The sequence below is a fragment of the Microbacterium sp. DT81.1 genome (assembly GCF_049844955.1).
Taxonomy (GTDB): Bacteria; Actinomycetota; Actinomycetes; order Actinomycetales; family Microbacteriaceae; genus Microbacterium.
Map to the genome: position 1 here is coordinate 68,943 of NZ_JBNCMA010000004.1, position 109,819 is coordinate 178,761.

Consider the following 109,819-nt stretch of genomic DNA (forward strand, 5'->3'; position numbering starts at 1 on the left):
TGGTGCCGGGCCAACGGCGTGGTGTTCATCGCCGACGAGGTGCAGACCGGATTCGGGCGCACCGGGGCCATGTTCGCGAGCGAGCACGAGGGCATCGTGCCCGACCTGATCACCACGGCCAAGGGCATCGCCGGCGGTCTGCCGCTCGCCGCCGTCACGGGACGTGCCGAGATGATGGATGCCTCGCACGCGGGCGGCCTCGGCGGCACCTACGGCGGCAACCCGATCGCGTGCGCCGCCGCGGTGGCCACCATCGAGGCGTTCGAGCAGGACGGCCTGGTGGAGCGCGCCAGAGACGTCGGGGCGCTCCTCACCGAGCGGCTGAACGCCCTCCAGGAAGCCGACCCCCGCATCGGCGACGTCCGAGGCCGCGGCGCCATGGTCGCCGCCGAGTTCGTCGATCCGGCGACGGGCGAGCCGGACGCCGCCCTCACGGGCAGGATCGCGAAGGCCGCCATCGCGGAGGGGGTCATCGTGCTCACGTGCGGCACGTACGGCAACGTCATCCGTTTCCTGCCCCCGCTGGCCATCCCGGACCATCTGCTCGCCGAGGGCCTCGACGTCGTCGCGGCCGCGCTCGCAGCGGCCTGAGCGCGCACCGCAGCCGAGCCGCATCCCCCCTATCCGAGGCCCAGCGCCGAGCCCCTCCCGTTCGAGACGCGAGGCATCCACCCTGACGAAGGAGTCCGAATGAGCGAGATCACCCGTGATGTCGTCATCGTGGGGGCCGGCGCCGCCGGCCTCACCGCCGCCAACGAGCTGAGGCGCGCCGGGCTCTCCGTCGCGGTGCTCGAAGCCCGTGACCGGGTCGGCGGGAGGCTCTGGACCGACGACATCGACGGCGCCATGCTCGAGATCGGTGGCCAATGGGTCTCGCCCGACCAGGAGGCGCTCAAGGAGACCCTCGCCGAGCTCGGCCTCGAGACGTACAGTCGCTACCGCGAGGGCGAGAGCGTGTACATCAATAGGGCGGGGCAGCTCACCCGCTTCACCGGCGACATCTTCCCCGTCCCGCCCGCCACAGAGAAGGTGATGGTCGAGCTGATCGACAAGCTCGACGCCATGGTCGCGCAGATGGACCCCGACCGTCCATGGGAGCACCCCGACGCCGAGGCGCTCGACAGGATCTCGTTCGAGGGGTGGCTGGCGCAGCAGACCGACGACGAGGAGGCGCGCGAGAACATCGCCCTCTTCATCGCCGGCGCGATGCTGACCAAGCCCGCCCACGCGTTCTCGGCCCTGCAGGCCCTGCTGATGGCTGCCAGCGCCGGCAGCTTCTCCCACCTCGTCGATGCCGACTTCATCCTCGACGAGCGGGTCGTGGGCGGGCTGCAGCAGGTTCCGCTGCTGCTGGCGGAGCGCCTCGGCGACGACGTCTTCCTCGGCCAGCCCGTGCGCACTCTCGAGTGGGACGACCCTTCGACCGGCTCGGGGACCGGGGTGACCGCCATCGCGGACGGGATGACGGTGCGCGCACGCTTCGCGATCCTGGCCCTCGCGCCCGTGCTCTACGACCGCGTGTCGTTCGTGCCGCCGCTCCCACGCCTGCAGCACCAGCTGCACCAGCACATCTCGATGGGATTCGTGATCAAGGTGCACGCAGTGTACGAGACGCCGTTCTGGCGCGAGGCGGGCCTGTCGGGCACGGCCTTCAGCCCGTACGAGATCGCACACGAGGCCTACGACAACACCAACCACGGCGACCCCCGTGGCACGCTCGTGGGATTCGTCTCCGATCAGAACGCGGATGCCGTGTTCACCCTCTCGCCCCAAGAGCGCAAGGAGCGCATCCTCGAGTCGCTGTCGCACTACTACGGTGAACAGGCGAAGCACCCGGTGGTCTACTACGAGAGCGACTGGGGGAGTGAGGAGTGGACCCGCGGCGCCTATGCCGCGAGCTTCGACCTCGGCGGGCTGCATCGCTACGGCGCGCACCTGCGCACCCCGGTCGGTCCGATCCACTTCGCCTGCAGCGACATCGCCGGCGCGGGGTACCAGCACGTCGACGGCGCCATCCGCATGGGACGCGAGACCGCCCGGCACATCATCGAGGAGGCCAGGGCATGACCGCTCCGCGGTACGTCGTCGGCTACACCGCCACCGAGTCCGGCGACGACGCGGTCGCGCTGGGCGCACGGCTCGCCCGTGCCACCGGCGCGGGGCTCGACATCGTGCTCGTGCTACCGGAGGAAGGGCGCAACGCGGCCGTCCCGCCTGATGCCGGCTACGAGACCTTCCTGCGGAGCCGCGCGGAAGGCTGGCTCGCGGCGGGAGCTGCGAAGGTCCCGCAGGGCGTGGCGCACCACGTGCATGTGCGGTTCGGCGAGTCGTTCGCCGAAGGGCTGGTCGCGGCGGCCGCCGAGTTCGGCGCATCGCTCATCGTGGTCGGCGCGGCCGGTGGGAGCCGCCGAGGGCGGTACGCGCTCGGCTCCGTGGCGAACGAACTGCTGCACTCCTCCGACGTGCCGGTCGTGCTCGCGCCGGCCGGTGTGCGCGAGGTCGACGGCCCGGTCACGCGCGTGACGGCGATGGTCGGCACCCGTCCGGGGGCCGAGGTTCTGCTGGATGAGAGCGTCGCCCTCGCCGCCGCGGCGGATGCCGACCTGCGTCTGGTCTCTCTCGTCACGGTCGACCTGCCGGCCAGCGTCGACACCGGTGTCATCCGCATCGCCGGCGCCGCGCATGCCGACGGCGTGCTGGCCGAGGCCAGGGCCGCCCTTCCCGACGGCTCCTCCGCCGAGGCATCCGTGGCCCGTGGCGAGTCGATCGAAGACGCCGTCGCCCACCTCGACTGGCAGCCGGGCGAGTTGGTCCTCGTCGGATCGAGCCGGCTGGCGCAGCGACGTCGTCTCTTCTTGGGCTCCACCGCGGCGAAGATGCTGCGCGAACTGCCCGTCCCCATGATCGTCGTACCGCGCACCCGAGCGCAGGAAGGAGCTCAACGATGAGCACCACACAACAGCCCCCCACCGCCACGGGGGATCCCCTCGACGGCGGACTGTCGAAGAAGGGGCTGAGCGCCGGCTCCGTCGGCCTGATCGGCGCCGTCGTCATCGGCATCGCGAGCATCGCGCCCGCCTATACGCTGACGGCGGCCCTGGGCCCCACCGTCTCGGCCGTCGGGTTCCAGGTGCCAGCGATCATCCTGGTCGGATTCGTCCCGATGCTGCTGGTGGCGCTCGGCTATCGGGAGCTGAACCGCTCGATGCCGGACAGCGGCACCTCGTTCACGTGGGCGGCGCGCGCCTTCGGCCCCTGGGTGGGCTGGATGGCCGGCTGGGGTCTCGTCGCCGCCACGATCCTCGTGCTGTCGAACCTCGCAGGCATCGCTGTGGAGTTCCTGTTCCTGCTGATCGCACAGATCTCCGGCAACCCCGATATCGCGGACCTCGCCTTCAACCCGTTCATCAACGTGATCGTGTGTCTGCTGTTCATGCTGGGCGCGACGCTGATCGCCTACCGCGACATGCAGACGACGCAGAAGCTTCAGTACTTCCTCGTCGGATTCCAGGTGGTCGTTCTGGTGCTGTTCGCCGGTGCCGCCTTCTGGCACATCGCCCAGGGCACTGCGTTCGACGCGCAGCCCATCGAGCTGTCGTGGTTCAACCCGTTCGCGGTGGCCGATTTCAGCTCGCTCGCCGCGGGCCTGTCGCTGTCGATCTTCATCTTCTGGGGATGGGATGTCACCCTCACGATGAACGAGGAGACGAAGGACCCCGAGCGCACGCCCGGACGCGCCGCGACGATCACGATCGTGATCATCGTGGCGCTCTACCTGCTGATCGCCGTCGCCCTCCTCGCGTTCTCCGGAGTCGGGACGGGCGAGTTCGGTCTCGGCAACGAGGACATCCAGGGCAACGTCTTCTTCGCACTGGCGGCACCGATCCTCGGTCCGATCGCCGCGCTGGTCTCCCTCGCGGTGCTCACCAGCTCCGCGTCGTCGCTGCAGGCGACGATCGTCGGCCCGGCGCGGACGCTGCTGGCGATGGGCCACTACGGCGCCCTGCCCGCCAAGTTCGCCTCCGTGCGCCCTCGGTTCTTCACCCCCGGCTACGCCACGGTCGTCTGCGCCGTCGTCGCATCGGTCTTCTACGCGGTCATGCGCTTCATCAGCGAAGACGTGCTGTGGGACACCATCACCGCGCTCGGCATGATGATCTGCTTCTACTACGGCATCACCGCCTTCGCGTGCGTGTGGTACTTCCGCAAGCAGTGGCTCGACTCCGCGCGGATGTTCTTCTTCACGCTGCTCGCGCCGCTGGTGGGAGGCGTCATCCTCGCCGTCCTGTTCGTGACGACGCTGATCGACAGCACCGCGCCGGACTACGGCAGCGGCTCGAACATCGCGGGCGTCGGGCTCGTCTTCATCCTCGGCGTCACCGTCATCCTGCTCGGTGTCGTCATCATGATCATCCAGGCCATCCGGCGCCCGGCGTTCTTCCGCGGTGAGACACTGTCGATGGATGCGCCGGCCAGCCTGCGGCGTCGGCGCCGCTGACTCACGAAGGAGAACTTCATGACCGACGAACGCGAATCCGCGCTGCTCGAATCCGTGCCCAACCAGCTCTTCATCGGAGGCGAATGGGTGGATGCCGCCGGGGGAGCGACGCTCGATGTGCGGGACCCCTCGACCGGCCTCGTCATCCGCTCGATCGCCGACGCGAGCGTCGACGACGGCGCTCGGGCGCTGGATGCGGCGGTGGCGGCTCAGGATGCGTGGGCGGCCACGCCGCCGCGCACCCGCAGCGACATCCTGCGCCGGGCATTCGACCTCGTGCAGGAGCGCAAAGAGGACCTCGCCCTGCTCATGACCCTCGAGATGGGCAAGCCCCTCGCCGAGTCGCGCGGCGAGGTCGTCTACGGCGGAGAATTCCTCCGGTGGTTCTCGGAAGAGGCGGTGCGCATCGCCGGCCGCTATGGACTGAACCCCGAAGGCACGGGGCGGATGATCGTCTCGCAGCGCCCCGTCGGCCCGTCGTTCTTCATCACGCCGTGGAACTTCCCGTTCGCGATGGCCACGCGCAAGATCGCGCCGGCGCTCGCCGCCGGGTGCACCGTGGTGATCAAGCCGGCCGAGCTCACACCCCTCACGACGCTGTACTTCGCGTCCATCCTGGCCGAGGCGGGGCTGCCGGCCGGCGTCGTCAATGTGCTGACCACGTCCTCCTCCGGGTCCGTCTCCGGCCCGATCATCGCCGACCCGCGCTTGAAGAAGCTCTCGTTCACGGGGTCGACCGAGGTGGGCCGCAAGCTCATCGCGCAGGCCGCAGAGGGCGTGCTGCGCGTATCGATGGAGCTGGGCGGCAACGCACCCTTCGTCATCTTCGAGGATGCGGACCTCGACAAGGCGGTCGACGGCGCGATGCTCGCCAAGTTCCGCAACATCGGGCAGGCGTGCACGGCGGCGAACCGCTTCATCGTGCACGAGGCGGTCGCTGAGGAGTTCGCGGCGCGCGTGGCCGAGCGCGTCTCGTCCATGCGCGTCGGCCGCGGCACCGAGGAGGGCGTGCAGATCGGCCCGCTGATCAACGAGGGCGCCGTGGACAAGGCCTCCGAGCTGGTGGATGACGCGGTCGATCGCGGCGCGAGCGTACTGGCGGGTGGGTCGCGCATAGAGGGTGAGGGCACGTTCTACGAGCCCACCGTTCTCTCCGGCGTCGTGCCCGGCAGCCAGATCCTCCGCGAGGAGATCTTCGGGCCGGTGCTCGCCATCGCCACGTTCGCCGACGAGGACGAAGCCGTGCGCCTCGCCAACGACACGGAATACGGGCTCGTCTCCTACGTATTCACCCGGGACCTGCAGCGCGGGCACCGGATGATCGACCGTCTCGAGACCGGGATGATGGGCCTCAACGTCGGCGTCGTGTCGAACGCGGCGGCCCCGTTCGGCGGCGTCAAGCAGTCCGGCATCGGCCGCGAGGGCGGCCTCGAGGGCATCCACGAATACCTGTCGACCAAGTACACGCTGATCCCCGTCGACTGACGCGGGACGGATCGGAGACTCATGAGCGAATACGCCGTCATCAATCCGGCCACGGGTGAGACCCTGGCCACGTACGACACCTTCACCGACGAGCAGGTCGAGGCCGCGATCGCGGCCGCGTCCGCGGCGCACCGGGACTGGTCGCGGAACTCCAGCGTGGCCGATCGCGCTCGGCTTGTGCGTCGTGTCGCCGAGCTGCACCGCGAGCGGCGGGAGGAGCTTGCCGACACCATCGTTCGCGAGATGGGCAAGCCGCGGGAAGCCGCGCTCGCCGAGGTCGACTTCGCCGCCGACATCGTCGAGTTCTACGCAGACAACGCCGAAGAGATCATGAGGGACACGCCGATCGCGATCCTCGCCGAGGGGACCGCGGTGATCCGGCGCTCGTCGCTCGGGCCGCTGCTGGGCATCATGCCCTGGAACTTCCCGTACTACCAGGTCGCCCGCTTCGCCGCCCCGAACCTCATCGTGGGCAACACGATCCTGCTCAAGCACGCCGGGCAGTGCCCCGAGTCCGCTCTCGCGCTGGAGAAGATCCACCGCGATGCCGGATTCCCCGAGGGCGCCTACGTGAACGTCTTCGTCTCGAACGAGCAGGCCGCCGACATCATCGCCGACCCGCGAGTGCAGGGGGTGTCCCTCACCGGGTCCGAGCGCGCCGGTGCGGCCGTGGGCGAGGTGGCCGGGCGCAACCTCAAGAAGGTCGTGCTGGAGCTCGGCGGGTCCGACCCGTTCATCCTGCTGTCGACGGACGACCTCGACGGCGCCGTGCAGTCCGCGGTGGATGCTCGGCTCGACAACACGGGCCAGTCCTGCAACGCGGCGAAGCGGTTCATCGTCGCCGACGACCTCTACGAGAAGTTCCTGGAGAAATTCACCGCCGGGATGACGGCGGCCAAGGTCGGCGACCCGTTCGCCGAGGACACCGTGCTCGGCCCGCTCTCGTCGATGGTGGCAGCGGAGCGGCTCCAGGAGCAGGTGGACCGTGCCGTCGCCCAGGGCGCCACGCTGGTCGCCGGTGGAAAGCGCGACGGCGCGTACTTCCCAGGCACGGTGCTGACCGACGTGACGCCGGACATGGATGCCCACCGCGAGGAGTTCTTCGGCCCCGTCGGCATCGTCTACCGCGTCTCCGACGAGGAGCAGGCGATCGCCGTCGCCAACGACACGCCCTTCGGGCTCGGGTCGTACCTCTTCACCACTGACGCGGACCAGGCGCAGCGCCTGGCCGACCGCATCGAGGCCGGCATGGTCTATGTGAACCTCGTGCTGGCCGACAGCCCGGAGCTTCCCTTCGGCGGCGTCAAGCGCAGCGGCACCGGGCGCGAGCTCGGACTGCTCGCGGCGGACGAGTTCGTGAACAAAAAACTCATCCGCGTCGGGGCCTAGGTTTCGAGGTCCGCTCCGCGATGTCCCCCTGCGAGCAAGAGCGGGGCCCCTACCCCGATTGCCCGCAGGGGGACATCGCTGCGCTCGTCGACACCAGGGCTGCTTGCTCTGAGGGAGGGGCCGGGGTTGGGGATCGGTGGGTGCGGCGTTGAGAGGGGTAGGGTCGGCGGGTGAGTTCGAGTCTTCGGCGTACCGCGCGCATCCTGGTTCTTGATCGGGAGGACGCGATCCTGCTCCTGAAGACCCACTGGTCTCGCCGGATCCTTCCCGAGCGGTGGCTGACCCCCGGCGGTGGGGTCGATCCCGGTGAGGACGTGCACGCGGCCGCGATCCGGGAACTGTTCGAGGAGACCGGCCTGCGCGTTCCGTCGCTCGGGGATCCTGTGTGGCACGAGCGTCGCCCCCTTCCGGCCGGACACGAGTTCGACGAGACGGATGCGACCTACTTCCTGCTGCGCACACACCGGTTCGAGATCGTTCGCGACGACTGGACCGAGAGCGAGCACGACGACATCGTGGACATCCGCTGGTTCACTCCGCAGGAGCTCGCGGCATCGACCGACGAGTTCGATCCCGAGGACGTGCGGGCGATTCTGGCGCGCGTTCTCGCGGCGTCGGCATCCTGAGAGGTTCCGGCCCGGTTCGCCCCGGGCGGGGGCATGCCGTAGACTGGTGGATGCAGTTGAAGTCTGCATTCTTTCGCCGTGCCCGCGACAGGGCACACACCCTCTCACACAGTGCGCGGCGGAGAAGTGCGGGCATCCGAGGCCAGAACGGTCTCTAGGGCGGTAGCTCAATTGGCAGAGCAGCGGTCTCCAAAACCGCAGGTTGCAGGTTCGATTCCTGTCCGCCCTGCGCGTCAGCGCACGCTGGCACACGAAAGGTACATTCAGGATGGTCCAGGACGCACCCGGCGGCGAGGTGGTCGCAGCTAGCGGCACCCCACGCGAGAAGAAGCCGAACATCTTCACTCGCATCGCGGTGTTCATCCGCCAGGTCCTCGCGGAATTGCGCAAGGTCGTCACCCCCACCCGTCAGGAACTGCTGAAGTTCACGGCGGTCGTGCTCGGCTTCGTCGTGATCATGATGGGGCTCGTCTACGGCCTCGACCTGGTGTTCTCGTGGCTCACGACGGTCGTCTTCGGGGTCCCCGGCCAAGCGGTGAACCCCTGAGCCGTCGCCTCCGCGACGCACGCGGGCAGCGCCTGACGACGGTGTCCCGCCCCTCAAACGAAAGAGATCTCAGTGTCTGAAAGATATGTCGACGACGCCGACTGGGCGACGGCTGCCGAGCAGTCCAGCGAGGACGACGAGGCCCAGGAGGGCAACGTCCTCGCCCAGGAAGAGCGCGCCGTCGAACCCGCCGAGCACGCCGCCCTCCACATCGTGGATGACGAGGACGACGACGCGGGCGACGCAGAAGACATCGACATCGACGACCCGGAGGCAGACGCCATCGTGAACGACGCCCTGAACCTCGATGAAGCAGCCGAGAGCGAAGCTGCCGCCGAGGTGCTGAACGACTCCCTCGCAGAGGAGGCGGCCGAAGAAGCCGCCGAGCACGCCGACGACGTGACGCCCTACGACGGCCCCGACATCAACGGCGAGCCGGATGCGCCCGTACTGGACGAGGACTTCGTCGCAGAACTGGATGCCGCGGCATCCGTCGTCGACGAGGCAGAAGCCGACGAGGACCCGGCGTCGCTTCCCGGCGACCTGGCGCTCGACTTCGAATCCTCCGCCGACGAGGACGGGCTGTCGGACGGCGCGGTCGTTCCCGACGGCGAAGAGGTCGACGAGGACGCCGACCCGTACGAGGCGTTCCGCGCCGAGCTGCGCTCGCTCCCCGGCAAGTGGTACGTCATCCACTCGTACGCGGGCTTCGAGCGCAAGGTGAAGGCCAACATCGAGCAGCGCAAGTCCACGCTCGAGGTAGAGGAAGACATCTACCAGATCGAGGTCCCGATGGAGGACGTCGTCGAGATCAAGAACGGCCAGCGCAAGATGGTCACGCGCGTGCGCATCCCGGGCTACGTGCTCGTGCGCATGGAGCTGAATGAGGACACCTGGTCGGTCGTGCGGCACACCCCCGGCGTCACGGGCTTCGTGGGCAACGCCCACAACCCCACGCCGCTGCGCTTCGAGGAGGCCTTCACGATGCTGAAGTCGCTCGTCGAGGTCAAGGAGGTCGCCCAGACGAAGTCCGGCGGCGCCGCCAAGGGCTCCGCGACCCAGTCGCGCAGCATCCCGGCCGAGGTCGACTTCGAGGTCGGCGAGACGATCACCATCAAGGAAGGCTCGTTCGCGGGCCTCCCCGGCACGATCAGCGAGATCAAGCCCGAGAGCGGCAAGCTCACGGTGCTCGTCTCCCTGTTCGAGCGCGAGACCCCGGTCGAGCTGTCGTTCGACCAGGTCACCAAACTGTAAAAGGCTTCCCGGAGCACGACTCCGGGAGAACCGCTGTCCGGAGATGCCGGACGTGCGGGAGAACGGATCGGTCCCTGAGCTTGTCGAAGGGCCCGGCATCCGCTCGATGAAAGGAAGAAGAAATGGCACCCAGGAAGAAGGTGACCGGCCTGATCAAGCTTCAGATCAAGGCCGGCGCTGCCAACCCCGCCCCGCCGATCGGGCCCGCGCTCGGTCAGCACGGCGTCAACATCATGGAGTTCTGCAAGGCGTACAACGCGGCGACCGAGGCCCAGCGCGGCAACGTCATCCCCGTTGAGATCACCGTCTACGAGGACCGCAGCTTCACGTTCATCTTGAAGACCCCGCCGGCCGCGGAGCTCATCAAGAAGGCCGCCGGCGTCGCCAAGGGCTCGCCGACCCCGCACACGACCAAGGTGGCCAAGCTCACCAAGGAGCAGGTGCGCGAGATCGCCGAGACCAAGATGCCCGACCTGAACGCCAACGACATCGAGGCCGCCTCGCTGATCATCGCCGGCACCGCCCGCTCCATGGGCATCACGGTCGAGAACTAGGAAGGGGAGAAGACCATGGCAACCAAGTCCAAGGCCTACCAGGCCGCCGCGGCGAAGATCGACGCGGACAAGTTCTACACCCCGACCGAGGCCGTCGCCCTCGCGAAGCAGACCGGTTCGACCAAGTTCGACTCGACCGTCGAGGTTGCGCTCAAGCTCGCCGTCGACCCGCGCAAGGCGGACCAGATGGTGCGTGGCACCGTCATCCTCCCGCACGGCACCGGCAAGACCGCTCGGGTCATCGTGTTCGCGACCGGCCCCGCGGCCGAGGCCGCGATCGCGGCCGGCGCGGATGAGGTCGGCGGCGCCGAGCTCATCGAGAAGGTCGCCGGCGGCTACACGTCGTTCGACGCCGCGGTCTCGACCCCCGAGCTCATGGGCCAGGTCGGTCGTCTCGGAAAGGTGCTCGGCCCCCGTGGGCTCATGCCCAACCCGAAGACCGGCACCGTGACCCCCAACCCGGCCAAGGCCGTCGAGGAGATCAAGGGCGGCAAGATCGAGTTCCGTGTCGACAAGCACGCCAACGTGCACTTCGTCGTCGGCAAGGCCTCCTTCTCGGAGGAGCAGCTCGACGAGAACGTCAAGGCCGCTCTCGAGGAGATCGTCCGCCTCAAGCCGTCCAGCTCGAAGGGCCGCTACATCCAGAAGGGTGCGGTGTCGACCACGTTCGGCCCCGGCATCCCGCTGGATGTCAACGCCATCTGAGTCCGACTCTCAACGAAGGGGTCTTGCCGAAACAGGCAAGGCCCCTTCGTGGTTCCGCAGAGCCGGAGAACCGACACCCGGCGTAATCAAGATGCGGTATCCATGCCGATGCATGTTGTACTTGTCAGTCCTGCCCGCGCGCTGCCGGCCCGAATCACAGGAGTTCCCCACCCATGTCACGCCGTACCACCTTCTCCGCCATCGTTCTCGCCGTCACCGCGGTCGTCACGCTGTCCGCCTGCAGCAGCGGCACCGCGAGCCCGGAATCCTCCGCCGGGGGCGAGGACTTCGGCCTCGTGCAGGCGGGCACGCTGACCGTAGCGACCGAGGGCACGTACCGCCCCTTCACCTTCCATGACGAGAGCGGCGACCTCGTCGGCTTCGACGTGGAGATCGCAGAAGCCGTCGCGGACAAGCTGGGGCTCGAGATCGCCTTCGAGGAGACGCAGTGGGATGCGATCTTCGCCGGGCTCGACGCCGGACGCTTCGACGTCATCGCGAACCAGGTCTCGATCAACCCCGAGCGCGAGGAGAAGTACCTTTTCAGCGACCCGTACACGGTGTCGCCCGGCGTGATCGTCGTGCCCGAGGACGATGATTCGATCTCGAGCTTCGAGGACCTCGCGGGCAAGACGACCGCCCAGTCCCTCACGAGCAATTGGTACGAGCTCGCCCAGGAGAGCGGCGCGACCGTCGAGGCGGTCGAGGGGTGGGCCCAGGCCGTGGCGCTGCTGGAGCAGGGCCGGGTCGACGCCACGATCAACGACAACCTCACGTTCCTGGACTACGAGAAGAGCGAAGGTCCCACCGGCCTGAAGATCGCCGCCGAGACCGACGACCCCGCGTACAACGCCTTCGCGCTGACGAAGGACAAGACCGACCTCGTCGCTGCCATCGACGATGCGCTCGCCGAGTTGCGCGAGGAGGGCGTTCTGGCTGAGATCAGCGAGAAGTACTTCGGCGCGGACGTCACCCAGTAGACCTTCAACCGTCGCCCGCTCCCGCGGGCGACGGCCTTCTCTGCCGCCACGGGGCGGAAAGGATCGTCTATGGATGACACCGGCATCTGGCAGCTGCTCATCGACTCGTTCTGGCCGCTGCTGCTGGCCGGGCTGACCGCGACCATCCCACTCGCGCTCTCCTCGTTCGCGCTCGGGCTCGTGATCGCCCTCGCGGTGGCGCTGCTGCGACTCTCCCGCAACCGGGTGCTGTCGGGCATCGCACGGTTCTACGTGTCGGTGATCCGTGGAACGCCTCTGCTCGTGCAGCTGTTCGTGATCTTCTACGGACTGCCGTCCGTGGGCGTCGTGATAGATCCGTGGCCTGCCGCGATCATCGCGTTCTCGCTGAACGTCGGAGGCTACGCCGCCGAGGTGATCCGTGCCGCCATCCTGTCGGTGCCGAAGGGCCAGTGGGAGGCAGGCCACACCGTCGGGTTCTCGCCCACGCAGACGCTGACCCGCATCGTGCTCCCGCAGGCGGCGCGGGTGTCGGTCCCTCCGCTGTCGAACACGTTCATCTCGCTGGTGAAGGACACCTCGCTCGCGTCCGTCATCCTGGTCACCGAACTGACCCGGACGGCGCAGCAGATCGCGGCCTTCACGTTCGAGTTCCTCGCGATCTATCTCGAAGCGGCGCTCATCTACTGGCTGTTCTGCCTCGTGCTGGCAACGGGTCAGAGCGCGATCGAACGGAGGCTCGACCGCTATGTCGCCCACTGATGACTCCCCAGGAGACGACGCCCTCGCGCCGCCCGCGCCGGGCGATGACCGGCCGCTTCTGCGCGTGTCGGGACTGCAGAAGAGCTTCGGATCCAATCTCGTGCTCGACGGAGTCGACTTCGAGGTGCGGCGCGGGGAGGTCGTGGCGCTCATCGGCCCGAGCGGCTCGGGCAAGACCACGGTGCTGCGCTCGCTCAATGGCCTGGAGACCCCGGATGCCGGGACTGTCACCTTCGACGGCGGTCCGGCGATCGACTTCTCCAAGCCCGTCTCGAAGGCCGACCGCGTCGCCCTGCGGGACCGTTCGGCGATGGTCTTCCAGCACCACAACCTGTTCCCGCACCGGACGGTGCTGCAGAACGTCATCGAGGGTCCCGTGCACGCGCACAAGGTTCCCCGAGCGGAGGCGACCGCGAGGGCCGATGCTCTGCTCGCGCGCGTGGGGCTCAGCGAGAAGCGGGACGCCTATCCGTTCGAGCTCTCCGGCGGTCAGCAGCAGCGCGTCGGAATCGTCCGCGCCCTGGCGCTTCAGCCGGCGCTGCTCCTGTTCGACGAGCCCACCAGCGCCCTCGACGTCGAGCTCGTCGGCGAGGTGCTGCTGGTGCTCAAGGAACTGGCTGACGAGGGGTGGACGATGGTCATCGTGACGCACGAACTGGCGTTCGCGCGCGAGGTGGCCGACGAGGTGCTGTTCTTCGACGGCGGCGTCATCCTCGAGCGCGGAGCGCCGAAGACCCTGCTCTCACACCCCACCCACGAGCGGACGCGTCGCTTCCTCGACCGCATCCTGCGGCCCTTCGAGGGCTGACCGTCGGGCCGACACCGGCCGATGAGCACGCGCGTGCGTGACATCGACCCAGGGACTCCACACGAACCAGGTGGGCAGCGCATCCGCGAGGCGAGGAGCGCCCTCCACCGAGATCGCCCGGGAATCCACCGCATCCCGCCACCGGCGGTAGCCCTGGAAGACGTCGGCGAGATCTGCCGTCGCCATCGTCACCACGAGGTCCACGCCGAATCCCGGATGCTGCGTGCACACCGACACGGCGCGGTGCTCCAGCACGAACCAGATCGTCTCCGGTGCGGGAGCGGTGTGCCGCCACTCGATGACGACGCGGCGCGGCGGGAACCGGTCCGGATCGACACGGCGATGGATCCACCACATGAGGGTCGTGGGCTCGACGTCGTGGGGCTGCATGTCATCGAACAGCCACTCGATGGCCCAGCGCCCGAGGCTGTCGATGACCCGCTCGAGGTCGCGGCCCGCCGGCGTCAAGTGGTACTCGCTGCCGTGACCCGTCGGCGAGGGCCATGTCTCGAGCACGCCGTTCCGCTCGAGGTGCCGCAGTCGCTGCACCAGCAGCGAGCGCGAGATCCCCGGCAATGCGCGTGCGATGTCGTTGAATCGCGTGTTGCCCAGCACGAGCTCGCGCACGATGAGGGGAGTCCAGCGGTCGGCCATGATCTCGCTGGCCATCGCGACGGGACAGTACCGCCCGTAATCTGCCATGTCCCTATGGTCCCGCCGTGGGGACGCGGTGGGTAGTCCCGAATTTAGACCGGTGCGGTCGCGAACGTGCACTGGAACGGCGGCGGGCACGAGCGGATGCTGGCGGTATGACCACTCTTGACACCAGCGCGGTCCCGGCCGCCACCCCTCTCATCGATCGCGCTCTCATCGAACGGGCCGACGCGATCGGCCCCATCCTCGCCGAGCACGCCGCACGCCACGATCGGGACGGCACGTTCGTCACCGAGTCGTACGACGCGCTGCGCGAGGCGGGTCTGCTGAGGGCCGCCGTCCCCCTCGAGCTCGGCGGGAGCGGCGCGACGATCCGCGACCTGGCGGGTCTGCAGCGCACGCTCGGCCACTACTGCGGGGCGACGGCGCTCGCCAGCGCCATGCATCAGCACGTCACCTGCTTCACCGCGTGGCGGTACCGGCGCGGCCTGCCGGGGGCCGAAGCAACCCTCCGCCGCATCGCCGACGAGCAGATCGTGCTCGTCTCCACGGGCGGCGGCGATTTCACGCACCCCTCCGGGGAGGCCGTCGCCGTCGACGGCGGATACCGCGTCAGCGGACGCAAGCGATTCGTCAGCCAATCGAGCGCCGGCACGGTGATGTCGACGATGTTCCCGTTCTCCGATCCCGTGCGTGGCATGCGCGTGCTGAACATGGCGGTGCCGCTGGCCTCCGAGGGGGTCGCCGTCGCGAACAACTGGGACGTGCTCGGCATGCGCGGAACGGCCAGCGACGACGTCGTGCTCACGGACGTCTTCGTCCCGCAGGAACGGGTGCTCGCCGACCGCCCCTACGGGGTCATCGATCCGCCGCTGCAGGTGATCGCGAGCATCGGCTTCGCGATCATCTCCGGCGCGTACCTCGGCGTGGCCGAGGCGGCCTTCGCCGAGGCGGTGAAGGCCGGTGGGCGGAACAGCGATGACCCGGTTGCGCAGCGGCTGATCGGGCTGATGCGGTCACGCCTCCAGGTCGCCGGATGGGCCCTGGATGGCGCGCTGGCGCAGCTCGGCGATGACCCGACGCCGTCCTACGAGGGATTTCTCGCCGTCATGACGGCGAAGGCCGAGATCGCCCGCGCGGGGGTCGAGGTGTGCGACCTGGCGATGCAGGTGGCAGGCGGAAGCTCCTACTTCAAGGGCTCTGTCATCGAGCGCTGCTACCGCGACATCCGTGCGGCGGCGTTTCATCCGCTCACCCCGGAGGCGACCCTCCTCGCGGCGGGCCGGCACGCGCTCGGCGTTGCCGCCGACTGAGCGCAGCGCGCGCAACGGCAGCGGGGCGGGGAGCGGCGAGCCGGCCTGTGCGGCCCGGGTCAGGCGTCGCGGCGCACCTCGAACCCCGTCTCGCCGGTGGCCGCGGCATCCGTCACCCGCGCAGCGTCGACGCACGCGCCCGGCGGCCCCTCCGCCATCCAGGCGAGTATCTCGTCCACTTGCTCGGGCGTACCCTCCACCTCCGCCTCGACCGTGCCGTCGCGGCGGTTGCGCACCCAGCCGGCGACTCCCGCGTCCGCGGCGACCATTCTCAGCGTGTAGCGGTAGCCGACCCCCTGCACGTCTCCCGAGACGATCACATGAACGCGGCGCATGCACCCATCGTGCCCTCTCCGGCGCGGCGGTGCGAGCGCCGTGATTCCTGCGGCGGTGTGGTGCCGACGGCGCTGGGTGTCAACGGCACTGTGGTGCCCACGGCGCGGTGCCGACGGGGCGCTGTGGTGCCGACGGTGCTGCGGTGCCAGGATGCCGCCATGGGAACCATCGACGACTATCTCGCGGACCTCGACCCGGCCTCCCGCGACGCCATCGAGCACGTCTACGCCGTGGCGAGAACGGTGGTGCCGGATGCGGAGCAGGGCAAGGGGTACGGGATGCCGGCGCTCGTGTACCGCGGCAAGTCGCTGATCGCCGTGATGCGGGCGAAGACGCACATCGGCGTGTATCCGTTCAGCGCCGACGTCGTGGCGGCGGTGGCCCCGCAGTTCGCGGGGTTCTCACTCGACAAGGGCACGATCCGCTTCCAGCCCGACGAGCCGCTGCCCGACGAGGCGGTGGTGCAGCTCGTCGAACTGCGGCGCGCGCAGATCGACGCGGCGGGGAAAGCACCGGCTACGAAAGCACCGGCACCACCAGGCTGACCCCGAGCGCGATCATGACGACCGCGATGATGGCGTCCAGAACGCGCCAAGACAGCGGCGAGTTCAGCCAGCGGCCCAGGTAGCGCGCACCGAAGCCGAGTGCGAAGAACCAGGTGAAGCTCGCCACGACGGCGCCGGCGGCGAAGAGCCACCGGCCGTCTCCGTGCGTGGAGCCGATCGAGCCGAGGAGGAAGACGGTGTCGAGGTAGACGTGCGGGTTCAGCCAGGTCAGTGCGAGGCAGGTGAGCACCGCGGGTGCGAGCGCGGTTGATGCGCCGACCCCGGTGCGGACGGCGACGGTGCCGTGCATCCCCGGGTTCGGCGCGGTTTCGCCGGATGCACCAGCGTCGAGCACTGCGCCGCTCGGCCGCCACGCCCGACGAGCGGCCAGGATTCCGTAGGCGATCAGGAATGCGGCTCCGAGCCAACGAGCGGCGTCGACGAGCCACGGCACGGCCTCGAGCGCCAGCCCGACGCCGGTGATGCCGGCGATGATCAGGACCGCATCCGAAAGCGCGCAGACGAGCACGACGGCCAGCACGTGCTCCCTGCGGATCCCCTGCCGCAGCACGAAGACGTTCTGCGCGCCGATGGCGACGATGAGCGAGAGGCCGAGGGCGAAGCCGGCGAACAGGGAGGTCATGCTCTTCACGCTATGGGGAACCTACCATTAGCTCCAGCGCGAAAACCTTATGCTGCATTAGCCTGGCTTCATGCGCATCGACCCCGAACTCGCCGCGACCGTCGCCGCGGTCGTCGACGAAGGCACGCTGGAGGCGGCCGCGCGGCGGCTGAACGTCACACCGTCCGCGGTGAGCCAGCGCATCAAGTCGCTGGAGCAGCAGGTCGGTCGCGTCCTGCTGGTGCGCACCAAGCCGGCGCGGGCCACAGAGGCGGGGGAGGCGATCGTGCGTCTGGCACGCCAGCTGGCGCTGCTCGAACACGATGCCGTCTCGGCGCTCAACCTCGACGAAGCGAGGGGCCGCGCCATCACGATCCCGCTGGCCGTCAACGCCGACAGCATGGCCACATGGTTCCTGGCGCCCTTGGCTCGGTTGGCCACGCGGCATCCGGTGGTCTTCGACGTGCATCGCGATGACCAGGACTTCACGGCGGGCCTGCTCGAATCCGGGACGGTGATGGCCGCGGTCACCTCCCAGAGCGCTCCCGTGGCCGGGTGCCGCGTGCGTCCGCTCGGGGTGCTGCGCTACGAGGCCGTCGCGACGCCCGGGTACGTCGCGCGCTGGCTGCCTGGCGGAGCGGATGCCGCGGCCCTCACCCGGGCTCCCTTCGTCGACTTCGATCGCCGGGACGACCTGCAGACCGGCTGGCTGCGCGCTCGCGGCGTTTCGCTCGACGCCGTCGTGCGGCACTACGTCCCGGCGTCCCACGACTTCGCAGAGGCGGTGAAGCTCGGGCTCGGCTGGGGGATGCTGCCGCCCATGCAGTCCGCCGATTCTCTGGCCGATGGCAGCCTCGTCAAGCTCGGCGGCCCGCCCATCTCTGTCGCGCTGTACTGGCAGCAGTGGAACCTGCGCTCGCCGCTGCTGAGCGAGATCGCCGACGAGATCGCGGCGGAGGCCGCTCGCGTGCTCGAGGGCTGAGCGGCGCGGCTCAGTCGTCGCTGACCCGCAGCACCACCTTGCCCCGGGTGTGGCCCTGTTCGAGCTCGTGGTGCGCGGCCGCTGCGTCGTCGAGGTCGAACACCCTGTCGATGTAGACCTGCACCGACCCGGAGTCGAGGAGGCGCCCGATGGTCGCCAGGGCGCCGCCATCCGGGATCACCTTGTAGCCGGTCGCGCGCACGCCGGCCTCGGCGGCGGCATCCGCATAGCCCTCCCACCCTCCCGTCGGGACTTCGATCAGCAGTCCGCCGGGTCGCAGCACCCCGAGCGAGCGCTCGCCGGTGCGGTCATGGGTGTTGCCGACGAGGTCGATCACGACATCGACGCCCGAGACCACATCCTCGAAGCGGGTCGTGGTGTAGTCGATGACGGCCGCGGCGCCCAGTTCCCGCAGCCACGGCGCGTTGGATCCCGAAGCCGTCGCGGTGACGTGCGCGCCGAAGTACGCGGCGAACTGCACCGCGAAATGACCCACCCCGCCGCCGCCGGCGTGGATGAGGATGCGCTGGCCCTCGTGAGCCCGGGCGGTCTCGACGACCAGCCCCCATGCCGTGAGAGCGGCGAGCGGCACCCCCGCCGCCTCGACGTGCGAGAGGGATGCCGGCTTGCGAGCGACCGACAGCGAGGGGACGACGACGAACTCCGCGTACGTGCCGGCCGAACGCGGGAAGGGCGCCATGCCGAAGACGGCCGCCCCGGGTGGGAGGTGATGCGCCTCATACGGCGACCGCACGACGATGCCGCTGAAGTCGAAGCCGAGCACGGCGGGGTATTTCTCGATGGATGCCGAGACTCCACGGCCTGCGCGCGTCTTGGCGTCGATCGGGTTGACGCCTGCGGCGACGACGCGGACGAGCAGTTCGCTGAGCACGGGCGAGGGCACATCGAGGATGGCCGGGTGAAGCACGGACGGGCCGCCGGTCGCGTCGAGGACCGATGCGCGCATCGTGGCTGGTGGATCGGGGACTGGCTCGCCGACGGCCTCGGGGCCAGTGGCGGGGCGCAGCGGCCGGAATCTCATCGGTCGCTCCTTCTGCGGGGTGTCGGCGATGGTCGCACTTCATCGTTGAGGAGCGGCGACCTTGTCCGCCTAGTCAAGCCCCACATTGTCTCGCCCGTGTTACGCGGGTGCTACCGTGCGGCTAAACCCGCTCGCGCCGTGACGGCGTCGACGCTCGTCGGAGAGAGCACCTGCTGCGTCACCATGATCGCGGCCCCGAGCACTCCGGCGGTCTCGCCCGCCTGTGACTGGACGATGCCGAGGTGCTGCGTGGCGAGGGGGATCGAGCGCCGGTACACGACCTCACGCACCCCCGCGAGCAGGTGCTCGCCGGCGCGGGCGATGCTTCCGCCGATCACGATGATCGAGGGGTTCAGCATGTTCACCACGGTCGCGAGCACTTCGCCGACCTCGCGGCCCGCCTGGCGTGTGGCCGCCATGGCGACGGGATTGCCCGCGCGCACCAGATCCACGACGCCCGAGCTTCCGGCCGCATCGAATCCCTGGGCGCGCAGCGCGGCCGCGATCGCGGTGCCGCTGGCGATCGCCTCCAGGTCGCGCTCGTCACCCCGGGGCCGGGGGGAGTCATGGCTGTACGGCACCTGCACATGGCCCATGTCGCCGGCCGAGCCCTGCGCACCCCTTTGCAGGATCCCGCCCGAGATGATGCCGGCGCCGATGCCGGTGGCCACCTTCACGAAGATGAGGTCGTCGACTCCCGGCCACCCCACCGCGTGCTCGCCGAGGGCGAGGATGTTCACGTCGTTGTCGACGAGCACCGGCACATCGAAGGTCTCCTGCACGTAGCCGGGTACGTCGAAACGATCCCACCCCGGCATGATGGGCGGGTTGGTGGGTCGCCCGGTGGAGTGCTCGACGGGACCCGGCACGCCGATGCCCACGCCGACCAGGCGCGCGTCGGCGTGGCCGTCGGCGGCCAGCAGACGACGCCCCTCGGCGAGGACGTCGTCGAGCACCGGCTCCGGGCCGTCGGCGATCACGATCTCCCGCGTGTGCGAGGTGAGGATGTGGCCGGCGAGGTCCGCGACCGCGACGGTCGCGTGGGTGGCGCCGAGATCGACGGCCAGCACGATACCCGCCAGCGGGTTGAAGGCGACGCGCGCGGGCGGCCGCCCTCCCGTCGACACGGCCTCTCCCGCCGGGCGGACGAGGCCCGATGCGAGCAGCACGTCGACCCTGCTCGACACCGTCGAGCGGGCGAGCCCGGTGAGCGTCGCGAGCTCTGCCTTCGTGCGCCCCCGCCCATCGCGGAGGATCTGGAAGATCTCCCCGGCTCCCGGGTTCGCGGGCGCGACGTTGCGCACGAGTTCGACCATGGCGACAGTAAAGCACAGCGACTCCCGCCGTTCGGCATGCGACTTTACGATCACGAACACATCACTTCTGTCGAGCGACTAGCAAAAGGTCGTGGTGCCGTGTCAGAATCGCCACCATGACCACGGCCGTCGTCGACATCGCCGTCGACACATCCCGAACTGCCGCTCACGCCCTCTCCTCCGACGGCGCGCGCGCCCATCCGCGGCGCCGTTCCGCGGCATCCGCTCGGGAGATCGTTCACGTGGCGACACCGGATGCGGCGCTCGCCGCTTTCGCCGCCGGCGACTCGGCGATCTGCCTGACGCCCTTCACGGACAGCGTGTCGACCGCCCGGCGGCTCGTCGACGCGGCGGAGCATGCCGGTGCCGTGGGGGTCGTCCCCTTCGTCGCCCGCTACCACCTGGCGGTGCGCTCGGCGCGCGATCGGGTGGCCCGTGGAGAACTGGGGATGCTGCTGAGCCTGGACTGCACGTACCTGCAGGATGCGATGCTCGGCACCGATGACCCCCGCCGCTTCGGGGTGGCCTCCTCGAGAGCCTTCGCGGAGCTCGGCTCGCACCTGTGCGATCTCGTCGAGTTCGTCTCGGGCCATCGCATCGCCCGGCTGACCGCGCGCACGCGGCGCGTGTTCGACAGCCGCGGCGGAGCGGTCGTGTCGGGCGAGGACATCGCCACGGTGCTGATCGAAACCGACGGCGGCGCCCTCGGCACGGTCGCCGTGTCGCAGATGGCGGCGGGGCATCCGGATGACGTGACGCTCAACCTGCACGGCACGGCCGGCAGCCTGGGGGTTGCGAGCGAGCGACCGGGAGAGCTGTGGATCGGGCGCCAGGCGGGCTCGCGAGTCGAGGTGCAATCGCGCTCGGCGAAGTCCGAGGACAACGCGTTCGACGCATTCCTCGCGGCGGCGGAAGCCGCGGCCGACGAGTTCCCGCCCCGCGACGTGCCGACGCTTCACGATGGCCTCCGCGCGGCGACGCTCGCCGCGGCCGTCCTCGAATCGGCCGCCCTCGGCACCTGGATCGAAACACCCTACGGCGCCGCCTGATGCGGCATCCTGAATGAACGCAACCCCCACGCAAGGACACACTTCATGACACACCCCGCCATCTCCCTGCAGCTCTACTCGCTCCGCGAGGCACTCGCCGCCGATGCCGCAGGCACCCTCGCCCGCGCAGCGGAAGCGGGGTTCCGGCTCGTCGAGCCCTTCGCCCTCGCCGAGACGGCCGCGAGCATCGCGCCGCTCCTGAGCGCCAACGGGCTCACCGCGCCGACCGCGCACGCACGCGTGCTGGGGGCGGAGCAGGCGCCGATCTTCGAAGCCGCGGCTGCGCTCGGCGTCGTCACCGTCATCGATCCGATGGTCGATCCCGACCGCTGGCAGACGGCCGACTCGGTCGACCGCATCGCCGACGACCTGGCGGATGCGGCGGCGACCGCCGCGACCTTCGGGCTCGGGTTCGGGTACCACAACCACGCCTGGGAGCTCTCCAACCGTGTAGACGGAGGCTCGGCGCTGGAGCGACTCGCCTCCCGCCTGCCGGAATCGGTGGCGCTCGAGGTCGACACGTACTGGGCCGCTCAGGGCGGTGAGGACGTGCCGGCGCTCCTGTCACGGCTCGGTGCCCGGGTGCGGTTCCTGCACGTGAAGGATGCGCCGCTCGATGAGAACGGCATTCTGAGCCCCGACCGCTTCGACCAGGTGCCTGTGGGGGAGGGCGCACTGCCCTGGGCCGACATCCTGGCGGCGGCACCCGCGACCGAGCTCGTGGTCGTGGAGTTCGATGAGTTCCGCGGCGACGTCTTCGACGCATCCGCTCGCAGCAAGGCAGCGCTCGAGGCGCTCGGAGCGCGCGCGTGAGCGGCCCCGTGGGAGTCGGCGTGATCGGCGCCGGCGTGATCAGCAAGCAGTACCTCGAGCACCTGACGACGTACCCCGACGTGCGGGTGCTCTTCGTCGCCGACCTCGACACCGGACGAGCCGCCACCCAGGCGGCGGCCTTCGGGATTCCCGGCTCGGGCACGGTCGACGAGCTGCTCGCGGAGCCCGATGTCGAGATCGTCGTCAACCTGACCATCCCCGCCGCCCACGTCGAGGTGAGCCTGGCGATCCTCGAGGCCGGCAAGCACGTCTGGAGCGAGAAGCCCATCGGGCTCGATCGCGCCGGGTCGGCGGCCCTGGTGGCGCGCGCGGACGAGCTCGGGCTGCGGATCGGCGTCGCCCCCGACACGATGCTGGGCGCCGGCATCCAGACGGCACTGCGCGCCATCCGCCGCGGAGACATCGGCCGTCCGCTCTCGGCCCTGACGCTCATGCAGTCGCCGGGCCCCGACCTCTGGCACCCCAGCCCGGACTTCCTGTTCCAGGCGGGGGGCGGTCCGGTGCTCGACATGGGCCCCTACTACTTCAGCGCTCTGGTGCACGTCTTCGGCTCGGTCGAGCGCGTGCAGGCCGTCGGCCACCGCGCACAGGAGGTGCGGCGCATCGTCACCGGCCCGCGGGCGGGGGAGGAGTTCGCCGTCACCGAGCCCACGAACGTCGCCCTGCTCCTGGACTTCGCCGACGGCGCGTTCGGTACGAGCCACTTCAGCTTCGATTCCCCGCTCGCGCGGCAGGGATTCGTCGAGATCACGGGCACCGAGGCGACGCTCGTGCTGCCGGATCCGAACACCTTCGGCGGCGCATCGGTGCTCGTCACGCCGGACGGCGAGAAGCGCGAACTGCCGGTGGATGCCGACGGCCAGGGCCGCGGGCTGGGCGTGGTGGACATGGCACGGGCGATCCGCAACGGCGGCGAGCTGCAGGCGGGAGGAGCGCTCGGCCTGCACGTGCTCGACGTGATGCTCTCGACCCTGCAGTCGCTGGAGCGGCGGGCGCCCGTCGTGATCGAGACGGACGCGCCGGTGGCGCCGCCCCTCGTCGATGGGTGGGACGCCCGGGCCGCAACGCTGTAGCGCTGCGGGCTGGGCGCGCGCGGCGGTCAGGACCGCGTGCGCGGGACCTCGCCGGCGGAGAGCGCGTGCAGCAGGTTGGTCAGGTTGCGGATGTCGTCGAGCGACCACTCGTCGAGCGCCTGGCTGAGCCGGTTCTCGGTCGGGCGGCGCGCCTCGGCGAGCCTCGTCGCGCCGGTGTCCGTCATCGACAGCAGGCTCGACCGGCCGTCGGTCGGGTCGGGCGTGCGGGTGACGAGCTCCAGGCCCTCCAGCTCACGCACGGTGCGGCTCACCAGGCCCTTGTCGGCCACCAGCGCTTCGGCGAGCGCCGACAGCGTGATCGGTCCCATGCGCGCGATCGTGCCGAGGATCTTGTAGGCACCGGGCAGCATCCCGGGGCTGATGCGGTTGGCCGTGTCCTGCATGTGCCGCCGGAACTGAGACGCCAGCTCGCCGAACTCGACCTCGAGGGCGCGCACCGCCTCGGTGCGCGCCTCCGTGGTCTGCTGATCGATCATCACGTCGATCCTAGGAGCGGCGCTTCGGGGGCGACGCCAGGTCGTCGGCGACCGGGACGGGCCCGGTCGCGTCGAGGGCCGACATCCCCTCGGCCGTGCTGACCGTCGCGAGGTCGGCCTCCGCCGCCGCCATCCGCTCGGACGTCGTCATGCGTGTCAGCGGCTTGTTCGGCAGGAAGAGGATCGCGATGAGGCTGACGACCGCCACGGGCACCGCGATCAGGAAGGAGTGCGCGATCGCCTGGGCGTAGATGTCCTCGACGAGAACCCGCACCGGCTCGGGCAGCGCGCTGACGGTCGGCAGTGTGCCGGACTGCAGCTGTGCGGCGACGTCGGCACCGGCGGCGCCGAGACCGGCGATGGCGGCGCCGAGCGCCTCCTTGCTCGTGGCGAAGAGGTCCGTTGCCGCCGTGGCGAGGGCCGCGCCCATGACGGAGACGCCGACGGTGCCGCCAAGGCTGCGGAAGAAGGCGACGCCGGAGCTCGCGACACCCATCTCCTCGGGGCGCGCCGTGTTCTGCACGATCAGCACGAGGTTCTGCATCGTCATGCCGACGCCGGCGCCGAGCAGGAACATGTACACCGAGACGAGGATGAACGGGGTGTCGTAGTGCAGGGTCGCCAGCAGGCTCGACCCGGTGATCAGCAGCACGCTGCCGACGATGAGGTACGGCTTCCAGTGCCCGAAGCGGCTGATCAGCTGACCGACGACGATCGAGGCGATGAGCAGCCCGGCGATCATGGGAAGCGTCATGAGGCCTGCCTCGGCGGGCGTCGCGCCCCGTGCCATCTGCATGTACTGGCTCAGGAAGACCGACGTGCCGAACATGGCGATCCCGGTGGCGATCGAGGCGATCGTGGCGAGGGTGAAGGTGCGGTTGCGGAACAGCGACAGCGGGATGAGCGGCTCGCGGGAGCGCAGCTCGACGAGCACGAAGAGGATGGCGCCGAGCAGGGCGCCGCCCGCCATCAGGATCGTCTCGATGCTCCACCAGTCGTAGGACTTGCCGGCGTTCGTGATCCAGATCAGCAGGAGGGAGACGGATGCCGACAGCAGCACGATTCCGAGGTAGTCGATGCGGGCCTTGCGGGTCGCGCGGTGAGGCAGGTGCAGGGTGACCTGCAGGATGATGAGCGCGGCGATCGCGAAGGGGATGGCGACGTAGAAGTTCCAGCGCCAGCCGATGCCTTCGGTGATGAACCCGCCGAGCAGGGGGCCGCCGATCGTGCCGAGCGCCATGACGGCACCGAAGAGGCCCATGTAGCGCCCGCGCTCGCGGGGGCTGATGATGTCGGCCATGATGATCTGGCTGAGGGCGGCCAAGCCGCCGGCGCCCACGCCCTGGACCGCGCGGAAGGCGATGAGCGTGCCGGGGTCCTGCGAGAAGCCGGCCGCCGCGGTGGCGAGCACGAAGATGACGAGCGCGATCTGGATCAGCAGCTTGCGGTCGAAGAGGTCGGCGAGCTTGCCCCAGATCGGCGTGAAGATCGCGGTCGTGAGCAGCGTCGCGGTGACGACCCAGGTGAAGGCGGCCTGGTCACCGCCGATGTCGTGGATGATGACGGGCAGCGACGTCGAGACGACGGTGGCGGCCAGGATCGACACGAACATCCCGAGCAGCAGGCCCGAGAGCGACTGCAGCACCTTCCGGTGCGACATGGGTGCGGGTGCCTCTGCGGAGGACGCGGGTTCAGCGGTGGCCATGTACGGGCCTTTCACGACGGGGATGGCGCGACGGCGATGGCGCGATGGTTGACTTGAGTCAACTATACAGCGGTCGTTGACTTCCGTCAACCAATTCCTTTCGGGGCGATGCCGCGTTCGGGCGCCGCCGGGTTCAGCCGGCGCTGCGTGGGGCAGCGCTCGATCGGGGGCAGCGCGCAGCGCTCAGTCGGCCAGGGCGAGGGCCCGGAACACCTCGCGGGGCATAGCCCGCGGCATCCGCTCGGCTTCTTCTCGGATGGCCGGCGCTCGCTGCGTCGTGCGCCGGTGAAGTTCGTCGATGAGGGATGTCGCGAGCCGCACCAGCCGGGCGATCTCGACCTCGTCGCGCTCGATCCAGGCGCACTTCGGCTCTTCGTCGATGGGCACGAAGCCGTCGTGCTCCTCCCACGCGATGAGCGTGCGCTCGGCGCCGAGCACGTGCTGCTGCCACCACACCTGACGCATGTACGACCGGGGGATGCTGCGCCACTCCTTCGCGGTGGTCTTGATCTCGCAGAGGGTGACACGTCCGGTGGCGTCCACCGCCACGCCGTCGGGCGTGGCCAGGTGGCGCTTCTCGATCACGGCGTGGAACAGGGCGCTCGAGGGCAGGATCCCGTGCGTCGCCGCCACCCATCGCGCGATCTCGGGCTCGCGCTCGCGGCCGTGCGCCGTATAGGCGTTGCCGGAGAACCTCGTGCCCATGAGCTTGGCGTCGGCGGCCTTCGCGATGGCGTTCTCGGAGGTCAGCGTGGCGACATCCGTCGCCGTGATCCCGCGGGACCGAGCACGCACCCACGCCACCCGGTCGCGGCTGTCCGCGACGATACGAGCGGCGAGTTCCGGGGTCACGCATCGACCCTAACCCCGGCCGCCGACCAGAACCCGGCGCGCCGCTCGATTTCCCGGTTTCCGCTTGTTCCGAACCGCTCCCACCCCGCCGAGTGCACGGGAAGCCGCCGAACACACGGCTTGCCACCGTGGCGACACCGTGCACTCGGCGGCAAGCCGTGCGCTCGACGAGGAGTAATCGACGATGAGCGCTCCTCCACAGCCCCCCATGAGAGAGGACCTGCCGACGGTGAGCGGGAACGCTCGGAAACCGGATCTGGCATGCCCGAGCATGACGTGTGCGGCGGATCGTGGAGTGCGAAGAACTGATGCGGGCCCTGCGTGCGCGAGTGCACCTGCGGGGGGACGGATGGACGGAGAGATCCATCGCGGCGGCGGTGGATGAAGGTCGCCTCCATCGAGTGCGTCGCGGGTGGTACCTCGATGGCGCATTGTGGCGCGAGTTGTGGGCGGAAGGCCAACACTTGGCGCACGTTCTGGCGGTGTCGCGGGATGCCACCAGCCGCGACTCTGTGATGTCGCACACTTCCGCTGCCGTGCTGTGGGGGCTTCCGCTGTTCCGCCTCGCGCCTCGCAGGGTGCACATGACGACGACCAACCCGATACGGATCTCCAGTGCGCCCGACGTCATGCGTCACTGCGCCGTTCTGGCGGAAGCGGAGGTCACGAGCCGCAATGGAATTCAGTGCACGACGCTTGAACGCACCGTGTTCGATCTGGCGCGCACCGTTTCGCCCGAGGCCGCTGTGAGCGCGGCGGACGCCGGCCTGCGCCTCGTCGCCGTGTCCGGGCAGTACCAGGATGAGGCGGCCGCGGCCCGCTGGCGCGACACGCTTCGGGAGATGGCTTCCGCGGAGCGCGGGAGCCGCGGCATCCGCCAAGCGCGACACGTGATCGAGTTCGCCGACGGTCGCGCTCAGCTGCCGGGTGAGAGCGTCAGCCGGCTGCACCTCGCCCGCCTGGGCTTCGCCACGCCGCGCCTGCAGGTCGCGGTGGCCGACGGGCGCGGAGGGAGCTACTGGATGGACTTCGCACTCGACGATGTGCACTCGTTCGGAGAGTTCGACGGCAAGGGGAAATACCTCGATGAGTCGCTTCGCTCCGGCCGCTCGATCGAGGAAGTCATGCTCGCCGAGAAGGTCCGCGAGGACTGGATTCGCGGCACGACTCAGCGACGCTTCGCGCGGTGGGGTGACGAGCACATCGGATCGTTCGGCGCACTGGGACGAAGGCTCGCCGCTTTCGCCATCCACCCCTCCGGCCGCGCCTGACCGCCCCCGACGACATCGGCGCCGAGGGAACGGCTTCGCGCCGAATGCACCGGATCTATGCGCGGATAGGCCGTGCGTTCGACGACAAGCCGTGCGCTCGGCGGCAGGAAAGGGGAGGAGGGGCGCCGATTTGGGGGGACGGCGGGAATCGGGTAGCCTGGGTCCTAGCCAAAGACCGCCGGTCATCGGCGTGCGTGCAGGCGCACAACGATCGAAGCTCTGCAGTGCAGGGGCCCGCGCAGGTGTACAGATGTCTCCCGGGTTCGGGAATTCAGCTCCGTGCGCTTGCGCCGGAGCTTTTTCATTGCCCGCCCAGATCGCGACACCCGGCCTCGAGGCAGGCGCCCCACAATTGCGGAGCGTCTCGTACAAAAAAGGAGTGGCCATGGCGCAGAAGGAAGCATCGGTCGCCGAGCTCACGAAGCAATTCGAGGACTCGACCGCCGTTCTGCTGACCGAATACCGCGGCCTGTCGGTGGCTGAGCTCAAGGAGCTCCGCAACAACATCCGTCAGGACGCCAGCTACGCCGTGGTGAAGAACACGCTGACCAGGATCGCGGCGAACAACGCCGGGATCTCTGAGCTGGATGACGAGCTTCAGGGCCCGTCCGCCATCGCCTTCGTTCACGGTGACCCGGTCGCCGTGGCCAAGGGCCTGCGCGCCTTCGCCAAGGCACACCCTCTTCTGGTGATCAAGGGCGGCTATTTCGATGGCTCCGCCCTGAGCCCCGCAGAGGTAGGCAAGCTCGCCGACCTCGAGAGCCGTGAAGTGCTGCTGGCGAAGCTCGCCGGTGCCATGAAGGCCTCGCTGTTCGGAGCTGCATATCTGTTCAACGCACCGCTGTCGAAGGCCGTTCGCACGGTCGACGCGCTGCGCGAGAAGCAGGAGTCCGCGGCTTAGGCCTCGGCGTTCAACCCCAATCAAGGAGAAACATCATGGCAAAGCTCACCACTGACGAGCTTCTCGACGCCTTCAAGGAGCTCACGCTCATCGAGCTCAGCGAGTTCGTCAAGGCCTTCGAGGAGACCTTCGAGGTCACCGCCGCGGCGCCCGTCGCCGTTGCCGGCCCGGCCGCCGCCGGCGCCGCCCCCGCCGAAGAGGTCGAGGAGCAGACGGCGTTCGACGTCGTGCTCGAGGCCGCCGGCGAGAAGAAGATCCAGGTCATCAAGGTCGTCCGCGAGCTCACCTCGCTCGGCCTCGGCGAGGCCAAGGCCGTCGTCGACGGTGCTCCCAAGGCCGTCCTCGAGGGCGTCACCAAGGAAGCCGCTGACAAGGGCAAGGCCGCTCTCGAAGAGGCCGGCGCGACCGTCACCCTGAAGTAGTCCTCCGCGCCACAGGCGCAACCGGACAACACCACGAAGGCCCCGGATGTCGCATCCGGGGCTTTCGTGTGCCTGGGCACCACCCGAGGCGTCAAGTGCATTCGAAAATGCCCGTCCTCGGAGAATTCGACCAACAGCCCGCACGGAAGCGTGAGCCTGAGGGGCGCGATCGCCGCGCGCGACTAGTGCGCAGCGCGCAACCGGGTGCCCGCCGTGACCGCCGATGACTGCGGGTCCACGGGCCCGGTGGAGCTCCGGACGACGAGGCGTGCCGTCAACAGCACGTCGACCGGGGCGGCCGGCGGGTTGCGGAGCTGGGCCAGCAGCAGTTCGACAGCGGCCGCTCCCTGCTCCCGGGGGATCTGCCGCAGCGTCGTCAGCGAGAACATCTCGGCGTACTCGTGGTCGTCGATGCCCACTACGCTCAGGTCGCTCGGCACCTGGATCCCCAGCCGTCGAGCGGCGATGATCGCCCCGATGGCGACCTCGTCGCACACCGCGACGATGCCCGTCGGCCGGCGCCGGATGTCGCCGAGCAGGTCTACGGCGGCCTCGTACCCACCCGGCAGACTCACCTCGGACGGCACATGCGTCGCGAGGTCGGCGATGCCGGCATCCGCCATCGTCGCGCGGTACCCGCGCAGCCTCTGACGGTCGACGTTCGCGCCGTGCTCGCCCGCCGGCCCGCCGATGAACGCGATGCGGCGGTGCCCGAGCGTGATCAGGTGCTCGGTGGCGCGCCGTGCGGTGTGGTCGTCGTCAATGGCGACGACGCTCGACGCCCCGGGCAGACCCACGACGCTCACCAGCGGGCGGCCGACGCGACGGAGCAGCTCGAGCTCGCCGTCCTCGGGCTCGATCCCGACCGCGATGAGCCCGTCGAAACGCTTGCGCGCCAGGAAGTCGCCGAAGATCCGGGCGCGCCCCGGAGTGCCCGGCTTCGCGTCGTACAGGGTGAGGTCGAGGCCGTGCTGCAGGAGCGCGCCCTGAATGCCCTCGAGCACCTCCGCGAAGAACCAGCGGTTGGCGTACGGCATGATGACGCCGATGTTGGACGTACGGCCGGTCGCCAGGCTGACGGCATTCGTGGATGCCGTGTAGCCCAGCTCGTCGGCCGCGGCGCGAACGCGCGCCCGCGTGTCCGGCGCGACGTAGCCGTTGCCGGTCAGCGCACGGCTGGCCGTCGCCTTGGACACGGCGGCGAGGCGGGCGACGTCGGAGATGCCGGCCATGTCCCCTCCAGTCCGTCGGCACGCGTAGATAGTGGGCCCCGGTCTCGCACGCGAGGTGTGGAAGCCCGAAATATGGAAACGGTTCCATGCGAAAAGGGGTGACCGAATCGTCCCTCAGTGTGCCGATGAGTGGTACAGAAGGTCAATATCGACCCCGATTGGCGTTACCCACTTGTGACATCGCATCCTTTGTGTGTCTGCGTGCCTGTCCTCTACGGTGATGATGGAATCGGTTCCCGAACGAGCGACCGGGCTTCTCTGTCCATGCGCGCGAATCGAACGACACTTATGTGGAGGCACAACAAATGAATGGAATGCGCTCATCCGTACGTCGTCGGGCGGCGGTGGGGCTCGGCCTCATGGCGATCTCGACCCTGGTGCTGGCCGGCTGTGCCGAAGGCGGGGGCGACGAAGGAGGCGACTCCGGCTCGGGCGAAGGCGAGACCGTCCGGATCTCCGGCGGCATCACCGGCATCCAGGCCGAAGACATGCAGAAAACCTTCGACGATTGGGGTGAAGAGTCCGGCATCACCGTCGAGTACACCGGTGACAAGGGCTTCGAGGGCAACATCGTCACGAAGGTCAACGGTGGAGACGCCCCCGACATCGCGATCGTGCCGCAGCCCGGTCTGCTGAGGACTCTCGTCGGAACGGGCGAGGTCGTGGAAGCACCGGAGGGTGTCGTCGCCAACGTCGACGAGAACTGGTCCGAGGACTGGAAGGCCTACGGCACAGTCGACGACGTTTTCTACGCGGCCCCCATGCTCGCCAACATCAAGGGCTACGTCTGGTACTCGCCGGCGAAGTTCGAGGAGTGGGGCGTCGAGGTCCCGACGACGTGGGACGAGCTTCTCACCCTGACCAAGACGATCCAGGAGAAGAGCGGCGGACCCGCATGGTGCGCCGGCTTCGAGTCCGAGGCCGCCTCCGGCTGGCCCGGAACGGACTGGATCGAGGACATCGTGCTCCGTCAGTCCGGCCCGGAGGTCTACGACCAGTGGGTCGCGGGCGACGTGAAATTCACCGACCCCGAGATCAAGGATGCGTTCGACGCCCTTGACGAGATCCTTCGGGATCCCGCCAACGTCAACGCGGGCTTCGGCGACGTGCAGAGCATCAACTCGACGGCCTTCGCGGCGGTCGCCGCTCCGGTGGCGAACGGCACCTGCCCGCTGACGCACCAGGCATCCTTCCTCTCGGCGAACTTCCTCGACGTGGAGAACGCCGAAGGGGAGGTGCCGGTGGTCGCTCCCGACGGCGACGTCTACGCCTTCGTCCTCCCGGGCTTTGAGGAGGGCGCCGCGACGATCGAGGTCGGTGGAGAGTTCGTCACGGCCTTCTCGGACAACACCGCGACGCAGACGGTGCTCGAGTACATGTCCAGCCCCGAATACGCTGACGCCCTCGTCACCAACGGCGGCGTCATCTCCGCCAACCTGAACGCCGACCCGAGCCTCGCCTCCAGCGAGTTCCTCACCGAGGCGATGACACTCCTGCAGGACCCGAACACGACGGTGCGCTTCGACGCGTCCGACCTGATGCCGTCGACCGTCGGCTCCGGTTCCTTCTGGAAGGGCATGATCAGCTGGATCGACGGCGAGGACACGGAGACCGTGCTGAGCGACATCCAGGCCGGCTACGACAACTAGTCGGATGATTGAGTGCGGTGGGGTCGCGCGCCGGGCGGCGGGCGGCCCCACTGCACCATTCATCACCGCCGGTCACCGCGGTTCACCCTCTGACCGACGCCCCATCCAAGAGCTCGATGCCTCACTGGGAAGGTGCTCATGACCGCAACAACCAAGCTGCCGGATTCCGAGAAACGCTCGCGGGGAGAGAAGGTCCCCGCAACCCGTCGCGCAGGCAACTCGGCCCGCGAGAACAGCAAGACGACGATCGTGGTAGCCATCGGGCTGATCCTCATCGCGGCCCTCTTCATCTTCATGGTCACCCGACCACCGACCGAAGATGCGCCGCCCACCTCTCTGGGCTTCTCCCTGAACAGCTTCTTCAAGTGGATCGGCGACCTCGGCCCGCTCGTCCAGATCCCGATCGCCGTGCTGGCGTTCGGCATCCTGGTCGCGGTCATCCTGCTGCTGATCGAGTACGCGGCCCGGCCCGGGCGCCTCTACTTCTGGCTGCGTCTCGCCGCCTGCTTCCTCCTTCCGACGCTCGCCTTCATGGTGCTGCGGCCCTATCAGAACGCCGTTCTCTACGTCATTGCGATCGCCCTGATCCTCGGCGGGCTGCTCTTCTGGGTGGATTACCGATCGAGCAAGGGCGCCGGCTACTTCTTCCAGCTCGTGCTCTTCACCGCCCCGGCGCTCATCCTGCTGCTCGTGGGTCTCGTCTATCCCGCGATGGCCACGGTCGTCCAGTCGTTCTTCGACAAGTCCGGTGACAACTTCGTCGGCCTGGAGAACTACGTCTGGACCTTCACCAATCCGGAGGGCTTCTGGTCGGTCATCAACACGATCATCTGGGTGATCGTGGCTCCGACGTTCGCGACGGCCGTCGGGCTCGCCTATGCGGTGTTCATCGACCGTGCGCGCGGCGAGAGGGTGCTGAAGCTTCTGATCTTCATGCCCTTCGCGATCTCGTTCGTCGGTGCCGGCATCATCTGGAAGCTGATGTACGACTATCGCCAGGAGGATCAGGTCGGGCTTCTGAACGCCATCGTCGTCGCCTTCGGTGGGCAGCCGGTCTCGTGGCTCGCGGTCGAGCCGCTCATCAACACGTTCTTCCTCCTGGTGGTCTTCATCTGGAGCCAGACCGGTCTCGCGATGGTCATCCTCTCGGCCGCGGTGAAAGCCGTGCCCACCGAGCAGATGGAAGCGGCCGAGCTCGACGGGACGAGCGCCTGGGAGAGGTTCGTCAACGTCACCGTCCCCGGCATCCGTTCCTCGATCGTCGTCGTGCTCACCACCATCGCCATCGGAGCGCTCAAGATCTACGACGTCGTCGCCGTCATGACCGGTGGCCGCAACAACTCGACCGTCCTCGCGTTCGAGATGGTCAACCAGCAGCAGCGATTCCAGAGTTATGGGCACTCCGCGGCTCTTGCCGTCGTGCTCTTCCTCTTCGTCGTCCCGCTCATCGTGTTCAACGTCATCCAGATCAGGAAGCAGAGGGAGATCCGATGACCATCTCCACCGTCGCCATCGAGCCGAACCTCGATCCCCGATCCGCGCGCCAGCTCGCGCGCGACACGCGAAAGCACGAGAAGGAGGCGCAGAGGCGCGCCACTTCGAAGGGCGCCACGATCGCGGCGATCATCATCGCGTTCTTCTGGACGATCCCCACTTTCGGGCTTCTCGTCACGTCCTTCCGCCCGCCGGCCGACACGCAGACGTCCGGCTGGTGGACGGTGTTCCTCGATCCGTCCTTCACCTTCAGCAACTACTCCGCGGCGCTCACCTCCGGCGGGACGGCGCTGACCCTGTGGGAGTCCTTCCTCAACTCGCTGGCGATCACCATCCCGGCGACCATGGTGCCGCTCTGCGTGGCGGCGCTGATCGCATACGCGATCGCGTGGATCGACTTCCGCGGGAAGTTCGTGCTCTTCGTGGCGATCTTCGCCCTCCAGATCTTCCCGCTGCAGATCGCCCTCGTACCGCTGCTGAGCCTCTTCTCGCGGGGACTCACCATCAACGAGGTCACGATCTTCCCCGGCTTCGATCTGCGTGAAGTGGATCACAGCTTCGCGACGGTGTGGATCGCGCACGCGATCTTCGCCCTGCCGCTCGCGGTGTTCCTGCTGCACAACTTCATCTCGGAGATCCCGAGCGAGGTCATCGAGGCGGCGCGCGTGGACGGCGCCGGCCATGGCCAGATCTTCTTCCGGATGATCATTCCGCTCTCGGCGCCGGCGCTCGCTTCGCTGGCGGTGCTGCAGTTCATCTGGGTGTGGAACGACCTGCTGGTGGCGACGATCTTCGCGCCGTCGTCCTCACTGCCCATGACGCAATCCCTGGCGTCTCTCTCGGGCACCTGGGGCAACCAGTGGTTCCTGCAGGCCGCGGGCACGTTCCTCACGATCGCGACCCCGCTGATCGTTTTCTTCGCGCTGCAGCGCTTCTTCGTGCGCGGCCTTCTCGCGGGGGCGACGAAGGGCTGACCCCGTCCGCACCGGCGTGACGCGCGCCCCGCATCCTTGGACGCGGGGCGCGCGTCGCGCCTAGGGTGAAGCCATGGACCCCACGGCCGGAAACACCGTCCTGGACGCCGCGCGGGGCCTTAGCAGCGCCGAGGTCGCCGAACGCGTCGCCGCCGGAAAGACCAATGCCTACGCCTCCGGATCAAGCCGAAGCGCCTGGAACATCGTCCGCGCGAACGTGTTCACTCTGTTCAACGGGATCGTCGGCGCCTGCTTCCTCGTCCTCCTCCTCGTCGGGCGGTGGCAGGATGCGCTGTTCGGCCTCGCGGCGTTCGGGAACGCGGTCATCGGATGCTTCCAGGAGTTCCGCGCGAAGTCCGCCCTCGATCGCCTGGCCCTGCTCAACGCACCTCTTGCGCGCCTGCGCCGCGACGACGCGGAAGTCAGTGTGGCATCGGGGGAGGTCGTGCTGGACGACATCCTCGTGCTTCGCGCCGGCGATCAGGTGCCCGCCGACGCCGTGATCGTCGCGTCTCGGGCGCTTCAGATAGACGAGTCGATGCTGACCGGCGAATCGGATGCCGTCGACAAAGGCCCGGGCGACGAGGCGCTGTCCGGGTCCATCGTCGTCGCAGGGGAGGGCGAGGGCCGCGTCGTCAAGGTCGGCGCCGATTCGTACGCGAACAAGTTCGCCGACGAGGCGAAGCGGTTCTCCCTGGTCCGGTCGGAGCTGCGCAGCTCCATCGACCGGGTGCTGAAGTGGGTCGGCTGGGGCATCGGTCCCATCGGCCTCCTGGTGCTGAACGCCCAGATGATGGTCGCCGGCGGATGGGTGACCGCGGTGCAGACCGGCACCTGGGAGCAGGCGGTGGTCAACACGATCGCGGCGCTCACGGCCATGATCCCGCTCGGTCTCGTGCTGATGACCTCGATCGCGTTCGCCGTCGCCGCGGCCAAGCTCGCATCGAAACAAGTGCTCGTCAACGAGCTCGCGGCGGTCGAGGGCCTTGCCCGTGTGGATGTGATCTGCCTCGACAAGACGGGCACCCTGACGGCGGGCGAGATCGAGTTCGACGGCGCGCATCCGCTCACCGCTCCGCCGGCGGGTTGGGAAGGGGCCCTCGCCTGGTACGGGGCGGCGCGGGATGCCAACGCCACGGCGCGGTGCCTCGCGGTGCCGTTCCCGGCGGAAGGCCCCCGGGACGTCACGGCTTACGTCCCGTTCTCGTCGGCGCGGAAGTGGAGCGCCGTCTCTTTCGGTGACGCCGCCCCGGGCACCTGGGTGCTCGGTGCCCCCGAGATGGTCTTCGGGGACGCGGCATCCGACGCTTCCACGGCACTCGGCTCGCGCGTGACGACCCTCGCCTCCTCGGGCCGCCGTACTCTGGTGCTCGCCCGCACGGACGGGGGCATGACCGACGAAAGCGTCGAGGCGGAGCGGCTGCCGGAGGACGCCGTGCCGGTGGCGCTGTTGACCTTCCGGGAGCAGGTTCGGTCGGATGCGGCTCAGACTCTGACCTACTTCCGCAGGCAGGGAGTCGGCATCCGGATCATCTCCGGTGACAACCCACGCACGGTTGCGGCGATCGCGCGGGAAGTGGGCGTCGATGTCGACGAGGGATACGACGCGCGGAAGCTGCCGGAGGACGACGCCGCCCTCGCCGATGTGCTCGAGACCAGCCTCGTGTTCGGGCGCGTGACGCCCGAGCAGAAGAAGCGGATGGTGGTGGCCCTGCAGGCGCGCGGCCACACCGTCGCGATGACCGGCGACGGGGTCAACGACGCCCTCGCGATCAAGACGGCCGACATGGGCATCGCGATGAACTCCGGCTCCGCCGCCACCAAGGCCGTCGCCCGACTGGTTCTGCTCGACGGCCAGTTCTCACACCTCCCCGACGTCGTCGCCGAGGGTCGTCAGGTGATCGCCAACATCGAGCGTGTGTCGATGCTCTTCCTGACGAAGACCGCCTATGCGACGGCGCTGGCGGTGATCTTCGGCCTGCTCGTGCTCGAGTTCCCGTTCCTGCCCCGGCAGCTCTCGATCACCGATGGCCTGACGATCGGCATCCCGGCGTTCTTCCTCGCGCTGCTGCCGAACACGCAGCGCTACGTGCCGGGGTTTCTGAAGCGGTCGCTGATGTTCGCGATCCCCGCCGGGCTGGTCATCTCCGCCGCCCTGACGACGTACACTCTCGGCGCGATGGCACTGTCGGTACCCGAGCCTGAACTTCGGACGGGCTCCACGATCATCCTGGCGATCGTCGGCATCTGGGTGCTCACCGTGCTCTCGCGTCCGATCACGCGGTTCAAGGTGCTCGTGATCGGTGCCATGTTCGTGGCGCTGGTCGCCGTCTTCACGTTTCCCCTGACCACGGAGTTCTTCCAGCTCGTCGACCCTGGCGAGGACGCTGCGGTCCTGATCACGATCGTCACGGCGCTGACGATCGGCGCCATCGAGATCGTGCGGTTCTTCCATCGCCGCTATGTCGCGAAGGCCCTCGCGACGGCGTGAAAGTCAGGCGGTCCCGACGGCCGGGTCGTCGACCCGGCGGATCACGAAGTAGCGGGAACCCGGCGGCACCCACATCGCCACGATGATCACGGCGCCGAGCAGCATCTTGACGCCGGCCGGCAAGTCCCACGTCTCTGTGGTCAGGATGGTGAGCACGTCCAGGACCATGAGCACGGCGACGTAGATCGTGACCAGAAGCCGCGCCAGGCGGCTGCCCCGCGCGATCGCCGAGCCGCCCGCGATGGTCAGCAGCCCGAGCAGGATGATCGCCGCGCCGAGAAGGGAGACCGGAAGGACGGTGTTCGCGTCGCTCACGGTGTAGCGGCTCAAGAGAACGAGCACCCCGAGAACGACGTTGGACAGGCCGGACAGGTAGATCAGCACGACGGTCACCCGGATGACGAGGGGCTGCGTCAGCCGTGCCGGGGTCGTCGTGGTGTCCACGCGACCACTGTAACCACCGCAGCCGATCGCCACGCGGGCGTCGTCAGCATCGGCGTGACACGGGTATGGGTCAGCAGCCGAGGCGCCGCTGAATCGACTGCATCGCGTCGATCTCGCTCTGCTGCACGGACCCCATGGACTTCGCGACCGCGAGCACCCGCGCCCGCTCGCCGCGCTCGCGGATAGCATCCACCATGTCGATCGCGCCCTCGTGGTGCCGGATCATCAGCTCCAGGAACAGGCAGTCCGCCTCGGTGCCGGTCGCCGCATCCAGGGCGGCGAGCTCGGCTGGCGTGGCCATGCCCATGGCGGCACGCAGCTCGTCATCGGTGGCCGATGGGCCGACGTCGTGGCCGGAGTGCGACCCCGAGGCATCCGACATCCACCCCATCAGCGGCTCGCCCGATTGCGGCAGGCCCCACTGCACCAGCCAGCCGTACATCTCGCCCGCCTGCGCCGACTGCGCTGTCGCCATGTCGTACGCGAGGGTGCGGACGCCCTCGTCCTCGGTCTTCTCGTAGATGAGCATCGCCATCTGGACCGCCTGACCGTGATGCACCTGCATGTCGCGCGCGAAGCCGGCATCCGCCGAATCGGTCGTCGGTGCGGGGGGAGCGGCGCCCGTGCCGAACGCGGTGAACCGCCCGATGCCGAACGCCAGCGCGGCAACCGCGAGGATCGCCGATCCGATGAGCAGCCACCGAGGCGGCGACGAGCTGCGCTCGGAGTCGGTCACGACGTGGACCTACTCCTTGCCGGGGCCATCGATCGCGCCGGAGCACGTCGCCGACGGCTCGGGAACATTCTGGTTGCGCCAGTACTCCTCGAAGAACTGCGGGATGCGCTCATCGGCGGCCGAGTCGAGCTTGAGCTGCGCGTTCCACGCGCTGATCACGATCGGGGAATCAAGGTCCTCGTAGGGGGAGAGGATGACGTAGCTGGAGGGCATCTCGGCCTTCAGCGCATCCAGCTCCTCGCCGGTCACTCGGGAGGCGTCGTACGTGACCCACACGGCACCGTGCTCTAAGGAGTGCACGGCGTTCTCGTTCTGCTGCGGCTCGCTGTAGATGCCGCAGTTCAGCCACGCCGGGTTGTGCGCTCCGCCGGCCGGGGGGCTCTGCGGGTAGTCGACCGGGTCCTCGACGTGCAGGGTCTCGTTCGTGAAGGTCTCGACGCCCTCGATCTCGGCGCCATCCCCGCCCGCCTCGTACTGCACGGCAGGTGCCGGCGCGAAGACGAACGATGCAACGACAACAGCGACGACGACCAGTGCCCCGGTGATTCCCACGGCCCACCAGACCAGCTTGCTGCGGCGGCGCTTGGCCAGCTGCTTCTGGTACTCGGCGAGCTTCTCCTGACGCCGCTGCTCGCGCTGCTGCTTCACGGTGAGGTTGATCTCGGCCTGCTTCACGGGGTTGCCGCTTGCGCGCTTCTCGGTCGGGGTCACCCCTCGATCTTAAGTGATCGCACCAGGGGGAATCCTGTGCGCGGGGCACCGGCCGTCTACCCTGGGAGGCGTGAAGTACGCCGAGACGATCGTCGACCTGGTCGGCGACACCCCACTGGTCAGACTGAACCACGTGACCGATGGGCTCCGGTGCACCGTCCTGGTCAAGCTGGAGTACTTCAACCCCGGCGGCTCCAGCAAGGACCGCATCGCGACCCGCATCATCGATGCCGCGGAGGAAGCCGGCCTGCTCGGTCCCGGGGGCACGATCGTGGAACCCACCAGCGGCAACACGGGCGTCGGTCTGGCCCTAGTCGCCCAGCAGCGCGGCTACCGGTGCGTCTTCGTGCTGCCCGACAAGGTCGGCGAAGACAAGATCAATGTGCTGACGGCGTATGGCGCCGAGGTGGTCGTGACACCGACATCCGTCCCCGCCGACAGTCCCGAGTCCTACTACAGCGTCAGCGATCGGCTGGCGCGGGAGATCCCGGGGGCGTTCAAACCCAACCAGTACGAGAACCCCAACGGGCCCCGCAGCCACTACGAGACCACCGGGCCCGAGATCTGGCGCGACACCGACGGGCGCGTGACGCACTTCGTCGCGGGCGTCGGCACGGGAGGGACCATCAGCGGTACCGGGCGTTACCTGCGCGACGTGTCGGGGGAGACCGTGCGCATCATCGGCGTCGACCCCGTCGGCTCGGTCTACAGCGGCGGCACCGGGCGGCCCTACCTCGTCGAGGGCGTCGGCGAGGACATCTGGCCCGGCGCCTACGACCCGACGGTTCCGCACGAGATCGTCGCCGTCTCCGACGCGGAGTCGTTCGCGATGACGCGCCGGCTCGCACGCGAGGAAGGCATCCTCGTCGGCGGCTCCAGCGGGATGGCGGTGGTCGGCGCCCTCCGCGCGGCCCGGGACCTGCCGGAGGACGCCGTCCTGGTCGTCCTGCTGCCGGACGGCGGCCGCGGGTACCTCGGCAAGATCTTCAACGAGCGGTGGATGCGCTCGTACGGGTTCACCGACGTCGGCGAGAGCGAAACGGTCGCCGACGTCGTCGCCACGCGGGGAGGCGACATCCCCGAACTGGTGCACGCTCACCCGAGCGACACCGTGCTCGAGGCGATCCAGATGATGAGCGAGTTCGGCGTCTCGCAGCTGGTCGTGCTGAGCGCCGAGCCGCCGGTCGTCATGGGCGAGGTCGTCGGGTCGATCGATGAGAGCGGGCTGCTCGATCGGGTCTTCCGCGGTGAGGCGAAGGTGACGGATGCCGTCGGCCTGCATGTCGCCCCGACGCTGCCCCTGGTCGGCATCCACGATTCGGTGGCCGAGGCTCGTGAGGCGCTCGCCCACGCTGACGCGCTGCTCGTGACGAGGGACGGGTCGCCCCACACCGTCCTCACCCGCCAGGACCTGCTGGCGTACCTATCGCGCTGAGGCCCCGGCGGGCGTGGGTAGGCTCGGAAACCATGAGCGAGCAGCATTTCAACACCCGCGCCATCCATGCGGGACAGCGTTTCGACCCGACGACCGGGGCCATCATCCCCCCGATCTTCCAGACCTCGACCTTCGTGCAGGACGGCATCGGAGGGTTGCGGGGAGGGTACGAATACGCGCGATCGGGCAACCCGACCCGCACCGCGCTGGAGGAGCAGATCGCCTCGCTCGAGGGCGGTGCCCACGCCCTGTCCTTCGCCTCGGGCCTCGCCGCGGAGGACGCGCTGCTGCGCGCCATCCTGAAGCCCGGCGATCATGTCGTGCTCGGCAACGACGCGTATGGCGGCACGTACCGCCTGCTGACCAGGATCTTCGGCCCCTGGGGCATCGAGACCACCACGGTCGAGATGAGCGATGCGGATGCCGTGCGCCAGGCCCTCCGACCGGGAAAGACCAAGGTGCTCTGGGTCGAGACGCCCAGCAACCCGCTGCTCAAGATCACCGACATCGCCGCGCTCGACGCCCTCGCACACGAGGCCGGTGCCATCGCCGTGGTGGACAACACGTTCGCGTCGCCGGCGCTGCAGCAGCCGCTCGCCCTCGGCGCCGATGTGGTGGTGCACTCGACCACCAAGTACCTCGGCGGCCACTCCGACGTCCTCGGGGGCGCCATCGTCGTAAACGACGAGGCGATCCGTGACGCGGTGGCCTTCCATCAGTTCGCCGCGGGGGCCGTGTCCGGCCCCTTCGACGCGTGGCTCACCACTCGTGGGATCAAGACGCTTGCCCTGCGGATGCAGCGCCATAGCGAGAACGCGCAGGCGGTGGCAGAGTGGGCCGCCGGCCGTTCGGAGTTCGATGCCGTCTACTACCCGGGCCTCGACACGCACCCGGGGCACGAGATCGCCGCACGGCAGATGACCGGGTTCGGAGGGATGGTCTCGCTGGCGCTCGCCGCCGGCCCCGGCGCCGCCCGGGCGTTCGCTGAGTCGACGGTGCTGTTCCAGCTCGCCGAGTCGCTCGGTGGCGTCGAGTCGCTCATCGGCTACCCCGCCGAGATGACCCACGCCTCCGTCCGAGGGACCGAGCTCGCCGTGCCCGAGAAGGTCGTGCGACTCTCGGTGGGCATCGAGGATGCCCGCGATCTCATCGCCGACCTCGAAGAGGGCCTGTCGCGGCTGGCGCGCTGATCTCGCGCGGCTCGCGCGGTGATACGGCGGCGGCACAACCGGAAAACGGTTGCTGATCGCGTCGCCGTGTCGTTCTCCGCTCGAACGCTCCGGTATCATTGGTATTCGTCGAATCGATTCGACGTCCGCTGTTCGCCGGTGGTCGAGCCCCGTGTTCCTCCGAGACAGCTCCCCGCTTCCTTCCCTCCCCGCGCCGAAAGGGCTTCGTGACCGCCACCGCCAGTGTCCCCGTCCAGAACGAGAAGCCTGTTTCGCCGACGCCCAAGGCCTCCACCGCCACCGGTGCCATCCGCGTGCTCGGGGCGAACCCGGCCACCGCGCCGATCATGCTGCACCCGGGCGATGCCATCCCCAACCGCCGCCGGGTGCTCTACATCGTGCTGCTGGGCGCCCTCACGGCCCTCGGCCCGTTCACGATCGATCTCTACCTGCCGGCCTTCCCGGTGCTCGAGAGGGACTTCCAGACGACTGCCGGCGCGATCCAGCTGACCCTCACGGGCACGATGATCGGCTTCGCGCTCGGCCAGCTGATCGTCGGTCCGCTGAGCGACAAGGTCGGCCGCCGCGTCCCGCTGCTTGCGGCCACGGCGCTGCACGTCGCGGCAAGTGTCGCCGCCGCCCTGGCGCCGACCCTCGACCTGCTGATGGCGGCCCGCGTCGGCATGGGCATGGGGGCCGCGGCCGGTGGCGTCGTCGCCATGGCGATCGTGCGGGACCTCTTCGGCGGCCGGCGCCTCGTCGTGATGCTCTCGCGCCTCGCGCTCGTTACGGGTGTCGCGCCGGTCGCCGCGCCTCTCATCGGATCGGCCCTGCTCACCGTCATGCCCTGGCGAGGCATCTTCGTCGTGCTCTCCATCTACGGCGCCGTCATGCTGGTCTGCGCGCTCATCTTCGTGCCCGAAACGCTTCCGAAGGCGCGCCGGCAGGAGCGGGGGAGCACCACGGTGCTGCAGCGCTACAAGAGCGTGCTCAGCGACCGTGTCTTCCTCGGCGTGCTGATCGTCGGCTCCATGACCTTCAGCGGTCTCTTCTCGTACCTCTCGGCCTCCTCGTTCCTCTTCCAGGAGACCTACGGATTCGATCCGCAGCAGTACGGCCTGCTGTTCGCGGTGAACTCGCTCGGCGTCGTGCTGGGAGTGCAGAGCGCGTCGCGGCTCGCCGCGCGCTTCGGGCCGCAGTGGGTGCTGGCGTACTCCACCTCCGTGCTGGTCCTCTCATCCACCGTCCTCATCGTCGCCGACCAGCTCGGGCTGGGCCTGTGGGGCGCGATCATCCCGCTCTTCTTCTTCATGACGGCGTGCGGCTTCACGTTCCCCTGCGTGCAGGTGCTGGCCCTCGATCGGCACGGCAAGGCGGCGGGTACCGCGGCATCCATCCTCGGTGCCGTGAACTTCGGCGTCGCCGGGCTGGTGTCTCCGCTGGTCGGACTGATCGCGCACGACGCCGGGATCACCGCCACCACGATGGCTTCGGTGATGGCGGGCAGCGCGGTGATCGGCGCTCTCGGTCTGTGGTTGGTGGTGCGCCCGCGCACCGTGGCCATGCTGCGGCCGTAGGCAGCCGGCGATGCTGCGGCCTGAACAACTGGCGATGCCGCGGCCGTAGGGGCGCGGCGATGCTGCGCCCCTACGGCGCGTCGTCCGCGATCGGCTGCAGCCGGAACAGCCGCACCGTGCGTCCGGAGTCGCGCTCGTACCCGCGGTATCCGGGCCACTGCCGCTCGATGCGCGCCCAGACGGCGTCGCGTTCCGTGTCGGCAATGAGCGACGCGTGAACACGCATCCGTCGTGCTCGCACGGTGATGGCCGCGTCGGGGTGCGCCAGCAGGTTGGTCGTCCACGCCGGATGCCGCTCGCCCGCGAAGTTCGTGCCGGCGACGATAGCCCGCCCCTGTCCGTCCGGCGTGTACATGAGAGGCGCATCACGCGGTTCGCCGGAGCGGGCTCCGGTGGTGTGCAGCACCAGCGACGGCACGACGAGCCCGCTCAACTGCACACGGCCACCGGTGAGGCGAGTGACGAATCGCTCGACCGACGGCAGCACGATGGGCCCCCATCGTCGGAAGACCCGGGTGCGCGTCAGCGGTGCGAGAACCGCCCGGGCGACGTCCACCACTCTTACCATGGCTCATTGTCCCGCGGCCAGGCTCCCCGGGTACCCCTCGGCGCAGGGCACAATTGACCAATGGACGAACATCAGGTGACGATTCGCCCGTTCCCGCGTGTCCACGTGCTGCTGTGGTGGGGGTTCGGCCTGCTCGCCGCGAGCCTGGCGCTCGGGGCTTTCATCTTCTTCTTCCGTGGGAACGGGCCGTTCGCGGTCGACGTCTGGTGGATGACCACTCTCGCTGCGGCGCGCGGCGATGTGCTCCTCGCGGTCTCGTACGCGATGAACTTCGCCGGCGCCGGCTGGTTCGGTGTCTTCGCAATACCCATCGCCGTTGCGGGCGCATTCCTGATAGCCCGAAGACCGTGGGCCGCGCTGTTCTTCATCTGCGCCGAGATAGCGGGAGCAGGTGCCGTACAGGTGATGAAGCACCTGTTCGGGCGCGCAAGGCCCGAGGACATCATCGTCATCTCGGACTTCGGCTCATTCCCGTCGGGGCATGTGGCGAACGCCGCGACCGTCGCCGTCGCGATGTGGGTCCTGTTTCCCCGCGTGTGGGTCGCTATCGCAGGAGCGGTCTGGACGCTGCTCATGGCCTTCTCCCGCACCTACCTGGGGGCGCACTGGCTGAGCGACACGGTCGGAGGCGCGCTCGTGGGAGCGGCCGCGACACTGCTGGTCGCCGCGGCGTTCGCGCGCGTGCTCGAGCGGGAATGGGGTCGCAAGCGGATCGAGGAGGCGGTTGCACCGCCGTCGCTAAGCTGAGCCCATGAGCGACCCAGGAGCCGACGTCACCGATCCCGCGGTCGCTGCAGCCGAAGCCGAGTTGGCCCGTCTTCGGGCCGAATCCGAGGCCGCCGAGGCCGAGGTGAAGGCGGCTCGGGCAAGGGCCGCGCTCGCGGCGGCCGAGGCGGCGGCGCTGAAGGCGGCCGCCGGTGCGGCGTCCTCCAGCGAGGCGCCCGTCAGGTCCGAAGCGCCCGCCACGACCGAAGCGCCCACGCATGAAGCGCCCACCCCCGAAGCGCCCGCCCCGACTGAAGCGCCGGCTGCGCCAGAAGTCCCGCCAGCGCGAGAAGTCGGCCCGCTCGACGCCGAGCAGATCGCCGCCATCGTGCGGGGCTACACGTTCGAGGCGGCGACACTCGACCTCGGTGCGCTGCAGAACGGTGAGCCGGTCGCCGAGGCGCAGATCCGCATCCCCCTCGCGATGATGAACCGCCACGGCCTCGTCGCCGGGGCCACGGGAACGGGCAAGACCCGAACTCTCCAGGGCCTCGCCGAGCAGCTCGCCGCCCACGGCGTGCCTGTCTTCGCCGCGGACATCAAGGGCGACCTCTCGGGAGTCGCCACCCCGGGTGAGGCGAACGAGAAGCTGCTGGCGCGCACGAGGGCGATCGGCCAGGACTGGAAACCCGCGGCATCCGTCACCGAGTACTACGCCCTCGGCGGCCCTTCGGCAGGTTCGGGGACCAGCAAGGGCGTCCCGGTGCGGGCGACCGTGACCGGATTCGGACCGCTGCTGCTCAGCAAGGTGCTCGGCCTCAACCAGACCCAGGAATCGAGCCTCGGCCTGGTCTTCCACTACGCCGATCGAGAGGGGCTGCCGCTGGTCGACCTCGCGGACCTGCGCGCGGTGCTCACCTACCTCACGAGCGAGGACGGCAAGCCAGAGCTCGACGGACTCGGCGGCCTGTCGAAGGCCACGGCGGGCGTCATCCTGCGGGAGCTGGTCACGTTCGCCGACGGCGGTGCGGACGTGTTCTTCGGCGAGCCCGAGTTCAGCGTGAAGGAGTTCCTTCGCACCGCCCCCGATGGCCGCGGGATCATCAGCCTGCTGGAGGTCCCGGGCGTCGCCGACAAGCCGGAGCTGTTCTCCACATTCCTGATGTACCTGCTGGCCGAGCTCTTCGAGCTCCTGCCGGAGGTGGGGGATGTCGACAAGCCGAAGCTCGTGTTCTTCTTCGACGAGGCGCACCTGCTGTTCCGCGACGCGTCCAAGGACTTCCTCTCCGCGATCACGCAGACCGTCCGGCTGATCCGCTCGAAGGGCGTCGGCGTGTTCTTCGTGACCCAGACGCCCAAGGACGTCCCGTCGGACGTGCTCGCGCAGCTGGGCTCGCGCATCCAGCACGCGCTGCGGGCCTTCACCCCCGATGACGCGAAGGCGCTCCGAGCCACGGTCGGCACCTACCCGAAGTCGGGCTACGACCTGGAGCGCACCCTGCAGGAACTGGGCACCGGCGAGGCGATCGTGACCGTGATGAGCGAGAAGGGCGCCCCGACGCCCGTAGCGTGGACCCGGCTGCGCGCACCCCAAGGGCTGATGTCGCCGACGCCGGACGCGCAGATCGACGCGGCGGTCGCGGCATCCCCCCTGCTGGCGACCTATGGTGCGACGATCGATCGGGAGTCGGCCAGGGAGATCCTGACGGTGCGGATGAATGCGGCGGCGGCGGCGGATGACGCGGAGCGCGCCGACCTCGAGAAGGCCAAGGCCGACGCCGAATTCGCGAAGCAGCGGGCCGCCATCGACAAGGCCGAGGCGGCGGCCGACAAGAAGGCTCGGGCGGAGTACGACCGGCTGCTCAAGAAGACCTCGGGCACCAGTCGCACGACATCGCGGCCGCAGAAGTCGACGATCGAGCAGGTTCTCGGGTCCAAGACCACCCAGACGCTGTTGAACGGCGTGATCCGCGGGGTGTTCGGAATCGGCCGGCGCTGAGCGCTCCGGCGCGACCGCTTCCGCTCATCGGGAGCGGACGGCGCTGACTCGGCGCGCCCGACTTAGCATGGAGGTATGGCGAAGAGGCCTCCCACAGCAGACATCGACGAGGCGCGCGTCCGGGTCACCGGCAGCAAGAAGTCGGCCGTCGGCATCCCCGGCGTGATGCACGCCGTGCAGTACTCGATCGAGCAGATGGGTGTGCTGCGCTCGGCGCAGACCCTGCTGAAGGTGAACCAGAAGGACGGCTTCGACTGCCCCGGCTGCGCCTGGCCGGAGGAGGACAAGCGGCACATCGCGGAGTTCTGCGAGAACGGGGCGAAGGCCGTCGCCGAGGAGGCGACGATTCGCCGGATCACGCCCGAGTTCTTCGCCGAGCACTCGCTCGAGGACCTGAGCGAGCACGACGACTACTGGCTGGGACAGCAGGGGCGGCTCACGCATCCGATGATCCTGGATGAGGGTGCCACGCACTACCGGGCCATCACGTGGCACGAGGCCCTGCGCGAGATCGCGGACGCCCTGCGCAACCTCGAGGACCCGAACGAGGCGGTCTTCTACACCTCCGGTCGCACCTCGAACGAGGCCGCCTTCCTGTATCAGCTGCTGGTGCGAGGGCTCGGCACGAACAACCTTCCCGACTGCTCGAACATGTGCCACGAATCCAGCGGCGTGGCGCTCGGCGCGACGATCGGCATCGGCAAGGGGACGGTGTCGATCACCGACATCCACGAGGCCGACCTTCTCATCGTGGCCGGACAGAACCCGGGGACCAACCACCCGCGCATGCTGAGCGCCCTCGAGAAGGCCAAGGCGAACGGCGCGACCATCATCGCCGTGAACCCTCTGCCGGAAGCCGGGCTGACCCGCTTCAAGAATCCGCAGACGCCGAAGGGGATGCTGCTGGGCGGCACGAAGCTCGCTGACCGGTATGTGCAGATCCGGCTCGGCGGGGACCAGGCGCTGTTCCAGGCGATCGGCAAGCACCTGCTGGAAGCGGAGGACGCCGAGGGCGGCGTGCTCGATCGGGCCTTCATCGAGGAGTACACCGACGGGTTCGACGAGTATGCCGACGCCGTGCGGGCCATGCCGTGGCGGGAGCTCGTGACCGCGACCGGCGTGCCGGAGAAGACGCTGCGTGCCGTCGGTGAGACCGTGCGGCACTCGAAGGCGACGATCATCTGCTGGGCGATGGGCCTGACGCAGCACAAGCACTCGGTTCCGACGCTGCGCGACCTCGTCAACGTGCTGCTCCTGCAGGGCAACATCGGCCGGCCGGGCGCCGGCGTCTGCCCCGTCCGCGGGCACTCGAACGTGCAGGGCGACCGCACGATGGGGATCTACGAGAAGCCGTCCGAGGCGTTCCTGTCCGCGCTCGACCGGGAGTTCTCCTTCACCGCACCGCGCCCGCACGGGTACGACACCGTGGAGGCGATCCGCGCGATGCGCGACGGCAAGGTGCGGGTGTTCATGGGCATGGGCGGCAACTTCGTGATGGCCGCCCCCGACACCGCGGTCACCGAAGCGGCGCTTCGCCGCACAGAGTTGTCGGTCCAGGTGTCGACGAAGCTGAACCGTTCGCATGTCGTGACGGGTCGGCGGGCGCTCATCATCCCGACTCTCGGACGCACGGACCGCGACCGCCGCGGCGGCGCGGAACAGCGCGTTTCGGTGGAGGACTCGATGGGCGCCGTGCATTCCTCGCGTGGGCGACTCGCCCCACCGAGCGAGGACCTGCTCAGCGAGGTGGCGATCCTCGCCCGGCTCTGCGCGCTGGTGTTCGAGGGACGACCCGACACCCCGCGCGCCGACTGGACGGCGCTGGAGGCGGACTACGGCCGCATCCGTGGGCACATCGCCGACACCATCCCCGGCTTCGAGGACTACGACCGTCGAATCGACAAAGGGGCGACGCTGTCGCTGCCGAACGGCCCCCGCGATGAGCGGCGCTTCGCGACGGAGACCGGCCGGGCGCGCTTCACGGCCAACCCGCTGGAGTATCCCCGCATCCCGCGCGGCCGGCTGCTGCTGCAGACGCTCCGCTCGCACGACCAGTACAACACCACGGTGTACGGCAAGGACGACCGGTATCGCGGCATCCACGACGGTCGCCGCGTCGTCTTCGTGCACCCGCGCGACATCCAGGAGCGAGGCTTCGCGGAGGGCGACATCGTCGATCTCGTGTCGGAGTGGCCCACGGCATCCGGGCACACAGAAGAGCGGCGAGCCGAGGCGTTCCGGATCGTCGGGTACCGCACGCCCCGCGGCAACGCCGCCGCGTACTATCCCGAGACGAACGTGCTGGTGCCCCTCGACTCCGTCGCCGAGGGCAGCGGCACTCCGACGTCTAAGTCGATCGTCATCCGGCTCGAGCGGCGCGCGCCATAAAGTGAGTGCATGTCCGCTACGCCCCTGACCGCCGCCGTGATCACCGTCTCGGATCGCTCGGCGCGGGGTGAGCGGGTGGATGCCTCGGGCCCCGTGGCGGTCGACGCCCTGCGGACGGCCGGTTTCGCGTGCCTCGACGCCACGATCGTCGCGGACGGCGCCGACAGCGTGACCTCGGCGCTGCGGGCGGCGCTCGCGGCAGGCGCGCGGCTCATCATCACTTCCGGGGGCACGGGCGTCGGGCCGCGCGACGCGACGCCCGAAGGCACCTCTGTCGTGCTCGAGCGCGCCGTCCCGGGGATCGCCGAGGAGCTGCGCCGCGCCGGTGCGGCCGAGAAGCCGGCGGGGATGCTCACGCGGGGCCTCGCCGGGGTCACGGGGCACGCCCTCATCGTGAACCTGCCCGGGTCACCGGCGGGGGTGGCATCCGGCATGCCGATCGTGCTCTCGGTGGCGCGCCATGTGATCGACCAGCTGGCGGGAGGGGACCACGGATGACCGGCGTGCGCCTCGCGAGGATCAGTTCGAGCCCGCTCGACCTCGACGCCCACCTGAGCGCCATCGACGACGCGTCGGCGGGCGCGGTGACGACCTTCGTCGGGCGCGTGCGCGATCACGATCCGGATGCCGCGGGCGAAGTCGTCGCGCTGGAGTACTCGGCCCACCCGGATGCGGAGGCGGCGCTCCAGGCGATCGCCGGGAGGGCGATCGGCGACACCGCGGCCCTCGTCGCGGTGAGCCATCGGATCGGGCGGCTGGGCGTCGGCGACGCCGCCGTGGTGATCGCCGTTGCGTCGCCGCACCGTGCCGAGGCCTTCGATGTGTGCCGCGAGGTGATCGAGGCGATCAAGCGGGAGCTGCCCGTCTGGAAGCGGCAGATCGAGGCCGACGGCTCGACCGCGTGGAAGGGCCTCGGGGGTTGAGTCGTCCCCGAGTCACCGTCTGCGCTGAGACGGCTCAGCCGCCCGCGAAGGGCGGCAGCACGTCGACCAGCGAGTCCTGCCCGAGAGCGGCGTCGTCATCCGCGCGGGACCCGTCGACCAGCACCGCGCAGCGGGGGAGTATCGCGCCGAGGTCGGGGTGCTCGGCTCCGAGCGCGGCGCGCAGCTCGCCCAGGCTCGCCTCGAACCGGGTCTCGGTGTCGAGACCGGCGGCCTCCTCGGCGGCGGCGAAGTAGCGGACTCGTGCCATCACGGCCTCGCGTTCCACGTCTCCGCGAGCTGGGAGACCTCTTCGACGACGGCGTCGATGTCGGCGGCCGACCCTCCGCGGCGCCCCGCCGCCAGCCCGGCGGCGAAGGTGCTGAGCGGCGCAGCCGGACGGGTCACGTCGTTCGCCACGTCCCGGGCCAGGTCGAGGATCAGGGAGACCGGCAGCTCCTCGGCCGAGAAGCCGAGCCGCTCGCGGAGCGCCTCGGCCCACGCGTCGAGGGCTTCTGGCGGCTGTGTGCGGTTTGACTCTGCCATGGCTGCTCCTCGGGTGCTGGAGGCAGCGGCCGAGCGCCGCGCCCTGATCAGATCCTGCCACGTGTCGACATCGGCGGCGATGCCTCCCGGCGCTCGGACGGTGCCGATCTCGAGGTCGCTGAGCAGTTCGCGCATCGACGCGCCGGCCCCGGCATCCGTCATCCGGGCGGCGCCCTCGCGCAGTGCCGCGGTGCGGTAGAGCCCCGTCAGCCACTGGGGACGACCGCCGTCGTCGGCGAGGCACAGGCCGTCGGCCCACGGAGCGAGGGCCGCTGCGGCGAGCAGGTACGGGACCGCATCCTGCGCACGGGGCAGATCGGCGGCGAGCACGAGCACGGTCTCGGCGCCGTCGACGGCGGGCAGTGCCGCCAGGATGCCGGCCACCGGCCCGCCGAAGGGCGGCTGCTCGCGCACCCATCGCACGGTTGGGTCGTCCAGCAGTGTCGGGCCGGCCACGACGATCGGCGAGCACTCGGCGGCTATCGCGGCATCGAGGGCGCCGCGCAGCAGGCCGGTGCCTCCGACCGTCAAGAGGGGCTTGCGCGCACCGCCCATGCGGGAGGCGCGTCCCCCCGCCACGATGATCGCACCGAGGGGCCGGTTCATACGCCCGGCCGCACCCACGAGCCGGATCGACCGCCCTCCTTGGCGATCAGCCGTACGTTCTCGATCTCGACGGCCTTGTCGAGGCCCTTCACCATGTCGACGATCGCAAGCGCCGCGACACTCACCGCGGTCAGCGCCTCCATCTCCACGCCCGTGCGGTCGGCCGTGCGGACCGTCGCTTCGACGGCGACGCCCTCGTCCTCGATGGAGAGGTCCACCGAGGCGCCGTGCACGCCGATGACGTGTGCGAGCGGGAGCAGTTCGGCGCACTTCTTCGCGCCCTGGATGCCGGCGATGCGGGCGACGGCGAGCACGTCGCCCTTCGGCACGGTGCCGTCGCGAAGGGCGGCCACGACATCCGCCCCGCACCTCACGAACCCCCGCGCGGTGGCGGAGCGCACGGTCGGCTGTTTGTCGGTGACGTCGACCATGCGGGCGTTCCCGGCGTCATCGAGGTGCGTGAAGCTCATGAGATCAGCATGACATCGACCAGGTCGCCGACCTCGACCGCTTCGACCTCCGCGGCGACCACCGCGTAGGCCTCCGCACGACCCAGGCCACCGGCCAGGTGCGAGCCGGAGCCGCCGGACGTGGCCGGTCGGACCGTCCAGGCGGACGGGTCGGTGCGGTCCAGTGCGACCGGCAGGTACTGGCGACGACCGGGGGGTGTGCGCCACGCGGCGGCGGCCGGGAGGCGGAGCACCGGGCGCTGGATGTCGGCGCGCCCCTGGAGCGCGAGCAGGGCGGGTCGCACGAACACCTCGAACGACACCGCGGCGCTGACCGGGTTGCCCGGCAGTCCGAAGAGCAGGGCGCCTCCCGGCACGTGGCCGAAGCCCTGCGGCTTGCCGGGCTGCATGGCCACCCTGAAGAACGTCATCTCACCGGCTGGTCCCAGGGTGCCCTTCACGACCTCGTAGGCGCCGGCGCTGACGCCGCCCGAGAAGACCACGACATCCGCCCCGACGTCGTCGGCGTGTGCGATCGCCTCGCGCAGCGCGTGCGGGTCGTCGGGAACGCTCCGTCGCAGCACCACTCCGGCTCCCGCCTCGAGCGCGAGGCCCATCAGCAGCTCCGAGTTCGACTCGGGGATCTGCCCGCGCAGCAGCGCCCCGCCCGCGGCCACCAGCTCGGAGCCGGTGGAGACGATGGCGACTCGCGGCGTCTGCGCGACGGACACGTGGGTGACCCCCGCCGCCGCGGCGGCAGCCGCCTGCAGCGCGCCCACGAGAGTCCCCTTCGGCAGCAGCTCGTCGCCGATGGCGGCATCCTCCGCGCGACGGCGGATGTGGACGCCGGCGCGCCGAGGCGCGCGGGTGACGGCCACCACGTCGAGCGAGTCCGCCAGCCCGCCTTCCGTCTCCTCGAAGGGGACGATGGCATCGGCCGCCGAGGGGATCGGGGCGCCCGTCATGATGCGGGCCGCCTCTCCCGTGCGCAACGGAGGATCGAGGTCGGTGCCCGCCGGCAGGTCGGCGACGACGCGCAGGCGCACGGGCGCGTCGGGACGAGCGGTCGCGACATCCTCGAGGCGCACGGCGAAGCCGTCCATCGCGGAGTTGTCGAAGACCGGGATGTCCACGGCCGCACGCAGCGGCGCCGCCAGGGTGCGCCCGCGGGCACCGCCGACCGCTACGGACTCGCCTGCGAGGGGCTGCACCGCGGCCAGGATCTCGGCGAGGTGGCGCTCCACCGAGCGGAGGTCGCCGGTCATGCCGTGCGATCCGCGAACGCCTGGCGCCATGCGTTCATCCCGCCGGTCAGTACCGTGGCGGGCACTCCCACGGCGGCCAGCGCCTCTGCCGCACGGCGGGCGCGGGTCCCCGCCTGGCACACCACGACGACCGGGCCGGCGATCGCGGAGGGGTCGCCCAGTACGGTGGCGAGCGGCACGTGGTGGGCTCCGGGCATCGGCTCGTCGGCGACCTCGAAGGCTTCACGCACGTCGAGCAGGGCGGGCGGGCTCGCCGAGGCGAGCGCCTCGGCGAGCTCGCGGGCCGACATCGACGCCACCGCAGGGATGGCGGGGGTGGGGGTGGCGGGTGCCGGGATGACGGGCGCGGGGGTGGCGGGGTTGGCGGTGGCGGATGCGGTCGACGTTGCGGTCGGTCGCGCTATGTGGTCGGATGCCGCCGTCCGACCGGGCCGGAGAGGCACTTCGCTCTGGCGTGACCGGAGCGAGTCGAGCACGAGGACGCGGCCGAGAAGTGGCTCGCCGATGCCGGCGATGAGCTTTATGGCCTCGGTCGCCATGAGCGAGCCGACCTGCATGCAGAGGGCGCCGAGCACGCCCACCATCGCGCACGTGGGCACGTCGCCGGTGCTTCCGTGCGGGTAGAGGTCCGACAGGCGCACGGCAGGGAAGCCCTCGGGCGGCGATGACCAGAAGACGGTGACCTGCGCATCGAAGGCCTGCACGGTGCCCCACACGAGCGGCAGGCCGAGCTGCTCGCATGCCGCGGCGACGGCCTCCCGCGTGTCGAAGGTGTCGCTTCCGTCGATGACGAGGTCGGCGCCGGCGAGGAGGTCGGCCGCGTTCTCGGCGCTCAGACGCACCTCCCGGGTCAGGACGCGCGTCTCGGGGGAGAGGTCCGCGGCGACGCGGGTGGCGCTCGCCACCTTGGGCGACCCGACGTCGGAGAGCCGGTGCATCACCTGGCGCTGAAGATTGGATGCCTCGACCGCGTCGTCGTCGATCACGGTCAGCGTGCCCACCCCAGCCGCGGCGAGGGCCAGCATGACGGGGGAGCCGAGGCCGCCGGCGCCGATCACCGCGACGTGTGCGGCGGCGAGGCGCCGCTGCCCGACCTCGCCGAGGGCGGCAAGGCTCGTGTGGCGTGCGGTGCGCGCGCGTTCGGCCGGGCTCAGGGCCGGAATCGGTTCGACGAGCGGGGGCAGCGGCATGCTCCCAGGCTAGCCGCGCGGCGGCCGAGGCGGGTGTCTGCGAATCGGCCCGCAGCCCGCACGCGCGGCTCAATTCGGGGGCTCGACCCGCATCTGCGGTGATACGGTCGGAGTGTGCCATCATTCAAGGTCGTCGAGGCCGCACGGCTTCTGGGCGTGAGCGACGACACGGTGCGTCGCTGGATCGAGCAGGGGGCGCTGCCGACCACTGGAGTGTCGCCCGCCGAGGTGCCCGGTGATGCCCTCGCCGCCCGTGCCGTAGAGCTGGCGCGCGGTGCGGCGGACCCTGCCGACGTGCTCTCGAGCGCACGCAATCGCTTCGTCGGGCTCGTGACACGTGTGCAGGTCGACGGTGTCATGGCGCAGGTGGACATCCAGGCCGGACCCCACCGCGTCGTCTCGCTCATGTCCGCCGAGGCCGTGGACGAGCTCGGGCTCGAGGTCGGCTCGCTTGCCGTTGCCGTGGTGAAGGCAACGAACGTCATCGTCGAGACTCCGAAGGGCTGAGCGTGAGACGGCGTGCAGCTCTCGCGCTGTCGGCGGCGCTCCTCGCGCCGATCCTGGCGCTGGGAGGGTGCGCTACGCCGTCCGGGAGCCCCGAGCCGCCGGTGGCCTCGCCGTCGAGCGGGGGCGCGCTGAGGGGCGAGCTCACGATCTACGCGGCCGCGTCCCTGTCGACCGCCTTCGATGAGCTGGCGGCGGCTTTCGAGTCTGAGAACGCCGCCATCGACATCCGCCCCATCGTCTACGACGGGTCGAGCACGTTGGCCAGGCAGCTGCAGGAGGGCGCGCAGGCCGACGTCTTCGCGTCGGCCGACGAGACGAACATGGGCAAGGTCGACGCGCTTCTCGACGGCTCCAGCGAGATCTTCGCGACCAACACTCTCGTGCTGGCGACACCGGCAGGCAACCCTGCCGACGTCACGAGCCTCGCGGACCTCGCCGATCCGGGAGTGACGGTTGTGCTGTGCGAACCGGAGGTCCCCTGCGGGGCGTCGTCGCAGAGACTGCTCGACGCCGCAGGGGTGACGGTCAGGCCCGCCAGCCTGGAGCAGAACGTCACGGCCGTGCTGACGAAGGTGGCTTCCGGCGACGCGGACGCCGGGCTCGTGTACCGCACCGATGTCATCGATCGCGCAGACGTCGAGAGCATCGCGCCGGAGGGGGCCGCCGACATCGTCAACCGGTACCCGATCTCCGCCCTCACCGAGTCGGCCGAGCCGGAGGCCGCTCGCGCCTTCGTCGCCTTCGTGACCGGGGCGCGGGGGCAGCGGATCCTTGCCGACTACGGCTTCGGGGCACCGTGAGGCGAGATGACCGCGCGTTTCTGCCGCCCGTGCTCGCCGTGCCGGCGATCCTCGGTCTCGCCCTGCTGGTCGTGCCACTGGGGGCGCTGGTCGCGAGGGTCGAGTGGAGCACGCTCTGGGCCGACATCACCTCCCCGGCCGCGGTCGACGCCCTGCTTCTCTCTCTTCGCACGGGCCTCATCGCGACGGGCATCTGCGTCGTGCTCGGCGTGCCCTTGGCGCTCGTGATCGCGCGGTCCGGTCCCCGGGTGTCGGCGCTGCTGCGGGTGCTGGTGACGGTGCCGCTGGTGCTGCCTCCCATGGTCGGAGGCGTGGCGCTGCTCTTCCTGTTCGGGCGCAGCGGACCGCTCGGCGCCGTGCTGGAGGACGTGTGGGGGCTCCGCATCCCGTTCACGACCACGGCGGTGGTGCTGGCGCAGGCGTTCGTCGCCCTCCCGTTCCTTGTGCTCGCCCTCGAAGGGTCGCTGCGCACGGCCGGCGTCGGATACGAGCGCGTGGCGGCCACCCTCGGCGCCGGTCGCTGGACGATCCTCCGCCGGGTCACCCTTCCGCTCGCCGCACCCGGATTGATCGCGGGGGTCGTGCTCTGCTTCGCCCGCGCGGTCGGCGAGTTCGGTGCGACGGCTCTGTTCGCGGGCAACGCGCCCGGTGTGACGCAGACGATGCCCCTCGCGATCTACACCGCGTTCAACGGCTCCGGCGTCGGTGAGGGCACCGCGGTGGCGCTCTCCCTGCTGCTGCTCGTCACGGCGCTCGCCGTGCTGCTGCTGGTGCGCGGATGGCGCCCCGGGACGGCCCGGTGAAAGCGTCCGGCGGGATGGGCGCCTCCCTCGACGCCCGCGTCGTGATCGTCCGCCGCACCGGCTTCCGCCTCGACGTCGCGGTGACCGCTGCGCCGGGGGAGATCGTGGCGGTGATGGGGCCGAGCGGCGCCGGCAAGTCCACCCTGCTCGAGGCCGTCGCGGGGCTGGTGCACATGACCGACGGGCGCATCCGCATCGGCGATCAGGAGGTCGCCGCGAGCCACCCGCCGCTGCACGTGCGACCCGAGAAGCGAGGCGTGGCTCTGCTCGGGCAGGAGCCTCGGCTTTTCCCGCATCTGACCGCGCGCGAGAACGTCGCCTTCGGGCAGCGATCCCGCGGCGTCTCGCGGGGGGATGCGGGCCGGGGCGCCGACGGGTGGCTCGTGCATGTCGGCCTGCCCGGCATCGGCGATCGCCGGCCCTCGGACCTCTCCGGGGGGCAGCAGCAGCGGGTGGCGATCGCACGGGCGCTCGCGGCATCCCCTCGCCTGCTGCTGCTCGACGAGCCGCTCACCTCGCTCGACCCGGAGACCGCCGGCGAGATCCGGGGGATGCTGCAGGAGCAGCTGGCCGAGGCGCAGGTCACCGCGGTCTTCGTGACCCACGATGCGGTCGATGCGGTGGCCGTCGCCTCACGGCTCGTGCTGATCGAGGGCGGGCGAGTGAGCCAGGCGGGGAACGTGCGCGACGTGCTGGAGGCTCCCGCCACGCGGTTCGCCGCCGCGGTGGCGGGGCTCAATCGTGTGGAGGGGACTTCGCACGCAGGCGGGTGGCGCGGCGGGTCCCCGCGTGCGCCGGTCTTCTTCGAGGGCGTGGATGCCGCGTCGCGGGCGGCGGCGGCTCCGGATGGGGTGCCGCTGGTCGCGGTGTTCCGTCCGGGCGCGGTGAGGATCGATCAGCCGCCCGGGCCGGCGGGCGTCGCTCGCGCGGCCACAGACCGGACCGGCGCCGGTTCCTGGCTCGCGCGCGTCGTGCGGCTGGAGCAGACGCCGGCCGGGGTGCGGGTGCACACGGCCGAGCCGGCGGTCGCGGTGGACGTGCCGACGACCACGGCCGCTGAGCTGCGCCTCACGGCAGGTGCTCCCGTCCGGCTGCGGGTGGCTGCGAGCGATGTCCGGCTGCAGCCCGGCGCGAGTGGGTAGGGTCGAGCGGTGACCGACATCCGCCCCTTCCGCCGCGGCGATGAGCCGGCGCTCACCGAGATCTGCGTCCGGACGGCCGACGCCGGGGGAGACGCCACCGGGATGTTCCGGGACGACCAGCTGTGGGCCGACATCTTCGCGCTGCCCTATGCCGCCAGGCATCCCGACCTCGCCTTCGTCGTCGAGACCGACGACAGACGGGTGGTCGGATACATCGTGGCCGCGCCCGACACCGACGACTTCGAGCGCTGGTTCGCGCAGTCGTGGTGGCCATCGGTGCGCGACCGGTACCCGCTGGACGGCGCGGGGGAGCGGGAGCGGGGCATCATCGCGTACGCCGAGAACCGCGCGCCCGGGCGCGCGCGGCACGCGGCCGAGTTCCCGGCGCACCTGCACATCGACCTGCTTCCACAGCTGCAGGGCCAGGGTTTCGGTCGTCGGCTGATCGACAGGCTGCTGGCCGCGCTGGCGGCGCGGGGTGTCGCCGGGGTGCACCTCGTGGCATCCGAGGAGAACACCGGAGCCGTGCTGTTCTATCCTCGGGTGGGGTTCACGGCGCTGCCCTCCGAGCCCGGCTCGCGAGCGTTCGGTCGCCTGCTGTCCCCGGGAGGTCGGATCCCGGCCTGACCCTCCGGAACGGGCGTAGCGTCGAGGCATGACCTCGCTCCCGCTCTCCTCGCCCTCGGCCGCGCCGACAGGCCGCGAGCCTGCGCTCGTGGCCGTGCAGCGTGCGGATGGGACCGCCCCGCGCGCATTGGTGCTCGGAGCAACGGGGTATATCGGTGGTCGCCTCGTGCCGCGGCTGCTCGCTGCCGGCTACCGGGTGCGGGTGCTCGCTCGGGATGCGGCGCGGGTTGCGGCGTTCGAGTGGGGGAGTCGTGTCGAGGTCGTCACCGGCGACGCGACGGATGCCGGGGCGGTCGCCGAGGCCGCGCGGGATGTCGATGTGCTCTATTACCTCGTCCACTCGATGGGCGCGGGCAAGGGGTTCGCGGATGCGGATCGCCGGGCGGCGAACGCCGTCGCGGGCGCGGCGGCCGCGGCATCCGTCGGGCGCATCGTCTACCTCGGCGGGCTGCATCCGGACGGCATCGCGCTGTCCCCGCACCTGCGGTCGCGGGTCGAGGTGGGAGAGATCCTGATGGACAGCGGCGTGCCGACGCTCGTGCTGCAGGCCGGTGTGGTGATCGGGTCGGGCTCTGCCTCGTTCGAGATGGTGCGGCATCTGACCGACGTGCTGCCGTACATGCCGGCGCCGAAGTGGGTGCGCAACCGCATCCAGCCGATCGCCGTTCGGGACGTGCTGCACTACCTGCTCGGGGCGGCTCGGGTGGCGCCGGACGTCAACCGTGCCGTCGACATCGGGGGGCCGGACGTGCTGCGCTACGGCCAGATGATGAACGGCTATGCGGTCGAGGCGGGGCTGCCGCAGCGGGCGATCGCGGCGCTGCCGGTGCTGACCCCGCGGCTCGCGTCGCACTGGGTGAATCTCGTCACGCCGATCCCTCGTCGGGTCGCGATGCCGTTGGTGGAGTCCCTGCAGAACGAGTGCATCGTGAAGGATCACGCGATCGACGAGCTGATCCCGCGGCCGGAGGGCGGTCTCACCTCGTATCGCCGGGCGGTGGATCTGGCTCTCGGAAAGGTGAAGCAGGACGATATCGAGACGAGTTGGCAGGATGGCGAGGTGCTCGGGGTCCCGAGCGATCCGCTGCCCAACGACCCGGACTGGGCGGGGCGGGTGGCATTCACGGATGTCCGGACCGCGTGGACCGAGGCGTCGCCCGATGGCCTGTGGCGGGTGATTCAGGGCATAGGTGGGGAGCGGGGCTGGTACTCCAATCCGCTGCTGTGGGCGATCCGCGGGTGGATGGACAAGCTCGTCGGCGGGGTGGGCTTGCGTCGCGGGCGTCGGCATCGGGACCGTCTGGTCGTGGGGGATGCGGTGGACTTCTGGCGGGTGGAGGCGATCGAGCCGGGTGCTCTGCTGCGTCTTCGGGCGGAGATGAAGGTGCCGGGGCTGGCCTGGTTGGAGATGAGGTGCACGCCGGATGCCGGTGGGGCGCGCTACGACCAGCGGGCCGTGTTCTTCCCGAGCGGGCTCAGTGGGAGGTTGTACTGGCTGGCGGTGCTGCCCTTCCATGGGTTCATTTTCGCGGGGATGGCGAACCGGATCACGGCCGCGGCCGCGCTCGCCGAGAACGCGTCGGCTGTGCCGCTGGGCGAGGTGTCGGTCGTCTGATGTCGTCGGCTCGGCGCGCGGCGTCTCGCGTCGGCATCTCCGCTCCGTCGTGGTCTCGCGCCCGCGCGAGCACTCCCACTCCGGCCGATAGCACCATCTCGGCCCATGACACCAGCTCCGGCCGATGACACCAGCTCCGGCCGCGCCAGGACCTTCCGTTCCGCCCGCCGCCGCTCCTATGCGGCGGGCCGGAATCGTCGGGGTGGTGGTTGCACGCTTGCCCACGCGTATCTCAGGTCCAGCTTGGGAGGGAGGGTGACCGGGGGCCCGCCGGGTGGGTGGAGGGTGAAGTCGTCGAGGCGGGTGCGGGTGATGTGCCAGCCGCCGTTGTGGAGTTGCATGTGGTGGAAGCGGCAGAGCAGGATCCCGCGGTCGATGTCGGTGCGGCCCTCATCCTGGTCGTAGTGGTCGATGTGGTGGGCTTCGCAGTAAGAGGGTGGGCGGTCGCATCCGCGCCATCGGCAGCCGCCATCGCGGATGGCGAGCGCGAGTCGTTGCTTGCCGGAGAACAAGCGTTGCTCCCGACCCAGGTACAGAGGGTTTCCGCGTTGGTCGGTGACGCAGGTGGTCTGCGCGGTGTCGCACAGTCGTTGCCGGACAAGCCACGCGGGGATGCTGGTGCCGGTGTCCTCCAATCGGCCGACTCCCGCCGCACTCGCATCCGCGTCGGTGGCGCCGGGGATGGTGTGCAGGGCGGCGGCGGTGATCACGACCCGGATTCCCGCTTGCCGGGTGCCGAAGACCTGCTCGGTGTCGGCGAGGGCCCCGGCGCGGAGCGTGTCCATGATCAGGTCGTAGGTGAGTTGATCATTCGTGCGCGGATCCGCCTCCAGCTGCCGGGCGCGGGCGGCTTCGTCGGCGTCCACGAACCGGGGACCGCCGCGGCGGGGACGCAGCGCGGAATCGGTGATCGCCTGCACCCACGCCGCCATCTCGTCATCGAAGCTGATCGAACCGCGCCGGGTGCCGTGCTCGTCCACCCACATCCGGAACGAGCGGGCCTGGAACCGGTCATCGAACCGTCGAGCAGCCCCGTCAGGGTCCAGCGTGTCCCGCACCGCCCGCGCGGTGCGCAGCAGATCCTCCACGGTGCACGTCGGCGCCTCCACGATCAGCTGCTCCGCGGCGACCGCCCACGCATCCCGCCACACGGCGTCCGCGGCCACGCTCGCATCGGCATCGGCATCGGCATCGGCATCGGCGCCGATGTCCGCATCGCGAGCCGACGGTGAAGCGGAAGCACCGGTCCCGGTGGAGGGCGGTTCGCCGAGCCCGCGGAGGATCGCGTCGTGCTGCGCGGACGTGATCGTCCGGGCAAGCAGCGCCGCCCCCAGCCCCGCATGCCACAGCACCGGCACCATTCCGCCGACATCCGTCAGGCCAGCATCCGCGTCGCTCACCGGCACCCCCGCGTGCAGCGCTTCCCCGAGCCGCACCTGCCGCACGGCGTCGCCGCGCGTGGACCCGGTGATCTCCTGCACCAGCGACACCGGCGACCGGTGCCCCCGCACCTGCGCCAACCCGCCCTGCCCGCGCTCCCGCCCGGACCGGGCCGTCACCGCACCTGCGGCGGCGATCCGCACCGTCTCCAACGCCTGGATCAGCGTCGACGTGCTTCGCAGCACCCCGACGAGATCCTCATCCCCCAGACCGGAGACGATACCCGGCAGACCGGCATCCGTCAGTTCGCTTCCGAGCACGGCGCGCAGGCTTTCAAGCCCCGCGTCCACTCCCGGAAAGAATCGCATGCTTCAACGTACCGAGGGCCACCGACATTCGAACTTCTATCCGAATCCCGTTGCACCTCGGACCGCCAGCCGACGCACTCAACGTGGGAATCCGAAGGGTCTGGGTGACACCCGACCCGCGGCGCAGCCCCACACGGGCAACCGACCCGCCGACGCAGCCCCCACCAGCGCGTACCCTCGAAGCATGGCTGCGATTCCCGTCACGATCGCGCCGCGGACCCCGACAACCACCGTCGCGCCCCCCGCCGGCGCTCTCGTCGACACGCACGGACGCATCCATCGCGACCTCCGCATCTCGCTCACCGACCGGTGCTCACTGCGGTGTACCTACTGCATGCCCGAGCAGGGCAACGAATGGCTCGCCCGCTCCAGCATCCTGACGCTCGATGAGATCGAGACGGTCGCCAGGGTGGCGGCCGGCGCCGGGATCACGACGTTCCGCCTCACCGGCGGGGAGCCCCTTCTGCGGAACGACATCGTCGAGGTCGTGCGACGACTCTCGCGCATCGAGGCCCCGTCCGGACCGGTCACCATCGCGATGACGACCAACGGCATCCGCCTGCCCGAGTTCCTGCCTGCCCTGATCGACGCCGGCCTGCACCGCCTGAACATCTCCATCGACACGATCCGCCGGGATCGCTTCCACGATCTCACCCGCCGCGACCGCCTCGATGATGTGCTGCTCGGCATCGCGGCGGCCGCGGCATCCCCTCTCCGTCCGCTCAAGCTGAACGCCGTGGCGATGCGCGGCGTCAACGACGACGAACTCGTCGACCTCGTCGAGTTCGCCACCGCACACGACGCGCAGCTGCGCTTCATCGAGCAGATGCCGCTGGATGCCGGGCACACCTGGGACCGCCAGACGATGGTGACCCGCGACGAGATCCTCGACTCCCTGTCCGCTCGCTGGCGGCTCGACCCGATCCCGGGCCGAGGCGGAGCGCCCGCCGAGACATGGATGCTGGACGGCGGCCCGCACACCGTCGGCGTCATCGCGTCGGTCACCGCGCCCTTCTGCGGCAACTGCGACCGGCTGCGACTGACCGCCGACGGACAGCTGCGCAACTGCCTCTTCTCCACGAGCGAGTTCGACCTGATTCCCGTGCTGCGCTCGAGCGACGGAAACCCGGATGCCGCGGGCATCGAGTCCGTGCTGCGCGCGTGCGTCTGGGGCAAACTGCCGGGGCACGCCATCAACGACCCGAGCTTCCTGCAGCCGGCTCGCGGGATGAACGCCATCGGCGGCTGAGCCCGGGCACACCAGCCCACGGAGGCCCGACCGCCGCCACCGCCCAACGGCTCCACCCGCGTCAACGCCGCCCCGCGCGCCTAGCATTGCACCATGGGACGCATCACGGCGCGGCGGCCGATCACGCGCATCACGGTATCCGACACCGACGGTGACAACGAGCGCCGGCGCTCCGACACGCTCGCCGTCGAGGAGCCGCTCGAGATCCGCGTCGGCGGAACGTCGCTGGCGATCACGATGCGAACGCCGGGACACGACGTCGAGCTCGCCGTCGGCTTCCTCGTCTCCGAGGGAGTGATCGCCCGCGGCTCCGACTTCCGCTCCGCGATCCACTGCGGCGGTCCGGGCACGGGCGCGGTCGGCATCTCCAGCGCCGAGAACACCTACAACGTGCTCGATGTCACCCTCGACGCGGGCGTCGCCCCTCCGGACCCCGACCTCGCCCGCAACTTCTACACGACGAGCTCGTGCGGTCTCTGCGGCAAGGCCAGCATCGAGGCCGTCGAGACGGTCTCCTCCTACGACGTGCGGGCGGATGCCGCGACCGTGTCCGCCGCGCTGCTCACGACCTTCCCCGATACGCTCCGAGCCCAGCAGGACGTCTTCGACAAGACCGGCGGCCTGCACGCCGCCGGCCTGTTCGACGCGAACACCGGCGAGCTGGTCGTGCTGCGCGAGGATGTCGGACGACACAACGCCGTGGACAAGGTCGTCGGCTGGGCCGTGCTCAACGACCGGCTGCCACTGAGCGGCCATGTGCTGATGGTGTCGGGCCGCGCGAGCTTCGAGCTCGTGCAGAAGGCCGTGATGGCAGGCATCCCGATGCTGTCGGCAGTCTCGGCGCCGTCATCGCTCGCGGTCGAGCTCGCCGACGCATCCGGTCTCACTCTCGTCGGGTTCCTGCGGGGCGCCTCGATGAACGTCTACACGCACCCCGAGCGGGTCACGACGTCGGTGCGCCGCCGCGAGCCCGTTTCGACTGCTTCGTAGGGGGCGCGGCCCTCGGAGCATCCGCGGTCGCAGGATCGGCAGGCGGAACGATGCGGAACTCGGGAGCCGCCGTGACGAGCAGCCACGCGGGCAGGATGATGACGCAGAGCATCGGCAGCAGTGTGATGTCTCCGGCGACCGCCGCTGCGATGAAGAGCGCCAGCCATCCGTCGCGGGTGACGACGACCAGGATGCCGATGACCCCGCACGCGACCGCCAAGCCGATCGGGATGGATGGGAAGAGCGCATTGCCCAGCAGGCCGAGCGCCACTCCCACGAAGGTGGCGGGGAAGATCCGGCCGCCGCGGAAGAGCGCGGATGCGGCGATGAGAAGCGCCAGGATCTTGATCCCGGCGATCACGGCGAGCTGACCGGCGTCGTATGCGCCGGGATCCTTCAGCAGCTCTCCCATCTGGGTGAGGCCCTTGAACATCGTGATGGGCCCGCCGAGAAAGCCCAGGATGCCGAGGATCAGGCCGCCGACCGTCGCGATGAGAATCGGATGCCGGAGCGCATGCATCGCCCGATAGACGAGCGGGAAGGCGTACAGCATCACCAGCCCGACGAGCACGATCGCGCAGGTGAGCAGCGAGCCGGTGACGAAGTCGATCGCCTGCGGTGCTCCGTAGTCCGGAAGATCGAACGCGAAGGGCGGTGCCCCGAGGAGGTGCATCGTGACGGCGGCGGCGCCGGCCGCGGCGACGGGAAGGAAGAGGCGGTCCCAGAGCGAGCCGCCGGCCTTCAGCGCTGCGAGGATGCCGGTGAACAGCAGTGCCGCGGCCACCGGGGTCCCGAAGAGGGCGCCGATGGTCGAGGCGCCGGCCAGAAGGATGGCCAGCTGCACCGGCACCTTCGGGATCAGCCGCGCGAGGATGGCCACGACCACCGCGGCGTTGATCGCGATGATCGGATTCTCCGGTCCGAGGCTCACGCCTCCGGCGAGGCTCAGGATGGTCGCAAGCGCCAGTCCGGGGAGGGTCCTCAGCGGCAGCGGGGGACCCATCAGCTCGGTCGTCGCGCTGTCGGGTCCGCCGTGCCCGGGCAGAAGCGTGAGCGTGATGCCGACGGCGAGACCCGTCGCGGTGAGCACCACGATGATCCACCAGCCGGACGGGTCGACGCCGAGTGCCCCCGGCAGCGCCTTGTAGAGCACTCCGCCCAGCAGATCCGCGGCCTGTTCGAGCGTCCACAGGACCAGCGCGCTCAGCACTCCGATCAGGATGGCCGGCACGGCGAGCACCGCGAGGCGCTTCGGGGTGACGTTCGGATCCGTATCGGGGATGGCGAGGCTCATGGTGGGTCGTGCTCCCTCCGGAACGATGGAACGTCCGCGTGAGTGGGAACGTACCACGCAGCAGGGCTACGCGACCTCGCGCATCTCCCGTCCGTGGACCGTCAGTGCGTAGATGATCAGCACGTCGATCGCGATGACGATGAACGACCACCATGGCTGCGCGGGAATGAGCAGCAGCTGGATGACGGCACTCAGGACGGCGAGGATCACGGCGATGACCCTGGCCCACGTCTGCCCGGCGAGGAGAGCGGCTCCGGTCAGCACCAGCAGGGCTCCGAGGATGATGTTCCACCAGCCCCAGCCCTGCACGTCGAAGAGGAAGAGCGAACCGCCGGCGAGGGCGAAGTAGGTGTCGGGCCCGACGAGTGCCACGATCCCCTGGATGACGCTGAAGAAGCCGCTCACGAGGAGGATCACCCCCGCGAAGATGCCCCAACCGACCCATCCGGTCCTTGTCACTGTGGTCATGGTGTTCCGTCCTGTCTCGAGTGGATGCGGACCGCACTGCAGGGCCCCCCGGCGGTGCGTCTCACAAGCTATTCGGCGTGGCAGGGCCTCGCATCATGCAGACGGCGTGACCCGACGCCTCGCCCGTCCGTCTGTCCACACGCCTGTATCGATTCGCAGGCCCCGGTGCAACCCCCGACGGGATCCAGCACACCGTACTTACCGTGGTGGCATGCCGGGTGATGTCGAGCGACGCAGCGCCACGGGCGGTGAGTACCTCCGCTCGTACGCGCCCATCGGCGACGGGCGGACGGTCGCGCTCGTCGGGCTGAGGGGGCAGATCGATTGGATGCCGCTGCCCGGCCTCGACGACATGCCCGTCTTCGGGCGGCTGCTCGACGAGCGGGCGGCGGCGCTCGTGTGCGTCGGGCGCCACGACGAGGGCATCGCCGCCATGGACGAACTCGTACGACTCGGCAACGACGTGCACATCTTCGCCGAGATGATCTCGGCATCCGACAACGCCTTCTGCGGCAACCTGCCCCAGGCGCTCAGCCACCTCGCGCTGGTGAGGACCGCGCTGACGATCCGCGATCTCGTCGACGAAGACAGGCTGCGCGGTCATTGACCCGCACCGGCCGCACCGCCCCACCAGGGCGGAACCACCAGAGAAGGAGAGAGAGATGACAAGGGACCAGTACACCCTGACCAACCCCGCTGAGCTCTACGCGGACTTCAGCCCCGACAAGCAGCACCAGCCGGAGCCCGCCCTCGACGCCGAGCTGACGCCGAAGGCGGATCTCGGCGAGAGCACCTACCGGGGCACCGGCCGCCTGACCGGTCGCAAAGCGCTCATCACCGGCGCCGACTCGGGCATCGGGGCGGCGACGGCGATCGCCTTCGCGCGCGAGGGCGCCGATGTGGCGATGTCGTATCTGCCCGAGGAGGAGCCGGATGCACAGCGCATCGCCGGCATCCTGCAGGACGCCGGCGCCACGGTGCTCACCCTGCCCGGCGATCTGAAGGACCCCTCGTACTGCCGCGACCTCGTCGCTCGCGCCGTCGAAGGCCTCGGCGGGCTCGACATCCTCGTGAACAACGGCGGCAAGCAGATCTACAACGAGGACCTCGCGACGCTCGATGACCAGCAGTTCGACGACACGTTCAAGACGAACGTGTATGCGATGTTCTGGATCACGAAGGCGGCGCTGCCGCACCTGAAGCCCGGCTCGACGATCATCAACACGACGTCGATCCAGGCATACCAGCCGTCCGAGATCCTGGTCGATTACGCGTCGACGAAGGCCACGATCAACGCGTTCACGAAGGCGCTGGCCCAGCAGCTCGCGCCGAAGGGCATCCGGGTGAACGCCGTGGCACCGGGGCCGATCTGGACGCCGCTGCAGGTCAGCGACGGTCAGCCGCAGGAGAAGATCCCCTCCTTCGGTGAGCAGACGCCGCTGGGGCGGGCGGGTCAGCCGGCCGAGCTCGCGCCGGCGTACGTCTTCCTAGCGTCGCCGGAGTCGAGCTACGTCGCCGGCGAGACGCTGAGCGTGACCGGAGGGTCGCCGACACCGTAGGTCCAGACGAAGGGCGGATGCCGCGCGAGCCGCGGCATCCGCCCTTCGCGCGCGAAGGGCGGATGCTGCGAAGTGCGATACGCACGGTTCACCTCTTCTTCCCGCGCGCGACACGTGCACCGCCGCCGCCATTCATCCGCACCCCGCACGATGGGCCGCACGGCCGGTCCTCGGTCGGGGAAGCGGGAGGTGTCGTGCATCGCGACGCGCCGTCGATCATCGCCTGGGTCGAGTCCCCGCTGCAGCTCGTCGGAGCGGCCGAGTGGGCCGCCGCGCATGGGCAGCGCGTGCCCATCGCCGGGCGCCTCACCGATCAGATGTCCGAGACGGCGGACGAGCTCGTCGCGAGGAAGGCGATGTTCGGTCGCCTCGAGCCCTACATCGGCATCCCGTGGCGCCTTCTCGCCGAGAACCGGCACTGGCTGGTCGGCGACGCCTTCTCGGGTCAGTTCCGCCTCGCGGCCGCGGTGCTCCGACCGCGGCGTGTGACGCTGCTGGATGACGGCGCCAACTCTCTCGCGTTCGCCGACACGCTGCTCGGGCGACGGGACTACGTGCGCCCCGGTGTGCATGAACGCGGAGCGACGACGTTCGCCGCGCCGTTCGCACTCGAGCTGCTGCTGGATCGGGCGCGCGTCGGTGCGCTGGAGATGTTCACGGCCTTCCAGCTCGGGCTGAACCGCCGCGAGGCGTTGCAGGAGCGCGGCGTGGGGCTGGAGTCGCACCGCTTCGAATGGACGCGCAAGAGCGCCACCCGCGGCACGAGGGAGGACGTCACCCCATCGGGTCGCGTGCTGCTCGGCAGCGCACGACCCGTCGACGGGCGGCTCGACCTGGCCGTGTATCTCGCGTGGGTCGCCGCCGAGGCATCCATCGCCCCGCTCACCTACCTGCCCCACCGGCGGGAGCCGGTGACGCAGCTGGATGCCGTGCGGGCCATGCCCGGCGTGCGCATCAGCGATCTGCGCCTTCCTGCGGAGCTCGTGCTGGCGGGCGCATCGCGCCCACTCGAGGTGCTCACGCTCGCATCGAGCACGACGACCACGCTGCCCCTGGTGCTCGAGGGGACCGGCAGCGTGATCCGGGAGTGGGCGCCTGGCGAAGGGCGCCGAGAGAGGGTTCTGCGATGAGGGAGACGGTGGCGGTCATTCCCGCCCGGGGCGGATCGAAGGGTGTCCCGCGCAAGAATCTCCGACGAGTGGGCGGCGTGCCCCTCGTCGGGCGCGCCATCGCCGCGGCGCTGGCGTCGGACCGCATCGATCGGGTGCTCGTCTCCACCGACGATGCCGAGATCGCGGCCGTGGCGCAGGAGTGGGGAGCCGAGATCGTGCACCGGCCGGCCCACCTGGCGGGCGACACGGCGCCATCCGAGAGCGCCCTGCTCCATGCCCTCGCACACCTGGACGCGAGCGGCGTCGAGGTGGGCGTGCTGGCGTTCCTCCAGGCCACCTCGCCGTTCATCGACGTGTCGGCGCTCGCCGACGCGGTGGACCTGGTCGAGAGTCACACCTTCGACAGCGCGTTCAGCGCGACCGAAAGCTACGGATTCCTCTGGTCGCGGGGCAAGAAGGGCGATGCGAAGGCCTTCGGCCACGACCGCGAGCACCGCCCGCGCCGGCAGGATCGCGAGCCGCACTTCCTCGAGACCGGCGCGTTCTACGTGATGGATGCCGCCGGCTTCCGCGACGCCCGCCACCGGTTCTTCGGACGCACCGGGTTCGTCCCTGTCCCCGAGCGAACGGCGCTCGAGATCGACTCGGAGGAGCAGCTCGCCCTGGCGCGGGCGATCGCGCCGCTCGTCGCCGTGGCCGACGCCGGCGAGGCGATCCACGCCGACGCCGTGGTGACCGACTTCGACGGCGTGCACACCGACGACACCGCGACCATCGGTTCGGACGGCCGCGAATACGTGCGCGTCAGCCGCTCGGACGGCATGGGGATCGCGCGTCTTCGCCGGGCGGAGATTCCGGTGCTCATCCTTTCGACGGAGGAGAGCCCGGTCGTGTCGGCCCGAGCGGCGAAGCTGCGCGTTGACGTGCGCCAGGGCCTCGACGACAAGGCCGCAGCCCTTCGGGAGTGGGCGTCCAGTCGGCGCATCCCGCTGTCGCGCATCGCGTACCTGGGAAACGACATCAACGATCTCGCCTGCCTCGAGCTGGTCGGGTGGCCCGTCGCGGTGCCGGACGCTCATCCTCTCGTGCTCGCCGCGGCCAGGGCGGTGGTCGCGAGGCCGGGAGGTGCGGGAGCAGTTCGAGAGCTCGCCGACCGCGTGCTGCGCGCTCGCCGTCCTTCGCCCCTGCCCGACGAGAGCGCCGTACCGGCCGAAAGGAACCAGCAATGACTGTCACCATCGGAACCCGCGTGGTGGGCGGGGGTCGCCCCGCCTACGTCATCGCCGAGATCGGGCTGAACCACAACGGCGACGTGGACATCGCGAAGCGGCTGATCGACGTCGCCGCCGACGCCGGCGCCGACGCCGTCAAGTTCCAGAAGCGCACCCCCGAGATCTCCACCCCCCACCACATGCGCGAGGTGCTGCGCGAGACGCCGTGGGGCACGATGACCTACCTCGACTACCGACGCCGCGTCGAGTTCGGCCGCGACGAGTACATCGAAATCGGCGACCACGCGCTTCTGCGCGGCCTCGAGTGGTTCGCGTCACCATGGGATGTTCCCAGCGTCGCCTTCCTCGAGGACCTGGGGGTGATGGCCCACAAGGTGGCCTCGGCGAGCGTGACCGACATCGATCTTCTGGTCGCGCTGCGCGACACCGGAAAGCCGATCATCCTCTCCACGGGCATGTCGACGATCGAGCAGATCGACGCCGCGATCGACGTGCTCGGCACCGACCGGCTCATCCTTCTGCATGCCACGTCCACCTATCCGATGGAGCCTGAGGAGGCGAATCTCCGCGTGATCCCGGTCCTTCGCGATCGGTACCCCGGGGTGCCGGTGGGCTACTCAGGACACGAGCGCGGCCTGCAGGTCTCCCTCGCCGCCGTCGCGCTCGGTGCGGTGGCGGTCGAGCGTCACATCACCCTGGACCGCACCATGTGGGGCTCTGACCACGCGGCCTCGCTCGAGCCGGCGGGCCTCGCGCACCTCGTGCGCGACATCCGGATCATCGAGACCGCCCTCGGCGATGGCGTCAAGCGCGTCTTCCCCGGTGAGCGCGCCCCGATGGCGAAGCTGCGTCGCGTTCCGGTGTGACACGCCCGCTGCGTGTCGTCGGCATCGCCGACACCGATTCCTACGTGAAGTGGGGCGCCGCCCTGCTCGGCTCTCGTCCCGACGCGATCGATGCGCGGATGCTGGTGCTCGAGACCCCGCTGGTGGTCAGCGCCGCCCAGCAGTCGGCGGCGCTGACGGGCAGCGGTCTGGACAGCCGTCGTGTGCGACGCGTGGCGTACGACGCGCTGGCCGGCGCGCTCTCGCGCCTGCAGCCCGACGCCGTGCTGCTCGCGGCGAGGGGCCCGCTCGTGCGGGTGCTCGCGCGCCTGGTCGCGGCCGCGGTGCCCTCGGCGGTGATCGTCACCGGCCTGCCGGGGATCTCGATCCCCGCCACCCGCAAGGCGCTCCTGTACCGCACGCAATGCGACCTCTTCGTCCTGCACTCCCACCGCGAGGTGCGCGAGTTCGGCGAGCTCGCCGTCGAGAAGGGGTTCGAGCAGCGCTTCGCCCTGTCGCGCCTGCCCTTCGCCCAGATCGGGTCGGGACCCACGTCCGGTGCTCGCAGCACGGATCTCGTCTTCGCGGCCCAGGCCGTCGTTCCTCTTGAGCGGGCCGATCGCACGCGGATCGCCCGGATGCTCGTGGCCGCAGCGACGGCGGATCCGTCCAGGAGGGTGGTGGTCAAGGTGCGCGCCGTGAAAGGTGAGAGCCAGACCCACGCCGAGCGCGACGGCTATCCGGAGCTGCTGGGTGAGCTCGGCGCCCTTCCTTCGAACCTCGTGATCTCCCGCGGGCCGATGGCTCGGGCCCTCGACACCGCAGAGGGGCTCGTCACCGTCAGCTCGACCGCCGCGATCGAGGCCGTGGCCCGCCGCATCCCGGTCATCGCGCTCGACACGTTCGGCGTCGAGGCGGACCTGATCAACACGGTCTTCCGCGAGAGCGGACTGTTCGCCCACGAGGATGCGGTCATCGACCGCGCGTTCCGGCATCCGGAGCCGTCCTGGCTTCGAGACAATTACTTCCATGATCCTGGCGATGATGACTGGATCGGTGCGCTCGACGAATCGGTCGCACTCCGGCGCAGCGGTGCTCGCCAGCGGCATCCTCCGCTCGTCCGGCGCGGGGGACGCCTGCGCGATGCCTGGGAACGCAAGCAGGTGCTGGGCAGGCTCGACCGCAGCGCGGTCGGGTGTTTCGCCCTCGTGGTGGGAACCCCGCTTGTGCGCGTCGCCAGGCTGGCGGCTCATCACCCCCCGCCTGCGGAGCCCGCGATTCCGACACCGATCCGCCCCGCGCTTCAGCGCTCCGTTCGCTGAGAGTCCAGGAGCCCCGGCACCACGTCGCCGGCCCGCAGCCTCGGGTTTGCCGGCCTCGATGGGCGGCCGCTGCGGGGCGCTCGCAGATCGACCTGCTATTCAGTGTTGCTAACTACCGGTACTTAGTGTTACCGTCTACTAGTAGTCAGCAACACAGAGTAGATGGGGGGTCGGAGATGGCCAATCAGATGACGGAGATGCTCAAGGGCACGCTCGAGGGCATCGTGCTCGCGGTCGTGGCCGGAAGCCCCGCCTACGGGTACGAGATCACGGCGCGCCTGCGTGAGCAGGGCTTCGCCGACCTGGTCGAAGGCACCGTCTACGCCCTCCTCGTCCGCATCGAGCAGCGAGGTTTCGTAGACGTCGAGAAGGTCCCCTCCGAGAAGGGACCACCGCGAAAGGTGTATTCGATCAACGCGCAAGGGCGCGAACAACTGGCCGAGTTCTGGAGGACCTGGAGCTTCCTCGCAGAACGTATCGAACAGCTCCACGGCACACATCAAGACCAAGGAGAGAAGTGATCATGGCCGCAAAGTGGATCGAATTCCTGACGGGATCGCTCGACGACAAGAAGGCGTACCGGCAGTACAAGGCCCGCATCGCGGCGCTGCCGGAGCCGTACGGAACGGCTGCCAAGGCCTTCGAGCGCTACTTCATGTACAACGGCGGGATCACCGACGGCGACCCCACGATGATGATGACGATGCTGAACGACTTCGCCGACCTGTGGGAGCGGACCGCCGCCGATGGGACGCCCGTCGATGAGATCGTCGGCGACGACCCGGTCGAGTTCGCGGAGGCGTTCGCGGCCGCCTACGCGGGAAAGCGCTGGATCGACAAGGAGCGCGCCCGCCTGACGGAGACCATCCGGGGACTCGGCAAGGAGGAGGAACGATGACCACCGCCATCCAACCAGCCATCCGCGTGCAGGGCATGGAGAAGTCATTCAAGGACCTCCATGTTCTTCGCGGGGTCGACTTCGACGTCGCACCGGGCAGCATCTTCGCCCTTCTCGGCTCCAACGGCGCCGGCAAGACCACGGTGGTGCGTATCCTGGCCACCCTGTTGAAGGCCGACGCGGGGTCAGCTGCGGTGCACGGGTTCGACGTCGCCGGCCAGCCGGGTGACGTCCGCCAGTCGATCAGCCTGACCGGCCAGTTCGCCGCGGTGGACGAAGTGCTCACCGGCCGCGAGAACCTGGTACTGGTCGCGAAGCTCCGTCACCTGGAGAACCCCGGCGCGATCGCCGACGATCTCCTGGCACGGTTCTCCCTCACCGAGGCGGGCGGTCGCAGGGCCGCGACGTACTCGGGCGGAATGCGCCGCCGGCTCGACATCGCCATGAGCCTGATCGGCGACCCGCCGATCATCTTCCTCGACGAGCCGACCACCGGCCTGGACCCGCAGGCGCGGCTCGAGGTGTGGGCGACGGTCAAGGGACTCGCGAAGGGCGGCACCACCGTCCTGCTGACCACCCAGTACCTCGATGAGGCGGAGCAGCTGGCGGATCGCATCGCGATTCTGCACAAGGGCACGATCATCCAGAACGGCACCCTTGCCGAACTCAAGCGACTTCTCCCGCCGGCCAAGGTCGAATACATCGAGAAGCAGCCGTCGCTCGAGGACGTCTTCCTCGCCCTCGTCGGCGAGACAGGCGAATCAGACGCCAGCGAAGAGGAACGCAAGGACGGCTCCCTCGCACCAGGAAAGGAACCCCGATGACCACTCACGTGCTCGGCGATACGGCCGTCCTGACAAGCCGCTCGCTTCGCCACATCCTGCGCAGCCCCGACACGATCATCACCACCGCGGTCACCCCGATCGCGCTGATGCTCCTTTTCACCTACGTGTTCGGCGGCGCGATCAACACAGGATCGCAGGAGTCGTACATCGACTACATGCTTCCCGGCATCCTGCTCATCACCATCGCATCCGGCGTCGCGTACACCGCGTACCGGCTGTTCCTCGACATGCAGGGCGGCATCTTCGAACGCTTCCAGTCCATGCCGATCGCACGATCGAGCGTGCTGTGGGCCCACGTCTTCACGTCCCTCGCCGCGAACCTGGTGTCGGTCGCCATCGTCATCGCCGTCGGTGTGGTCCTGGGGTTCCGGACGGGTGCATCGCTCGGCGCGTGGCTGGCGGTCGCGGGAATCCTGATCCTGTTCACCCTCGCACTCACCTGGATCGCCGTGATCGCGGGGCTCTCCGCGAAGACGGTGGATGGAGCGAGCGCGTTCAGCTACCCGCTGATCTTCCTCCCCTTCATCAGCTCCGCATTCGTGCCCACCGACACGATGCCGGCTCCGGTCGCCTGGTTCGCCGAGAACCAGCCGGTGACCGCGATCGTCGACACCCTGCGGGCGCTGTTCGACCAGCAGCCGGTCGGCACCGACATCTGGGTCGCCCTGGCCTGGCTCGTCGGCATCCTGATCGTCGCGTATGGGTTCGCGATCGCGATCTACCGGCGCAAGATCAGCTGACGCGCCCACCTCGCAACGGCCGAACGCCGCCCGCTCCCACTCCGGGAGCGGGCGGCGTCGTCTGTGATCGAGCACGGGCCTGCGATTCCTAGCTCCGCGTGAGGCGCCTGTTCAGCACGGCATCCAAGGCCCAGCCGATACCGAGGGCGACGGCGATCGAGAGGACGACGGCAGCGACCGGCGAGTCGGGCAGCACGCGGGCGACAGCCGCGCCGATGAAGGCCTGATAGGTCGCCCACGCGAACGCCGCGAGCGCCGAGAGCGCGAGGTAACGCGGCGCCGGCACCCGTTCGGCGCCGGCCGTCAGATTCACGGCGATCCGCGCGAACGGGATGAATCGGGCGGTGAAGACGATCGCCGCGGTGCTCCTGGTCAGCCGCCGCGTCGCCCAGGCGCGCAGCGCGCGGGGTCGTGGTCTGCCTGTCCAACTCCACCTGTCGAGCCCGACGGTGCGGCCGATCACGTAACACGTCGCATCTCCGGCGAAGGCGGCCACGCCTGCAACCACGACGACAGCGGCCAGGGGCGGCTCGCCGCTGACGACCGACAGCGCCGCGAAGCCCGTCACGGCCGCCTCGCCCGGGATCACGACGAGGAAGGCGTCGCCGAAGACCATCGCGAACAGAAGCGGGAGCGCCCAAGGCCCCGCGGCGAGGTCCGAGAGAAGGTCGTCGATCACGAGTCCTGAGTAGCAGTCGCGCGTGAATGGTTGCCGAACGGGGCCGGTCGGTTAAGGCGACGGGAGCGGCCGATGAACTCTCCGCCGAAGGCGCCGCCCGCGCCGGCGGCGCCGCCGTTGCCGCGCCACTCTTTAACCGTGAGAGTCGCGCTGCTGGCCGAGTCCTTCCTTCCACACATGAACGGCGTCACCAATTCGGTGCTTCAGGTGCTGACGCATCTCGAGAAGAGGAACCACGAGGTGCTCGTCATCGCCCCGGGCCCGGGTGGTGCGAGCGCGGGAGTGCCGGTCGCTCCGACGAGGCGGATTCCCTCGCTGTCGCTGCCGTCCTACCCGCAGGTGCGGGTGGCGGTCGTCAGCACGCCGCACGTCACACGGCTGCTCGCCGACTTCGCCCCGGACGTCGTGCATCTCGCGTCGCCGCTGGTGCTCGGATGGCACGGTGCGGTGGCGGCGAATCTGCTGCGCGTCCCTTCGGTGGCCATCTACCAGACCGATGTGATCGCGTACGCCGCCAAGTACGGGGTGCCGGGCGGAGCGGCTCTCGTCGCCGCCCACATCCGCAGATTGCACCGCCGGACGACCCTCACCCTCGCCCCCTCGACGCCGGCCGCGTCGCAGTTGGACGGGCTCGGGATCGATCGCGTTCGGCTGTGGGGAAGGGGCGTGGATCTCGAGCGATTCAACCCCGAGCGGCGCGGCGGACGGTGGCGGGCGCAGCTCGCGCCCGGACAGACGCTGGTCGGCTATGCCGGCCGTCTGGCACCCGAGAAGCAGGTCGAGGACCTCCGCGTCCTCAGCGATCTCCCCGGGGTGAGGCTCGTGATCATCGGCGAAGGCCCCGCACGCGCGCGCCTGGAACGGGAGCTTCCGCGGGCCGTCTTCACGGGATTCCTCGGCGGCGCTCAGCTCGCCGAGGCGCTCGCCAGCCTCGATGTGTTCGTGCACCCTGGTGAGAGCGAGACGTTCTGCCAGGGTGTGCAAGAGGCTCTGGCCAGCGGCGTTCCCGTTGTCGCGACCGGCCGAGGCGGTCCCGTCGATCTGGTGGAGAACAGCATCAACGGGTGGCTGTACCCCCCGGGCGACCTGTCGGCGCTGCGCGCCTCGGTCGCGGACCTCGCGGGCGACCACGTCAAGGCGAGGGCGCTGGGAGCGGCCGGGCGGGCGGGAGTGCTCGGGCGATCCTGGGAGGCCCTCGGCGATCGGCTTCTCGAGCACTATGCCGACGCCGCAGCCCTGCAGCGGATCGATGAGCGCCGGCTCAGCAGGGTGGGAGAACGACCGGGCCTGTCAACCCCCGCTGTTCCGCAGAGCGGCATCCGTCGATACGTCGCGCTCGGCGACTCCGTGACGGAAGGCCTCAGCGACGGATCGAGAATGCCGGCGGGGGAGTATTGCGGATGGGCGGACCGGCTGGCGCAGCTGCTCGCTCACTCGGGTTCGTCCGGTGCCGGCTTGCGGTACGCGAACCTCGCGGTGCGCAGCCGTCTCGTCGAGCACGTGGTGTGCGACCAGATTCCGCGCGCGCTCGAACTGAAGGCGGATCTGGTATCGGTGCTGGTGGGCGGGAACGACCTCGTGCGGCTGCGGGCGGACCCCGAGGCGCTCGCCGCACGTCTGGGGGATGGAGTACGCCGTCTGCGCGAATCCGGTTGCGATGTGCTGCTGGTCACCCCGTTCCTGCCGCGAAGGCGCGCGTCGCGCCTACTCGCCCGGCGCTTCGCCCGCTTCAACTCGCAGCTGCGCGGCCTCGCGCGCTCGACTGGGGCCGTGCTGCTCGACCTCGAAGCGGTGCCCGCGGTCAGCATGACATCGCTGTGGGCGGACGACGCCGTGCATCTGAACTCCCGCGGGCACAGACTGCTCGCCTACGAGGCGGCTGCGCGCCTCGGCGTGCCCGACGCGGGTCCGCTCGGCCGGCTCGAGCAGCTGCTGCACGCCGAGGAGGCCGACGTCGAGCCGACGGCGATGACGCGAACCGCCTGGCTCCTGCGCCACGCGGTGCCGTGGGCGAAGCGACGGCTGCAAGGCCGCACTGCCGGCGACGGTCTTGTGCCCAAGCACACCGACCTGGTCCTGATCCGGCGCGCATCGGGCAGCCGCATCGACGGGTAGGGATAGCGGCGCCCCGCGCCCGTCGACTATTCGTCACCTGCGGTTCACCCCGGCGTTAACCTCGGGGCGGTTCGCTGGAGCGGAAGCGAGCGCCATCGCAGTCCTCCGGCGTTCGTTCCGTTCGCCGGAGAGGAACGAGCTGTGGATGACTGGGCCGCGGTGAGCTGGGCGCTTGTCCCCATCCCGGTCGTCGTAGCCGTGTTCGGCTTCGTGTACGCGTCCACCCTGCGGAGGGAGGAGAGCCGCGCGGCGGCTCGGAGCGGCCTGCATGCCGATCTCCGAACGGCCTCGGCCGCTCGGGCGGCGGCCGGCTCTCCAGATCTCTGAGGGGAGCGGGCCGTCGCGGACCGGCCTCAGGGCTGGATGTGCTTCAGCTGCTTCTTGGCCTGCTTCTCGACGAGCACCTCGACGAAATCGCGCACCCTCGCGTCCTTCAGTTCGTCGTACGCCTCGGTCACGACGCCCTGGATCGTGGATGCCGGAAGTTGGGGAAATTGGGCTCCGACCCGTTCGGCGATCTCGTTGATGGTGAGCTCTGCGTCAGGGGGTTCTTGTGTCATGTGGATCTCCCGGGCAAGCGAATGTCCGCCCACGTTACCGCCCGAAGCCGTCGCGCGGAGGACGCATCTCGCGGCCCGGCTGAGAGCCGTTTCCGCTCAGGCTCGGTCGGGGTTGCGGTCCGGGAGATAGGGCTCGATCGCTGCCGCCAGCTTGGCGGGGTTCATCGACTGAAGCCAGACCTGTCCGGGGCCGTGGAGTTGCGCGAGGAAGAGCGAGTCGCCGAAGAACTTGTTCTTGATTCCTTTGATGCTGGCGAACTCGAGCTGCATCTCGGCGCGGAACATCGCCAGGTGCCCGGGGTGGATGAGCAGCGACTCGCCTGCCTTCAGCTCGTATTCGGTGATCTCGCCGGCGAGTTGCACCCAGGCCCTGCCCTCGCCCGAAAGCTTCTGGAAGACGACGCCCGCGCCGCCGAAGATCCCCGCACCGAGCTTCTTCTGCAGTGCCACCGAGACCTCGACCTGCGTGGTGCTGGCGGTGTACGAACCGGACTGGATCATGAATGTGTCGGCCGCGTCGATCGCGACCTCGCGGATGGTGCCGGGGAGCTGGGCGGCGAAGGCGACCATCCCGCCGTTGGGGGCGGTGTAGCGCGTGAGGAAGAGCTGCGCGCCGCCGAGCACCCGCTTGAGGCCGCTCATGAATCCGCCTTGCCCACCGCTGCCGTGCGCGGTGGACGTGTCGAGTTGCATTCCAGGGCTGAGCCAGGCGACGTCACCGCCTTCGGCGACGATCGATTCTCCCGGCTCGAGCGTGATCTCGAGAATCGGCATGGTCGTTCCGGCGATGACGGGCTGCATGAGGCCACTGTATGCGCGCAGGGGGTCGTGGAGGCCGGTTGCCCGCATCGGCTGTTCGGTTACCCCAGTACGACGAGGATCCCGCCTACCACGCACACCGCCGCCATCAGCCGGGGACAACCGCCGGCTCGGGCACCGCCATGGGGAAGAAGAAGCGCACAGCCGCCCAGCCGAGTGCCGCCCCGACGACCTGGGCGAAGACGAAGGGCAGCGCGGATGCCGGCGCGATCCCGGCGAACGTGTCGGTGAACATGCGCCCGACGGTGATGGCCGGGTTGGCGAAGCTGGTCGAGGACGTGAAGAAGTACGCGGCGCCGATGTAGGCGCCCACGGCCGGGCCGGCGAGGTGCGATCGCCCGGTGCGCACCAAGGCGAAGATGACGAGGATGAGTCCCGCTGTCGCCACCACCTCCGAGAGCAGCAGCGGCCAGCCGGAGCGCTCGGTGGTGCTCCACTGGACCGTCGGCGCCGCGAACAGGACGTTCGCGAGCACTGCTCCTGCGATGCATCCGAGCACCTGCACCGGTACGTAGACGGCGGCCGTGGCCCACTCGCGTCGATGCAGCGCGATGTCGACGAGCGTGACGACGGGGTTGAAGTGCGCGCCCGAGACGGAGGCGAACACGAGGATCAGGACGGTGAGGCCGAGGGCCGTGGCGAATGCGTTCTCGAACAGCTGCAGGCCGATGTCCGTGGGGGAGAGGCGCTGGGCCGCGATCCCTGAGCCGACCACGATCGCGGCGAGTCCTGCGCTGCCGAGGAACTCTCCGGCGGCAGCGCGTGCGGTGTGGCTCACGTGGCTGCGAGGAGCTGAGAGATCCGGTCCAAGGCCCCGGGAACGAGCCTGAAATAAGCCCAGGTTCCGCGCTTGCTGCGGGTCAAGAAGCCCGCCGTCGTCAGGATCTTGAGGTGGTGCGACACCGTGGGCTGACTCAGCCCGATCGGCTCGATCAGGTCGCACACACATGCCTCAGAGTTCTCCGAGACCGCCACGATGGAGAGCAGACGCAGGCGCGCCGGATCGGCGAGTGCCTTCATCGTCGTCGCAAGCTGCTCCGCCTCGGGGGCGCTCAGAGGTTCGCGCACGAGGGGGGTGCAGCAGGCGCCGGCGGTGACATCGGTCACCTCGAGCATCGTGGTCATACATCGAGACTAATCGATATTGACAGATGTCGATACACGCAGGCAGAATCGAGTATCGAAGTTGATCGATATCCGTGGAGGCTCCTGTGACACTGCTCGATCTCACACCCCGCGCGGCGACGACGAATCGATCGTCGACGCTTCCGGTCGCCATCATCGGCGCAGGCCCGATCGGGCTGGCCGCTGCGGCGAACCTGGTCGAGCGCGGTATCGACTTCGTCGTCTTAGAAGCGGGCAACGAGGTGGCGGCAAGCGTGCGGGCGTGGGGTCACACCCGGCTCTTCTCGCCCTGGAAGCACCTCGTGGACCCGGCATCCCGCCGTCTGCTCCAAGAGCGCGGCTGGGAGCTGCCCGATCCCGAGCGCGCGCCGACCGGCACCGAACTGGTGGAGAAGTACGTCGCCCCGCTCGCCGACGTGGAGCCCATCGCGTCCCGAGTCCGCACCGGCGTCCACGTCCTCGGCGTCACCCGTGAGGGTATGGACCGCACGCGTACCCGCGGACGCGCGGCCACGCCGTTCGCCGTGCGCATCCGCACATCGGACGGCACCGTCGAAGAGATCGCGGCGCGCGCGGTGATCGACGCCTCCGGGACGTATCTCTCGCCGAACTCGCTCTCCTCCAGCGGGCTGGAACTGCTGGGCATGAGCGAGATCTCGGAAGCGGTCACCCCGGCCCTCCCGGACGTTCTCGGCCACGACCGCGGGCGGTTCGCCGGGCGCCGCGCCACCGTCGTCGGCGCGGGTCACTCCGCCGCCAACACTCTGCTCGGCTTGGTCGAGCTGGCCAGGCAGGAGCCCGGGACATCGATCACCTGGCTGATCCGCAACGCCCAGGCCGTGCGCGTCTCAGCATCCGCGGATGACGAGCTCGCCGACCGCGCCCGGCTCGGCAGCAGGGTGGATCAGGCAGTCGCCGACGGCCTGATCGACGTCCTCGACGGGTTCGAGATCATCCGTGGCCGCCGCACCTCCGAGGCCGTGGAACTGGTCGGCCACCGGAACGGCGAAGTGGTCGCCCACGCCACCGACGTGGTCGTCAATGCCACGGGATTCCGCCCGGACCTCGACATCCTGCGTGAGATCCGGCTGGAGCTCGACGAGATCGTGGAGGCTCCCAAGCGCCTCGCTCCGCTCATCGACCCCAACGTCCACTCGTGCGGCACCGTCGAGCCTCACGGTTTCCGCGAGCTCACCCATCCCGAGCAGGATTTCTTCATCGTGGGGATGAAGTCCTATGGCCGCGCCCCGACCTTCCTTCTCGCCACCGGATACGAGCAGGTGCGGTCTGTGACGGCATGGCTGGCGGGTGACACCGCATCGGCCGCGAACGTCGAACTCGTGCTGCCGGCGACCGGGGTCTGCTCCACCGATCTCGGCGATGGAGGCGGTTGCTGCTCCTGAGTGGAGAGACACGATTTTGATCGAACGGCGAAGCGGTGCCGTCGCGACGGACGGGCCCTGATCCCTGTAGATAGACTGTCGTCTATGGATCAGGGGGATGCGCTCGCCTTGACGGCGCTGGGAGATCCGACGCGCGCCCGGATCCTGCGTCTGATCCGTGATTCCGAGGGCGGTCGCGCACTCGTCGGTCGGCTTGCAGAGGCGCTCTCGCTCCGTCAGCCGACCGTCAGCCATCATATGAAGGCGCTGCACGACGATGGTGTGGTCGTGCGCGAGCCGGAGGGCAGGCGAGTCTGGTACTCGATCGCGACCGTGCATGCCGACCGCGTCGACGCCCTGCTGGGCGACCGGTTCCCCGCCGAGACTGAGCCCGACCTGGATCGGATCGCCGACGATCTCGCCGTCCGCTTCCGTGGCGTCTTCGGCCGGGAGACGGTGCATGCGAAGGTCGTGGAGAGCTGCGAACTGCTCGCGCGCGGACCGAGGTCATCGATGCTGGCGAGCCGGACGGCGACGTTCGCCGCAACGCGGCTGGAAGCGCTGGCCCGCGCCGAGTCCACCGCGACGGGCGTCCCGCGGGTGCTGTTCGTCTGTGTGCAGAACGCCGGCCGGTCGCAGCTCGCTGCGGGGATCCTCCGCCAGCTCGCGGGCGACCGGGTCGCCGTCTCAACGGCCGGCTCCGAGCCCGCGGGGGAGGTGCGTCACACCATCGTCGCCGCGCTCGACGAGATCGGTGTGCCGCTCGGGGGCGAGTTCCCCAAGCCACTCACGGACGAAGCTGTTCGTGCCGCCGACGTCGTCGTCACCATGGGATGCGGAGATGCGTGCCCGATCCATCCCGGGCGCCGGTACCTCGATTGGGACCTGGAGGACCCCGTGGGCAAGCCGATCGAGCGGGTGCGCGCCATCCGGGACGACATCGAGTTCCGGGTGCGTGGCTTGCTGCACGAACTCGTCCCGCAGAGTTCAGGCTCCGTTCCCCATAACAAATAGGTACCGGTCTATGCTTTCCGAGAGAGAGAGAGAGAGAGCGAGACTCCGATGACCGACAAGCCCACCGTCCTGTTCGTCTGCGTGCACAACGCGGGCCGATCCCAGATGGCCGCGGGATACCTCCGTGCGCTCGGTGGCGACGACGTCGAGGTCCTCTCCGCCGGCTCCGCGCCGAGGGACACGATCAACCCGGTCGCAGTCGAGGCGATGGCCGAGGAGGGCATCGACATCAGCGCTCACACGCCCAAAATCCTGACGGTCGACGCCGTGCGGGAGTCCGACGTGGTCATCACGATGGGCTGCGGTGACGCCTGCCCGATCTTCCCCGGCAAGCGCTACGAGGACTGGGAGCTGGATGACCCGGCCGGTCAGGGCATCGACGCCGTCCGGCCCATCCGGGATGAGATCCGCGCCCGCATCGCGGCGCTGGTGGCGGACCTGCTTCCGGAACGCGGAGCGGCGTGAGCGGCGACCGCCTTCACGAGATGGCCGACAACGCCGCCCTCGATCCGGAGCGGCTCGCGCGCGCCCTCGTATCGGAGAACTCGTACCTCACACTTGCGACGGCCGGCGCCGATGGGATGCCGTGGGCAACCCCGGTCTGGTTCGCCGCGAGGGAGCTGGACCTGTTCGTCTGGGCGTCGAAGCCGGGCGCGCGACACTCGCGAAACATCACCGAGAATCCACGCGTGTCACTTGTGATCTTCGATTCGAGCAGGGCGCCAGGCGAGGGGAGCGCGCTCTACGTCTCGGCGGATGCCGGGCTCGTCGATGACGCCACGTTCGAGGATGCGCTCTCCGTCTACAACGCGCGTTCGCTCGAGAGCGGACTGCGCGAGTGGGGGAGGGCCCAACTGAGCGGAGCGGCGAAGCATCGCCTCTACCGCGCCCTTACGCTCGACTCGTTCGTGCTCGATGACCACGACGAGCGGATCAGGGTCTAGGCCCCTCAGCCGGCGCGAGGTCCAGATCGAGGCGCGAGCGACGCAGTTCGGCCATCATCTCCTGCCAGAGGCCCGGCCCTCCCTGTTCGAGCAGTTCGGCACCCGGTAGCGTCTCGATGAGCGGTGCAGACGACGAGCGGAAGGCATCCGATGCTGAAGCAGGTGGCGGAGGGCGTGCTGGTGCACGAGAGCGAGTTCCTCCAGAGCAATGCGGTAGTCGTGCAGGGTGCGGACGGGGTGCTGCTCATCGACCCGGGCATCACGGAAAACGAGCTGGCGGCCCTCGCGGCCGAGATCCGCGGGCTGGGCAGGCCCGTCGTGGCGGGCTTCTCCACGCATCCCGACTGGGACCACGTGCTCTGGCACCCGGACTTTGGCGATGCGCCGCGCTACGGGACGGCCCGTGGTGCGTCATCCATCCGAGAAGTGCTGTCGAAAGCCGACTGGAAGGACCGCATCGCCGAGGGATTGCCGCCGGAGCACGCCGACGAGATTCCCATGGAGCTGCTCGGTCTGATCACCGGTCTGCCCGCACAGGCCGAGCGCATTCCCTGGAGCGGCCCATCGATCCGCATCATCGAGCATCGGGCGCATGCTCCTGGTCATGCGGCGTTGCTGATCGAAGACCGGGGCGTCCTGGTCGCGGGCGACATGCTCTCCGACATCCTGATGCCTTTCCTCGATCTGGAGGCCGCCGATCCGATCGAGGACTACCTCGACGCGCTGCGACTCTTCGAGGATGTGGCGAACGACGTCGCTGTCGTCATCCCCGGTCACGGCTCCGTCGGCACTCGCGATCAGCTGCGGACGCGAATCGAATTGGACAGGGCCTACACCGAGGCTCTGCGCGACGGTCGTGATCCCGATGACCCCCGGGTCGGCCCGTCGGCCCCGCTGTACTGGCTCTCCGACGTGCACGAATGGCAGGTGCAGCGGCTCGCCGCGAAGACAGCGAGCGACAAGGCGTCCGGATAGGAGCTTCAGGCTCTCGCCGTGTGCCCAGGACTCGCCAGGCCGGAAGGGCTCAGGTCTTGAGATCCTGCTGGGGGACGACGACCTCTCTGAGGATCAGCAGAAGCGAAGCCATCACCGGGAGTGCGAGGAGCACGCCGAGCACCCCCGCCAGCGCACCGCCCACGAGGGCCCCGATCAGCACCAGAGCGGCCGGAATCGCGATGGCCCGCGTCATCACCCGCGGGCTCACCACGTACGACTCGAGCTGGATGTAGATCAGGTAGGCGATGCCGAAGATCAGCGCCTGGTCGGGGCTCGAGAACAACGCGACGATGGTGGCCACGATCCAGAAGATCACGGAGCCGAACAGCGGAATCAGGGTCACAACAAAGGCGATCACCGCCATCAGCGCGGGGAAGGGCAGGCCGATCAACAAGTGCAGCACGAAGACGACGCTCGCGTTGATCGACGAGAGGATGACGGAGCCGATCAGAGCCCCACCGACCGACGCAGTGATCCGCTCGGTCATGTCGGAGAGCCGCGGACGGTTGCGGGCCGGTGCCAGCGCATAGAGCGCCTGCTTCATCCCGGTCAGGGAGGCGAGGAAGTACAGCGTCAAAGCGACCACGATGAAGCTGGCGGACACGAAGCTGGCCACTCCCAGGCCGACCGAGAGGGCACCGCCGGTGATGGCGGCCATCGTCTGCGGGTCGGAGAGCGAACCGGAGAGTTGGTCGAGCCCGGCTCCCAGCGAGGCTTGCAGGTCGTCGCTGAGGCTCATGAACCAGTCGGACTGCTGGATGTCGGTCATCGCCTGCGGGATCGACACGATGAATTCGACGATCTGCGCGAGGACCGGGGGCAGCACGAAGATCAGGAACAGGGCGACGAGCACGGCGAATCCGCCGAACACCACGGCGATGCCCGCCCCTCGCTTCATGCCGGCGCGCTCGAGCCGGCGCACGACGGGATCGAGTCCGAGCGAGACGAACAGGGCGAGGACGATGTAGGTGAGTATGGTCGCGATCGAGCCGATCGCCGAGCCGATGAGAAGTGCTCCGAGTACGCCGAGGGTGGCCACGAAGGCCACCACCAGTGGGTGGTCCACCATGGCGAGGATGCCGCGGCGCCTCGCCGAGGGTGCGCCGGCCCGGCGCTCGTCCACCGCTGGTGAAGGGCTCGCCACCTCGCTCGTGGTTACGGCGGCGGCGTGCCCGCGCTCTGACACTGCAGCATCCGTCGGTTCGCTCATGGATGGACCGTATTCCGCCGCCCGCATCGGCCACATCATCCGCATCGGATGAACGCGACCGGGAGCGGGCTCTTCGTGCCCGACGCGGGCGCCGACGCCGGTTACTGCCGCGCCATGGCGATCCGCAGGCGCTCGTCCGGATCGATGAGATGGTCGTGGTCGTCATCCCCTGTGTCGATCTGCACCCAGTGGATCCGTCCGGTGAACCGGCTGGTGCGCGCCGAGTACTCCGGGCTCACCGAGGTGCCCGACTCGTAGCCGACGTCGGTTGTCTCATCGGCCGAGAAGATCATCGGCTGCGTCACGCCGACTCGCCCCGTTCCCACGGAGACGCCGTCGTAGTAGAGGGTGACCCCGCCGCCCTTCGCGAGGCCCCCGCCGTCGTAGGCGAACTCCACGCGCACCTGGTGTTTCCCCGGCTCCAGCAGGGCATCCGCGACGGTGGCGAAGGAGTGGATGCCGAGCACGTTGTACACGAAGTTGACCTTGCCGCCGGTGAAGAAGACGCTCCATCCCCCGAACCGGCCGCCCTGCGCGATGACGACACCCTCCGCACCCTTTTCGGGTACGTCGACCTCGGCGGTCACTGAGAACGACTTGTTCTTGATGCTCACCACGCTGCTCTCCGAAAGCCGTCCCATGCCGCCGAACAGCAGCTGCGTGCTGCCGTGCAGCAGCGTCGGTCGGCCAGCGAGCTCGGGGTTGAGTCTCTCCCCCGTGCGGTCATCGATCGGCAGCACGTTGTACTTGACCGCTTCGATCAGCCAGAGTCGCTGCAGGTCACGAAGCTTCTCCGGGTGCTCGGCGGCGAGATTGCGCGCCTGGCTGTAATCGCTCGTCCCGTCATAGAGCTCCCAGACATCGTCATCCAGCGGCGGCACCGTTCCCCCCACGAGTTCCCATGGCGTGCGGTGCTTGGTGACTGCGCTCATTCCCTGGAAGTAGACGCCTCGGTTGCCGAACATCTCGAAGTACTGCAGGTCGTGCTGTTCTTCGGCGTGGGGTCGGTCGAAGGAGTACAGCATGCTTGTGCCTTCGATCGGGGCCTGCTGCACCCCGTTGACGACCGTCGGCTGGGGCAGACCGGCCGCCTCGAGGATGGTGGGTGCCACGTCGATGCAGTGGGTGAACTGGCTGCGAAGCCCGCCCTTCTCCTGGATGCCGTTCGGCCAGTGCACGATGGTGCCGTTGCGTGTGCCCCCCCAGTGCGATGCGACCTGCTTCGTCCACTGGAAGGGAGCGTTCATGGCCCACGCCCAGCCCACTGCGTAGTGGTTGTAGGAGCTCGGCGTGCCCAGTTCGTCGATCTTGGACGCGAGGAACTCGGGTGTCTCGAGGGCGCCCATTCCATTGAAGTTGGCCATCTCGTTGAACGCCCCGTTGAGCGTCCCTTCGGCCGAGGCGCCGTTGTCTCCGACGATGTAGTAGATCAGGGTGTTCTCGAGCACGCCCAGGTCCTCGATCGCGTCGATCACCCGCCCGACGTGGAAGTCGGTGTGCTCGAGGAAGCCCGCGTACACCTCCATCTCGCGCTCCAGCACCGGCTTCAGCTCATCCGGCATGTCGTCCCATGCGGGGATGGCGTCGTGTCGGGCGGTCAGCTCTGTCTCGGGTGGAATGACCCCGAGCTCCTTCTGCCGGGCGAATGTGCGCTCGCGCTGCGCGTCCCATCCGTCGGCGAACTGCCCCTTGTACTTGTCAGCCCACTCCACCGGCACGTGATGCGGCGCATGAGTGGCGCCGGGGGCGAAGTACACGAAGAACGGCTTCTCGGGCATCAGGGCCTTCTGCGTCCGGATCCAGCTCACGGCGCGATCGGCGAGGTCCTCGGTGAGGTGGTACCCCTCCTCCGGTGTCGTCGGCGGCTCGACGGGGGTCGTGCCGTCGTACAGGGCCGGCTCGTACTGGTTGTTCTCCCCGCCGATGAAGCCGTAGAACGTCTCGAACCCGCCGCCGCCCGAGGGCCACGCGTCGAACGGCCCCATCGGCGAGGACTGCCAGACCGGCACCTCGTGACACTTGCCGAACTGTGCGGTGGAGTACCCGTTGAGTTTCAGCGTCATGGCGAGAGGAGCCTTGGTGTTCGGCCGCAGCGAGCTGTTGCCCGGCGCGGAGGTGGCGGTCTCGGTGATGCTCCCCATCCCGACCGAGTGGTGGTTGCGGCCGGTGAGCATCGCCTGCCGGGTCGGCGCACAGAGTGCGGTGGTGTGGAACCGGTTGTACTTCAGGCCGCCGGCGGCGAGCTTCTCCGCGTTCGGGGTGCTGCATGGCCCGCCGAAGGCGCTCGACGCACCGAACCCGACATCATCCAGCAGCACGATCAGGACGTTCGGAGCGCCATCGGGCGGCAGCAACGGTGTGATCGGCGGGAACGAGGTTGCCGGGTCTTTCGCATCGTACGTCGTCAGCCCGGGGGGCTGGATGTCGGGAATGGGCAGCATCGTACGTGCATGACGGTCAGGAGACATGAGCGTTCCTTCTTCCTCGGATGTCGACACCCCAGACAACCGCGTTCGAGGGGGGATGGCGTCACCCGTTTCGAATGATGCACGTGCTGCTGGAATCGCTCAGCCCGCCGCCGAAGTCAACCCCGTGGTTTCGTGAGCCGATGCGTGGCACGGTGAGGACCAGCCGCCTCCGCCGCGGCGGAACGGCGGCGGCATCCCGGAAAGGAGCGTCCCAGATGAGTGCCGACAGAGAACTCAGCGAGAACCCGCCTGGCGCAGACGAAGTCGATGCCGTCGAGCGGGTCGTCGAAGAGGTACGCGATGAGATCCGGCATGGACATGTGGAAGACGATGTGACCCATGTCCTGGAGGAGCGGCTTCACGAAGTCGGTGTGGATCTGCGGCCCGAGAGGATCGATGACCTCGCGGAGGACATCGAGAACGACGTCTCGACCTGACGCAACGACGTCTCGACCTGACGCGGAGTGTCGTGTCGGCGACCCAGAACGCGGTGCGGGCTTTCGGCGTGACGGTCAGCGCCCCGTCGGGGACAGCTTGTCGACGCCGTGACGGTTCGGCTTATCGGGCTCGGCGGCGGTCGCGGGCGACGCCGGGGATCCGCCTGTGGCCTCACCGGTATCCGGGTAGTGCGGCTCCTCGATGTCGATCGCGTCGTCGCGTTCTTCCGGCGGCGGCAGGTGGTCCAAGGGCCGTTTGATGTCGTCTCGATCGTTCATGAAGCCAGCTTCCGCGTTCGCAGGGCACTCCTGCAGGGGCTTGCCATCCGCGAATCGTCCTGATCCGGCGCCGGTCGCACCGACCGCGATGCCCGCTTAGAGGGCATCGGCGATCTCCTCGTCGACGTGGTCCCATTCCTCTTCGGTGGTCGCCTGCTGTGGCCGCGCGATCGCGTCGATGCGTTCACGCATCTCCTTTATCGCCTGGCCGTTCTCCGGCGGGTCGAGCTCGCTGTTCGTGGTCTCGATCATCAGGACCGTGTTCGCATTGAGGAGGAAGGACGCCTCCACCGTGTTGCCGTCCGGGCTGATGCAGCTCAGCGTCACGGTGTCTGCCGCCGATGTGTCTGAGAGCAGGCGCGCATACTCCAGCAGCGTGTCCGCTTCCTCGTCGCCCATGAACAGGGCCTTGTCGCCGAAGGTCACGTGCTTCATGCACGCCACGGTAGGACTGAGACCGCGATCCGGCGCGGGGGTTGACAACGTCCGGGCGCCGTGGGGAGGGTCAGATGTTGAAGGGTGTAAGCACCACGATCCCGCCGACGCCAGCCCCTGTTTCGCAGTTCGCAAGCGGCGCATCGTACCTGCCATGGGCACCTTCATCTACGGCACGCACGGCCTCGAAGTGGACATCGAAGACCATACCCTGCGGCACTTGCGCGACGTCATCACCTCCAAGCTGCGCAAGCGCGAGTGCTTCTGTCTCACTCTCCCGGATCGGTCGCGCGGAGAGCTGACCGTCTGGATGGACGCATCGATTCCCGTTGCGTTCCGTCTCGACGAGGATGGTGCCGACGAGGGGCTCAACGGAGCGTGGCTGCTGCGATTGCACGAAGCCGCAGATCACCCCGCGGGACTGCACATCATGGACGAACCCCCGCGTCGCGTGGCCCCGATCGGACTCATCGCCTGAAGGGCATCGACCATCGATCAGTCGGTTCGTCGGTGCGGCAGGCCGTCCTGGATCGCCTGTGGGATCCTCCACACGGGGAAGCCGCTGATTTCGGCGATCAAGTCGACATCGAACCCGTGGGTGAAATACGCCACTCGCACGGATCGGATGCGGGTGGGGGTGTCGGCGAGGGCAAGGGCGAATTCGGTGGCGTAGCGCTCCCAGACGCTGATCTCGTACTGCGGTGACGTCACGCCATCCTCACCTCCTCGCCGTTCTGAACTGTCAGACCCGTCGCATCGCTCGTGCGATGGTAGAACAACCGTGTTAACGCAATGATTCCGGATGCTACGGCGGACTGCATGCTGTGAATGTCGGCGCGGGCGTTGAGCCTCGCCCGCATCAGTTGTGCGTCACGGCGATGGCGGCAGCCACGACATCCCGGCACTCGCCCGTCATCGTCCATGCCTCTCGCTGTTCGGACGCCCCCGTCCCGCGATCCAGCATTCGGGAGAGGCTGGCCCGGATCAGTGTGCTCTCCATCGGGGACTCGAAGCCCTCCTCGATGTGGCTCAACAGAGCCGCGACGGCTTCCCGGGCGGTGCACTGCATACGGGTGATCGGGTGCACCAGGTTCTCACTCAGCCCGAAACGGCTGGCACGCCACGACGCCAGACGCAGAACCGATGTCGAGATATCGTCGGCCTCTTCCCCTGCGCGCCACCGGCGCGCGGCCGTTTCGATGAGGGCGCGGATGAGAACGGCGATGGTAGCTGCGTCGTCCGGGCGGAGGCACACGTCCGCGATACGGACCTCCACGGTGGGCGCGTGCGCAGAGAGGCGCGCGTCGAAGTAGATCATGCCCTCGTCGAGGGAGACGCCGGTCTCGAGTATCGCCTCGATCGCGGCCCGGTAACCCTCCGCGCTTCCGAAGCGGTCGTAGGGTCCGGCGGTGGGCCATCGCCCCCATGCCTGATAGCGGTAACTGGCGAAGCCGGTGTCCTTGCCCTGCCAGAACGGGGAGTTCGCGCTCATCGCGAGCAGCACCGGCAGCCAGGGGCGGATGCGGTCGAGGACCGCGACGCCTTCGTCTGGCGACTCGATGTCGACGTGCACATGGAAACCGCAGGTGAGCTGCTCCACCAGGGTCAGCCCGAATCGCTCGCCCATCCGCTGGTAGCGCGCCGTGGACACGAGGTGAGGTTCGCAGGGGAGCGTCGCCGTCGCGAGGGCGACAGCACGTGCGCCCACACGCCGCGCAGCAAGGTCGGCCGCACGGCGCCCCTCGAGGATCGTGGCGGACAGCTGGTCCAGCGAGAGTCGGGGCGGACTGACGACTTCGATCTGCTCGCGTTTCACCTCGAACTCGAGGAGCGGGCGCGAGCCCTGCCAAGCACCGGCCGCTGCGTCCAGAAGATCCCCGGCGACGGGGACCGGGTGAAGAGTCTCCGCTCCTACCAGCAGCAGCTCTTCCTCCACGCCGATCGATCGGATGCGGCGGCTGGCGGCCACCCCGCTGCGACGCAGGGGTGCGGCAGACGTGGTGCGGGGATCCATGGCGTCATCCTTCGACCAATGCCGCGTCTCACCGCCCACAGCTCGCGCGCACGCACGAGGGGCTCGACGAGGCCTCCGGGAAACAGTACTCCCGCCGGCGCGTCGGCCACCAGACAAGGGCGGAAGCCCCGATCCGACGATGTCCTCTCGCCGCTTCTCCAAGTCGAGCCGATCGCAGCATCGATGCGTCGGATAATCGAGCACGTGACCGCCCGGCCGGCCGTGGGTGCCGGTGTAGCCTCGGACGTGAATAGGCGATGCAGCGCCTCATCGCACACCCTCGTGAGGTGCCTATGGCCAGGTGGACCGCCAATCGACTGGTTCGAACGGGAGCCGCATCGCGGTGGGGCCGCTTCATGCTGCGAGTCGGCCGCGAAGTGGGCGGCATTCAGCTCGTCGACCGCGGCATGACCCTTGCCGCCCACGCCTTCACATCGGTGCTGCCCATCCTGATCGTCGCGGGGGCGGTCCGCTCACGGCTTGACCCGCAGAGCGGTCCGATCGTGGCCGAGCACCTGGGGCTCGACGCGGCGACCGCCGAGATCCTCGAGAAGTCTCTGCCCGGCGGCGCGCAGGAACTGCGCGCGACCGGTGTGATCGGCGTCGTGCTCCTGGTGATCGCCGCCACTTCGTTCGCACGGGCATTGGAACGCAGCGTTCGGACGATCTGGCGCGCGCCCGCATCGAGCGTCAAGTCCGCGTGGCGTTGGTTCGCCGCGGTCATCGCGGTGATCGCTGGGCTCTCGGTGGTCGTCGCCTCCCGGATCTTGCTGCGCGGTGACGGTGCCGCGTCGGTGGTCGGATTCGCGGTGGAAGTGGCGGCCTGGGCTCTGCTCTGGTGGATCGCCTCCTGGCTGGTGGTCAATCGACGCGTCACCCTGCGACAGCTTCTCCCCGGCGCGCTGCTGGCAGGGGCGGGCTTTGCCACGGCCGGATTGCTGGGCCGTCTGGTGCTGCCACCGCTCCTGGCCGACTCGGCGAACCGATTCGGCGTGCTGGGTATGGCGTTCACCTACATCGGCTGGCTGCTGGTGCTTGCGTGGATCCTGCTGATCGCCATGGCCGTCGGTCGCGTCGCGTATCTGAGCCAAAGCGGGCGGGCGTGGCGCAACTCGGTCTCGTATCCCGCAGGCCGCGCCGCATCAGGCGAACGGCGAACTTCGCCGAACGTCTAGGCAGAGCGCGCGTCGGCCCCCGGAGCCCACGTCCCCACCGTGCCGGGACGGCGAGAGATGCCCGGCACCGGCTGCATGGCCGGTCCGCTTCGCATGAGTGCGAACGCTCGCTGAGCGACCGTTCTGGCCGCGGGACGGTCCGTGGGATCGGGGGCGGTCATGCGCCGGAGGAGTCGCGACCATCCACGTGGCAATTGTTCAGGGATGCGCGGCGGCTCGAGCAGCCGCGCGATGGCAGCACCGATCCCGGCGGCCTCCGGAAACGCCCGTTGCCCCGTCATCGCTTCCACGAGGACGAGTCCGAGGGCGTAGATGTCGGCGGAGGGGCCGATGTCCTCGTCGCGAACCTGCTCCGGCGCCAGATATGCAGTGGTTCCCACCGCGACGCCGTGCGACTGCGCGGACCCACCGTCCATCATGGAGGCGACGCCGAAGTCGGCGAGCTTCGCATGATAGGAGCGCCCGGGCATGTCGGTGTGGGTGAGCAGGATGTTCAATGGCTTGACGTCACGGTGCACGATCCCCGCCTCATGCACGGCGTGCAACGCGGACGCGAGGTCGCACGCCAGGTACGCCACGTCCCGCATGTCCAACGGGCCGTTCAGCAGCTGGTGGGCGAGCGTCGGGCCGTCGACGAACTCCATGACCAGGTACCCGGGCTCGCCGGGAGTGAGGTTGGCGTTGAGGAGCGTGACCAGCGCGGGATGATCCAACGACGCGAGAAGTGCCACTTCGTTTCGCGCCTCGGCCAGTCCCGTGCCGGTATCCGAGTCGTCCCGTAGCATCTTTATCGCGACCGTGCGTTCACGTGCGAGGTCGTCTGCCCGGTACACCTTCGCGGTCGCGCCCTGGCCGACGCATTCGTGCAACCGGTAGCGCCCATCGAGCATCGCGAACGTCGCGCTTGCTTCCGCCTGTGCCATCTCGTCCTCCAGCGGCGCGAAAACCTGCATCTCGCCGCACTCCCAGACGGACGGTACCGCGACGACGTTCCGCTTCTCGCCCCGTTGACAACGAGCGCGGGAAGTGCAAATACGAGTGATGAAGTCGACGACCGCGCGGGCGGCTGAGCGGGAAGCGCCGGGCACGCACTGCCGGAGACGTCGCGCGCTGGCCGCAAAACGTACAATCCTCAGCGCCCGCCGGTCCGTAACGTTCCGGCATGGACGTGGATGCGATGTTTCGGTCGGTTCCTCTGTCGGGCGGCCGCCTCCGAGTGCCGGGAGATGTCTGAAGGAAAGTTGACCCTCACGCAGCGTCAACCCTGCAGGCTTGGTCCATCGCCGCAGTGGGACGGAAGACGCCATGATCGACAGGACCTCGACCCCGACCTGGACCGGTATGGTGCCGGTCGACGACACGGCTCTGGCTGTCACCGATTCGGGTGGCTCCGGGACGCCGGTCATTTACCTGAACGGCCAGTTCGCGACGCAGGGCTACTGGCGGCGGGTTCTCGCCGAACTCGGGCCGGACTGGCGGCACATCACCTACGACGAGCGGGCTCGAGGGCGCACGTCCGGACGTTCGGCGGACTACTCGTTCGAGGCCGCCGTCCGCGATGTCAGGGCCGTGCTCGATGCTCGTGGTGCCGACCGGGCGCTGGTGGTCGGGTGGTCGTACGGTGCATTCGTCGCCGCACACTGGGCGAGCCGCAATCCGGACCGGACGATCGGCGCGGTGCTGGTCGATGGGGCGCAGCCACACGACTGGCTCACAGACGAGATGGAGCAGGGCATCCGAACCGCCTTCCGTCGCCTGAGATGGCTGACGGTGCCGCTGCGCGTGACCGGGCTCACGCCGCGGATGACCGCGGTGGAGATGGCCGAATGCAACATCGAAGTCGGCCGGCTCGCGCGGGAACGGCAGCTCGGCCCGGTGATGGACAGAATGACCGTCCCGACGCGGTATGTCCTCGCATCCGGAACGTCGTTCGGGAGCAAGGGGGATGGGCAGGAGAAGATCCGGGCCAGCGTGCCCGCGGTGACCGAACGAAACCCGCACATCACGATTCACGCCAAGGTCGCCAGCAATCACGGCGCGATCCTCCGGAAGGACTTCCGCGCGATCGCCGAGGCGGTCCGCGGCGTCGCCGGTTGAGGCAGTCTGGAGCCCATGCTCTCGATCGGCCAACTGGCCTCCTACGCCGGGGTGACGGTGCGGACAGTCCGCCACTATCACCAGATCGGTCTGCTGCCCGAGCCGGAACGCGACCACTCCGGCTATCGCAGCTATGACACCGCCGCCGTGGTGCGGCTGATCCGGATCCGCGTGCTGGCGGACGCGGGTGTTCCCCTCGCCCGCGTGCAGGAGCTCCTCGTCGCCGACTCCGAGGAGTTCGCCCGCGCAGTCGGGGAGATCGACAAGGCCTTGAACGCCGACATCCGCCGCCTCCAGGCGAGTCGCAAGCGGATCGCGAAGCTCGCCGCCGGCGATCACCTGGCCCTTCCCCAGGTCGTCCTGGACTACCTGGACCGGCTGCGCGGGGTCGGCGTCGGTGAGGCCTACATCGAGCTCGAGCGGGACGCCTGGATCATGCTCGCCGCACAGGATCCGCTCAGCATCGACGCCGTGATCGCCGAGAAGAACCGTCACCTGGATGAGGACCCGGACATGACGCGGCTCTACCGCCTCCTCGGCTCCGCGCCGGAATGGCTGCCGGGGGACCCCCGAGTCGTCGAACTCGCCGACCTCGTAGAGCACCTCCGCATCCGCGCAGTCCAGAGCGGCGAGCTGGAAATCGGCAACGCCGATCAGACGGAGCCGCTCACCGCCCTGCTGGACGCGGCCATGACCGAGTCGGCGCCGGTCGCTCGAGAGCTGCTGGCGATCCTCGAGCAGCGCGGGTGGCGTGGCTGGAATCGGCTCGAACGAATCCCCGAAGGGCGCATCCCCCCCATCGCCGAGTCCTCGCCGCCCGACCTCATCTCCACGACGAACCACGAATCAGCAACCCCGCTCGAGGAGGCCTGACGCCGGCTCAACTTCCGTCGCGATCGCCCGCGAGCGTCGGCAACGACGAGGCCGGCGAGACGATTCTCGGCGATCGGTCGGGCCGCGGCGACAGCGCTGGTGTTGCGGTCTGCGAACGGGAGAGCCTGTTGTGTCGGGCGGGTGACGGGGCCGCCATTCTCGTGAGCAGCCACCACCTCGACGAAGTCGCCCGAATCGCTCTTCGCTCTGCCTGTCCGCCGCTCGACCATCGCTCTGGCGAAACTCATCGTGTACGCGACCTGGGCCGTGCTGATGAGCATCGCTCTCGCCGCCGCGCTGCACCTGCTCGGCCTCGCCGCCGATCTGGGCCCGTCGTCCGGTGACACGTGGCCGGCGTTGGCGTGCCAGGTCTTCCTGGGCGCGATGACCGCCGCCACCCCCGCAGAGCTGCTGCGGGTCCTTCCTTGCGTCGGCGCCTTCGTGCTGCTCGCCGCGGCATCCTGGCGGAGGATGCAGCTCGACCGGTGACCGAGCGCCATCCTGTCGGTGGGGGAAGGATCAACGCTCGACGCGAAAGCGCTGACGGTCGGGGCCGGTCGATCGGTCATCGTTCTGTAATGGTCCACCCCAGTCCAGATGAGTCGGCAGTGACAGCCTGGACTGGTGAGTAACGACCGCGGGACGAGGGCGAAGGTCGCCGTCATCGGCGGCTCAGGCCTGTACGCGCTCTTCGACGATAAGGACTCGACGGCCTTCACCGTCGCCACGCCCTTCGGGGACGTGGAGCTCACCAGGGGCACGATCTGCGGCACCGAGGCGGTATTCGTGCCTCGGCACGGCGCCGATCACTGCGTCCCGCCGCATCTCATTCGTGCCCGTGCGGTGATCTGGGCGTTCGCGTCCACCGGGGTGCGCGTGCTCATATCGACCGCCGCCGTGGGCTCGCTCAACCCCGACCTGCCGGTCGGGACCATCGCTGTCGCCGACCAGCTCGTGGATCGCACGCACGGGCGAGCCGACTCGTACTTCGACGCATCGACGGTGCGGCATCTGCCCTTCGCCGATCCGTTCGACTCGCACGCGCGCCGCCTGGCGCTGGAGGCGTGCCCCGAGCTCGTCGACGGCGCGACGGTCCTGGTCATCCAGGGGCCTCGCTTCTCCACCCGCGCAGAGTCGAGGATCAACCGCTCGGCCGGAATCGACCTCGTCAACATGACGCTCTATCCCGAGGCCGCGCTCGCGGCCGAGCTGGGCATCGACATGGTCGCGCTCTGCGTCGTCACGGACGTCGACAGCGGCGAGCAGGCCGAGGAGGCCGTGACCGCGGAGATGGTCTTCGCCCGCCTCGCCGAGGCCCGGCAACATCTGGTCTCGGCGATCGAGCGCATCGCGTCATCCGTGCCCCTCGACTATGCCCCCCGTGAACTGATCGACGGCGCGGCTGTCGCCGAGGTACTGCGGATGGAAGCACAATGAGCCTTCTGCTGGTGACCGGTGGCGCGGGATTCATCGGCTCACGCGTCGTGACCGCCGCTCTTTCCGCCGGGTGGGACGTGCGAGTCCTCGACTTGCTCTCACCCGAGGTGCACCCCTCGACGCCGGCGATTTCCGCCAGCGTCGAGATCGTTCGAGCCGACGTCACCGACGCGCGTGCTCTGGATGGCTGCCTCGTGGGTGTCGACGTCGTCAGCCATCAGGCCGCGAAGGTGGGCATGGGCGTGGATGTCGCCGATGCGCCGGGTTACGTCCGGGCGAACGTGCTCGGCACCGGTGAGCTGATCGCGGCGCTCGCCAGGGCCGGAGTGCGCCGGCTCGTGCTCGCGTCGTCGATGGTGGTCTACGGAGAGGGGCGCTATGTCGGTTCCGACGGAGACGTCCGGCCCGGTCCCCGGTACGAGGGCGACCTGCGGACGGGGATGTTCGAACCGCGCGACCCGGTCACCGGGGAGATCCTGACGCCGGCGCTCACTGTGGAAGGCTCCCCGGTCGACCCGCGGAGTCTGTACGCCGTGTCGAAGCTCGCGCAGGAGCAGTTCGTTCAGGTCTGGGCGAAGGAGACGGGCGGCACCGCCGCGATGCTGCGCTATCACAACGTGTACGGTCCGGGCATGCCCCGCGACACCCCCTACGCCGGGGTCGCGGCGATCTTCCGCTCCGCGCTCGAGCGGGGGGAAGCGCCGAAGGTCTTCGAGGACGGCGGTCAGCGGCGCGACTTCGTCCACGTCGACGACATCGCGGCGGCGAATCTTCGTGCCGCCGAATGGACAGCGGATGCCGAACCCTCGACCGCGCGCCCGTTCAACGTCGGCTCCGGCAGGGTCTCGACGATCCTCGAGGTCGCGCAGCGGCTCTCGCTGGCCCACGGCGGGCCGGAGCCGGTCATCACGGGGCGATTCCGGGCGGGCGACGTGCGTCACATCACCGCGTCATCCGATCGCGCCCGCACCGAACTCGGCTGGGCGCCCATTGTGCCTTTCGCCGACGGCATGCGCGAGTTCGCGAAGGCGCCCCTTCGGGCCTGAGTTCAGGCGAAAGACTCTTCACGGCCCCGGGCCGTGCTCGGCAGGATCAGGTCGAAGCGGCATCCACCAGGCACGTTCCGCACGGTGACCTCGCCCTGGTGCGCGACGGCGATCCCCCGCACGATGGCGAGCCCCAGTCCGGCACCGCTGGAGCGCAGCGACTCGCCGAGCGCCTCGGGGTGCGCCTCCGGCGTGCGTGCGCTCGCACCCCGCCAGCCGGGCTCGAAGACGCGGTGCAGATCCTGCTCGTCGATGCCACCGCCGTTGTCGATGACGGTGATCGATGCGCGCCCGTCGACCACCGACGCCGCCACCGTGATCGGCGAACCGGCCGGCGTGTGCTGGATCGCGTTCAGAAGCAGGTTCGAGATCGCCCGAGACAGTTCCCGAGGATCCGCGTGCACGACGGCGTTGCGGCCGAGGCCCTCCTCGATCCGGATGTCGCGTCCGTGCGAGACGGGACGAAGATCCGCGACCGTGTCGGAGATCACGTCGTAGAGCGAGACGTCCTGCAGCGAGAGGCGCAGCGTACCCGAGTCGATCTTCGACAGCTCGAACAGGTCGTCGACCATCGCCGAGAGCCGGCTCACCTGCTCGCGCATCTGCCGGTGGTACCGCTGCGGATCGGTCGCGAGGTCATCCTCCAAAGCCTCCGCCATCGACATGATGCCGGCCAGCGGCGTGCGCAGATCATGCGCTATCCACGCGACGAGTTCGCGCCGCGACTCCTCGATGCGGTGCTCGCGCTCACGCGACGCGGCGAGCTTCGCGCTGGTGGCGACGAGCTCTGCCGCGAGAGCCCGGAACTCTGCGCTCGACTGCGGGCCGACGGCATCCACTCGCTCCCCGTCGCCGATGCTGCGAGCCGCCCGCGAGAGCGACCGCGCATTGCGCACCACGACGATGCCCAGGCATGCCACGAGCGCCAGCGAGACCGTCCCGGATATGACGGCGACGTTGACGGCGACCGTCAGGTCGTGGTCGGAGAGGAACATCAGCCACGACGCCCCGACCATGCTGAGGATCACCGCCAGCACCGCGGCGAAGATCAGGACGCACACCTGAACGATGAGCGACGATCGGCGCAGCGCCCACAGCGCCGCGAATGCGACAGCCCCGACAGCGATCGTTATCGCGAGCGACAGCCCCGCCACCTGCAGCAGATCAGGCCAGCTCATCGGCATCCTCTCCGATGTCCAGGCGGTAGCCGACGCCCCACACCGTCGCGAGCAGCGTCGGCTGGGTCGAGTCAGGTTCGATCTTCTCGCGAAGGCGCCGCACGTGCACTGTGACCGTGGACAGGTCGCCGTACGTCCAGCCCCACACCGCGGTGAGCAGCTCCTCGCGGCTGAAGGCCTGGCGCGGGTGCTTGACCAGGAAGGAGAGCAGGTCGAACTCTCGCACGGTGAGGGGAAGCAGCCTGCCGTTCATCATCGCGACGCGGGCGGCAGGGTCGATGTGGAACGGTCCACGATCGAGGGCCGACTCCGGCGCGTATTCTCCGAGTGATCGGCGCAGCACCGACTGCACGCGCAGCACCAGCTCGCGCGGCGAGAACGGCTTCGTCAGGTAGTCGTCCGCCCCCGCCTCGAACCCCCGGATGCGTTCCTCCTCGCTGCCGAGCGCGGTCAGCAGGATGATGGGAGTCGCACTCGTGCGGCGGATGCGGCGGCACGCCTCGATCCCGTCGATGCCCGGCAGCATCCGGTCGAGCACGATGAGATCCGGCGAGATGCGCGCCTCGGCCTCGATCGCCTCGTAGCCGTCCCCGACGCGGTCCACCACGAAGCCCGCAGAGCGCAGGTACTCGGCGACGACCTCCGCAACGGTGGGATCGTCATCGACGACGAGCACGCGTCGATCGATGAGATCCTCGTTGCCCAGGGTGCGCGAGGCTTCGGCGATCACCTGCCCACAGTACGCCCGCGTGCGAGCGGCCAACGGGCCTCGGCGAGAGCCTTCCGCGTTCCGTAAGACTTTCGCGGCGACGCTGAAATCGCGCGAGCCTAGCGTCGGAGGATGGCTGACGTCGATCTCGTGCTCCCGTGCCTGAACGAGGCGGCGGCGCTGCCGTGGGTGCTGGGGCGCCTGCCGGCGGGGTATCGCGCGATCGTGGTCGACAACGGCTCGACCGACGGATCGGCCGAGGTGGCGCGAGCCGGGGGCGCGACCGTGGTCTTCGAAGCGCGGAAGGGATTCGGTGCCGCCGTCGCAGCGGGGATGGAGGCGGCCACCGCCCCGATCGTCGCGGTGTGCGACGCGGATGCCTCGCTGGATCCCGCCGACCTGCCGCGGCTCGTCGCACTGCTCGGCGACGGCGCCGACCTGGTGCTCGGCCGCCGGGTGCCCACGCAGCGCTCGGCATGGCCGGTGCATGCGCGCGTGGCCAACGCATTCCTCTCCCAGCACATCGCCCGCCTCGCGGGCGTCAAGGTCGCCGACATCGGTCCGATGCGGGCGGCGCGCACCGCCGCCCTGCAAGGGCTTGGCATCCGCGATCGGCGAAGCGGGTACCCGCTGGAAATGGTGCTGCGTGCGGCGGTGGCGGGCTGGCGGATCGTCGAGACGGATGTCGCCTACTCGCCGCGCATCGGAAGGTCGAAGGTCACCGGAACCGTGCGCGGCACGCTCACCGCAGTCAAGGACATGAACCGCGTCCTGCGCGAGGTGCGTGCATGAGCGTGCTCGTCGTGATCGCGAAGGCCTGCCTTCCGGGCAAAGTCAAGACACGTCTTCACCCGCCCTACACCCTCGAGGCGGCGGCGGCGATCGCCGAGGCCAGCCTGCGCGACACTCTCGGTACCGCCGCCCGAACCACCGCCGATCGACGCATCCTGTACTTCGACGGCGAGCCGAGCGGACTGCCCATCGAGGGATTCGAGGTCGTGCCGCAGCGTCAGGGCACCCTCGATCAGCGCATTGGGGCCCTGTTCGACCAGCTCGACGGGCCCACCCTGCTCATCGGCATGGACACCCCCCAGGTCACGCCCGCCGACCTGAGATGGCCCACCGACACGGATGCCGTGATCGGCATGGCCGAGGACGGTGGCTTCTGGGCTCTCGGTCTCCGGGCCCCTCGGGGTGACCTGGTGCGTGGCGTTCCCATGTCGCGCGCCGACACCGGAGCCCGGCAGCTCTCGGCCCTCGTCGGTGCGGGACTCACGGTCGAGCGGCTGCGCACGCTGCGCGACATCGACCTCGCCGCCGACGCCGCCGCGGTGGCGGCCGGCATCCCGGACTCCAGGCTCGCGCGAGCCGTTGCGGGTGCGACGCGAGAGGGGCGGGCGGCGTGAGCGGCCTGATCGCCTTCGGTGCCGGCGGCGACGAGCCCTACGCGCTGCTCCTCGGGGGAGGGGGCGGCGGTCGGCTCGCGTTGCGCAGGGTCGGGGAAGCGAGCCCCGTGCTGCAGCTCGACGTGGCGGATTGGAGCGCGCCGGCCAACCCGGTCGACGTGGCAGTGCTGAGGGGCCTCGCCGGACCGCTCCTCGACGTGGGCTGCGGCCCCGGCCGCATGCTGCGTGCCGCGGAGGAGAGGGGCCTGGCGGCGCTGGGCATCGACATCTCGGGGGAAGCGGCGTCGCATGCCGCGGCGGACGGCTCCCGCGTGCTGCACCGGTCGGTCTTCGAGCGGCTCCCGCTCGAGGGCAGCTGGGCGACGGTGCTGCTCATGGACGGGAACATCGGCATCGGGGGAGACCCGCGGGCCCTGCTTCAGCGCTGTGCTGAGCTGATGGCGGCGGATGGCGTGCTGGTCGTCGAGGTGGACGCGGATCCGGAACTGCACGAGTGTGCCGTCTTCACCGCGATCGGCGAAGAGGGGCACGAGAGCGGCGCCTTCCCGTGGGCGCGGCTCGGGTCGGCGGCGCTCGCGCGCATCGCTGGCGAATGCGGTCTCGTGCTCGGCGACGCCTGGGCGGCCGGCGACCGGCGGTTCGTCATGCTGCGACGCTTTACATCCCTCACACCGCCGGCATCCGTCGCGCCGCAGGCCTGACGCCCCCGTCATCCGTCAGACCACCCGCATGTGTCGCGCTCTGAGTCAGGGGCGTCGCCGCTGCCGGTCGAGCACCGCATGCAGCCCGATCGCGGCCGTCGCGGCGACGGCGAGCGCGACGAGCAGGATCGCGAGGTTGTCGCCGTAGTCCAGCGGCAGGATGCTGGGGTTCGCCGTTCCGACCGCCTTCTTGACGATCTCCGGCACGACGAGAAGCACCATGATCCCGCCGACGGCCAGCGCACCCTGCGCGACCAGGATCGACCGGTGCGGCATCCGTCCCTCGACCCGTCGACCCGCGAATGCGACCCCGAAGACGATCCCCGCGATCACGACGTCGTGCGCGATCAGCACTGCCACGAGCCACACGATGATCGCGGGATACTGCCGCGGCGGGATGTCGTTCAGCAGCACGATCCCCCCGATGACGGCCACCAGCACACCCGAGCCGATGAGAATCGTGCGGACGTCCTCCATCGTCCAGAAGCTCCACGTCCGCCGTGTGCGCGAGGGTCCGGGAACCGCGCTCACGCGATCACCTCGATCACACTGAGCCATTTCGTCTGGAGCACACCCGGTCGCCCTGGCGCGATGATGCGCGCGGGGTAGCCGTGGTCGATGTCGAGTTCTTCTCCGAACAGCTCGAGCGCGACGAGGGTCAGCGGATCGCGCGCGAACTCCGGCTGCATCTCGGTGACCCCGAAGTTGCCCCGCTGCTGCAGGCTGGTGATGCGCACGTGGGCGTCGGGGGCGGCGCCGACGGCGTCCAGCAGGTCGCTCAGGCGGGGCCCGCGCCACGCGGCGTCCTGGCTCCATCCCTCGACGCAGGCGATGGGCAGGACTTCCTCCCGCTGCGGAAGTGCCCTCAGCCGTGAGCGGGAGAAGACCTCCCGCGTGCTCCCGTTCACGATCGTCAGCGTCCACTCGGGTGCCGTGGCGGTATCGAGCACCCCCGCCGCTTTCGCGGTGCGATTGACCGGCAGGGTCTGGGGGCCGACGCCCTTCTTGCGGGGCGCGAAGGCGTTGAAAGGGTCGAGGATCCGGAACGACTGACCAGCCGTCGTGGCGACGAGGACGGTGGTCGCGACGGCCACGGTCGCGAAAAACCCCCGCCGGGTCTCGCGCACCGCGCGCGCCTCCCGTGGCGCGGGGGTCCGGTCCATCCACGCGAACACTCGCCCCGTCACCCCGTGCGCCTGTTGCCGGCCGGTCAGCCGCTGCAGCTCATCGGCGACCTCGAGCTCGGCATCCGGGTCTTCTCCGTCAATGACGAGCGTTCCATTCGCTGCGTACGCGTCGCGCTTGCGCCAGTACCGCGTGATCACCGGCAGCTTGACGCCGATATGGATGAGGAGCGAGCCCATCACGATCCACGACAGCGCATAGTGGGTCAGCCGGAACGAGAAGCCGAACAGTGCGTAGAGCTGGTACGTGTTCAGCAGTCCGATCGTGATCTGCATGAGGGATGCCGCGACGAAGAGCGCGATGGACGCGCGTTCGACGAGGTGCCCGAACGAGCGCACCGGGGGGCTCTGGAAGAGTTCGGGGAAGACGGTGAAGAGCTTGGCGAACAGCAGCGGGAAGCACGCGATGCCGGCGGTGACGTGGATGCCCTGGGTCAGCTGGTAGATCCACACCGGCCGGTTCAGGAACACCATCCAGGGGAGCGGGTCCTGCAGGAAGTGGCTGTAGAGACCGGTGGCGAAGCAGGTCAGGAAGGCCAGCGCCAGCAGGCGCCCGAGAACCACGGCGTGCCGGGGGTTGCGCGCAGGGGACGCGACCGCATGCCTGATCTGGTGCAGGATGCGCTGCAGTCTCGCGGTGAGAAGCACTCGACCACCTCCTCGTCCAGCCGACTCTAGGGCGGGGGATCGCGGGGAATCGGGGGCAGATGTGACGAACCGCGGACGATAGACGTTCCGAGTACGTAAGGTCTCGGCCGGGCGCGGATACCGCCGGCTGTTTAGCCTCGGAATGTGACGAACGACCTGCTCGCCGCACCTCAGACGCGCTCGCGCGCGGTCGCCGCCGCGCCGTGGATCGGACTCGGCGTCGCCGTCCTGCTCATCGCCGCCGCGATGCTCTTCCCGCTGCTGTCGGGCCTGAACGTGCACGTGCGGTGGTTTCCCCCGCTGCACGCGCAGTGGATGCCGCGCGTGGGCCCCGGGACGCTCGCGGCGATCGTCGTGGCGATCCTCGCGATGCGATATGCCGTCGATCTGGCGGCCCGGATGCGCTGGCCCGCACTGCAGCTCGCGGCATTCGGCGCGGGCCTCGCTTGGATGCTGAGCCTCGCCACCGTCGACGGCGCGAAGGGCCTCTCGGCGATCCTGGAGACGCAGTATGAGTACCTGCGGACCGCTCGCGCCGTGACCGACGTCGGGGCGCTGCTGCGCGACTACATCGCGCACATCCCGCTCGACTCGCCCGACAATTGGCCGGTGCACATCGCAGGACATCCGCCCGGGGCGGTGCTGTTCTTCGTTGCGCTGGTGCACCTCGGGCTGGCAAGCGGGCTCGCGGCGGGGATGGCGGTGACCGTCGTGGCGGCGACGACGCCCGTCGCCGTGCTCCTCACCCTCCGGCGTCTGGGTGCCGAAACGGCCGCGAGGAGGGCCGCGCCCTTCCTCGTGCTCGGACCGGCGGCGATCTGGATGTCGGTCTCCGCCGACGCGATGTTCGCGGCCTTCGCCGCGTGGGGTCTGTGCGCCCTCGCGTTCGCAGCCACCGCGCGGCGGCCGGCTGCGACGGCCGGCTGGGCCGTGCTCGCCGGTCTTCTTCTGGGCTACTGCGTGCTGCTGTCGTACGGGCTGCCGCTGCTGGGCGTGCTCGCGGTCGCGATCCTGTTGCTCGCGCGCCGGTGGTCGCCGCTCCCGTGGGCGGCGGGGACGGCCGTGCTCGTCGTGCTCGCCTTCGCAGTGTCGGGCTTCGCATGGTGGGAGGCGTACCCCGTGCTTGTCGAGAGGTACTGGGTGGGCGTCGCCAGCAACCGGCCCTTCCCGTACTGGGTCTGGGCGAATCTGGGCGCGCTCGCGTTCAGCGCCGGCCCGCTCGTCGGCGCCGGGATCGCGGTCGCCCTTCAGCGCGCGAGAGGACTGCGCTTCCGTGCGCGCGACGACGTGGTCGTCGTCGGGATCGCTCTCGCCGCCCTGGCGACGGTGCTGCTCGCCGATCTCTCGGGAATGAGCAAGGCGGAGGTCGAACGGATCTGGCTGCCATTCGTGCCGTGGCTGCTCGTGGGCACGGCGCTGCTCTCGCATCGATGGCGTCGCTGGGGCCTCGGCGGGCAGATCGTGTTCGCGCTCGCCGTGCAGCACGCGCTGGCGACCGGCTGGTAGGCGAAGCCCCGGCGAACACCGGTCCGTCCGGAGTTCGTAACCTCGCGGCCGCGTCCTCGTTCGGGACGACGTGACGTTCCTCATCGTTGTTAGCCATGAACCGCAAGCTACGCCGCCGCCTCGTCCGCATACGGGGGCCTTGCGAAAAGCATGTATCGCTTTGCTCGCCCGAAGAAGCCGCCCTCGAGCCTGGCCGGGGCACCGGGCGTCGCCTAACCGTCCAGACGGGTCGGAATAGGGCATTTGCCCGATGGTTCCGCGGTCGCTTCGCAATAGCGTGCCGTTCAGGCGACCCGACGAGGTCGGCCGATGGTCAGCCGGCTCGGTCGGCATGGAGGGTGACATGTTCCGGATCGGAAACATCACGACGTCGCACGCCCGGGCATGGGTGGCGAATGCAGCCCACGGCCGTGACGTGCTGGCCCCGGGCGACCAACTGGAGCTGGACGTTCCCGGCGGGACGAAGGTGGAGCTGCGCCGCATCCTCGACGACGCCGTGATCGGTGTGGCGACCCTGCCCGCAACGCCCCCGCCGGCAGTCACGTGGATCTCTGCGAACGCGCCCGCGGCGCCGGCCCGAGCCGAGCTCCCGCCCCCTCTCCCCGGGATCCCGAAGCCACCGGCGGTGCTCAACGCGCGAGGCGAGCTGCCGGTGTGGCAGGACTACGTCACCGTCGCGATCAAGCAGATCCCCGCGCAGGAGGACGACCTGCTGTTCAACACCCGAGAATGCCCGATCCGGCGCGGGGTCACGATCTCCGCCTCGTTCATGATCTGGTCGCCCACCCGGGACCCGGTGCTGCGAGGCTACGACGGGGTTGAGGTCCTCGACCTCGCAGAGCTGGAGCTGGTGGCGGACCACATCGTTATCGCGGCGCCCCTGCGCTTCCCGGGCACGAATGTGACCATCCGGTGCCGCACGCTCGAGTTCCAGGCCGACGGAGCTCACAGCGGCAGCATAGACACGACGCCTCTGGACTTTCCGGTCGGGGTTCCCGCATACACGTCGACTCGCTGGTCGAACAGCCAGGATGCGGACGATCACACGACTTATCCGGGTGTGGTCGATGCAACCGGGGCGGCGGTGCGGGCACTCGCCGGCCAGGGCGGCGCGCCGGGTCAGGGTGCCGGCACAATTACGCTCGAGGTGAAGGAGATCCTGTTCCCGGTCAATCCGGGCAAGATGTTCATCGGGCACGGCGGCCGGGGCGAGGAGGGCGAGCCCGGCGGTCTCGAGCCGCGCGCCAAAGGCGACACGATGCCCGCGACGCTGACCCGCCGGGACCTCTCGGCCGCCGTCAAGACGTTCAAGGTCTCGGGCTCGGTCAGTTCGTGGCGTTGGCCGTCTGCGATGTACGGACTCACGGATCCCAACATCGGACCCACGAACGTCGGGTACGCACGTGTGCTGTTCATCGATGACGTCGGGTTCGAAGACGACGCGAACGAGTTCGTGCTCGGCACCAGCTATTGCAAGTACACGCTGGCCGGGGATGATGACCCGCCCGATGACTTCTGGAACCGCCGCGGTGACTCTGCGCAAACCCCGCATCCTCCGACCTATCCGGCCGGCCCGGCGGCCTATCCAGGCGGAGCGCCGGGACGGTCGGGGGCGGGGGCGGATGTCCGCTTCAATCTGGCGACCGTGGGCCGATTCACACCGCGGATCGACAACGCAGGTGGCGCGGCGGCCGCCGCGACTCCTGCCGTCGCGGGCGCCTTCGGTCGCGCCGGGACCGACCTGATCGCCGTTGACGTCATCGCCATGAAGAGCTCGGGCCTGCACCGCCATACCGACTACAGGCCGGAGTCGCGCTCGTATCCGCTCGCCACCACGAAAGGTGCGGATGCTGTGGCCCAGCCGTCGCCGGCACCGGGGCTCGCAGGACGCGTGTCGGACGGCGCCGTGCCCGCAACCGCGAGCTTGTCGGACCACCAGCGGTTCTCCGCTCGGGTCGGTGCGTGCTCGTCGTGGCTGGATACGGCCGCCCTCGACGCCGTGCTGGCGCAGGCTCGTGACACCTTCCGCGCCGGCTTCCGGGCAGAGGCCTGGGCGCTGCTCGAGCCCTACGCTGCCGAGCGGCTCGCAGGGAGTGAGGTGCCGCAGCCGCAGGCCGTTGTGATCGACACTCTGCGCGGTCGCATGAACGCGAACCTCGACTATCGCGGCCGGCCCGTCGGGTACGTTCCGAAACTCGATGCGATCTCGAGCTTCTCGAACAACCAGACCATCCGCGTGATCTCCCAGCGGCTCATCGCGTTCGCCGATGATGCGATATCGGCATTCGACGCACTGGAAGCGCAGGTCGACACGCTCGAGGCGACGCGCAGTGGAATCGCGAGCAAGATCGAACAGGCCGCCGCGCAGGTCCGGGACGGCATGCAGTCCCTGCAGACGAGCGCGGACGACCTGGAGAGCGTCACCCGCGACGTTCAGGCGAAAGCGGAACGGGTCAAAGCCGTCACCGCGGAGGCCACGCTCGCAGCGAAGGGGCAGGTGAGCGCCCAGGAGGTGTTCAGCGGTTGCTGCCACCTCATCGGAGGAGTCATGCAGGCCATTCCCGTCGGACAGCCCTACCTCGGTCTGGCGGGCGCGGCCGTCGGAACCGTCGGCGACTTCACTATCGCGCAGGATCCTGGGCAGGATCCCGCAACCTTCTTCGCGGATCAGACGACCAAGCTCGCGCAGGGGCTAGGGGGCGATGTGAAGACCTTCCTCAGCCAGAACCAGGATCAGATGAAGTTGAGTGCGAGCGCGGATCCCTCGATTCCTGCGAATCAGTCGAAGATGCTTGAGCTCTCGATCCTCATCACCAAGGCGCAGGCGGGTCTGACCACCGACGAACAGGCTGCTGCGTCGGCGACCGGGGCCCAGTTGGCGTCGCTCGAGACGATCGCGAGCCAGGCGGGAACGCTCGGTGCCGACAAGGCCGCTGCCAAGGAGAAGCTCGCATCCACCATAGCCGAGAAGGCTCCGCTGCAGACCGCGGCCGAGCGCGCACAGGATGACTGGTACCAAGCGCAGATCGGCCACGGCGGCGACCAGACTGCCGCGAAGAAGGCCTTTGACGATGCCGTCGCACGACTCGTCGAGAAGCAGGCTGAGGTAGCGACGCACACGAAGACGATCGCGGACCTCGACAGCAAGGTCGTCACGGCCAAGAACGGCATCCGCCAGGCGAAGAGCGACAAGGATATCCTCGACGCCCAGGTGGCGAAGGCAAAAGCCGATCAGGACAACCGCCGCCAACAGGTCACGGACGTGTGCGGGAGGCTGCGCAGCGCCGGGGACGGCCTGACAGGGATCGGCGCCGGTCTGGGCGAACTCATCCGTGCCGGGAACACGTCCGACTCGGATCCCGCGGTTCAGGCCCTCGTCCAGAAGACGCTCGCCGCCAGCCCGGACTTCGCGGCGCTCCAGAAGGAGTTCGCCGCCCTGGCGGACAAGCAGACGGCGGCGATCGCGACGCTCCAGCGCGCGCAGTCCACGATCCGTTCGGCACATGCCGACATCGCTTCGGGCCTTGATCAGATCACGGCGCTCACCTCGAAGGTGACGAGCATGTCGAGCCTCGCCGACGTTCGCACGCGCCAGCATCTTGCCGAGCTGCGAGAGCGGGGTCGCGAGTACGCGCGCGAGTCCATCGACAGCCTGGTCGACGCGCTGCGGTACGAGTTCGTGATGGACATCCGTCCTGATGCCCTCGACGATGTGATCGGCAGGAAGATCCAGCAGGTCACCACGGCGGGCCCTGTGTCGCCGCCGACAGGCAAGCCGGCGAACCCGGTCGAGGATGCCTATTGGACGGCGCTGTGCACCCTCGCCCTCGACGCTGAGCGCTCGAGCGCGCAGCGAGGCACCGCGAAGGTCACCCAGGCGCACCCCGAGCTGGACGCGAAGCTGCTCGCCGAGCTCACCACCTTCGGACAGGTCACGGCCCACGGCGTCTACGATCTGCGGATCGTCCCCACGTTCACGTGGCACTCGGCGCGGGTCGCCGAAATCCGCATCAAGGAAGTGGACACCGAACCTCGGCTGGGGCCGGACGACTACCTCCAGATCGTCGTCGAGCATTCCGGAAGCCAGCTCATCCTCGAGCAGGAGGAGACCCGCGACCAGGATCCGAGCCGGAAGCCCACGTCGCAGTACTACTTCTTCCAGGGCGGAACGGACCAGCCCCGGCAGTGGCTGGCGCGCGCCCAGACCACCAGCGACAGCGCCTCGTATGTGGTGGCGCCGTGGAAGGACGCGCGCAAGGGGCGCGAGGATCTGCTCAGGATGATGCTCAAGGCCAATTCGACGGCACCGGATGCCACCGTGCAACTGGCACCGTACGACCCGGGCGTGTACTCGCTGTTCAAGATCGAGGTGACGCGCCCTCCGGGCCGGGATCGGACCACGCCGGCCCTGCCCGTCATCACCAAGCTCACGCTCGAGATCGACTACTCCGCATCCTTCGACGAATCCCTGCAGACGAACCCCCCAAGGAGCTGACCATGACCAGCACATTCTGGCGCGACACGACGGGCAGGACGTGGGCCCATCTCTCGGAGATCCGCGACGAGGCGAGGCTCCGCGGCAGCACCAACTGGCGGGAGTGGGATCCCGTCAACGGATCGGCCCTCGGAAGGAACGACGCTCTCATCGTGATCGGGCTCGATCGGCGCGAAATCGCCGCCGACCTGCCGCCCAGGTTGGATGTGGGGGCGACGAATGCCGGCGACGTGATCATCGTCTTCGGGCACAAGTCCGGCAAGACGGTCGGCACGGGACTGGTCGAAGTGGTCATCGTCCCGAGCAGTCATCCGCTGTGCCGGCCAGGTGCGGCGCGACCTCGCAGCCTCGAGGAGATCGCGAGGACGACCGGGAGCATCCTCACGATGGACGATCTCAAAGGGATCCTCGAGAACTGGCACCGCTGACGACACGGCAGGGCAACGCGCGCCACGGAGCTTGAGAACTTGAGCGAGCGTCGAGCCCTTCGGAAGATTGAAGATCCGACGCGCATGAGGTTCTGGATCGTAGCCGTTTGTGAAGTGGGTCTCGGAGCCTGACGCCTCGAAGACGAACGCGGGCAACCCCTCGGCGTACTTGCTTTGGCGCGACTGTGCCCTGGCTTGAGAGTGACCTCACGCACCGCGACACCCTGAGCGGCGAAGAAGTTCATCGCCTCTTTTTGTGGACCGATCATCCAGCCTCGGTTAGCTGACGATCGATGAGGACACGGGCACGCGCCTCCGCAGCGAGGCGGTGAGCGTCGTCGGCAGGGGTCATGGCACTCGAGAGATTAGTGGCCGCTCTGCAGAATCGAGCCTCACGTCGGCGCTCTGCAGGAGCAAGCCTGACGTCGGCGCTCTGACCGGCCAGGATGCACGCAAGCCGGTCGTTCTGAGAAGACATCGAGTATGACCGTCGGGCTACCCGTCACCGCAGAACTGCGCGCCGATTACCTACCCCCCGGGACTGCCCCGCTTAGGTGCCTCATCCGCGTGTGTTCCGGCTGAGCCCAGGCGCTTCATCAGTGCCTGGCGGCTGAGCTTGGTGCAGGCGCTGAGGGGGTTCCAGCTCTGCCCGCCGGCGCGGAGGACATTCACGAGTTCATCGCGTTCCGCGAGGTGCCACGCAATTCGAAGTCGCGCGGGATCCGTTGCAGACACTCGGATCGGGGGAGCGGAGGATAGGGGATTCGAACTCTCATTTTGAGGGGTGCGAATACCGCATTTTACCGCGTAATTCCGCGGTTTTCGGTATGCCGAAATCGTGGCACACCAGCATCCCCGGGCATATAAAAACACGGCGTGTCGCGATTAACTGTGCCAGTAGATGTGCCACGCGACTAGCGATTGAGCCATGCGTGCTTCGCTGGCTCTGTTCCACATCGGGCAGCCCGGGGCTGGCGAAGAGGGTGTCCTTGAATTCGGCTTGAACTGTCGACTCCGGCGCGCCACGCCGAACGGGTGGTACCATTTCTGGTACGACTTTGGAGGAATGATGGCGATCACGACGAGCGAAGCGCGGCGCGACCTGTTCGGCCTCATCGAGCGCGTCAACCTCGAT

General features: G+C 69.4%; 112 protein-coding genes and 1 tRNA gene (2 of these 113 only partly in view). 76 read left to right on the forward strand and 37 right to left on the reverse strand.

Translation table 11 applies throughout. From position 1 onward, the window contains the following. From gabT to ACLQ2Q_RS11845, 15 genes are all read left to right on the forward strand, one after another. A protein-coding gene (gene gabT / locus ACLQ2Q_RS11775; RefSeq protein ID WP_425820650.1) for a 4-aminobutyrate--2-oxoglutarate transaminase crosses the window boundary here: on the forward strand, positions 1-591 show its final stretch. It extends 771 nt beyond the left edge of the window; 591 of the gene's 1,362 nt are visible here — the last part of the coding sequence; its start codon lies beyond the left edge, outside the window; its stop codon occupies positions 589-591. Positions 592-690: 99 nt separating this feature from the next. After that, positions 691-2,067: a flavin monoamine oxidase family protein gene (locus ACLQ2Q_RS11780; protein WP_425820651.1), complete on the forward strand. Its 1,377-nt coding sequence runs from the start codon at positions 691-693 to the stop codon at positions 2,065-2,067. Next, on the forward strand, positions 2,064-2,948 hold the full coding sequence (locus tag ACLQ2Q_RS11785; protein ID WP_425820652.1) for a universal stress protein: 885 nt from the start codon (positions 2,064-2,066) through the stop codon (positions 2,946-2,948). The genes ACLQ2Q_RS11780 and ACLQ2Q_RS11785 overlap by 4 nt, the downstream gene beginning before the upstream one ends. Further along, entirely contained in the window at positions 2,945-4,498 is a 1,554-nt protein-coding gene (locus ACLQ2Q_RS11790; RefSeq protein ID WP_425820653.1) for an APC family permease, read from the forward strand. Before ACLQ2Q_RS11785 ends, ACLQ2Q_RS11790 begins: the two co-directional genes overlap by 4 nt. An 18-nt stretch (positions 4,499-4,516) precedes the next feature. Next, positions 4,517-5,983: an NAD-dependent succinate-semialdehyde dehydrogenase gene (locus ACLQ2Q_RS11795; RefSeq protein WP_425820654.1), complete on the forward strand. Its 1,467-nt coding sequence runs from the start codon at positions 4,517-4,519 to the stop codon at positions 5,981-5,983. 21 nt (positions 5,984-6,004) lie between these two features. Continuing rightward, positions 6,005-7,372: an NAD-dependent succinate-semialdehyde dehydrogenase gene (locus ACLQ2Q_RS11800; protein ID WP_425820655.1), complete on the forward strand. Its 1,368-nt coding sequence runs from the start codon at positions 6,005-6,007 to the stop codon at positions 7,370-7,372. Positions 7,373-7,542: 170 nt separating this feature from the next. Beyond that, positions 7,543-7,998: an NUDIX hydrolase gene (locus ACLQ2Q_RS11805; RefSeq protein ID WP_425820656.1), complete on the forward strand. Its 456-nt coding sequence runs from the start codon at positions 7,543-7,545 to the stop codon at positions 7,996-7,998. Between the two features lie 156 nt (positions 7,999-8,154). Then, a tRNA-Trp gene (locus ACLQ2Q_RS11810) sits at positions 8,155-8,227 on the forward strand. A 39-nt stretch (positions 8,228-8,266) separates the two neighbouring features. Then, on the forward strand, positions 8,267-8,545 hold the full coding sequence (gene secE, locus ACLQ2Q_RS11815) for a preprotein translocase subunit SecE (protein ID WP_425820657.1): 279 nt from the start codon (positions 8,267-8,269) through the stop codon (positions 8,543-8,545). A 72-nt stretch (positions 8,546-8,617) separates the two neighbouring features. After that, positions 8,618-9,799 carry a transcription termination/antitermination protein NusG gene (gene nusG / locus ACLQ2Q_RS11820; protein ID WP_425820658.1) on the forward strand — a complete coding sequence of 394 codons (1,182 nt, stop codon included), beginning with the start codon at positions 8,618-8,620 and terminating at the stop codon, positions 9,797-9,799. Between the two features lie 122 nt (positions 9,800-9,921). Further along, complete coding sequence (gene rplK, locus ACLQ2Q_RS11825; RefSeq protein WP_425820659.1) at positions 9,922-10,353, forward strand: 50S ribosomal protein L11; 432 nt, start codon at positions 9,922-9,924, stop codon at positions 10,351-10,353. A gap of 15 nt (positions 10,354-10,368) precedes the next feature. Next, on the forward strand, positions 10,369-11,058 hold the full coding sequence (gene rplA / locus ACLQ2Q_RS11830) for a 50S ribosomal protein L1 (protein WP_425820660.1): 690 nt from the start codon (positions 10,369-10,371) through the stop codon (positions 11,056-11,058). A gap of 173 nt (positions 11,059-11,231) precedes the next feature. Further along, complete coding sequence (locus ACLQ2Q_RS11835) at positions 11,232-12,038, forward strand: amino acid ABC transporter substrate-binding protein (RefSeq protein WP_425820661.1); 807 nt, start codon at positions 11,232-11,234, stop codon at positions 12,036-12,038. A 69-nt stretch (positions 12,039-12,107) separates the two neighbouring features. After that, positions 12,108-12,779 carry an amino acid ABC transporter permease gene (locus tag ACLQ2Q_RS11840; RefSeq protein WP_425820662.1) on the forward strand — a complete coding sequence of 224 codons (672 nt, stop codon included), beginning with the start codon at positions 12,108-12,110 and terminating at the stop codon, positions 12,777-12,779. Continuing rightward, a complete protein-coding gene (locus ACLQ2Q_RS11845; RefSeq protein ID WP_425820663.1) occupies positions 12,766-13,587 on the forward strand; it encodes an amino acid ABC transporter ATP-binding protein in 822 nt (273 codons plus the stop codon). Before ACLQ2Q_RS11840 ends, ACLQ2Q_RS11845 begins: the two co-directional genes overlap by 14 nt. On the opposite strand, the gene ACLQ2Q_RS11850 is transcribed toward ACLQ2Q_RS11845, so the two are convergent. Next, positions 13,522-14,289, reverse strand: coding sequence for a winged helix-turn-helix transcriptional regulator (locus tag ACLQ2Q_RS11850; RefSeq protein ID WP_425820664.1), 768 nt, complete (start codon positions 14,287-14,289; stop codon positions 13,522-13,524). The two genes, ACLQ2Q_RS11845 and ACLQ2Q_RS11850, sit on opposite strands and share 66 nt — an antisense overlap. Positions 14,290-14,396: 107 nt before the next feature. On the opposite strand from ACLQ2Q_RS11850, the gene ACLQ2Q_RS11855 reads away from it, so the two are divergent. After that, positions 14,397-15,554 carry an acyl-CoA dehydrogenase family protein gene (locus tag ACLQ2Q_RS11855; RefSeq protein ID WP_425820665.1) on the forward strand — a complete coding sequence of 386 codons (1,158 nt, stop codon included), beginning with the start codon at positions 14,397-14,399 and terminating at the stop codon, positions 15,552-15,554. A gap of 59 nt (positions 15,555-15,613) precedes the next feature. Here ACLQ2Q_RS11855 and ACLQ2Q_RS11860 read toward each other — a convergent pair whose 3' ends face one another. Next, the gene (locus ACLQ2Q_RS11860) at positions 15,614-15,889 is read right to left on the reverse strand and encodes an acylphosphatase (RefSeq protein ID WP_425820666.1); all 276 of its coding nucleotides are present in this window, start codon (positions 15,887-15,889) and stop codon (positions 15,614-15,616) included. Positions 15,890-16,048: 159 nt separating this feature from the next. Here ACLQ2Q_RS11860 and ACLQ2Q_RS11865 point away from each other — a divergent pair, with 159 nt between their 5' ends. Next, the gene (locus ACLQ2Q_RS11865) at positions 16,049-16,435 is read left to right on the forward strand and encodes an iron chaperone (protein ID WP_425820667.1); all 387 of its coding nucleotides are present in this window, start codon (positions 16,049-16,051) and stop codon (positions 16,433-16,435) included. On the opposite strand, the gene ACLQ2Q_RS11870 is transcribed toward ACLQ2Q_RS11865, so the two are convergent. After that, complete coding sequence (locus tag ACLQ2Q_RS11870) at positions 16,407-17,078, reverse strand: LysE/ArgO family amino acid transporter (protein ID WP_425820668.1); 672 nt, start codon at positions 17,076-17,078, stop codon at positions 16,407-16,409. The genes ACLQ2Q_RS11865 and ACLQ2Q_RS11870 overlap by 29 nt on opposite strands. 70 nt (positions 17,079-17,148) lie before the next feature. Between ACLQ2Q_RS11870 and ACLQ2Q_RS11875 the strand changes: the two genes are divergently transcribed. Next, positions 17,149-18,039: a LysR family transcriptional regulator ArgP gene (locus ACLQ2Q_RS11875; RefSeq protein WP_425820669.1), complete on the forward strand. Its 891-nt coding sequence runs from the start codon at positions 17,149-17,151 to the stop codon at positions 18,037-18,039. Positions 18,040-18,049: 10 nt separating this feature from the next. Here ACLQ2Q_RS11875 and ACLQ2Q_RS11880 read toward each other — a convergent pair whose 3' ends face one another. Further along, complete coding sequence (locus tag ACLQ2Q_RS11880) at positions 18,050-19,081, reverse strand: NADP-dependent oxidoreductase (protein ID WP_425820670.1); 1,032 nt, start codon at positions 19,079-19,081, stop codon at positions 18,050-18,052. 110 nt (positions 19,082-19,191) lie between these two features. Continuing rightward, positions 19,192-20,397, reverse strand: coding sequence for an ROK family protein (locus tag ACLQ2Q_RS11885; RefSeq protein ID WP_425820671.1), 1,206 nt, complete (start codon positions 20,395-20,397; stop codon positions 19,192-19,194). A 116-nt stretch (positions 20,398-20,513) separates the two neighbouring features. Between ACLQ2Q_RS11885 and ACLQ2Q_RS11890 the strand changes: the two genes are divergently transcribed. From ACLQ2Q_RS11890 to ACLQ2Q_RS11900, 3 genes are read left to right on the forward strand one after another with little or no spacing between them, the layout of a single operon-like run. Next, complete coding sequence (locus ACLQ2Q_RS11890; protein WP_425820672.1) at positions 20,514-21,446, forward strand: Gfo/Idh/MocA family protein; 933 nt, start codon at positions 20,514-20,516, stop codon at positions 21,444-21,446. A gap of 45 nt (positions 21,447-21,491) precedes the next feature. Beyond that, positions 21,492-22,259 carry a sugar phosphate isomerase/epimerase family protein gene (locus ACLQ2Q_RS11895; protein ID WP_425820673.1) on the forward strand — a complete coding sequence of 256 codons (768 nt, stop codon included), beginning with the start codon at positions 21,492-21,494 and terminating at the stop codon, positions 22,257-22,259. Beyond that, positions 22,256-23,353 (forward strand): Gfo/Idh/MocA family protein, encoded by a 1,098-nt coding sequence (locus ACLQ2Q_RS11900; protein ID WP_425820674.1) that lies wholly within the window; start codon positions 22,256-22,258, stop codon positions 23,351-23,353. The genes ACLQ2Q_RS11895 and ACLQ2Q_RS11900 overlap by 4 nt, the downstream gene beginning before the upstream one ends. A gap of 26 nt (positions 23,354-23,379) precedes the next feature. Here the strand turns inward: ACLQ2Q_RS11900 and ACLQ2Q_RS11905 are convergent, their stop codons facing one another. The 3 genes from ACLQ2Q_RS11905 to ACLQ2Q_RS11915 all read right to left on the reverse strand — a co-directional run bounded on the left by ACLQ2Q_RS11905 (position 23,380) and on the right by ACLQ2Q_RS11915 (position 26,407). Continuing rightward, on the reverse strand, positions 23,380-23,850 hold the full coding sequence (locus ACLQ2Q_RS11905; RefSeq protein WP_425820675.1) for a MarR family winged helix-turn-helix transcriptional regulator: 471 nt from the start codon (positions 23,848-23,850) through the stop codon (positions 23,380-23,382). A 10-nt stretch (positions 23,851-23,860) separates the two neighbouring features. After that, the gene (locus ACLQ2Q_RS11910; protein ID WP_425820676.1) at positions 23,861-25,555 is read right to left on the reverse strand and encodes an MDR family MFS transporter; all 1,695 of its coding nucleotides are present in this window, start codon (positions 25,553-25,555) and stop codon (positions 23,861-23,863) included. A 183-nt stretch (positions 25,556-25,738) separates the two neighbouring features. Then, a complete protein-coding gene (locus tag ACLQ2Q_RS11915; RefSeq protein WP_425820677.1) occupies positions 25,739-26,407 on the reverse strand; it encodes a YqaJ viral recombinase family protein in 669 nt (222 codons plus the stop codon). A 464-nt stretch (positions 26,408-26,871) separates the two neighbouring features. Between ACLQ2Q_RS11915 and ACLQ2Q_RS11920 the strand changes: the two genes are divergently transcribed. The 3 genes from ACLQ2Q_RS11920 to rplL all read left to right on the forward strand — a co-directional run bounded on the left by ACLQ2Q_RS11920 (position 26,872) and on the right by rplL (position 29,001). Continuing rightward, the gene (locus ACLQ2Q_RS11920) at positions 26,872-27,678 is read left to right on the forward strand and encodes a hypothetical protein (protein WP_425820678.1); all 807 of its coding nucleotides are present in this window, start codon (positions 26,872-26,874) and stop codon (positions 27,676-27,678) included. A 385-nt stretch (positions 27,679-28,063) separates the two neighbouring features. Beyond that, positions 28,064-28,579 (forward strand): 50S ribosomal protein L10, encoded by a 516-nt coding sequence (gene rplJ, locus ACLQ2Q_RS11925; protein ID WP_425820679.1) that lies wholly within the window; start codon positions 28,064-28,066, stop codon positions 28,577-28,579. Positions 28,580-28,614: 35 nt separating this feature from the next. Further along, entirely contained in the window at positions 28,615-29,001 is a 387-nt protein-coding gene (rplL, locus tag ACLQ2Q_RS11930) for a 50S ribosomal protein L7/L12 (protein ID WP_425820680.1), read from the forward strand. A 182-nt stretch (positions 29,002-29,183) separates the two neighbouring features. Here the strand turns inward: rplL and ACLQ2Q_RS11935 are convergent, their stop codons facing one another. Beyond that, positions 29,184-30,233 (reverse strand): LacI family DNA-binding transcriptional regulator, encoded by a 1,050-nt coding sequence (locus ACLQ2Q_RS11935; protein ID WP_425820681.1) that lies wholly within the window; start codon positions 30,231-30,233, stop codon positions 29,184-29,186. Positions 30,234-30,538: 305 nt separating this feature from the next. On the opposite strand from ACLQ2Q_RS11935, the gene ACLQ2Q_RS11940 reads away from it, so the two are divergent. From ACLQ2Q_RS11940 to ACLQ2Q_RS11955, 4 genes are all read left to right on the forward strand, one after another. After that, the gene (locus ACLQ2Q_RS11940) at positions 30,539-31,882 is read left to right on the forward strand and encodes an ABC transporter substrate-binding protein (protein WP_425820682.1); all 1,344 of its coding nucleotides are present in this window, start codon (positions 30,539-30,541) and stop codon (positions 31,880-31,882) included. A gap of 138 nt (positions 31,883-32,020) precedes the next feature. Next, a complete protein-coding gene (locus tag ACLQ2Q_RS11945) occupies positions 32,021-33,376 on the forward strand; it encodes a carbohydrate ABC transporter permease (RefSeq protein WP_425820683.1) in 1,356 nt (451 codons plus the stop codon). Continuing rightward, the gene (locus ACLQ2Q_RS11950) at positions 33,373-34,350 is read left to right on the forward strand and encodes a carbohydrate ABC transporter permease (RefSeq protein ID WP_425820684.1); all 978 of its coding nucleotides are present in this window, start codon (positions 33,373-33,375) and stop codon (positions 34,348-34,350) included. Before ACLQ2Q_RS11945 ends, ACLQ2Q_RS11950 begins: the two co-directional genes overlap by 4 nt. A 73-nt stretch (positions 34,351-34,423) precedes the next feature. After that, positions 34,424-36,841 carry an HAD-IC family P-type ATPase gene (locus tag ACLQ2Q_RS11955; protein ID WP_425820685.1) on the forward strand — a complete coding sequence of 806 codons (2,418 nt, stop codon included), beginning with the start codon at positions 34,424-34,426 and terminating at the stop codon, positions 36,839-36,841. A gap of 3 nt (positions 36,842-36,844) precedes the next feature. On the opposite strand, the gene ACLQ2Q_RS11960 is transcribed toward ACLQ2Q_RS11955, so the two are convergent. The 3 genes from ACLQ2Q_RS11960 to ACLQ2Q_RS11970 all read right to left on the reverse strand — a co-directional run bounded on the left by ACLQ2Q_RS11960 (position 36,845) and on the right by ACLQ2Q_RS11970 (position 38,732). Continuing rightward, on the reverse strand, positions 36,845-37,285 hold the full coding sequence (locus tag ACLQ2Q_RS11960; RefSeq protein ID WP_425820686.1) for a hypothetical protein: 441 nt from the start codon (positions 37,283-37,285) through the stop codon (positions 36,845-36,847). A 70-nt stretch (positions 37,286-37,355) separates the two neighbouring features. Next, positions 37,356-38,021: a DUF305 domain-containing protein gene (locus ACLQ2Q_RS11965; protein WP_425820687.1), complete on the reverse strand. Its 666-nt coding sequence runs from the start codon at positions 38,019-38,021 to the stop codon at positions 37,356-37,358. Between the two features lie 9 nt (positions 38,022-38,030). Continuing rightward, on the reverse strand, positions 38,031-38,732 hold the full coding sequence (locus ACLQ2Q_RS11970; RefSeq protein ID WP_425820688.1) for a DUF3105 domain-containing protein: 702 nt from the start codon (positions 38,730-38,732) through the stop codon (positions 38,031-38,033). A 70-nt stretch (positions 38,733-38,802) separates the two neighbouring features. Between ACLQ2Q_RS11970 and ACLQ2Q_RS11975 the strand changes: the two genes are divergently transcribed. The 3 genes from ACLQ2Q_RS11975 (at position 38,803) to ACLQ2Q_RS11985 (ending at position 42,913) form a co-directional block, all read left to right on the forward strand. Further along, positions 38,803-40,167 carry a cystathionine beta-synthase gene (locus tag ACLQ2Q_RS11975; RefSeq protein WP_425820689.1) on the forward strand — a complete coding sequence of 455 codons (1,365 nt, stop codon included), beginning with the start codon at positions 38,803-38,805 and terminating at the stop codon, positions 40,165-40,167. A gap of 32 nt (positions 40,168-40,199) precedes the next feature. Continuing rightward, on the forward strand, positions 40,200-41,357 hold the full coding sequence (locus ACLQ2Q_RS11980; RefSeq protein ID WP_425820690.1) for a cystathionine gamma-synthase: 1,158 nt from the start codon (positions 40,200-40,202) through the stop codon (positions 41,355-41,357). A 206-nt stretch (positions 41,358-41,563) separates the two neighbouring features. Continuing rightward, positions 41,564-42,913 (forward strand): multidrug effflux MFS transporter, encoded by a 1,350-nt coding sequence (locus ACLQ2Q_RS11985; protein WP_425820691.1) that lies wholly within the window; start codon positions 41,564-41,566, stop codon positions 42,911-42,913. A 70-nt stretch (positions 42,914-42,983) separates the two neighbouring features. Here the strand turns inward: ACLQ2Q_RS11985 and ACLQ2Q_RS11990 are convergent, their stop codons facing one another. Continuing rightward, positions 42,984-43,481, reverse strand: coding sequence for a nitroreductase family deazaflavin-dependent oxidoreductase (locus ACLQ2Q_RS11990; RefSeq protein ID WP_425820692.1), 498 nt, complete (start codon positions 43,479-43,481; stop codon positions 42,984-42,986). 60 nt (positions 43,482-43,541) lie between these two features. Here ACLQ2Q_RS11990 and ACLQ2Q_RS11995 point away from each other — a divergent pair, with 60 nt between their 5' ends. The 5 genes from ACLQ2Q_RS11995 to ACLQ2Q_RS12015 all read left to right on the forward strand — a co-directional run bounded on the left by ACLQ2Q_RS11995 (position 43,542) and on the right by ACLQ2Q_RS12015 (position 49,496). Further along, complete coding sequence (locus ACLQ2Q_RS11995) at positions 43,542-44,228, forward strand: phosphatase PAP2 family protein (protein ID WP_425820693.1); 687 nt, start codon at positions 43,542-43,544, stop codon at positions 44,226-44,228. 4 nt (positions 44,229-44,232) lie between these two features. After that, entirely contained in the window at positions 44,233-46,185 is a 1,953-nt protein-coding gene (locus ACLQ2Q_RS12000) for a helicase HerA-like domain-containing protein (protein WP_425820694.1), read from the forward strand. A 75-nt stretch (positions 46,186-46,260) separates the two neighbouring features. Beyond that, the gene (locus ACLQ2Q_RS12005) at positions 46,261-48,573 is read left to right on the forward strand and encodes an FdhF/YdeP family oxidoreductase (protein ID WP_425820695.1); all 2,313 of its coding nucleotides are present in this window, start codon (positions 46,261-46,263) and stop codon (positions 48,571-48,573) included. A 9-nt stretch (positions 48,574-48,582) separates the two neighbouring features. Further along, positions 48,583-49,071 carry a MogA/MoaB family molybdenum cofactor biosynthesis protein gene (locus tag ACLQ2Q_RS12010; protein ID WP_425820696.1) on the forward strand — a complete coding sequence of 163 codons (489 nt, stop codon included), beginning with the start codon at positions 48,583-48,585 and terminating at the stop codon, positions 49,069-49,071. Beyond that, on the forward strand, positions 49,068-49,496 hold the full coding sequence (locus ACLQ2Q_RS12015) for a molybdenum cofactor biosynthesis protein MoaE (protein ID WP_425820697.1): 429 nt from the start codon (positions 49,068-49,070) through the stop codon (positions 49,494-49,496). Before ACLQ2Q_RS12010 ends, ACLQ2Q_RS12015 begins: the two co-directional genes overlap by 4 nt. Positions 49,497-49,530: 34 nt before the next feature. Here the strand turns inward: ACLQ2Q_RS12015 and ACLQ2Q_RS12020 are convergent, their stop codons facing one another. Genes ACLQ2Q_RS12020 through ACLQ2Q_RS12040 form a run of 5 tightly spaced genes read right to left on the reverse strand, consistent with a single transcriptional unit; the run spans position 49,531 to position 53,549 of the window. Next, positions 49,531-49,764, reverse strand: coding sequence for a MoaD/ThiS family protein (locus ACLQ2Q_RS12020; RefSeq protein WP_425820698.1), 234 nt, complete (start codon positions 49,762-49,764; stop codon positions 49,531-49,533). Then, positions 49,764-50,645, reverse strand: coding sequence for an NTP transferase domain-containing protein (locus ACLQ2Q_RS12025; protein ID WP_425820699.1), 882 nt, complete (start codon positions 50,643-50,645; stop codon positions 49,764-49,766). Before ACLQ2Q_RS12025 ends, ACLQ2Q_RS12020 begins: the two co-directional genes overlap by 1 nt. Continuing rightward, positions 50,642-51,115, reverse strand: coding sequence for a cyclic pyranopterin monophosphate synthase MoaC (gene moaC / locus ACLQ2Q_RS12030; protein WP_425820700.1), 474 nt, complete (start codon positions 51,113-51,115; stop codon positions 50,642-50,644). The genes ACLQ2Q_RS12025 and moaC overlap by 4 nt, the downstream gene beginning before the upstream one ends. Then, positions 51,112-52,359: a gephyrin-like molybdotransferase Glp gene (glp, locus tag ACLQ2Q_RS12035; protein ID WP_425820701.1), complete on the reverse strand. Its 1,248-nt coding sequence runs from the start codon at positions 52,357-52,359 to the stop codon at positions 51,112-51,114. The genes moaC and glp overlap by 4 nt, the downstream gene beginning before the upstream one ends. After that, the gene (locus tag ACLQ2Q_RS12040; RefSeq protein ID WP_425820702.1) at positions 52,356-53,549 is read right to left on the reverse strand and encodes a ThiF family adenylyltransferase; all 1,194 of its coding nucleotides are present in this window, start codon (positions 53,547-53,549) and stop codon (positions 52,356-52,358) included. The genes glp and ACLQ2Q_RS12040 overlap by 4 nt, the downstream gene beginning before the upstream one ends. A 114-nt stretch (positions 53,550-53,663) precedes the next feature. Here ACLQ2Q_RS12040 and ACLQ2Q_RS12045 point away from each other — a divergent pair, with 114 nt between their 5' ends. The 6 genes from ACLQ2Q_RS12045 to ACLQ2Q_RS12070 are packed head-to-tail and all read left to right on the forward strand — an operon-like array spanning position 53,664 to position 59,043. Beyond that, positions 53,664-54,056 carry a TOBE domain-containing protein gene (locus ACLQ2Q_RS12045; RefSeq protein ID WP_425820703.1) on the forward strand — a complete coding sequence of 131 codons (393 nt, stop codon included), beginning with the start codon at positions 53,664-53,666 and terminating at the stop codon, positions 54,054-54,056. Positions 54,057-54,058: 2 nt separating this feature from the next. Further along, the gene (modA, locus tag ACLQ2Q_RS12050; protein WP_425820704.1) at positions 54,059-54,856 is read left to right on the forward strand and encodes a molybdate ABC transporter substrate-binding protein; all 798 of its coding nucleotides are present in this window, start codon (positions 54,059-54,061) and stop codon (positions 54,854-54,856) included. Further along, positions 54,853-55,659 carry an ABC transporter permease gene (locus tag ACLQ2Q_RS12055; protein WP_425820705.1) on the forward strand — a complete coding sequence of 269 codons (807 nt, stop codon included), beginning with the start codon at positions 54,853-54,855 and terminating at the stop codon, positions 55,657-55,659. Before modA ends, ACLQ2Q_RS12055 begins: the two co-directional genes overlap by 4 nt. A 14-nt stretch (positions 55,660-55,673) precedes the next feature. Further along, positions 55,674-56,801 (forward strand): sulfate/molybdate ABC transporter ATP-binding protein, encoded by a 1,128-nt coding sequence (locus tag ACLQ2Q_RS12060; RefSeq protein WP_425820706.1) that lies wholly within the window; start codon positions 55,674-55,676, stop codon positions 56,799-56,801. Positions 56,802-56,810: 9 nt separating this feature from the next. Next, on the forward strand, positions 56,811-57,428 hold the full coding sequence (locus ACLQ2Q_RS12065; RefSeq protein ID WP_425820707.1) for a GNAT family N-acetyltransferase: 618 nt from the start codon (positions 56,811-56,813) through the stop codon (positions 57,426-57,428). 28 nt (positions 57,429-57,456) lie between these two features. Next, the gene (locus tag ACLQ2Q_RS12070; protein WP_425820708.1) at positions 57,457-59,043 is read left to right on the forward strand and encodes an SDR family oxidoreductase; all 1,587 of its coding nucleotides are present in this window, start codon (positions 57,457-57,459) and stop codon (positions 59,041-59,043) included. A 176-nt stretch (positions 59,044-59,219) separates the two neighbouring features. Here the strand turns inward: ACLQ2Q_RS12070 and ACLQ2Q_RS12075 are convergent, their stop codons facing one another. Next, entirely contained in the window at positions 59,220-60,791 is a 1,572-nt protein-coding gene (locus ACLQ2Q_RS12075; protein WP_425820709.1) for a DUF222 domain-containing protein, read from the reverse strand. 184 nt (positions 60,792-60,975) lie between these two features. Here ACLQ2Q_RS12075 and moaA point away from each other — a divergent pair, with 184 nt between their 5' ends. Then, positions 60,976-62,040: a GTP 3',8-cyclase MoaA gene (gene moaA / locus ACLQ2Q_RS12080; RefSeq protein WP_425820710.1), complete on the forward strand. Its 1,065-nt coding sequence runs from the start codon at positions 60,976-60,978 to the stop codon at positions 62,038-62,040. Between the two features lie 93 nt (positions 62,041-62,133). Beyond that, positions 62,134-63,030, forward strand: a complete 897-nt coding sequence (gene fdhD / locus ACLQ2Q_RS12085) for a formate dehydrogenase accessory sulfurtransferase FdhD (protein WP_425820711.1) — start codon at positions 62,134-62,136, stop codon at positions 63,028-63,030. On the opposite strand, the gene ACLQ2Q_RS12090 is transcribed toward fdhD, so the two are convergent. Together ACLQ2Q_RS12090 and ACLQ2Q_RS12095 are read right to left on the reverse strand one after the other, a co-directional pair. Further along, positions 62,984-64,324 carry an ion channel protein gene (locus ACLQ2Q_RS12090; RefSeq protein WP_425820712.1) on the reverse strand — a complete coding sequence of 447 codons (1,341 nt, stop codon included), beginning with the start codon at positions 64,322-64,324 and terminating at the stop codon, positions 62,984-62,986. The genes fdhD and ACLQ2Q_RS12090 overlap by 47 nt on opposite strands. A gap of 66 nt (positions 64,325-64,390) precedes the next feature. Further along, positions 64,391-64,792, reverse strand: coding sequence for a DUF7144 family membrane protein (locus ACLQ2Q_RS12095; protein WP_425820713.1), 402 nt, complete (start codon positions 64,790-64,792; stop codon positions 64,391-64,393). Positions 64,793-65,003: 211 nt separating this feature from the next. Between ACLQ2Q_RS12095 and ACLQ2Q_RS12100 the strand changes: the two genes are divergently transcribed. The 10 genes from ACLQ2Q_RS12100 (at position 65,004) to ACLQ2Q_RS12145 (ending at position 73,324) form a co-directional block, all read left to right on the forward strand. Further along, the gene (locus ACLQ2Q_RS12100) at positions 65,004-65,399 is read left to right on the forward strand and encodes a hypothetical protein (RefSeq protein ID WP_425820714.1); all 396 of its coding nucleotides are present in this window, start codon (positions 65,004-65,006) and stop codon (positions 65,397-65,399) included. Between the two features lie 55 nt (positions 65,400-65,454). Further along, positions 65,455-66,351, forward strand: coding sequence for an SDR family oxidoreductase (locus tag ACLQ2Q_RS12105; RefSeq protein WP_425820715.1), 897 nt, complete (start codon positions 65,455-65,457; stop codon positions 66,349-66,351). A gap of 194 nt (positions 66,352-66,545) precedes the next feature. Beyond that, positions 66,546-67,481 (forward strand): hypothetical protein, encoded by a 936-nt coding sequence (locus ACLQ2Q_RS12110; protein ID WP_425820716.1) that lies wholly within the window; start codon positions 66,546-66,548, stop codon positions 67,479-67,481. Next, positions 67,478-68,692, forward strand: a complete 1,215-nt coding sequence (locus ACLQ2Q_RS12115) for a cytidylyltransferase domain-containing protein (RefSeq protein WP_425820717.1) — start codon at positions 67,478-67,480, stop codon at positions 68,690-68,692. The genes ACLQ2Q_RS12110 and ACLQ2Q_RS12115 overlap by 4 nt, the downstream gene beginning before the upstream one ends. Next, entirely contained in the window at positions 68,689-69,561 is an 873-nt protein-coding gene (locus tag ACLQ2Q_RS12120) for an N-acetylneuraminate synthase family protein (RefSeq protein ID WP_425820718.1), read from the forward strand. Before ACLQ2Q_RS12115 ends, ACLQ2Q_RS12120 begins: the two co-directional genes overlap by 4 nt. Continuing rightward, positions 69,558-70,841 carry a DUF6716 putative glycosyltransferase gene (locus ACLQ2Q_RS12125; RefSeq protein ID WP_425820719.1) on the forward strand — a complete coding sequence of 428 codons (1,284 nt, stop codon included), beginning with the start codon at positions 69,558-69,560 and terminating at the stop codon, positions 70,839-70,841. The genes ACLQ2Q_RS12120 and ACLQ2Q_RS12125 overlap by 4 nt, the downstream gene beginning before the upstream one ends. A 176-nt stretch (positions 70,842-71,017) precedes the next feature. Continuing rightward, entirely contained in the window at positions 71,018-71,362 is a 345-nt protein-coding gene (locus ACLQ2Q_RS12130) for a PadR family transcriptional regulator (RefSeq protein ID WP_425820720.1), read from the forward strand. Positions 71,363-71,364: 2 nt separating this feature from the next. Then, a complete protein-coding gene (locus ACLQ2Q_RS12135) occupies positions 71,365-71,739 on the forward strand; it encodes a DUF1048 domain-containing protein (RefSeq protein ID WP_425820721.1) in 375 nt (124 codons plus the stop codon). Continuing rightward, positions 71,736-72,563, forward strand: a complete 828-nt coding sequence (locus ACLQ2Q_RS12140; protein WP_425820722.1) for an ABC transporter ATP-binding protein — start codon at positions 71,736-71,738, stop codon at positions 72,561-72,563. Before ACLQ2Q_RS12135 ends, ACLQ2Q_RS12140 begins: the two co-directional genes overlap by 4 nt. Next, positions 72,560-73,324, forward strand: coding sequence for an ABC transporter permease (locus ACLQ2Q_RS12145; protein WP_425820723.1), 765 nt, complete (start codon positions 72,560-72,562; stop codon positions 73,322-73,324). The genes ACLQ2Q_RS12140 and ACLQ2Q_RS12145 overlap by 4 nt, the downstream gene beginning before the upstream one ends. Positions 73,325-73,412: 88 nt before the next feature. On the opposite strand, the gene ACLQ2Q_RS12150 is transcribed toward ACLQ2Q_RS12145, so the two are convergent. Continuing rightward, positions 73,413-74,003, reverse strand: coding sequence for a DedA family protein (locus ACLQ2Q_RS12150; protein ID WP_425820724.1), 591 nt, complete (start codon positions 74,001-74,003; stop codon positions 73,413-73,415). A 138-nt stretch (positions 74,004-74,141) separates the two neighbouring features. Between ACLQ2Q_RS12150 and ACLQ2Q_RS12155 the strand changes: the two genes are divergently transcribed. Together ACLQ2Q_RS12155 and ACLQ2Q_RS12160 are read left to right on the forward strand one after the other, a co-directional pair. Further along, on the forward strand, positions 74,142-76,118 hold the full coding sequence (locus ACLQ2Q_RS12155; RefSeq protein ID WP_425820725.1) for a glycosyltransferase: 1,977 nt from the start codon (positions 74,142-74,144) through the stop codon (positions 76,116-76,118). 141 nt (positions 76,119-76,259) lie between these two features. Further along, on the forward strand, positions 76,260-76,445 hold the full coding sequence (locus tag ACLQ2Q_RS12160; protein WP_425820726.1) for a hypothetical protein: 186 nt from the start codon (positions 76,260-76,262) through the stop codon (positions 76,443-76,445). A 26-nt stretch (positions 76,446-76,471) separates the two neighbouring features. On the opposite strand, the gene ACLQ2Q_RS12165 is transcribed toward ACLQ2Q_RS12160, so the two are convergent. The 4 genes from ACLQ2Q_RS12165 to ACLQ2Q_RS12180 all read right to left on the reverse strand — a co-directional run bounded on the left by ACLQ2Q_RS12165 (position 76,472) and on the right by ACLQ2Q_RS12180 (position 78,622). Next, entirely contained in the window at positions 76,472-76,678 is a 207-nt protein-coding gene (locus tag ACLQ2Q_RS12165; protein WP_425820727.1) for a three-helix bundle dimerization domain-containing protein, read from the reverse strand. A gap of 96 nt (positions 76,679-76,774) precedes the next feature. Further along, a complete protein-coding gene (locus ACLQ2Q_RS12170; protein WP_425820728.1) occupies positions 76,775-77,479 on the reverse strand; it encodes a TIGR00266 family protein in 705 nt (234 codons plus the stop codon). Between the two features lie 106 nt (positions 77,480-77,585). After that, positions 77,586-78,275 carry an aquaporin gene (locus ACLQ2Q_RS12175; protein ID WP_425820729.1) on the reverse strand — a complete coding sequence of 230 codons (690 nt, stop codon included), beginning with the start codon at positions 78,273-78,275 and terminating at the stop codon, positions 77,586-77,588. Next, positions 78,272-78,622 carry a metalloregulator ArsR/SmtB family transcription factor gene (locus ACLQ2Q_RS12180; protein ID WP_425820730.1) on the reverse strand — a complete coding sequence of 117 codons (351 nt, stop codon included), beginning with the start codon at positions 78,620-78,622 and terminating at the stop codon, positions 78,272-78,274. Before ACLQ2Q_RS12180 ends, ACLQ2Q_RS12175 begins: the two co-directional genes overlap by 4 nt. Positions 78,623-78,708: 86 nt before the next feature. Between ACLQ2Q_RS12180 and ACLQ2Q_RS12185 the strand changes: the two genes are divergently transcribed. From ACLQ2Q_RS12185 to ACLQ2Q_RS12205, 5 genes are all read left to right on the forward strand, one after another. Further along, entirely contained in the window at positions 78,709-80,025 is a 1,317-nt protein-coding gene (locus tag ACLQ2Q_RS12185) for an NAD(P)-binding domain-containing protein (protein WP_425820731.1), read from the forward strand. Between the two features lie 84 nt (positions 80,026-80,109). After that, on the forward strand, positions 80,110-81,018 hold the full coding sequence (locus ACLQ2Q_RS12190) for a metalloregulator ArsR/SmtB family transcription factor (protein WP_425820732.1): 909 nt from the start codon (positions 80,110-80,112) through the stop codon (positions 81,016-81,018). Positions 81,019-81,066: 48 nt separating this feature from the next. Next, the gene (locus ACLQ2Q_RS12195; RefSeq protein ID WP_425820733.1) at positions 81,067-81,483 is read left to right on the forward strand and encodes an arsenate reductase ArsC; all 417 of its coding nucleotides are present in this window, start codon (positions 81,067-81,069) and stop codon (positions 81,481-81,483) included. Continuing rightward, the gene (locus ACLQ2Q_RS12200; RefSeq protein WP_425820734.1) at positions 81,480-81,962 is read left to right on the forward strand and encodes a pyridoxamine 5'-phosphate oxidase family protein; all 483 of its coding nucleotides are present in this window, start codon (positions 81,480-81,482) and stop codon (positions 81,960-81,962) included. The genes ACLQ2Q_RS12195 and ACLQ2Q_RS12200 overlap by 4 nt, the downstream gene beginning before the upstream one ends. A 150-nt stretch (positions 81,963-82,112) precedes the next feature. Further along, positions 82,113-82,937, forward strand: a complete 825-nt coding sequence (locus ACLQ2Q_RS12205) for an MBL fold metallo-hydrolase (RefSeq protein ID WP_425820735.1) — start codon at positions 82,113-82,115, stop codon at positions 82,935-82,937. Between the two features lie 49 nt (positions 82,938-82,986). Here ACLQ2Q_RS12205 and ACLQ2Q_RS12210 read toward each other — a convergent pair whose 3' ends face one another. Continuing rightward, positions 82,987-84,168 (reverse strand): AI-2E family transporter, encoded by a 1,182-nt coding sequence (locus tag ACLQ2Q_RS12210; protein WP_425820736.1) that lies wholly within the window; start codon positions 84,166-84,168, stop codon positions 82,987-82,989. Between the two features lie 101 nt (positions 84,169-84,269). Next, entirely contained in the window at positions 84,270-86,636 is a 2,367-nt protein-coding gene (locus ACLQ2Q_RS12215) for an arylsulfatase (protein ID WP_425820737.1), read from the reverse strand. A 215-nt stretch (positions 86,637-86,851) separates the two neighbouring features. Here ACLQ2Q_RS12215 and ACLQ2Q_RS12220 point away from each other — a divergent pair, with 215 nt between their 5' ends. After that, complete coding sequence (locus ACLQ2Q_RS12220; protein WP_425820738.1) at positions 86,852-87,073, forward strand: hypothetical protein; 222 nt, start codon at positions 86,852-86,854, stop codon at positions 87,071-87,073. Between the two features lie 75 nt (positions 87,074-87,148). On the opposite strand, the gene ACLQ2Q_RS12225 is transcribed toward ACLQ2Q_RS12220, so the two are convergent. Together ACLQ2Q_RS12225 and ACLQ2Q_RS12230 are read right to left on the reverse strand one after the other, a co-directional pair. Next, entirely contained in the window at positions 87,149-87,352 is a 204-nt protein-coding gene (locus ACLQ2Q_RS12225) for a hypothetical protein (protein WP_425820739.1), read from the reverse strand. Positions 87,353-87,448: 96 nt separating this feature from the next. Then, positions 87,449-87,787, reverse strand: a complete 339-nt coding sequence (locus tag ACLQ2Q_RS12230; RefSeq protein ID WP_425820740.1) for a hypothetical protein — start codon at positions 87,785-87,787, stop codon at positions 87,449-87,451. A gap of 154 nt (positions 87,788-87,941) precedes the next feature. Between ACLQ2Q_RS12230 and ACLQ2Q_RS12235 the strand changes: the two genes are divergently transcribed. Continuing rightward, positions 87,942-88,265 carry a hypothetical protein gene (locus ACLQ2Q_RS12235; RefSeq protein ID WP_425820741.1) on the forward strand — a complete coding sequence of 108 codons (324 nt, stop codon included), beginning with the start codon at positions 87,942-87,944 and terminating at the stop codon, positions 88,263-88,265. Positions 88,266-88,282: 17 nt separating this feature from the next. Here ACLQ2Q_RS12235 and ACLQ2Q_RS12240 read toward each other — a convergent pair whose 3' ends face one another. Both ACLQ2Q_RS12240 and ACLQ2Q_RS12245 read right to left on the reverse strand, forming a co-directional pair. Then, positions 88,283-88,498 carry a hypothetical protein gene (locus ACLQ2Q_RS12240; RefSeq protein WP_425820742.1) on the reverse strand — a complete coding sequence of 72 codons (216 nt, stop codon included), beginning with the start codon at positions 88,496-88,498 and terminating at the stop codon, positions 88,283-88,285. Between the two features lie 148 nt (positions 88,499-88,646). Then, positions 88,647-89,801 (reverse strand): glutamate--cysteine ligase, encoded by a 1,155-nt coding sequence (locus ACLQ2Q_RS12245; RefSeq protein ID WP_425820743.1) that lies wholly within the window; start codon positions 89,799-89,801, stop codon positions 88,647-88,649. 356 nt (positions 89,802-90,157) lie between these two features. On the opposite strand from ACLQ2Q_RS12245, the gene ACLQ2Q_RS12250 reads away from it, so the two are divergent. Next, positions 90,158-90,976 (forward strand): YhjD/YihY/BrkB family envelope integrity protein, encoded by an 819-nt coding sequence (locus ACLQ2Q_RS12250; RefSeq protein WP_425820744.1) that lies wholly within the window; start codon positions 90,158-90,160, stop codon positions 90,974-90,976. Here the strand turns inward: ACLQ2Q_RS12250 and ACLQ2Q_RS12255 are convergent. Then, positions 90,973-91,929: a serine/threonine-protein kinase gene (locus ACLQ2Q_RS12255; RefSeq protein ID WP_425820745.1), complete on the reverse strand. Its 957-nt coding sequence runs from the start codon at positions 91,927-91,929 to the stop codon at positions 90,973-90,975. The genes ACLQ2Q_RS12250 and ACLQ2Q_RS12255 overlap by 4 nt on opposite strands. A gap of 352 nt (positions 91,930-92,281) precedes the next feature. Between ACLQ2Q_RS12255 and ACLQ2Q_RS12260 the strand changes: the two genes are divergently transcribed. From ACLQ2Q_RS12260 to ACLQ2Q_RS12280, 5 genes are all read left to right on the forward strand, one after another. Then, positions 92,282-93,073 (forward strand): alpha/beta fold hydrolase, encoded by a 792-nt coding sequence (locus ACLQ2Q_RS12260; RefSeq protein ID WP_425820746.1) that lies wholly within the window; start codon positions 92,282-92,284, stop codon positions 93,071-93,073. A 15-nt stretch (positions 93,074-93,088) separates the two neighbouring features. After that, positions 93,089-93,946, forward strand: a complete 858-nt coding sequence (locus ACLQ2Q_RS12265; RefSeq protein WP_425820747.1) for a MerR family transcriptional regulator — start codon at positions 93,089-93,091, stop codon at positions 93,944-93,946. Positions 93,947-94,195: 249 nt separating this feature from the next. Continuing rightward, positions 94,196-94,435, forward strand: coding sequence for a hypothetical protein (locus ACLQ2Q_RS12270; protein ID WP_425820748.1), 240 nt, complete (start codon positions 94,196-94,198; stop codon positions 94,433-94,435). Positions 94,436-94,570: 135 nt separating this feature from the next. Beyond that, on the forward strand, positions 94,571-95,383 hold the full coding sequence (locus ACLQ2Q_RS12275) for an MTAP family purine nucleoside phosphorylase (RefSeq protein ID WP_425820749.1): 813 nt from the start codon (positions 94,571-94,573) through the stop codon (positions 95,381-95,383). Then, complete coding sequence (locus ACLQ2Q_RS12280) at positions 95,380-96,429, forward strand: NAD-dependent epimerase/dehydratase family protein (RefSeq protein ID WP_425820750.1); 1,050 nt, start codon at positions 95,380-95,382, stop codon at positions 96,427-96,429. Before ACLQ2Q_RS12275 ends, ACLQ2Q_RS12280 begins: the two co-directional genes overlap by 4 nt. Before the next feature lie 2 nt (positions 96,430-96,431). Here the strand turns inward: ACLQ2Q_RS12280 and ACLQ2Q_RS12285 are convergent, their stop codons facing one another. Both ACLQ2Q_RS12285 and ACLQ2Q_RS12290 read right to left on the reverse strand, forming a co-directional pair. Beyond that, on the reverse strand, positions 96,432-97,607 hold the full coding sequence (locus ACLQ2Q_RS12285) for a sensor histidine kinase (RefSeq protein ID WP_425820751.1): 1,176 nt from the start codon (positions 97,605-97,607) through the stop codon (positions 96,432-96,434). Further along, on the reverse strand, positions 97,594-98,334 hold the full coding sequence (locus ACLQ2Q_RS12290; RefSeq protein WP_425821060.1) for a response regulator transcription factor: 741 nt from the start codon (positions 98,332-98,334) through the stop codon (positions 97,594-97,596). Before ACLQ2Q_RS12290 ends, ACLQ2Q_RS12285 begins: the two co-directional genes overlap by 14 nt. A 114-nt stretch (positions 98,335-98,448) precedes the next feature. Here ACLQ2Q_RS12290 and ACLQ2Q_RS12295 point away from each other — a divergent pair, with 114 nt between their 5' ends. From ACLQ2Q_RS12295 to ACLQ2Q_RS12305, 3 genes are read left to right on the forward strand one after another with little or no spacing between them, the layout of a single operon-like run. Continuing rightward, complete coding sequence (locus ACLQ2Q_RS12295; RefSeq protein ID WP_425820752.1) at positions 98,449-99,108, forward strand: glycosyltransferase family 2 protein; 660 nt, start codon at positions 98,449-98,451, stop codon at positions 99,106-99,108. Beyond that, complete coding sequence (locus tag ACLQ2Q_RS12300; RefSeq protein WP_425820753.1) at positions 99,105-99,722, forward strand: TIGR04282 family arsenosugar biosynthesis glycosyltransferase; 618 nt, start codon at positions 99,105-99,107, stop codon at positions 99,720-99,722. Before ACLQ2Q_RS12295 ends, ACLQ2Q_RS12300 begins: the two co-directional genes overlap by 4 nt. Then, complete coding sequence (locus ACLQ2Q_RS12305; RefSeq protein ID WP_425820754.1) at positions 99,719-100,423, forward strand: class I SAM-dependent methyltransferase; 705 nt, start codon at positions 99,719-99,721, stop codon at positions 100,421-100,423. Before ACLQ2Q_RS12300 ends, ACLQ2Q_RS12305 begins: the two co-directional genes overlap by 4 nt. A 45-nt stretch (positions 100,424-100,468) precedes the next feature. Here ACLQ2Q_RS12305 and ACLQ2Q_RS12310 read toward each other — a convergent pair whose 3' ends face one another. Beyond that, positions 100,469-100,954: a hypothetical protein gene (locus ACLQ2Q_RS12310; protein ID WP_425820755.1), complete on the reverse strand. Its 486-nt coding sequence runs from the start codon at positions 100,952-100,954 to the stop codon at positions 100,469-100,471. Beyond that, positions 100,951-102,255, reverse strand: coding sequence for a molybdopterin-dependent oxidoreductase (locus ACLQ2Q_RS12315; protein ID WP_425820756.1), 1,305 nt, complete (start codon positions 102,253-102,255; stop codon positions 100,951-100,953). Before ACLQ2Q_RS12315 ends, ACLQ2Q_RS12310 begins: the two co-directional genes overlap by 4 nt. Positions 102,256-102,399: 144 nt before the next feature. On the opposite strand from ACLQ2Q_RS12315, the gene ACLQ2Q_RS12320 reads away from it, so the two are divergent. The 4 genes from ACLQ2Q_RS12320 to ACLQ2Q_RS12335 all read left to right on the forward strand — a co-directional run. Then, positions 102,400-103,761: a hypothetical protein gene (locus tag ACLQ2Q_RS12320; RefSeq protein ID WP_425820757.1), complete on the forward strand. Its 1,362-nt coding sequence runs from the start codon at positions 102,400-102,402 to the stop codon at positions 103,759-103,761. A gap of 343 nt (positions 103,762-104,104) precedes the next feature. Further along, on the forward strand, positions 104,105-108,256 hold the full coding sequence (locus ACLQ2Q_RS12325) for a hypothetical protein (RefSeq protein WP_425820758.1): 4,152 nt from the start codon (positions 104,105-104,107) through the stop codon (positions 108,254-108,256). Positions 108,257-108,258: 2 nt separating this feature from the next. Further along, the gene (locus ACLQ2Q_RS12330; protein ID WP_425820759.1) at positions 108,259-108,684 is read left to right on the forward strand and encodes a hypothetical protein; all 426 of its coding nucleotides are present in this window, start codon (positions 108,259-108,261) and stop codon (positions 108,682-108,684) included. Positions 108,685-109,753: 1,069 nt separating this feature from the next. Continuing rightward, positions 109,754-109,819, forward strand: partial view of a type II toxin-antitoxin system Phd/YefM family antitoxin gene (locus ACLQ2Q_RS12335; RefSeq protein ID WP_425820760.1) — the start only. It continues 183 nt past the right edge of the window; the window shows 66 of its 249 coding nt (coding positions 1-66); the start codon lies at positions 109,754-109,756; its stop codon lies off the right edge, out of view.

Bases quoted from the DNA above. Each gene is read 5' to 3' on its own strand.
- ACLQ2Q_RS11780 (WP_425820651.1), top strand. From the start codon at position 691: ATGAGCGAGATCACCCGTGATGTCGTCATCGTGGGGGCCGGCGCCGCC.
- ACLQ2Q_RS11785 (WP_425820652.1), top strand. From the start codon at position 2,064: ATGACCGCTCCGCGGTACGTCGTCGGCTACACCGCCACCGAGTCCGGC.
- ACLQ2Q_RS11790 (WP_425820653.1), top strand. From the start codon at position 2,945: ATGAGCACCACACAACAGCCCCCCACCGCCACGGGGGATCCCCTCGAC.
- ACLQ2Q_RS11795 (WP_425820654.1), top strand. From the start codon at position 4,517: ATGACCGACGAACGCGAATCCGCGCTGCTCGAATCCGTGCCCAACCAG.
- ACLQ2Q_RS11800 (WP_425820655.1), top strand. From the start codon at position 6,005: ATGAGCGAATACGCCGTCATCAATCCGGCCACGGGTGAGACCCTGGCC.
- secE (WP_425820657.1), top strand. From the start codon at position 8,267: ATGGTCCAGGACGCACCCGGCGGCGAGGTGGTCGCAGCTAGCGGCACC.
- rplK (WP_425820659.1), top strand. From the start codon at position 9,922: ATGGCACCCAGGAAGAAGGTGACCGGCCTGATCAAGCTTCAGATCAAG.
- rplA (WP_425820660.1), top strand. From the start codon at position 10,369: ATGGCAACCAAGTCCAAGGCCTACCAGGCCGCCGCGGCGAAGATCGAC.
- ACLQ2Q_RS11835 (WP_425820661.1), top strand. From the start codon at position 11,232: ATGTCACGCCGTACCACCTTCTCCGCCATCGTTCTCGCCGTCACCGCG.
- ACLQ2Q_RS11840 (WP_425820662.1), top strand. From the start codon at position 12,108: ATGGATGACACCGGCATCTGGCAGCTGCTCATCGACTCGTTCTGGCCG.
- ACLQ2Q_RS11845 (WP_425820663.1), top strand. From the start codon at position 12,766: ATGTCGCCCACTGATGACTCCCCAGGAGACGACGCCCTCGCGCCGCCC.
- ACLQ2Q_RS11850 (WP_425820664.1), bottom strand. From the start codon at position 14,289: ATGGCAGATTACGGGCGGTACTGTCCCGTCGCGATGGCCAGCGAGATC.
- ACLQ2Q_RS11855 (WP_425820665.1), top strand. From the start codon at position 14,397: ATGACCACTCTTGACACCAGCGCGGTCCCGGCCGCCACCCCTCTCATC.
- ACLQ2Q_RS11860 (WP_425820666.1), bottom strand. From the start codon at position 15,889: ATGCGCCGCGTTCATGTGATCGTCTCGGGAGACGTGCAGGGGGTCGGC.
- ACLQ2Q_RS11865 (WP_425820667.1), top strand. From the start codon at position 16,049: ATGGGAACCATCGACGACTATCTCGCGGACCTCGACCCGGCCTCCCGC.
- ACLQ2Q_RS11870 (WP_425820668.1), bottom strand. From the start codon at position 17,078: ATGACCTCCCTGTTCGCCGGCTTCGCCCTCGGCCTCTCGCTCATCGTC.
- ACLQ2Q_RS11875 (WP_425820669.1), top strand. From the start codon at position 17,149: ATGCGCATCGACCCCGAACTCGCCGCGACCGTCGCCGCGGTCGTCGAC.
- ACLQ2Q_RS11880 (WP_425820670.1), bottom strand. From the start codon at position 19,081: ATGAGATTCCGGCCGCTGCGCCCCGCCACTGGCCCCGAGGCCGTCGGC.
- ACLQ2Q_RS11885 (WP_425820671.1), bottom strand. From the start codon at position 20,397: ATGGTCGAACTCGTGCGCAACGTCGCGCCCGCGAACCCGGGAGCCGGG.
- ACLQ2Q_RS11890 (WP_425820672.1), top strand. From the start codon at position 20,514: ATGACCACGGCCGTCGTCGACATCGCCGTCGACACATCCCGAACTGCC.
- ACLQ2Q_RS11895 (WP_425820673.1), top strand. From the start codon at position 21,492: ATGACACACCCCGCCATCTCCCTGCAGCTCTACTCGCTCCGCGAGGCA.
- ACLQ2Q_RS11905 (WP_425820675.1), bottom strand. From the start codon at position 23,850: ATGATCGATCAGCAGACCACGGAGGCGCGCACCGAGGCGGTGCGCGCC.
- ACLQ2Q_RS11910 (WP_425820676.1), bottom strand. From the start codon at position 25,555: ATGGCCACCGCTGAACCCGCGTCCTCCGCAGAGGCACCCGCACCCATG.
- rplJ (WP_425820679.1), top strand. From the start codon at position 28,064: ATGGCGCAGAAGGAAGCATCGGTCGCCGAGCTCACGAAGCAATTCGAG.
- rplL (WP_425820680.1), top strand. From the start codon at position 28,615: ATGGCAAAGCTCACCACTGACGAGCTTCTCGACGCCTTCAAGGAGCTC.
- ACLQ2Q_RS11935 (WP_425820681.1), bottom strand. From the start codon at position 30,233: ATGGCCGGCATCTCCGACGTCGCCCGCCTCGCCGCCGTGTCCAAGGCG.
- ACLQ2Q_RS11940 (WP_425820682.1), top strand. From the start codon at position 30,539: ATGAATGGAATGCGCTCATCCGTACGTCGTCGGGCGGCGGTGGGGCTC.
- ACLQ2Q_RS11945 (WP_425820683.1), top strand. From the start codon at position 32,021: ATGACCGCAACAACCAAGCTGCCGGATTCCGAGAAACGCTCGCGGGGA.
- ACLQ2Q_RS11950 (WP_425820684.1), top strand. From the start codon at position 33,373: ATGACCATCTCCACCGTCGCCATCGAGCCGAACCTCGATCCCCGATCC.
- ACLQ2Q_RS11955 (WP_425820685.1), top strand. From the start codon at position 34,424: ATGGACCCCACGGCCGGAAACACCGTCCTGGACGCCGCGCGGGGCCTT.
- ACLQ2Q_RS11980 (WP_425820690.1), top strand. From the start codon at position 40,200: ATGAGCGAGCAGCATTTCAACACCCGCGCCATCCATGCGGGACAGCGT.
- ACLQ2Q_RS11990 (WP_425820692.1), bottom strand. From the start codon at position 43,481: ATGGTAAGAGTGGTGGACGTCGCCCGGGCGGTTCTCGCACCGCTGACG.
- ACLQ2Q_RS11995 (WP_425820693.1), top strand. From the start codon at position 43,542: ATGGACGAACATCAGGTGACGATTCGCCCGTTCCCGCGTGTCCACGTG.
- ACLQ2Q_RS12000 (WP_425820694.1), top strand. From the start codon at position 44,233: ATGAGCGACCCAGGAGCCGACGTCACCGATCCCGCGGTCGCTGCAGCC.
- ACLQ2Q_RS12005 (WP_425820695.1), top strand. From the start codon at position 46,261: ATGGCGAAGAGGCCTCCCACAGCAGACATCGACGAGGCGCGCGTCCGG.
- ACLQ2Q_RS12010 (WP_425820696.1), top strand. From the start codon at position 48,583: ATGTCCGCTACGCCCCTGACCGCCGCCGTGATCACCGTCTCGGATCGC.
- ACLQ2Q_RS12015 (WP_425820697.1), top strand. From the start codon at position 49,068: ATGACCGGCGTGCGCCTCGCGAGGATCAGTTCGAGCCCGCTCGACCTC.
- ACLQ2Q_RS12020 (WP_425820698.1), bottom strand. From the start codon at position 49,764: ATGGCACGAGTCCGCTACTTCGCCGCCGCCGAGGAGGCCGCCGGTCTC.
- ACLQ2Q_RS12025 (WP_425820699.1), bottom strand. From the start codon at position 50,645: ATGAACCGGCCCCTCGGTGCGATCATCGTGGCGGGGGGACGCGCCTCC.
- moaC (WP_425820700.1), bottom strand. From the start codon at position 51,115: ATGAGCTTCACGCACCTCGATGACGCCGGGAACGCCCGCATGGTCGAC.
- glp (WP_425820701.1), bottom strand. From the start codon at position 52,359: ATGACCGGCGACCTCCGCTCGGTGGAGCGCCACCTCGCCGAGATCCTG.
- ACLQ2Q_RS12040 (WP_425820702.1), bottom strand. From the start codon at position 53,549: ATGCCGCTGCCCCCGCTCGTCGAACCGATTCCGGCCCTGAGCCCGGCC.
- ACLQ2Q_RS12060 (WP_425820706.1), top strand. From the start codon at position 55,674: ATGGGCGCCTCCCTCGACGCCCGCGTCGTGATCGTCCGCCGCACCGGC.
- ACLQ2Q_RS12070 (WP_425820708.1), top strand. From the start codon at position 57,457: ATGACCTCGCTCCCGCTCTCCTCGCCCTCGGCCGCGCCGACAGGCCGC.
- ACLQ2Q_RS12075 (WP_425820709.1), bottom strand. From the start codon at position 60,791: ATGCGATTCTTTCCGGGAGTGGACGCGGGGCTTGAAAGCCTGCGCGCC.
- moaA (WP_425820710.1), top strand. From the start codon at position 60,976: ATGGCTGCGATTCCCGTCACGATCGCGCCGCGGACCCCGACAACCACC.
- fdhD (WP_425820711.1), top strand. From the start codon at position 62,134: ATGGGACGCATCACGGCGCGGCGGCCGATCACGCGCATCACGGTATCC.
- ACLQ2Q_RS12090 (WP_425820712.1), bottom strand. From the start codon at position 64,324: ATGAGCCTCGCCATCCCCGATACGGATCCGAACGTCACCCCGAAGCGC.
- ACLQ2Q_RS12095 (WP_425820713.1), bottom strand. From the start codon at position 64,792: ATGACCACAGTGACAAGGACCGGATGGGTCGGTTGGGGCATCTTCGCG.
- ACLQ2Q_RS12100 (WP_425820714.1), top strand. From the start codon at position 65,004: ATGCCGGGTGATGTCGAGCGACGCAGCGCCACGGGCGGTGAGTACCTC.
- ACLQ2Q_RS12105 (WP_425820715.1), top strand. From the start codon at position 65,455: ATGACAAGGGACCAGTACACCCTGACCAACCCCGCTGAGCTCTACGCG.
- ACLQ2Q_RS12115 (WP_425820717.1), top strand. From the start codon at position 67,478: ATGAGGGAGACGGTGGCGGTCATTCCCGCCCGGGGCGGATCGAAGGGT.
- ACLQ2Q_RS12120 (WP_425820718.1), top strand. From the start codon at position 68,689: ATGACTGTCACCATCGGAACCCGCGTGGTGGGCGGGGGTCGCCCCGCC.
- ACLQ2Q_RS12130 (WP_425820720.1), top strand. From the start codon at position 71,018: ATGGCCAATCAGATGACGGAGATGCTCAAGGGCACGCTCGAGGGCATC.
- ACLQ2Q_RS12135 (WP_425820721.1), top strand. From the start codon at position 71,365: ATGGCCGCAAAGTGGATCGAATTCCTGACGGGATCGCTCGACGACAAG.
- ACLQ2Q_RS12140 (WP_425820722.1), top strand. From the start codon at position 71,736: ATGACCACCGCCATCCAACCAGCCATCCGCGTGCAGGGCATGGAGAAG.
- ACLQ2Q_RS12145 (WP_425820723.1), top strand. From the start codon at position 72,560: ATGACCACTCACGTGCTCGGCGATACGGCCGTCCTGACAAGCCGCTCG.
- ACLQ2Q_RS12165 (WP_425820727.1), bottom strand. From the start codon at position 76,678: ATGACACAAGAACCCCCTGACGCAGAGCTCACCATCAACGAGATCGCC.
- ACLQ2Q_RS12170 (WP_425820728.1), bottom strand. From the start codon at position 77,479: ATGCAGCCCGTCATCGCCGGAACGACCATGCCGATTCTCGAGATCACG.
- ACLQ2Q_RS12180 (WP_425820730.1), bottom strand. From the start codon at position 78,622: ATGACCACGATGCTCGAGGTGACCGATGTCACCGCCGGCGCCTGCTGC.
- ACLQ2Q_RS12190 (WP_425820732.1), top strand. From the start codon at position 80,110: ATGGATCAGGGGGATGCGCTCGCCTTGACGGCGCTGGGAGATCCGACG.
- ACLQ2Q_RS12195 (WP_425820733.1), top strand. From the start codon at position 81,067: ATGACCGACAAGCCCACCGTCCTGTTCGTCTGCGTGCACAACGCGGGC.
- ACLQ2Q_RS12205 (WP_425820735.1), top strand. From the start codon at position 82,113: ATGCTGAAGCAGGTGGCGGAGGGCGTGCTGGTGCACGAGAGCGAGTTC.
- ACLQ2Q_RS12210 (WP_425820736.1), bottom strand. From the start codon at position 84,168: ATGAGCGAACCGACGGATGCTGCAGTGTCAGAGCGCGGGCACGCCGCC.
- ACLQ2Q_RS12215 (WP_425820737.1), bottom strand. From the start codon at position 86,636: ATGTCTCCTGACCGTCATGCACGTACGATGCTGCCCATTCCCGACATC.
- ACLQ2Q_RS12220 (WP_425820738.1), top strand. From the start codon at position 86,852: ATGAGTGCCGACAGAGAACTCAGCGAGAACCCGCCTGGCGCAGACGAA.
- ACLQ2Q_RS12225 (WP_425820739.1), bottom strand. From the start codon at position 87,352: ATGAACGATCGAGACGACATCAAACGGCCCTTGGACCACCTGCCGCCG.
- ACLQ2Q_RS12230 (WP_425820740.1), bottom strand. From the start codon at position 87,787: ATGAAGCACGTGACCTTCGGCGACAAGGCCCTGTTCATGGGCGACGAG.
- ACLQ2Q_RS12235 (WP_425820741.1), top strand. From the start codon at position 87,942: ATGGGCACCTTCATCTACGGCACGCACGGCCTCGAAGTGGACATCGAA.
- ACLQ2Q_RS12245 (WP_425820743.1), bottom strand. From the start codon at position 89,801: ATGGATCCCCGCACCACGTCTGCCGCACCCCTGCGTCGCAGCGGGGTG.
- ACLQ2Q_RS12250 (WP_425820744.1), top strand. From the start codon at position 90,158: ATGCTGCGAGTCGGCCGCGAAGTGGGCGGCATTCAGCTCGTCGACCGC.
- ACLQ2Q_RS12255 (WP_425820745.1), bottom strand. From the start codon at position 91,929: ATGCAGGTTTTCGCGCCGCTGGAGGACGAGATGGCACAGGCGGAAGCA.
- ACLQ2Q_RS12260 (WP_425820746.1), top strand. From the start codon at position 92,282: ATGATCGACAGGACCTCGACCCCGACCTGGACCGGTATGGTGCCGGTC.
- ACLQ2Q_RS12265 (WP_425820747.1), top strand. From the start codon at position 93,089: ATGCTCTCGATCGGCCAACTGGCCTCCTACGCCGGGGTGACGGTGCGG.
- ACLQ2Q_RS12280 (WP_425820750.1), top strand. From the start codon at position 95,380: ATGAGCCTTCTGCTGGTGACCGGTGGCGCGGGATTCATCGGCTCACGC.
- ACLQ2Q_RS12285 (WP_425820751.1), bottom strand. From the start codon at position 97,607: ATGAGCTGGCCTGATCTGCTGCAGGTGGCGGGGCTGTCGCTCGCGATA.
- ACLQ2Q_RS12295 (WP_425820752.1), top strand. From the start codon at position 98,449: ATGGCTGACGTCGATCTCGTGCTCCCGTGCCTGAACGAGGCGGCGGCG.
- ACLQ2Q_RS12300 (WP_425820753.1), top strand. From the start codon at position 99,105: ATGAGCGTGCTCGTCGTGATCGCGAAGGCCTGCCTTCCGGGCAAAGTC.
- ACLQ2Q_RS12325 (WP_425820758.1), top strand. From the start codon at position 104,105: ATGTTCCGGATCGGAAACATCACGACGTCGCACGCCCGGGCATGGGTG.
- ACLQ2Q_RS12330 (WP_425820759.1), top strand. From the start codon at position 108,259: ATGACCAGCACATTCTGGCGCGACACGACGGGCAGGACGTGGGCCCAT.